At 56.6% G+C, this 115,343-nt stretch carries 85 protein-coding genes (2 of these 85 cut by a window edge); 46 read left to right on the top strand and 39 right to left on the bottom strand.

Features of this window, described 5'->3' with window-relative positions; all coding sequences use genetic code 11:
- From FEM03_RS12330 to FEM03_RS12310, 5 genes are all read right to left on the bottom strand, one after another.
- Window positions 1-811: the 5' portion of a PepSY-associated TM helix domain-containing protein gene (locus tag FEM03_RS12330; RefSeq protein ID WP_138086567.1), read on the bottom strand. It extends 380 nt beyond the left edge of the window; 811 of the gene's 1,191 nt are visible here — the first part of the coding sequence; its start codon is at window positions 809-811; its stop codon lies off the left edge, out of view.
- A gap of 84 nt (window positions 812-895) precedes the next feature.
- Complete coding sequence (locus FEM03_RS12325) at window positions 896-3,046, bottom strand: TonB-dependent siderophore receptor (RefSeq protein WP_138086566.1); 2,151 nt, start codon at window positions 3,044-3,046, stop codon at window positions 896-898.
- Window positions 3,047-3,165: 119 nt separating this feature from the next.
- Window positions 3,166-4,188 (bottom strand): helix-turn-helix domain-containing protein, encoded by a 1,023-nt coding sequence (locus FEM03_RS12320; RefSeq protein ID WP_138086565.1) that lies wholly within the window; start codon window positions 4,186-4,188, stop codon window positions 3,166-3,168.
- A gap of 182 nt (window positions 4,189-4,370) precedes the next feature.
- Window positions 4,371-5,435 (bottom strand): sensor histidine kinase, encoded by a 1,065-nt coding sequence (locus tag FEM03_RS12315; protein WP_138086564.1) that lies wholly within the window; start codon window positions 5,433-5,435, stop codon window positions 4,371-4,373.
- A 65-nt stretch (window positions 5,436-5,500) separates the two neighbouring features.
- Window positions 5,501-6,178, bottom strand: a complete 678-nt coding sequence (locus tag FEM03_RS12310) for a response regulator transcription factor (RefSeq protein ID WP_138086563.1) — start codon at window positions 6,176-6,178, stop codon at window positions 5,501-5,503.
- A 209-nt stretch (window positions 6,179-6,387) separates the two neighbouring features.
- On the opposite strand from FEM03_RS12310, the gene FEM03_RS12305 reads away from it, so the two are divergent.
- Genes FEM03_RS12305 through FEM03_RS25590 form a run of 5 tightly spaced genes read left to right on the top strand, consistent with a single transcriptional unit; the run spans window position 6,388 to window position 12,104 of the window.
- Window positions 6,388-8,247, top strand: coding sequence for a DUF3021 domain-containing protein (locus FEM03_RS12305; protein WP_138086562.1), 1,860 nt, complete (start codon window positions 6,388-6,390; stop codon window positions 8,245-8,247).
- Window positions 8,248-8,274: 27 nt separating this feature from the next.
- Window positions 8,275-9,402: a DegT/DnrJ/EryC1/StrS family aminotransferase gene (locus tag FEM03_RS12300; RefSeq protein WP_138086561.1), complete on the top strand. Its 1,128-nt coding sequence runs from the start codon at window positions 8,275-8,277 to the stop codon at window positions 9,400-9,402.
- Window positions 9,403-9,423: 21 nt separating this feature from the next.
- Window positions 9,424-10,194, top strand: coding sequence for a class I SAM-dependent methyltransferase (locus tag FEM03_RS12295; protein ID WP_138086560.1), 771 nt, complete (start codon window positions 9,424-9,426; stop codon window positions 10,192-10,194).
- 21 nt (window positions 10,195-10,215) lie between these two features.
- Complete coding sequence (locus FEM03_RS12290) at window positions 10,216-11,190, top strand: glycosyltransferase family 2 protein (RefSeq protein WP_138086559.1); 975 nt, start codon at window positions 10,216-10,218, stop codon at window positions 11,188-11,190.
- 23 nt (window positions 11,191-11,213) lie between these two features.
- Complete coding sequence (locus FEM03_RS25590) at window positions 11,214-12,104, top strand: WxcM-like domain-containing protein (protein ID WP_138086558.1); 891 nt, start codon at window positions 11,214-11,216, stop codon at window positions 12,102-12,104.
- Here the strand turns inward: FEM03_RS25590 and FEM03_RS12280 are convergent.
- Both FEM03_RS12280 and FEM03_RS12275 read right to left on the bottom strand, forming a co-directional pair.
- On the bottom strand, window positions 12,093-12,701 hold the full coding sequence (locus FEM03_RS12280) for a Maf family protein (protein ID WP_138086557.1): 609 nt from the start codon (window positions 12,699-12,701) through the stop codon (window positions 12,093-12,095). The genes FEM03_RS25590 and FEM03_RS12280 overlap by 12 nt on opposite strands.
- Before the next feature lie 2 nt (window positions 12,702-12,703).
- A complete protein-coding gene (locus tag FEM03_RS12275) occupies window positions 12,704-12,925 on the bottom strand; it encodes a YgdI/YgdR family lipoprotein (RefSeq protein ID WP_138086556.1) in 222 nt (73 codons plus the stop codon).
- A 175-nt stretch (window positions 12,926-13,100) separates the two neighbouring features.
- Here FEM03_RS12275 and FEM03_RS12270 point away from each other — a divergent pair, with 175 nt between their 5' ends.
- Complete coding sequence (locus FEM03_RS12270) at window positions 13,101-13,697, top strand: class I SAM-dependent methyltransferase (protein ID WP_166442814.1); 597 nt, start codon at window positions 13,101-13,103, stop codon at window positions 13,695-13,697.
- On the opposite strand, the gene FEM03_RS12265 is transcribed toward FEM03_RS12270, so the two are convergent.
- The 3 genes from FEM03_RS12265 to FEM03_RS12255 form a co-directional block, all read right to left on the bottom strand.
- Window positions 13,675-13,998, bottom strand: a complete 324-nt coding sequence (locus FEM03_RS12265) for an HU family DNA-binding protein (RefSeq protein ID WP_138086554.1) — start codon at window positions 13,996-13,998, stop codon at window positions 13,675-13,677. The genes FEM03_RS12270 and FEM03_RS12265 overlap by 23 nt on opposite strands.
- A 121-nt stretch (window positions 13,999-14,119) precedes the next feature.
- Window positions 14,120-15,748 (bottom strand): glycoside hydrolase family 75 protein, encoded by a 1,629-nt coding sequence (locus tag FEM03_RS12260; protein WP_138086553.1) that lies wholly within the window; start codon window positions 15,746-15,748, stop codon window positions 14,120-14,122.
- A gap of 16 nt (window positions 15,749-15,764) precedes the next feature.
- A complete protein-coding gene (locus FEM03_RS12255; protein WP_138086552.1) occupies window positions 15,765-16,634 on the bottom strand; it encodes an SDR family NAD(P)-dependent oxidoreductase in 870 nt (289 codons plus the stop codon).
- 60 nt (window positions 16,635-16,694) lie between these two features.
- On the opposite strand from FEM03_RS12255, the gene FEM03_RS12250 reads away from it, so the two are divergent.
- From FEM03_RS12250 to FEM03_RS12240, 3 genes are all read left to right on the top strand, one after another.
- The gene (locus tag FEM03_RS12250) at window positions 16,695-17,051 is read left to right on the top strand and encodes a cupin domain-containing protein (RefSeq protein ID WP_206170984.1); all 357 of its coding nucleotides are present in this window, start codon (window positions 16,695-16,697) and stop codon (window positions 17,049-17,051) included.
- The gene (locus FEM03_RS12245) at window positions 17,051-17,338 is read left to right on the top strand and encodes a hypothetical protein (RefSeq protein WP_138086551.1); all 288 of its coding nucleotides are present in this window, start codon (window positions 17,051-17,053) and stop codon (window positions 17,336-17,338) included. Before FEM03_RS12250 ends, FEM03_RS12245 begins: the two co-directional genes overlap by 1 nt.
- A gap of 90 nt (window positions 17,339-17,428) precedes the next feature.
- On the top strand, window positions 17,429-18,571 hold the full coding sequence (locus FEM03_RS12240) for a cysteine desulfurase family protein (RefSeq protein WP_166442813.1): 1,143 nt from the start codon (window positions 17,429-17,431) through the stop codon (window positions 18,569-18,571).
- 117 nt (window positions 18,572-18,688) lie between these two features.
- On the opposite strand, the gene FEM03_RS12235 is transcribed toward FEM03_RS12240, so the two are convergent.
- The 6 genes from FEM03_RS12235 to dndC are packed head-to-tail and all read right to left on the bottom strand — an operon-like array spanning window position 18,689 to window position 25,598.
- Complete coding sequence (locus FEM03_RS12235; protein WP_138086549.1) at window positions 18,689-19,789, bottom strand: DGQHR domain-containing protein; 1,101 nt, start codon at window positions 19,787-19,789, stop codon at window positions 18,689-18,691.
- Entirely contained in the window at window positions 19,786-20,349 is a 564-nt protein-coding gene (locus FEM03_RS12230; RefSeq protein WP_138086548.1) for a hypothetical protein, read from the bottom strand. The genes FEM03_RS12235 and FEM03_RS12230 overlap by 4 nt, the downstream gene beginning before the upstream one ends.
- Before the next feature lie 18 nt (window positions 20,350-20,367).
- Window positions 20,368-21,834, bottom strand: a complete 1,467-nt coding sequence (locus tag FEM03_RS12225) for an ATP-binding protein (protein ID WP_166442812.1) — start codon at window positions 21,832-21,834, stop codon at window positions 20,368-20,370.
- Window positions 21,824-22,225, bottom strand: coding sequence for a hypothetical protein (locus FEM03_RS24415; protein WP_166442811.1), 402 nt, complete (start codon window positions 22,223-22,225; stop codon window positions 21,824-21,826). Before FEM03_RS24415 ends, FEM03_RS12225 begins: the two co-directional genes overlap by 11 nt.
- The gene (locus FEM03_RS12220; RefSeq protein WP_138086546.1) at window positions 22,222-24,303 is read right to left on the bottom strand and encodes an AAA family ATPase; all 2,082 of its coding nucleotides are present in this window, start codon (window positions 24,301-24,303) and stop codon (window positions 22,222-22,224) included. The genes FEM03_RS24415 and FEM03_RS12220 overlap by 4 nt, the downstream gene beginning before the upstream one ends.
- Window positions 24,304-24,308: 5 nt before the next feature.
- Window positions 24,309-25,598 (bottom strand): DNA phosphorothioation system sulfurtransferase DndC, encoded by a 1,290-nt coding sequence (gene dndC, locus FEM03_RS12215; RefSeq protein ID WP_138086545.1) that lies wholly within the window; start codon window positions 25,596-25,598, stop codon window positions 24,309-24,311.
- Between the two features lie 99 nt (window positions 25,599-25,697).
- Here dndC and FEM03_RS12210 point away from each other — a divergent pair, with 99 nt between their 5' ends.
- From FEM03_RS12210 to FEM03_RS12195, 4 genes are all read left to right on the top strand, one after another.
- The gene (locus tag FEM03_RS12210; RefSeq protein WP_206170983.1) at window positions 25,698-26,543 is read left to right on the top strand and encodes an LOG family protein; all 846 of its coding nucleotides are present in this window, start codon (window positions 25,698-25,700) and stop codon (window positions 26,541-26,543) included.
- 53 nt (window positions 26,544-26,596) lie between these two features.
- Window positions 26,597-27,466, top strand: a complete 870-nt coding sequence (locus FEM03_RS12205; RefSeq protein ID WP_166442810.1) for an alpha/beta fold hydrolase — start codon at window positions 26,597-26,599, stop codon at window positions 27,464-27,466.
- Between the two features lie 165 nt (window positions 27,467-27,631).
- Window positions 27,632-28,153 (top strand): hypothetical protein, encoded by a 522-nt coding sequence (locus FEM03_RS12200; protein ID WP_138086543.1) that lies wholly within the window; start codon window positions 27,632-27,634, stop codon window positions 28,151-28,153.
- A gap of 550 nt (window positions 28,154-28,703) precedes the next feature.
- Window positions 28,704-29,453 (top strand): phosphodiester glycosidase family protein, encoded by a 750-nt coding sequence (locus tag FEM03_RS12195; RefSeq protein WP_240772756.1) that lies wholly within the window; start codon window positions 28,704-28,706, stop codon window positions 29,451-29,453.
- A gap of 8 nt (window positions 29,454-29,461) precedes the next feature.
- Here the strand turns inward: FEM03_RS12195 and FEM03_RS12190 are convergent, their stop codons facing one another.
- The gene (locus FEM03_RS12190; RefSeq protein WP_138086542.1) at window positions 29,462-30,385 is read right to left on the bottom strand and encodes an alpha/beta hydrolase; all 924 of its coding nucleotides are present in this window, start codon (window positions 30,383-30,385) and stop codon (window positions 29,462-29,464) included.
- Window positions 30,386-30,524: 139 nt separating this feature from the next.
- On the opposite strand from FEM03_RS12190, the gene nagB reads away from it, so the two are divergent.
- Complete coding sequence (nagB, locus tag FEM03_RS12185; RefSeq protein ID WP_138086541.1) at window positions 30,525-32,411, top strand: glucosamine-6-phosphate deaminase; 1,887 nt, start codon at window positions 30,525-30,527, stop codon at window positions 32,409-32,411.
- A gap of 334 nt (window positions 32,412-32,745) precedes the next feature.
- Here the strand turns inward: nagB and FEM03_RS12180 are convergent, their stop codons facing one another.
- Window positions 32,746-34,371: a PrsW family glutamic-type intramembrane protease gene (locus FEM03_RS12180; RefSeq protein ID WP_138086540.1), complete on the bottom strand. Its 1,626-nt coding sequence runs from the start codon at window positions 34,369-34,371 to the stop codon at window positions 32,746-32,748.
- Between the two features lie 88 nt (window positions 34,372-34,459).
- On the opposite strand from FEM03_RS12180, the gene FEM03_RS12175 reads away from it, so the two are divergent.
- The 3 genes from FEM03_RS12175 (at window position 34,460) to FEM03_RS12165 (ending at window position 37,071) form a co-directional block, all read left to right on the top strand.
- Entirely contained in the window at window positions 34,460-35,503 is a 1,044-nt protein-coding gene (locus FEM03_RS12175; protein WP_206170982.1) for a Fe(3+) ABC transporter substrate-binding protein, read from the top strand.
- A gap of 107 nt (window positions 35,504-35,610) precedes the next feature.
- On the top strand, window positions 35,611-36,195 hold the full coding sequence (locus FEM03_RS12170; RefSeq protein WP_138086539.1) for a hypothetical protein: 585 nt from the start codon (window positions 35,611-35,613) through the stop codon (window positions 36,193-36,195).
- Window positions 36,196-36,390: 195 nt separating this feature from the next.
- Entirely contained in the window at window positions 36,391-37,071 is a 681-nt protein-coding gene (locus FEM03_RS12165) for a PEP-CTERM sorting domain-containing protein (protein ID WP_138086538.1), read from the top strand.
- A gap of 154 nt (window positions 37,072-37,225) precedes the next feature.
- On the opposite strand, the gene FEM03_RS12160 is transcribed toward FEM03_RS12165, so the two are convergent.
- A complete protein-coding gene (locus FEM03_RS12160) occupies window positions 37,226-38,386 on the bottom strand; it encodes a prepilin peptidase (protein ID WP_138086537.1) in 1,161 nt (386 codons plus the stop codon).
- A gap of 82 nt (window positions 38,387-38,468) precedes the next feature.
- Between FEM03_RS12160 and FEM03_RS12155 the strand changes: the two genes are divergently transcribed.
- The 3 genes from FEM03_RS12155 to FEM03_RS12145 are packed head-to-tail and all read left to right on the top strand — an operon-like array spanning window position 38,469 to window position 41,414.
- Window positions 38,469-39,182, top strand: coding sequence for a M15 family metallopeptidase (locus tag FEM03_RS12155; protein ID WP_138086536.1), 714 nt, complete (start codon window positions 38,469-38,471; stop codon window positions 39,180-39,182).
- A gap of 49 nt (window positions 39,183-39,231) precedes the next feature.
- Window positions 39,232-40,572, top strand: a complete 1,341-nt coding sequence (locus FEM03_RS25585; RefSeq protein ID WP_276609655.1) for a CCA tRNA nucleotidyltransferase — start codon at window positions 39,232-39,234, stop codon at window positions 40,570-40,572.
- 53 nt (window positions 40,573-40,625) lie between these two features.
- Window positions 40,626-41,414, top strand: a complete 789-nt coding sequence (locus FEM03_RS12145) for a hypothetical protein (protein ID WP_138086535.1) — start codon at window positions 40,626-40,628, stop codon at window positions 41,412-41,414.
- 90 nt (window positions 41,415-41,504) lie between these two features.
- Here FEM03_RS12145 and dxs read toward each other — a convergent pair whose 3' ends face one another.
- The 6 genes from dxs to FEM03_RS12115 all read right to left on the bottom strand — a co-directional run bounded on the left by dxs (window position 41,505) and on the right by FEM03_RS12115 (window position 49,951).
- Entirely contained in the window at window positions 41,505-43,397 is a 1,893-nt protein-coding gene (gene dxs / locus FEM03_RS12140) for a 1-deoxy-D-xylulose-5-phosphate synthase (protein ID WP_138086534.1), read from the bottom strand.
- Window positions 43,398-43,426: 29 nt separating this feature from the next.
- Window positions 43,427-43,783, bottom strand: a complete 357-nt coding sequence (locus FEM03_RS12135; protein WP_138086533.1) for an exodeoxyribonuclease VII small subunit — start codon at window positions 43,781-43,783, stop codon at window positions 43,427-43,429.
- Window positions 43,784-43,850: 67 nt separating this feature from the next.
- Window positions 43,851-45,659: an ArnT family glycosyltransferase gene (locus tag FEM03_RS12130; RefSeq protein ID WP_138086532.1), complete on the bottom strand. Its 1,809-nt coding sequence runs from the start codon at window positions 45,657-45,659 to the stop codon at window positions 43,851-43,853.
- A gap of 96 nt (window positions 45,660-45,755) precedes the next feature.
- Window positions 45,756-46,952, bottom strand: a complete 1,197-nt coding sequence (locus FEM03_RS12125; protein ID WP_138086531.1) for an FtsW/RodA/SpoVE family cell cycle protein — start codon at window positions 46,950-46,952, stop codon at window positions 45,756-45,758.
- Window positions 46,953-47,070: 118 nt separating this feature from the next.
- A complete protein-coding gene (locus FEM03_RS12120) occupies window positions 47,071-47,859 on the bottom strand; it encodes an ABC transporter ATP-binding protein (protein ID WP_138086530.1) in 789 nt (262 codons plus the stop codon).
- Window positions 47,860-47,941: 82 nt separating this feature from the next.
- Window positions 47,942-49,951: a hypothetical protein gene (locus FEM03_RS12115; RefSeq protein WP_138086529.1), complete on the bottom strand. Its 2,010-nt coding sequence runs from the start codon at window positions 49,949-49,951 to the stop codon at window positions 47,942-47,944.
- Window positions 49,952-50,444: 493 nt separating this feature from the next.
- Between FEM03_RS12115 and FEM03_RS12110 the strand changes: the two genes are divergently transcribed.
- The 5 genes from FEM03_RS12110 to FEM03_RS12090 all read left to right on the top strand — a co-directional run bounded on the left by FEM03_RS12110 (window position 50,445) and on the right by FEM03_RS12090 (window position 58,741).
- Window positions 50,445-50,963, top strand: coding sequence for a hypothetical protein (locus FEM03_RS12110; protein ID WP_138086528.1), 519 nt, complete (start codon window positions 50,445-50,447; stop codon window positions 50,961-50,963).
- A gap of 63 nt (window positions 50,964-51,026) precedes the next feature.
- The gene (locus tag FEM03_RS12105) at window positions 51,027-51,617 is read left to right on the top strand and encodes an HAD family hydrolase (protein WP_138086527.1); all 591 of its coding nucleotides are present in this window, start codon (window positions 51,027-51,029) and stop codon (window positions 51,615-51,617) included.
- 108 nt (window positions 51,618-51,725) lie between these two features.
- Complete coding sequence (locus FEM03_RS12100; protein ID WP_138086526.1) at window positions 51,726-53,174, top strand: CbiX/SirB N-terminal domain-containing protein; 1,449 nt, start codon at window positions 51,726-51,728, stop codon at window positions 53,172-53,174.
- Window positions 53,175-53,711: 537 nt separating this feature from the next.
- Window positions 53,712-57,593: a chromosome segregation protein SMC gene (gene smc / locus FEM03_RS12095; protein ID WP_138086525.1), complete on the top strand. Its 3,882-nt coding sequence runs from the start codon at window positions 53,712-53,714 to the stop codon at window positions 57,591-57,593.
- Window positions 57,594-57,922: 329 nt separating this feature from the next.
- The gene (locus tag FEM03_RS12090) at window positions 57,923-58,741 is read left to right on the top strand and encodes an EF-hand domain-containing protein (RefSeq protein ID WP_138086524.1); all 819 of its coding nucleotides are present in this window, start codon (window positions 57,923-57,925) and stop codon (window positions 58,739-58,741) included.
- A 102-nt stretch (window positions 58,742-58,843) separates the two neighbouring features.
- Here the strand turns inward: FEM03_RS12090 and FEM03_RS12085 are convergent, their stop codons facing one another.
- A complete protein-coding gene (locus FEM03_RS12085) occupies window positions 58,844-59,053 on the bottom strand; it encodes a hypothetical protein (protein ID WP_138086523.1) in 210 nt (69 codons plus the stop codon).
- Between the two features lie 129 nt (window positions 59,054-59,182).
- Here FEM03_RS12085 and FEM03_RS12080 point away from each other — a divergent pair, with 129 nt between their 5' ends.
- Entirely contained in the window at window positions 59,183-60,394 is a 1,212-nt protein-coding gene (locus tag FEM03_RS12080) for a magnesium transporter (RefSeq protein WP_138086522.1), read from the top strand.
- Between the two features lie 74 nt (window positions 60,395-60,468).
- Here FEM03_RS12080 and cimA read toward each other — a convergent pair whose 3' ends face one another.
- The 3 genes from cimA to trpS all read right to left on the bottom strand — a co-directional run bounded on the left by cimA (window position 60,469) and on the right by trpS (window position 63,731).
- On the bottom strand, window positions 60,469-62,034 hold the full coding sequence (gene cimA, locus FEM03_RS12075) for a citramalate synthase (protein WP_138086521.1): 1,566 nt from the start codon (window positions 62,032-62,034) through the stop codon (window positions 60,469-60,471).
- Window positions 62,035-62,409: 375 nt separating this feature from the next.
- Window positions 62,410-62,661 (bottom strand): DNA-binding protein, encoded by a 252-nt coding sequence (locus tag FEM03_RS12070; protein ID WP_138086520.1) that lies wholly within the window; start codon window positions 62,659-62,661, stop codon window positions 62,410-62,412.
- 95 nt (window positions 62,662-62,756) lie between these two features.
- A complete protein-coding gene (gene trpS, locus FEM03_RS12065; protein ID WP_138086519.1) occupies window positions 62,757-63,731 on the bottom strand; it encodes a tryptophan--tRNA ligase in 975 nt (324 codons plus the stop codon).
- Between the two features lie 285 nt (window positions 63,732-64,016).
- On the opposite strand from trpS, the gene FEM03_RS12060 reads away from it, so the two are divergent.
- Window positions 64,017-66,149, top strand: coding sequence for a LamG domain-containing protein (locus tag FEM03_RS12060; RefSeq protein ID WP_138086518.1), 2,133 nt, complete (start codon window positions 64,017-64,019; stop codon window positions 66,147-66,149).
- Window positions 66,150-66,159: 10 nt separating this feature from the next.
- Here FEM03_RS12060 and FEM03_RS12055 read toward each other — a convergent pair whose 3' ends face one another.
- Window positions 66,160-66,954: a dienelactone hydrolase family protein gene (locus tag FEM03_RS12055; protein WP_425501962.1), complete on the bottom strand. Its 795-nt coding sequence runs from the start codon at window positions 66,952-66,954 to the stop codon at window positions 66,160-66,162.
- 168 nt (window positions 66,955-67,122) lie between these two features.
- On the opposite strand from FEM03_RS12055, the gene FEM03_RS12050 reads away from it, so the two are divergent.
- The 8 genes from FEM03_RS12050 to FEM03_RS12015 all read left to right on the top strand — a co-directional run bounded on the left by FEM03_RS12050 (window position 67,123) and on the right by FEM03_RS12015 (window position 77,644).
- Window positions 67,123-69,000, top strand: a complete 1,878-nt coding sequence (locus FEM03_RS12050; protein ID WP_166442809.1) for a glycosyltransferase family 4 protein — start codon at window positions 67,123-67,125, stop codon at window positions 68,998-69,000.
- A 164-nt stretch (window positions 69,001-69,164) separates the two neighbouring features.
- Complete coding sequence (locus FEM03_RS12045; protein ID WP_138086515.1) at window positions 69,165-70,430, top strand: glycosyltransferase family 2 protein; 1,266 nt, start codon at window positions 69,165-69,167, stop codon at window positions 70,428-70,430.
- A 33-nt stretch (window positions 70,431-70,463) separates the two neighbouring features.
- Window positions 70,464-71,216 carry an RluA family pseudouridine synthase gene (locus FEM03_RS12040; protein ID WP_138086514.1) on the top strand — a complete coding sequence of 251 codons (753 nt, stop codon included), beginning with the start codon at window positions 70,464-70,466 and terminating at the stop codon, window positions 71,214-71,216.
- Window positions 71,217-71,307: 91 nt separating this feature from the next.
- Entirely contained in the window at window positions 71,308-72,174 is an 867-nt protein-coding gene (locus tag FEM03_RS12035; protein WP_138086513.1) for a sulfurtransferase, read from the top strand.
- A 41-nt stretch (window positions 72,175-72,215) separates the two neighbouring features.
- A complete protein-coding gene (locus FEM03_RS12030) occupies window positions 72,216-72,767 on the top strand; it encodes a hypothetical protein (protein WP_138086512.1) in 552 nt (183 codons plus the stop codon).
- A 344-nt stretch (window positions 72,768-73,111) separates the two neighbouring features.
- Window positions 73,112-73,651: an AlkZ-related protein gene (locus FEM03_RS12025; RefSeq protein ID WP_138086511.1), complete on the top strand. Its 540-nt coding sequence runs from the start codon at window positions 73,112-73,114 to the stop codon at window positions 73,649-73,651.
- A 70-nt stretch (window positions 73,652-73,721) separates the two neighbouring features.
- Window positions 73,722-77,084, top strand: a complete 3,363-nt coding sequence (locus FEM03_RS12020; RefSeq protein WP_138086510.1) for a hypothetical protein — start codon at window positions 73,722-73,724, stop codon at window positions 77,082-77,084.
- A gap of 38 nt (window positions 77,085-77,122) precedes the next feature.
- Entirely contained in the window at window positions 77,123-77,644 is a 522-nt protein-coding gene (locus tag FEM03_RS12015) for a DUF1318 domain-containing protein (protein WP_166442808.1), read from the top strand.
- On the opposite strand, the gene surE is transcribed toward FEM03_RS12015, so the two are convergent.
- Entirely contained in the window at window positions 77,641-78,357 is a 717-nt protein-coding gene (gene surE, locus FEM03_RS12010) for a 5'/3'-nucleotidase SurE (RefSeq protein WP_138086508.1), read from the bottom strand. The two genes, FEM03_RS12015 and surE, sit on opposite strands and share 4 nt — an antisense overlap.
- Before the next feature lie 38 nt (window positions 78,358-78,395).
- On the bottom strand, window positions 78,396-80,051 hold the full coding sequence (locus FEM03_RS12005; RefSeq protein ID WP_138086507.1) for a hypothetical protein: 1,656 nt from the start codon (window positions 80,049-80,051) through the stop codon (window positions 78,396-78,398).
- Window positions 80,052-80,291: 240 nt separating this feature from the next.
- On the opposite strand from FEM03_RS12005, the gene vccA reads away from it, so the two are divergent.
- The 4 genes from vccA to vccD are packed head-to-tail and all read left to right on the top strand — an operon-like array spanning window position 80,292 to window position 88,711.
- Entirely contained in the window at window positions 80,292-86,468 is a 6,177-nt protein-coding gene (vccA, locus tag FEM03_RS12000; protein ID WP_138086506.1) for a Verru_Chthon cassette protein A, read from the top strand.
- Entirely contained in the window at window positions 86,465-86,995 is a 531-nt protein-coding gene (gene vccB / locus FEM03_RS11995; RefSeq protein ID WP_240772755.1) for a Verru_Chthon cassette protein B, read from the top strand. Before vccA ends, vccB begins: the two co-directional genes overlap by 4 nt.
- Complete coding sequence (vccC, locus tag FEM03_RS11990; RefSeq protein WP_138086505.1) at window positions 86,992-88,092, top strand: Verru_Chthon cassette protein C; 1,101 nt, start codon at window positions 86,992-86,994, stop codon at window positions 88,090-88,092. The genes vccB and vccC overlap by 4 nt, the downstream gene beginning before the upstream one ends.
- A complete protein-coding gene (gene vccD / locus FEM03_RS11985; protein ID WP_338089873.1) occupies window positions 88,082-88,711 on the top strand; it encodes a Verru_Chthon cassette protein D in 630 nt (209 codons plus the stop codon). Before vccC ends, vccD begins: the two co-directional genes overlap by 11 nt.
- 84 nt (window positions 88,712-88,795) lie before the next feature.
- Here vccD and FEM03_RS11980 read toward each other — a convergent pair whose 3' ends face one another.
- Window positions 88,796-89,449 carry a response regulator gene (locus tag FEM03_RS11980; protein WP_138086503.1) on the bottom strand — a complete coding sequence of 218 codons (654 nt, stop codon included), beginning with the start codon at window positions 89,447-89,449 and terminating at the stop codon, window positions 88,796-88,798.
- Window positions 89,446-92,562: a sensor histidine kinase gene (locus FEM03_RS11975; RefSeq protein ID WP_206170981.1), complete on the bottom strand. Its 3,117-nt coding sequence runs from the start codon at window positions 92,560-92,562 to the stop codon at window positions 89,446-89,448. Before FEM03_RS11975 ends, FEM03_RS11980 begins: the two co-directional genes overlap by 4 nt.
- A 330-nt stretch (window positions 92,563-92,892) precedes the next feature.
- Between FEM03_RS11975 and FEM03_RS11970 the strand changes: the two genes are divergently transcribed.
- Window positions 92,893-94,269 carry a Gfo/Idh/MocA family protein gene (locus FEM03_RS11970; protein ID WP_138086501.1) on the top strand — a complete coding sequence of 459 codons (1,377 nt, stop codon included), beginning with the start codon at window positions 92,893-92,895 and terminating at the stop codon, window positions 94,267-94,269.
- 65 nt (window positions 94,270-94,334) lie between these two features.
- On the opposite strand, the gene FEM03_RS11965 is transcribed toward FEM03_RS11970, so the two are convergent.
- The gene (locus FEM03_RS11965; RefSeq protein WP_138086500.1) at window positions 94,335-97,709 is read right to left on the bottom strand and encodes an ELWxxDGT repeat protein; all 3,375 of its coding nucleotides are present in this window, start codon (window positions 97,707-97,709) and stop codon (window positions 94,335-94,337) included.
- Between the two features lie 162 nt (window positions 97,710-97,871).
- Entirely contained in the window at window positions 97,872-101,288 is a 3,417-nt protein-coding gene (locus FEM03_RS11960; protein WP_138086499.1) for an ELWxxDGT repeat protein, read from the bottom strand.
- A 396-nt stretch (window positions 101,289-101,684) separates the two neighbouring features.
- Between FEM03_RS11960 and FEM03_RS11955 the strand changes: the two genes are divergently transcribed.
- From FEM03_RS11955 to FEM03_RS11930, 6 genes are all read left to right on the top strand, one after another.
- A complete protein-coding gene (locus FEM03_RS11955; RefSeq protein ID WP_138086498.1) occupies window positions 101,685-104,126 on the top strand; it encodes a DUF1592 domain-containing protein in 2,442 nt (813 codons plus the stop codon).
- Window positions 104,127-104,224: 98 nt separating this feature from the next.
- Window positions 104,225-104,632 (top strand): four helix bundle protein, encoded by a 408-nt coding sequence (locus tag FEM03_RS11950; RefSeq protein ID WP_138086497.1) that lies wholly within the window; start codon window positions 104,225-104,227, stop codon window positions 104,630-104,632.
- Between the two features lie 12 nt (window positions 104,633-104,644).
- Window positions 104,645-106,027: a DUF1552 domain-containing protein gene (locus FEM03_RS11945; protein WP_138086496.1), complete on the top strand. Its 1,383-nt coding sequence runs from the start codon at window positions 104,645-104,647 to the stop codon at window positions 106,025-106,027.
- Window positions 106,024-107,295: a hypothetical protein gene (locus FEM03_RS11940; protein WP_138086495.1), complete on the top strand. Its 1,272-nt coding sequence runs from the start codon at window positions 106,024-106,026 to the stop codon at window positions 107,293-107,295. The genes FEM03_RS11945 and FEM03_RS11940 overlap by 4 nt, the downstream gene beginning before the upstream one ends.
- A 79-nt stretch (window positions 107,296-107,374) precedes the next feature.
- A complete protein-coding gene (locus tag FEM03_RS11935; protein ID WP_138086494.1) occupies window positions 107,375-108,628 on the top strand; it encodes a hypothetical protein in 1,254 nt (417 codons plus the stop codon).
- A 268-nt stretch (window positions 108,629-108,896) separates the two neighbouring features.
- A complete protein-coding gene (locus tag FEM03_RS11930; protein ID WP_138086493.1) occupies window positions 108,897-111,584 on the top strand; it encodes a glycosyltransferase family 4 protein in 2,688 nt (895 codons plus the stop codon).
- 39 nt (window positions 111,585-111,623) lie between these two features.
- Here the strand turns inward: FEM03_RS11930 and FEM03_RS11925 are convergent, their stop codons facing one another.
- The 3 genes in view from FEM03_RS11925 to FEM03_RS11915 are tightly spaced (at most 34 nt apart) and all read right to left on the bottom strand, a layout consistent with a single transcriptional unit that may run on beyond the window.
- The gene (locus FEM03_RS11925; RefSeq protein ID WP_138086492.1) at window positions 111,624-112,181 is read right to left on the bottom strand and encodes an adenylyl-sulfate kinase; all 558 of its coding nucleotides are present in this window, start codon (window positions 112,179-112,181) and stop codon (window positions 111,624-111,626) included.
- Between the two features lie 34 nt (window positions 112,182-112,215).
- Window positions 112,216-113,097 (bottom strand): UbiA family prenyltransferase, encoded by an 882-nt coding sequence (locus FEM03_RS11920; protein ID WP_138086491.1) that lies wholly within the window; start codon window positions 113,095-113,097, stop codon window positions 112,216-112,218.
- Window positions 113,094-115,343, bottom strand: partial view of a DUF2339 domain-containing protein gene (locus FEM03_RS11915; RefSeq protein ID WP_138086490.1) — the 3' portion only. The gene runs 504 nt beyond the window's last position; 2,250 of the gene's 2,754 nt are visible here — the last part of the coding sequence; the start codon falls outside the window, past its right edge; its stop codon occupies window positions 113,094-113,096. The genes FEM03_RS11920 and FEM03_RS11915 overlap by 4 nt, the downstream gene beginning before the upstream one ends.

The following is a 115,343-nucleotide window of genomic DNA, read 5'->3' as shown; positions in this document are numbered from 1 at the left end:
GGGCGATGGCGTGTGCGGCCTGATAGTTGAGGACGGGCGTGTCGCGTGGGACTGTCAGCTCTGGCAGGTCGAGGTTGCGATACCCAAAGGTGCGCATCACTGGCTGGTAGACGGATTGAAGATTAAATCCAACCGATGACCAGGCAAAAACAAGCAGCATGGCCCACAACCAGAGTCCGGTCGCGCGGTGGAAGGTGAAGATGCTGCTGAACAGGTTTCCGGTTTTCACCGTCCAGGAGGGCAGCCAGCGACGAAGCCAGGACTTGCGACTGTCGGGTGCTTTGAGGCGGCGTTTTGGTGGGAGGGTTAGCCAGATGCCGACAAAACAATCGAGCGTCCACAGCAGGGCGACGATGCCGAAGAGCCATGTTCCGACATCGCCCAGGGCGAGGCTGAAGTGGAGTCGCAAGACGAAGGGAATGAGGTTCAGTCGAAAACCTTCGCTGAGATTTCCCCATTCCCGTGATCCAAGAATGGAGCCATCGTGGGGATTCACATACGTTTCCCTCCCTTCCACGAGCACCTTCCAAACGTCCCCGGGGTCGAGATCCAGTCTAACCTCATTCACCGCCTTGCCGAGATTTGCTGCGACGGTCTCGCGCAATTCGAAGGGGTTCACCACTGGTTGAGAGGTGGAGGACGGAGGGAGGTGGTGGAGGTGAGGATTGATCCAGGCATCCAATGAATGACCGAATGCCAGGATGCTTCCGGTAACCCCTGCAACGACCAGAAAGATGGCGATGCAGAGGCCGGTGTAGCGATGAATCAATACAAGAACATCCCGTGCTTGGGTCCGACGATCAGGCGTCATGGAGGAGGGGTGGTTGGCGGCTTTCGGACGGGATGGTTCAAGTCTGTCGACGGAGCATTTCTCCGTGGATCGGTTGGAACCCAATCAAAAATCATACTGAAGAGAAACCTTGAAGGTGCGGGGTTCGCCGTGGGCGATGGTATAACTTCCGCCAGCCCAGTAATTTTTTCCTCCGATATTGTCGATGCTGAAGCGCAGCAGGGCGGGCACATTCCAGGTGGGCTTGAGGTCGTAGCTCATGCCGACATCGAAAACGCACCAACTGGGAATCTGCTGGCTGTTGTCAGCGAAGATCTGCGCTTTGTCGGCGTAGATCATGCCTGCATTGAAGGCGAGTCCGGGGACCCAATCCGTGAGGCGGTATTCGGCGAATGCACGGACGGACCATTCGGGAACGCCAACGGCTTCATTGCCTTCGACCGAGGGGTTGTTGGCTCCAAGTTCGGTGTCAAAGTAGGCGACGGTCACGATCAGGGAGAGGTCACGACTGAGATTGCCGCCAGCGCTGAACTCGACTCCACGATGAGTTTGGTCGCCGTCTTGAACGAAGGTGTTGCTGGAATCCACATATTGCAGCGCCTGGTTCAGTTCAAAAGCGGCAAGGGTGAAATCCATTCCTCCTGCGCGGTGTTTGATACCAAATTCAAACTGGTTGTTTTCGCGTGGTGGCAGTGACTGGTTTTGGTTGGTCGTTCCCACTGGCGCGATGGCACCTTGCTCCAAGCCTTCGGAGTAGCCGACATAGAAGGAGGTGTTGTCCCATGGTTTGAAGATGATGCCGCCCAGGGGAGTGAAGGCTCCATCATCGAACCCTGAGTTGCCATCTTTGAAATGAACATGCGCCATGCCGCCCATGACGGTGAGCATGGGATGGATTTCAATGAAGTCGGTCACTTGGGTCACGTGTGAGGTGAAGTTAGGTCCGAAGCGGCTTGTCGCGCTGGCCGTGGAGGGCACCGGAATTTGAACCGGGCTGTAGAGGTTGGTCGATGTCGTGGGGTAGGGGAAATATTCTCCGATGGCCGTCTGGCGGTTGAAGTTGTAGCTCAGCGACATCTGATGACTGAGGGGTCCGGTGTCGAATTTTCCCGAGAGGAGGACACGCGCGGCCCAGGTTTCATAGGGATCGACAAAACGGGTGGTGCCGCCAATGGCATCGCCGTCGCCATTGGGTGCGGTGATGAAGATGAAAGAGCTGCGATACGGGTCTTGCATGCGGGCGTAACCGCCGTCGAGCTCGAGCGTCCAGTCGCTCGAGAGTTCAATGTCGGCCCGGAGGTAGGCGTAGTCGGTGTCACGGTCATAACGCGACCACAGTTGGGCGGTGGACTGGCTGAGGTCGGGAGGCGCGGGCAGCTTCACGCCTGGAGTCAGCAGCACTCCGTCGCGGTAGCCATTCTTGCTTTCGCGAATGTGGCCGAGGTCTGCCGTGAGGGTGACCGCGTCCGTGACGCGCCAGTCGAGGGAAAGGCCGATATAATATTCTTCGGGTTCGTAATTGTCCGTGGCCCGCTCTCCGTAGTTGCCGCCGAAGTTAAGCCGGTAGCCGAACTGATTTTCTTTTCCCAAACGTTCACCCAGGTCGAGATTGCCGAGCCAGTGATTTTGAGTTTGCCAGCCGATCGTCATTCGGCGGATCACTTCTTCTCCTTGAGGGGCTCGCTTGGGAAGCAGGTCGATGGCACCTGAAAAGCCCGTAAAAGTCGCACCGGCACCGAAAAAGGCCGAGCTTGGTCCTTTGAAGATGTTGGCGGAATCTATCATGAAGGTCTGCGTGATCGCCGGACCTGTGAGGCCATCAATGAGGTAGTTGTTCGACTCGAAGCCTCGAATATTGATGATGGGAATGAACGTGTCTGAACTGGTGGCTTCGTAGCTCGAGGCCTCGTATTTGAAAATATCGCCGATGTCGCGCACCTGGCGGGTGTCGAGCATTTCGCGATCAATTCGTGATATGGAGAATGGCACGTCGAGAATGTCGCGTTCGCCAAGCACCCCGACGGTTGCCGCTGGTGGCATGAAGGTGGGGTTGTTAGCGGTAACGACAACCGGAGCCAGTTCCTCGGGATCGCTGGTGGCGGCGGAGGGAACGGATGCTTGAAGGGACGACCCCTCGTTGGCAGTGGCGGGGTTGACCTGAGCGCTTGCGCCAGCAAGGAGCAGGAATTGGGTGGCATACAGACAGGCAATGACGCGGCCAGCGTGGGAGCGCGGCTCGGCAGGAGTTGGTCTCATTTGATTTTGGAGGATCGTTGTTGAATTAAGTCGAGGCAGTTTGAGGCGCAACTATTGAGAATGAAACTCAAAATATCTACCTGCCTAGGTCCTTTTATTCCCTGCTGAGGACCACGGATCTATCGGTGGGAAGAACTCCTCAGTTGTTTGAGGAATTGCTGTGGATTCAGTCCGAACGTCGCTCTGAATGCCGCCGTGAAATTGCTTGGGTTTGCATAACCAACGAGGTCGGCTGCTTCAAGGACACTGGTGCGGCCGGTTTCGAGTAGCATGCGGGCATGTTTCATTCGCTGTTCGCGGAGATAAGCGAAGGGCGGTTTTCCGAATTCTGCAGCGAACCGGCGTTTGAGGGTGGAAACGCTGAGGCCCACTTGGGTTGCCACGTCGGAGAGTTCGGGTGGGGATTGAAGATTGGCCAGGAGCAGATCACTGGCTTCTTTCATGCTGTCTCTTTCCGAGGAACGCAGGGGGCGGATGGGTTCAGGCTTGTCGCCCAGGGCGTCGATGACCTCAATGGCAAGATCGTGGAATCTGGCTTCCATGAACCAGGCACGGAGGGGGCCGGTGTAGTCGCAGGCCATGGTGTTGCGCACCAATTGTGCTGCTTTCTCGGTGATGGGCCGGGAGATGATGGCGTGGTCGTTTTGGTCAAGGAATTGTCGTAATCTCGCCACGCCCTGAGGTTCGTTTGCTTCGATCTGACCCAGCCACTGGCGCAGACGTGCTTCGCTGATGACCGCCGTGAGATGCACGTAGGAATCGCTGGCCATCCAACCAGGTTTGCAGTCCCATCGCGCATGAAGCACCCCCATCTGGCCGGCGACCTGACCATAGCTGCGTCGTTTGGGACTGGAAACGCGTGATTCCCAGGCACCGGTGAGGGTGAATTGGAAGGCAAACCATGCGTCTCCGGTTTCGACCGGCATCCAGAGATCTGAAGCCAGCTTGAGATCTGTCCAATGCATGAACATGTCGTCGTTAAAAACGACTTCCTGATACAAGCCGGAGAGCAGGGTGTTGTTGCCTTTGCAGGACCATTCCGTTCCCGTTGTGCCGATTTTGGGTGAAACGACCGGCTCCCAGGGGGTCAATTCGCCAGCGTCCCAAGGATCCAGGTCATAGCTGCTCTTGAGGCGTTTCATGGCTGTCGAGAAAGATCATCAGTCATGCTGGAGGCATTCTGTTCAATAGACCGTCCGGCACTGAATCTGCCGATACGGTAATTGTTGGGAAGATCAAGGCGTTTTGGAACGACCGTGCCGGGATTGCTCCGGGTTGGTTACTCGCGATGTCAGCCGTCGGGGTGGGATTGGACGACGGGTGGCTAAGGGGACGATGGGTTTGGGCTGGCGTTTGAACGCTTGAGAGAGAGGGTGAGGGTGGTGTTGTCGGGAGAGGAACGGGCGGTGAGGGTGCCGCCGTGGGATTGGGCGATCCACAAGGCGATGCTCAAACCGAGTCCGCAGCCTTCGGTGCTGGTTCCCCGGGAGGTGCCGCTGCGAAAGAAGCGGTCGAAGATTTTAGGGAGTTCCTCGGCGTCGATGCCGCGGCCGCCACTCTGGACATCGACATGGTGGTGGACGGCGTCTTCGCGAATGCGATAGGTGACGTAGCCGTTGGGGCGGTTGTATTTGATGGCGTTGTCGGTGAGGTTGAGGAGCAGCTGGCGAAGGCGGTGGCGGTCGGCCTGGAGGATGTGAGGACTGTTGATGAGGGTGTTGACGGCGATGTTTTGAGACTGGCCGAGGATGTTGGCTTCGTTGGCGGTGTCGCGGACGAGTTCGGCGAGGTCGACGGTTTCGAAGTTGAGTTCGATTTGCTGGGCATCGGCCTGGGTGAGGAAGGTGAGGCCGGAGACGATGCGGTTGAGCCGGTCGGTTTCATCGAGCCAGAGGCAGAGTTTGTCGCGGTGGGAGGGGGTGAGGGTGGGATCGGAGAGAGACGTCTCGAAGCCGTTGCGGAGGATGGTGAGGGGGGTTTTGAGTTCGTGGGAAGCGTGGAGGGTGAATTCGCGGACCCGCTGGAAGGAGGTGTCGAGCCGGCTGGTCATGTCATTGAGGACGGAAGTGAGCCGGTCGATTTCGTCGCCAGTGCCGCGCAGGGGGATATTTTGATGGAGGCTGTCTTCGTGAATGTGTTCGGCGGCGCGGGTGAGATCGATCACTGGCGAGAGCGCGCGTCGGGTCAGCCACCAGCTGGCGGAGGCGATGAGGAGGACGGGGGCGCAGGCGACGAGGGCGGCGGTGTAGAGCGCGCGCCAGGCCTGCGCGGTGCCGGGGTGGTGTCGGTGTTCGAGCTCATCCCAGGTGATGAGGATGGTGATGATGCTGGCGATGAGGAAAAAGCAGGCGTGCCCCCAAAACAGGCGGGTTTGCAGGGAGCGCTTCATCGAAAGGATAAAGGATAAAGGATAAAGGCTAAGGGATAAAAACGGAACGGAATGATGAGGCGAATTTAAGGGGTTTTGTCGCTGAGCTGGTAGCCGACGCCGCGGACTGTGTGGAGAAGGGGGAGATCGTAGCCGTAATCGACTTTTTCCCGCAGTTTGCGGATGTAGACGTCGACGAGGTTGGTGCCGGGATCGAAGGCGTAGTCCCACACCTGGCGGAGGAGTTCGGTGCGGGTGCAGACGTTGCCGACGTTTTGAAGCAGGACTTCGAGCAGGCGGAATTCGCGCGGGCTGAGTTCGATGCTGCGACCGGCGCGCTGGGCGGTGCGCTGGGGAACGTTGAGGGTGAGATCGGCCAGGCGGAGAAGGATCGCACCGGCCTCGCCGCCGCGACGGGTGATGGCGCGGACGCGGGCGATGACCTCGGCCATGGAAAAAGGTTTGGGGAGGTAGTCATCGGCTCCGGCATTGAGTCCGCTGATGCGCTGGTCGACATCGCCCCGGGCGGAGAGCAGGAGGACGGGGGTGGAGTTGCTCATGTTGCGGAGCTGGCGGACGGCGGAGAGTCCGTCGCAGCCGGGGAGCATGATGTCCATGATGACGGCGTCGTAGGCCTGGGTGCTGATGCGTTGAACGGCTTCGTCTCCGCGGGTGAGCAGGTCGGCGTTCCATCCTGCTTCTTCGAGTCCGTGACGGATGGCGTCGGCGGTGCGGGGATCGTCTTCCACGGTAAGGATGTTCATGGGGTGGGGCGGTTGGGCAACCTGAACAGGATGGATGATTTTTGGACGAGTGAAACGGGAAAGGCCGGACGGGGTCAATTATGAGCGAATCTTCACTTCGGAGCGGGGCGGGATTGGAGGATGGGATGGCGGTCGGAGGCAAAGTTGGCCAGAGGGGTTGCCTTTGTGATTTATTTGTTTATTGATGCTCCGGATTTGTTTCCATCTGCATGCCTATTTTTCGCCAAATTTGTTCCATGGTCTTGAGTTTGAAGGGTTCCCGATGGGAAGGGTGGTTTTGGGCTTTGCCACTGCTGGCGGTCATCGGGCCGGTGCTGCTGGCGGTGAGTTTGACGTGTCAGGTGCCGAAGGCGGATCATTGGTTTGTGGTGGGGGATCCGTATCTGGGGTTTTTGCAGGATGGCAGTTTTGGCAATTTTCTGCACAGTCCGGGCAATGACAGCCGGCATGATGCAGCGAGGATTTTGCACTGGCTGGTGGTGCGGTTGACGGATTGGAATCTGGTGGTGGAGTCGCTGGTGTGTGTGGGATTGGGACTGGTTTCGTGTGCGATGGTGTTGTCATTGTGGCGTCGGAGTCATCCGGGGAGCTGGGGGACGCGCTGGCTTCTGGGGGGGTTCAGTGTGGTGCTGCTGTTGTCGCCGATGCAGTGGATGAACTGGACGTGGGGGGTGCAGATTTGTTACATGCTGGTGATTGCGGCGTCGGTGGGGGTGGTGTGGGTGTTTGAGCGGGGTTGGCCGTTGTGGTTGCGGACCTTGGTGGCAGGGGGCTTTGCGGTGGTGGCGGCGTTTTCGTTCATCAATGGCTGGCTGGCCTGGGGGTTGGGTGGGGTGTTGCTTTTTTGGGAATTGATCAAACGGCGCGGGCGCGGTGGAGAAGGGTGGACGGCACTGGGATTGTGGGGGTTGATGTTCGGGGTGACATTGTGGGTATTTGTCAGCGGGTGGCCGGAGGAGAAGGCGCTCAGTGGTTCGGAGAGCGGCATGTCGATGGAGAAGGCGGAGAAGGTGGTGGTGTTTTTTGTGAGGTTGTTGGGGGCACCGTTTGCAGAGGGGTGGCCGACTTTGGATCGTGAATTGAGGTCGCAGCTGGTTTTTGCGTTGTCGAGTGTCGTCGGGGTGTTTTCTCTGGTTTTGTTGTTGGTAGTGGGGTGGAAGTTGTGGGCTAAACTGCGGCGCGGTGAGGTTGAGGTGGGTCAGATGGGGCCGTGGTTGTTGTTGTGTGGATGGGGGTTGGCAAATGCGGCGGCGATTTCGCTGGCGAGGGTGGATTCGCCAGGGTTCTTGCCGTTTCAGTCGAGGTATCCGGCTTACACGCTGTGGTTTTACATTGGGTTGTTTGGGTTGCTGGCGATGGTCATGACGGGTCCGGGCTCGAGGTGGTTGCGATGGGTGGGGCGTGGGTGGTTTTTGTTTTTGGTGTGGGGCTGGGGAGTTGGGGCGGTGCAGGGATGGCGGGACGGGGTCAAGGATGCGAGGTCGTGTGGATTGCTGGAGGCGTCGGTGTCGTTGCGTCAGGTGGTGGTGGAGCCGCTGTTGCTGGACAGCGTTGATCCGGGATCGGGGTTGCGGATTGGAAAGGCACTGGACGAACTGGATGCGGCAGGTGTGTTGAGCGTGGCGACGGTGCGAAGCAGCTTGGTGGCGGAGGCGACGATGGCACCGGAAGGGATGTTTCAGGGCAAGTTGGTGAAAGGGGAGTTGGAAGGCAGTGGCGTGAGCATTGAAGGTTGGGCAATGGAGAAGGCTTCGCGTGATGCGGCGCGGTCGGTGGTGATTTCGATTGAGCAGGCGGGGGTTCCAGAGCGCTGGTTGGGGATTGTGACGCGCAGGAAACGGGAGGCGAAGGTGGCGAAAAAAGTGGATGCGCGGGCGATGGAGGATCGGATTGGCTGGGCCTATGTGCCGATGACGGGCGAGGAGAGGGTGGCGGTGTCGGGGGCGAAGCTGACGTTGCAGCGGGCTCCATTGCCGTCGGGTGAGGCGACTTTCAGGGCGTATGCATTTGATCCGAGAACGGGCGTTTTTTCGCGACTCGATGGGAGCGTGACGTTGCCATTGCCGTGAACTGATTCATTTTGACTGCTTATTCTCATGTCGCTATTTCCTGCCTATCCGCTCGCTGATTATCAAGCTCATCAAACGGCCATTGATGCGGCAGTGCAGAAGATGCTGGCGGGAGGACATTACATCTTGGGTCCGGAAGTGGCGGAGTTTGAGCGGGAGTTTGCGGCGTTTGTGCAGGTCGGTGAGGTGATTGGGGTGGCGAACGGGACGGATGCGATAGAGTTGATTTTGCGTGGGTTGGACATTGGGGCGGGCGATGGGGTGGCGGTGCCTTCGCAGACGGCGGTGGCGAGTGTATCGGCGATTTCAAGGACGGGGGCGAAGCCGGTTTTTGTGGATGTGGATGGGGAGACGGCGACGATTTGTCCGAAGGCTTTGGAGCAGGTGCTGGTGGCGGATGACGAAAGGAAGATCAAAGCGGTGCTGGCGGTGCATTTGTATGGTCATCCTTGTGAGATGGGGGCATTGCAGGCGGTGGCGGGTCGATTTGGTGTGGTGGTGGTGGAGGATGTGGCGCAGGGACATGGGGCGACTTTTGAGGGACGACCGGTGGGGTCGCTGGCAAGGGCGGCGGCTTTTAGTTTTTATCCGACCAAAAACCTCGGAGCGATTGGGGATGGCGGTGCGGTGGCGACAAATGATGCGGTGCTGGCGGAGAAGATGCGGGTGATCCGGCAATATGGCTGGGTGGAGCGATACATCAGTGCTTGTGTGGGGATCAACAGTCGGCTGGACGAGCTGCAGGCGGCGATTTTACGGGTGAAGCTGGGGTCGTTGGCGAATAGCATCGCTCGGCGTCGCGAGCTGGCGGCGTTGTATGCGGAGCGGCTGTCGGAGTGTTCCGTGGTGAAGCTGCCGGTGCTGCGGAAGGGGTGCGAGCATGCGTATCACTTGTATGTGGTGCGTAGCGAGTGCCGGGATGAGTTGATGGCATTTTTGACGCAGAAGGGGATTCCGGTGGCGTTGCATTATCCGGCGGCGGTGCATCAGCAGCCTGCCTATTTTGCGGAGGCGAAGCAGTCGGCTCGGTTGCCGAATACGGAGCGGTTGGTCAGAGAAATTTTGACGTTGCCGTTGCATCCGTTTTTGAGTGATGAGGCCGTGCTGGCGACGTGTGAGGCGGTGCTGGATTTTGAGCGGCTGCGTTTGGAGTGATGGGCTTTTTTCAATACTGCGATGCTGGCTCACGAATATGACACGATGCGGAAGGTGGAGGACTGCCACTGGTGGTATCGGGCTTTGCATGGTTTGGTGCTGGGGGATTTGCGTGAGGCGCTGGAAAAGAAGGCGAAGGCTGAGGTGTTGGACGCCGGTTGTGGGACGGGTGGATTGATGGAGCGGTTGCGTGTGGTGATGCCGGGCTGGAGGTTGAGGGGGGTGGATGTTTTTGAAGAGGCGTTGGCGCATACCAAAGCGCGCGGATTTGAAGAAGTGATGAAGGCGAGCGTGGAGTCCGTTCCGGTGGAGGACGAGAGTTTTGATGCGGTGACAAGTCTGGATGTGCTGTATCACGAAGGGGTGGACAACGGTCGGGCGATGCGGGAGCTGGTGAGGGTGTTGAAGCCGGGCGGGGTGTTGATTTTGAATTTGCCCGCGTTTGCGTCGTTGTCGGGGCGGCATGATGTGGCGGTTAGTGGGGTGAGGCGTTATCGGGCGTCGGAGTTGAGGGCAATGCTGGTGGCGGAGGGATTGCAGGTGCGGCATTTGCATTACTGGAATGCTTGGTTGTTTTTTCCGGTGTGGTGCTGGCGGCAGTGGAGCGGCAGGCGGCAGGATATGGTGGAGAAGCAAGAGGCGGGGTCGGCGAAGTCGGATTTGGGGCTGCTGCCGGGTTGGGCGAACGCGTTGCTGACAGGGGTGACGCGATTGGACATGGGATTTTGCAGGTTTTTTCGTTGGCCTTTTGGGATTTCGGTTTATGCAGTTGCGGTCAAACCCGTTGATTGATGAGGGATTTTCGTTTTCAGCATGAGTGAATTGCGTCCGTTGGTGAGTTTTGTGGTGCCTCTCTATAATACAGGGAAGGCGCTTGAACCGTTGCTGGAGGCGTTTCGGGACCTTCCGATTGAGGGTGGGTATGAGCTGGTATTGGTGAATGACGGCAGCCCGGATGGATCGGGCGCGCGGGTGCCGGCGTTGGCGAGGGAGTTGCCGGTGCCGGTGATTTTTGTGGATATGGCGCGCAATTTTGGGGAGCATGCGGCGGTGCTGGAGGGGTTCCGGCATGCGCGTGGAGAATACGTGATCAACCTGGATGATGATCTGCAGAATCCGATCAGTGAGGCGTTGAAGTTGCTGGCGCATCTGCGGGCCACGGACTCGGATGTGGTGTATGCGAAGTATGAGGAAAAGAAGCACAGCAGATGGCGCAATTGGGGCAGCTGGTTCACCAACAAAATGGCGACGTGGTTGCTCGACAAACCGCCGCATTTGTATCTCTGCAGCTTCCGGGCGATGCATCGGGATCTGGTGCAGCGGGTGATTGCCTACACGGGTCCGTTTCCCTACATCGACGGATTGATTTTGGGCGCGACGAACCGGATTGAGGAGTTGACGGTGGCGCATGATGAGCGCGCGGATGGGAGCAGTGGTTACACGTTGCGCAAGCTGGTGAGGTTGTGGATGAACATGTTTTTTAACTTCAGCATCATGCCACTGCGGATGGCGAGTGTGATGGGGGCGGTGTTGGTGGTGTTTGGGATGGTGATGCTGCTGGTGGTGTTTTTGGAGCATTTTTTCTCGCGACCGCAGACGCAGGGCTGGTCGTCGTTGATGGCGGCGATTTCGATTTTTTCAGGCGGGCAGTTGATGATGCTGGGGGTGATTGGCGAGTATGTGGGACGCGCGTTCATGACGGTGTCCGGCAAACCGCAGTCGATTGTGCGCAGGGCGAGGCATTTTCATGGGAAAGAAAATGTAAATGGCGCGGCAGCGGAGTCCTGATAAACTGGATACTTTTGACCGATATGAGTGAAAGATTGATCAGCATTTCTCCTGCGGCGTCCATTGTGCCGGATGTGCAGATCGGTCCATTTGTGGTGGTGGATGCCGGGGCGGTTTTGAACGCGGGGGTGATTCTGGAAGGGGGAACAAGGATTTGGTCCGGCATGGTGGTGGAGGAGGGGGTGCGGATGGGATATCAGGCGACACTGGTCGGAAGTGCAACCGGCGGGAGCAGTCGGACACGGTTGCGACGGGGATGTCGAATTGGAGCCAATGCCACGGTGGAGGAGGACTTGGTGATCGGCGAAGAAGCCGTGGTGGAGCCGGGCGCGGTGGTGAAGCAGGATGTGCCGCCGTTTGCGATTGTGGCGGGCAATCCGGCCTCGGTGGTGGGTTTTGTGAGCACGGGTCAGAATGGGCTTTGCGATGCCGCAAGAGAGTCGGCGGCCGGGGTGCAGGTGACGGAATCGCGGGTGCGAGGAGTGTTGTTTTACCAAATGCCGTTCATCGGTGATCCGCGCGGCAATTTGACGGTGGGGGAGTTTGGGACGCAGCTTCCGTTTGTCCCAAAGCGGTATTTCATGACGTTCAAAGTGCCGAGCGCCAAGGTGCGAGGGGAGCATGCCCACCGGCAATGTTCGCAATTTTTGGTGTGCGTGCACGGCTCCTGTTCGGTCATGGTGGATGACGGGCTGAGGCGGGAGGAGTTCCTTTTGGACCGGCCGACCTCGGGGGTGTTGGTGCCGCCGATGACGTGGGCGGTGGAATACAAACACAGTGCGGACAGTGCGCTGATGGTGTTTGCCTCGGAGCATTATGATCCGGGAGATTATATCCGCAGTTATGAGGAGTTTTTGTGCGAGCTGCGGGCGAGGCGGGATCGGGATGTCGCGGCGGTCAGTTTAGAGACCTGATGGGGTGGACTCGATGCCGAGGGCGGTGAGTTCTTCCATAAGCTTTTCCATGGGGAGGCCTTTGACGTTGGACCAGGAGCCGGTGACGGAATGGATGATCATGGCGCTTTCGTCCTGAACGGCGTAGGCACCGGCCTTGTCGAGGGGTTGGATGCGCGAGTGGTAGTCGGCAATGAGGGCATCATTGAGAGATTTGAAGGTGACCTGGCTGAGGACGGCGAAGGTTTTTTCGAAGCCGTCGGAGCTGGCGATGGCGACGCCAGTGCAGACGGTGTGGGTGCGGTTGCTGAGTTGGCGCAGCATTTCGGCGGCGTGGCTGAGGTCGTTGGGTTTGCCGAAGGGGATGTTGTCGAGATAGACGAGAGTGTCGGCGGCGATGACGAGGGCTCCGGGTTGCTGATGGGTGATGACGGAGGCCTTGAGGCGGGCGTTTTCGAGGGTGAGGGCTTCGCAGCTAAGGGTGGGGTCGTGGCTTTCTTCGACTTCGGGGATGCGGACTTCAAATTGATAGCCGGCTTCGCTGAGGAGTTCGACGCGACGGGGCGAGGCGGAGGCAAGGATGAGGCGTTGGGTGGGCATTGATGCAGGGGCGGACATGATTACATTTCGTTGATCATGAGCACTTCGTCGGCGCGGATGAGGGCGTCTTTGTCGGAGAGGCTGCGGAACTTGTAGTAGCCGGTTTTGCGGTTGAGTTCGGGCTGGCTGGCGGTCATGAATTCGCGTCCGTCGCGGAGGGTGATTTTGTAATGAGAAGTTCCACAGGAGGCGAGCAGCAGGCAGGGCACCAGCAGCAGGATGAAGAATCTCGTTTTGATCATTTCAGCGAGGTGGTTGAAGGGAGGTCGGATCGACGAAGGTGATGGGAAGGTTATCAACCAAAGGCAGGTGGGGGGCAACCGCAGAATTCATTTGGATGAGTGACAAAAGGGTTCGCGTTGGATGAATCGAAGGATAAGGTTGGCACGGATGTCGTGGACGTTTTTTCGTCAATTTATGCTCAACTGGAAGACGACCGGGGCGATTGCGCCGTCGTCGCCGGAGCTGGCCGATTTGATCGTTGCAACCGCAGGGGTGGCGAAGGCCCGCACGATCCTGGAACTGGGCACCGGCACCGGGGCGTTCACGCAGAGGATTGCGGAGGTGATGGGGAAGGAGGCGCGTTATTTGGGGATCGACTTGAACGAAGGTTTTGTCGAGCGGCTGAGGGCGCGGTTTGACCGGATGAACTTTGAGTCAGTGGCGGCTCAGGAGTGTGATTTTGCGGCGTTTTTGGGGGAGGGGAACCGCTTTGATTGCATCGTGAGCGGATTGCCGTGGGCGGCGTTTCCGCAGGGATTGCAGGAGTCGATTCTGGATCAGGTTCTGCCCTGGCTGGAACCGGGGGGGAAGTTTGTGACGTTTGCGTATGCAGGGTTGCATCTGCTGCCGTCGGGCCGGCGGTTCAGAACGTTGCTGAAGGGGCGTTGTGTGGAGTTGGAGACCACCAAGACGGTGCTGAGCAATCTGCCGCCGGCTTTTGTGTATTCGGCCAGTGTGACCGGAGCGGGTGCGGCTTCGAACGCAGCGATTAACTCTCGCTCTCGCCGTTGAGAAGCTTGGGCAGCACGTCGGCGACCTGGGCTTTCATTTCCTTGCCGGGCTTGAAACGAACCACCGCGCGAGGCGGGATCTTCATTTCGGTGCCTGGCTTGTTGGGATTGCGCCCTACCTTGGCTTTGGTGACACGAACTTCGAAAGTTCCGAATCGACGTAGGGTGACTTCGTTGCCTTGAGCGAGTTCCTCGGTGATAAGGTCGAGAGCATGTTGGAACAGGTCAAATGCCTGACTTTGGGTCAGCCCCGTCCTGTTGCTCAGTTCAACTACCAGATCTCGTTTTGTAACCCCTGCCATGATTCGTTATGCATGTGGAGCAATTGGAGCGACTTTGCAAATCCAACCTCGATAAAAAAACCCATTTGTGACGTGAAATGATGCTTTTACAGCAGTTCGTGTTTACGATGAATTTACACCGTTACGGTGATGGAGGAGTATTTGGGCTGGCGGGCGAGGGGGATGGGATGGGATCGACCGGCGTGGTTGGAGTCTCCGTTGCACTAGCGGGGGAGGTGGCGGGAGGAGTGGTTGGTGGAGATTCCGGCTGGGCTGGATCAGCTGCGGGAGCAGGTGCAGCAGGCGGTGTGGCGGGTGCGGGTGGGGCGAAGAGATCCTCCCATTGATGGAGGGTGTAGCCGGTGCCGAGTCCGCCGCATTCTTCGAGGTAGGCGGAGACTTTTTGGTGCCAGTGGTCGAGTTTGGGGGGACCGAAGGGGCGTTCGGCGGTGCCGGGAAAGATGAGATAGGTCACGGTGAGGTCGCTGACGGGACGGCGGTAGGGGGAGGAGTTTTCGTTGATGGTTTTGGCCATGCGCAGGGAGGCTTCGCCCATTTTGAAGGTGGGCCCGTAGTCGCCGCAGATGGCGGGGTAGATTTTGTCTTCGAAGATGACCGCAGCGTAATCGCCCATGCCGGGGGCGTGGGGATGGGTTTTGGGATAGTCGCGGAACAGCAGGGAGAGAACGATAAAGGGATCTTTTTCGGCAATGAGGCTGCTGCGGGTGCGGAGGCCGGTGATGACACGTTCGGCATGGTCGATTTCGCTGCGCAGTTCGGCGTTGCGGGCGGCGGAAAGTCCTTTGACGGCGAACTCTTTTTTGGCGGTATCGAGCGATTTGAGCCAGAGGGGGAGAAGAGGGTTCTGGGTTTTGCCTTTTTTGGCCCATTCGTAGCTCGTGGAGGGCTGGTAGTGGGTGCTCTGGTAGATCGAGGCGCTCATGTTGGGCATGCGGTCGCCATCGGATCCGTCGGCAACGACGTCCATGTCACTTTGAATGAGCAGGGCGCGGCGTTTGCTCTGGGGGTGGGTGAGTTCGAGGATGGTTTCGGTGTCGAAGAAGTTGTGCCGGTCGAGGACGCGGTTGAGGCGGGTGAGTTCGCGTTGGACCCGGGTGGTTTTGAGGTCGTAGAGCTTGTGGTAGAAGCCGGAGACTTTGGCACCTTCGAGGAGGCTCGGGAAGCCGGGGAGCATTTTGGGAAGGTGCTCATTGACGCGGGCAAGCTCGGGCAGGGTGTCGTTCGCTTTGGGGATGCGGACGGAGAGCTTGAAGTTGACGGTGAAGGCGTCCTTGTCGAGGCGTTCGGTGCTGGCATAGGTGCCTTGCTGGGCATCCAGCTGGGTTTGAATGGTGATGCCGTTGTAGAGGGTGGCAACGTCGACCTCCTGGCGGGGGATGAAATTGGAGGGAAGCGGTGGCGGCGGGGCGGGGACTTCTTTAACGACTTCCACTTCCTTGATGACTTCGCGGTCGACTTCCCGGGTGATGGTGACTTCTTTGGGGACGTCGCGGTAGACGATTTTGGAGGTGCGGGCCTTTTCGACGAGGTCGTCGATGCTGCGTTTGATGCGGCCTGCGTAAGGAGTGAAGGGGAGGACGAGCAGGGCGAGGACAATCAACAGCAGCAGCAGGCGGCTGAAAGCACTGAAAAAGCCGGGGCGGCGTTTTTGCCAGTTTTCGGGAATGGCAAAATCGTCGTCGTGAGGAATCGACGTTTTTTTGGTGCGGCGCTTGTTGGAAGGGGGAGTGGAATTGGGATCTTTGGGCATGATCAGTGCGAATGAGTTATTTGGATTGGCCCCGTTGGAAGCGGGCGGCAAGGATGAAGCGCATGAGGCTGCGCGGCATGATTCTAAATACGGTGGCGGCGAGGGTCACGCGTTTGCCGGGATAAACGATGGGGCGTCCATCGCGGAGGGTTTGCAGGGCGGCTTCGACGACGCGGTGGGGTGGAATTTTGAGGACGTCTTGTCCGCCGCGGTCGATGTCTTTCTCGCCGGGGCGGCGGGCGTTGTTGCCGAAGTTGGTGGGCGTCGGCCCGGGGCAGACGGCGGCGACCTGGATGTGCCGCGAGGCGAGTTCGATGGCCAGCGATTCGGTCAGGCTGGTGACGTAGGATTTGGTGGCGGCGTAGACAGCGAGATCGGGGACGGGAACGGCTCCGGCAAGGGAACTGACGTTGAGGATGGCGGCGGGTCGTTGGGGAGTGGGACTGATGTGGTCGAGAAAAGAGCGGGCGAGCAGGGTCAGCGCAGTGATGTTGAGGTCGATCTGGCGGCGGATGCGGTCGCCGCTGGCGTCGGCAAAGAGGCCATAGTCGCCGAGGCCGGCGTTGTTGATAAGCAGGTTGGGCTTGGTCGGAAGTTGGGCGACGTTTTGCCAGAAGGTTTCGCGACCGGCATCGGTGGAGAGGTCGCAGGGACAGATGACCAATTTGAGATGGGGGTGCTCTTGGGAGAGTTCGGCGGCGAGGGTCTCCATGGTTTCTTTCGTCCGGGCAGCGAGCAGCAAGGTATCGGCCTGCGGGGCGAGTTGTCGGGCGAACTCGGCACCGAGTCCGGAGGAGGCTCCGGTGATGAGGGCGACGCAGTGTTTGAAGGAAAAGCCGCGAACAAAGGGCTGGTCAGCATTGGGGGATGAGGATTCTTCGGACATGCGATCGGCGTGGACTAGGACTTGAGATGGCGACGGTTTGAGGCCAGCATGCCCCCAGCCATGATGACAATCAACCAGCTTTCCGAGCAAGCGCCTTTTACCACCAAGGACGGGTCGACCATTCGCAGCATTTTGGACAGCACGAACGCTCCCGTGCAGCAGCAAAGTCTGGCGGAGGCAAGTCTCCCCCCGGGGGCCAAAACCGACCGGCATTATCACAAGGCGAGCGAGGAGATTTATTTCTTATTGGAAGGTCGTGGAACGATGGAGATCGATGGGGAGGTGCGCGTGGTAGGCCCCGGTGACGCGGTGTTGATTCCGGCAGGAGCCTGGCATCAGATAGAAGCGCTGGAGGGGTTGAGATTTTTGTGCTGTTGTGCACCACCGTATCGGCATGAGGATACGTTCTTTAGTTGATGTCGAAGTTGAAGGAAAAGCAACCGCCCATTGAGCCGGTGGAGGGAACGGTGGATCGCGGACCGGATTTTGTGGCGATTGTGGCGCTGGGATGTTCACTGGGCGCGGTGTATCCGACCATGGGATCGATTCCATTGGCGATCGCCGGGGTGCTGATTGCGCATCTGGGATCGAAGCGGAATGAGGATCGGCGCTGGCGTGCGTTGGCGAAGCGGGTGAGCTGGTATGTGGTGGTGATTTTGGTCTTGATGCTGTTGATGGCGTGGTTTCGGGGATCAGCACGGTGAGGTGGGTGAAAACGTTGGAAATCGGGAGCAAGCGTTCCATGGTGATGCTCGTGAAGATGGTGTCGCCATCTGTTTAACGGAATTTCCCTCGTGATTTATCTCGACCACAACGCCACCACCCCTGTGCTTCAGGAAGTTCGCGAAGCGATGCTTCCGTATTTGTCTGACGAATGGGGCAATCCGTCGAGTTCCTATCGCTTCGGTTCGCGGATGAAATCCCGAGTCGAAGAAGCGCGCGAGCAGGTCGCGGGCTTGATCGGTTGTAAAATGCCTCGTGAAATCGTGTTCACGAGCGGAGGCACCGAGAGCAACAACACCGCCATCCATGCGGCGATCATGGCGCAACCTGACAAGCGGCACATCATCACTTCGCAAGTGGAGCATTCGTCGGTGCTCACGTATTGTGGATACCTTGAGCGTCACCACGGCTACCGGGTTACCTACTTGCCCGTAAACCAAGAAGGATTGCTTTCTTTGGTCGACCTTGAAAGTGCGCTGGGTGATGACGTGGCATTGGTTTCACTGATGTGGGCCAACAACGAAACCGGGGTGCTGTTTCCTGTCGCTGCCATTGCCGAACTCTGTCGTGGCAGGGGCGTGCCTTTTCATTGCGATGCGGTGCAGGCGGTGGGGAAGCTCCCCGTCAATGTCCGAGAGTTGCCAGTCGATTATCTCACTCTTTCCGGTCACAAACTGGGGGTGCCCCAAGGTGTCGGTGCTGTTTATGTGCATAAAAAAGCTCCCTTCGTGCCCTACTTGCATGGTGGCCATCAGGAGCGAGCCAGACGAGGAGGCACAGAGAATGTCCCTTACATCATTGGTCTGGGTAAAGGAGCCGAATTGGCCCGCAAGAAACTGCCCTCGTATGACCGCACGGTGAGAGTTATTCGAGACGAGTTGGAAACCAGAGTTTTGAACTCCATTCCGAACACGGAAATCAATGGCCATGCCGCGCCTCGCCTGGCGAATACCAGCAACATCACGTTTCATGGCATCGAATCTGAAGCCCTGTTGTTGTTGCTGGATCAGGCAGATATTTGTGCCAGCAGCGGCTCCGCGTGTTTGGCGGATTCTCCCGACCCATCGCATGTCATCGCTGCGATGAATCCGGGATCTGCCGCAAGGCAGTGTGTGCGGTTTTCGTTGGGTTTACAGACAGGTGCTCAAGATATTGCCAAGACATTGGAATCACTGAAACAGATCGCGGACACGTTTGGGGGGCAGTTGTCATGAGTGAGCAGATGAAACGGATACTTGAAAGCAAGCGCGACCACCGAAGTAAACTCGCGGCGCTACGTTTTGAGGAGAAAATTGTCTTTTTAGAGAGGCTCCGTTTGAGGAGCATGTTTCTCAAATCTGTTCGGGAGGCGACATTACTCGATCAGAAAACGCAGTGAAGAGAAGGGTCTCTCCCGTGCCGCTCGCTGGATAAGTATCGAAACTGAAAGGTGCCAAATCCTTTGCGCGCAAAATACGCTCGAAGAAAAAGTCGTAATCCATTCTTGGTCCCGTCGGCAAGCTGATGCCTACATGTCCGAGTTTAGCAAGTAATCGCATAAGTGCTCCAAATCCAATCGTCCGAGCCAGGGGGGATTTAAGCGAATTCCATTCTTGCGGAAACACATCCCGAACTGCCAGGAAGAAATTATACACAGTTTTTTGAATCGCCCAATCTTCGCCTTGTTCGAAGAACTTCCAAAAGATCCGGGAGCTGTTTTCAGCGTGGAATTTTTTTAATGATTCCTTTTTCTTGATTGAGATACGGACAGCTTCTGAATCCTTGGCGATGAGCGGTAGCAAGCGCTTTACGAAGGTGGCTTGTGTTAGCCTGCCGCCCTGTTCGGGTGTTTTCACCCCTAATACTTTAATCTCCCTGTAAAATGGGGAATCTGAGTCGCGATTAAGATTTTTGGCGACATCGTGTGCGGTTTTTTGAGGCGAACGTATTCTACTTTCCTCAAAAAGGTCAAAAACAAGAGATTCATTCACCTTTGTCTGTTTTAGATTGATAGTTGCGAACAACATTGCTTGATCCTCAGGTGGAAGATCAATGAACACCGAAACTATTAGATCAAAGTTCTCCGCATCATCATTCTCGAGGCCAGCCAAACGATGTTGACCGTCAATAATGCTTGCAGCATTTGGATGGCGCCGAATAACTAACTCCGATTCGGTCAAATTGACGACATCCTCCTGTTTGACGGAAAGTATGAACGAGTTTGGGAAGGATGCATCTGGGGATCTAACATACCTTTTAATTTCTTCCCGCCTCTTGACATTTAAATCGCGTTGAATTCCAGGAGAGGCATCCTGCTCTATCTGGTTTTTACTTCTGACATCGGCAAATGCGATGCTCTTTAGGTCTGGAGCCCGCATTACTCCAACATAAAACTCACCAATAGGCTGTTTTACCGTGAAAATCTGAATCTTCACATTCGATTCGTCGTTCATACGCGCACTCCAGAAGCTTGGTTTCCCGTCTTAGCTTGTTCGGACATTTGGTCGGCATTTTTATCAAATTCCTTTTGAATTTTCGCTGGTGAAGTTGAATCGATTTGAATCATGAACAAGCGAAAATTTGAAAATACCGCGATAACAACAAGAGCAATAGTCACCCATTTAACCAGCGTCATATCCAATTGAAGTGACGGCGTGGTTGGATAGAGGGCGAGCATTGATCGTGCTATCACGCCAACAATCATCGTGAGCATTAATAAGATATATGTGACTATTGCACGTTTTCTTAAAACTAATTGGGTTTCCTTGACGAAGAATCCGAGGGATACCGCAGAAAGTGTCACTGCAAACATTGGAATATCTCCGCTTAAGATAAGTGCCTCCTTCCGAAATAGGCCAAAAAAAGACAATGCTAAAAGCGGAACCCAGATACCTGCAAAACCCAGAATGATATTGTGGAATCCCCATTGATAAACTTCGACACGTCTTTCGAATGTGCCTAGAGGAGAATTAGTCCAAACTTCGCTGCAATACTCTTTAAATTTATGGCTCATAGCTGTGAATGTGGGCATCTATTTCCCTCCCTCCCTCCAGAATTGTCTTGCTGCTCCAGTAGTGGTTTTACCGCCGAGACACATCACGGCTTCGCCTTTTTCCAGGGACTGGGTGACCACGCCGCCGAGGATTTGTTTTTGTTCTTTTGTGCTCAAAGTTTGGGGGGAGAAATGAATGCCTGCGGATGCGAATTCGGAGAAATCGGCGTCGGAACTGACAAATTTATCGGCGTCCTGACTGGCTAACCACAGGGGGAATCCCCAGGAACGGCCTTCGCGGGCGAGTTTTTCCAAGAGTCGGGCTTTGCCGTCTTTGGGGAGTATGTTGTGGGCTTCATCGACAAAGAGAACCATCTGGATGGGCTGGATGCCATTGCGAACGGACAGGTTTTTGTTCAGTCGCTCAATGAAGAAATTGAGGATGAAGGCTACGACGAGGACACGGGTTTCATTATCGAGTCGCTTTAGGTCGATGATGTTGGAATGGCTGATCCAATCTTCGAATCGCTCGGCGGAGGTGGCGCGGGAAAAGATGTTGAGTTCGACGACTTTGCTGAGCACGGATACGGCAACGCCTTCCTGGCCGTTTTTCTTGAGCTGCTCTACCAACGAAGTGAAGTCGGGGTGTTTTAACTGCTGGTAGGCATCGCGGATGGCGGTTTCCTGATTGGGGCCCATTTGCGGTCCAAAGGCGCGAACCAACGCCGCGACACGGGAGGCGATGTTGGCGGTGTCGGCTTTGTTCTTGCCGGGATAGAGGGGATTGACGGGCAGGTTGGAGTCAATGAGTCGGAGGTATCTGGCTCCGGTGAGTTCCAGAAATTTGCGGCGACTCTCGGCTTTCTGCGCATCGTCATCGGCTTCTTCGAGTTCGCCTTTGAGATCAAAGAACAGAAATCGCACGCCTTGCCGGGATAATTGGGCGAGCAAGTCGAGGGCGAGCTGGCTTTTGCCGCGACCCGACTGACCTGAGATGATGAGGAGACCGTTCGGTGTTTTTTCTCCGTTGATGCTCCAGGATTGGCCGTCGGTGAGGAGTTGAAGGATGACTTCCTGATCGATGGCGGTGGAGGTTGAGCGTGAGGAGGTGAGTCCTGGCGATGGGGTGGTTCCTCCCGGATGCTGGGTGGAACGCATGAGTTCCGCCACGAATCGCGCCTGATCGCGACCGGAAAACTCCCAAATTTGTTCCATGCGCATGCATCCGAACTCGAAGGCACGGCGGAATTCCCGTTGGAAGGCGGGTTCATCAAGGGCTTTGCCGGCACGCGAGCGGATGGCGACGCGGAAGACATCCTCCAGCGGGCCGACAAGGGCGTCCCAACTGATGTCTTTGCCAGTGCCCGCAGGCGGTTTGTATTCGGCGGGAATGCTTTCACCGAGGGCCAGAGAAACGGCGGCACGTCCGAGCACGGCCTTGGTTTTGGCACCGACGCGGCTGTGAACGTCTTCAATAAATTTTTCTGCGGAGAGGCTAGGCAGCATAAGACTTCGGAAGATTGGCGTGTTCGGCGGCGCAAAGGGCGGCCACAAAGGTGTGGATGGCCCATTCGGCGGCGCTGCGGTTGGCGAAGCTGCCGCCACCATCGAGAAAATCGTAACAGGCATCGGTGGCGGTGCGACCATATGGGCACCAGTCACCCCAGGCATACCAGCGAGAATCGGATTCGCAGGGGCGAACTTTGTAAACATAGCTGCCGCGAGAACCGGGGACTCGGTAGCGTGCGACTTCCTCGGCTTGGCTGGAAGCGTCGACCTTACTTGAAGGAAGCCAGCTTGGTTCGAAGCCGCCTTCGGCCATTGGAAGGCGGAGGGCGGGCCAATGTTGGACGCAGTGAAGGTCGTCCAAGCAGGTGGGGATTCCGAGGGAGTTCATACGCGTTTACCGAAGTAGTTTTTTTGAATGGTGACTTCGTAATCGTCACTGTCGGCGTGGCCTTCTGGGACAAGGGTGTAGGCGCGTCCGAACTGATCGCGGATTTTTCCGAAGAGCGGACCGTCGGGATCGATCTCGGCGTTGGTGGCGAGCACGATGGACTGATGGCCGTCCCGGCTGAGGTAAAGTTTATCAAGCACGGCGGCCCGCACTTCGCGGTCGAGACGTCCGAGAGGTGTGTCAACGACGAGTGGCGGCACTTTTTGGGCGAGGCGACGGAGGGCTTCGTAAAAGGCGAGCAGACGGACCTGCTTCTGACCGGCGGAGGGGTTGGCATCTTCCCAGGGTATGCGGACCCCATTCTTGCGGATAAGTTCACATTGCCAAAGATCGCCCGTGAAGGTGAGTCCACGGAATTCGTGGGCGCGGTCGGTAATTTCCAGCCAAAGCTCGCTGACAAGCTCGTTGATTTTTTTGCGCATTTGCTCGGAAGCGCGTTTACGCATGAGGCTGGCGGCCTCGCGGTATTGGTGCGCCCTGGAGGCGAGGTCCCGTCCTTTGCTGGCTTCGGTGACGGCTTTTGACCAGCGATCTTCCTCGGTCTTCAGCTGGGTCATTTGCGCTTCGAACTGTCCGTGGGCGATCTGGTGTTCTTCGAGCTCTTTTGCCATGGTTTTCAGTGCGGAGCGGAGTTCGCCACGTTTTTCGTGCAATTCCTTTCCTGCGCCAATGGCGGCGATATTTTGAGATTGCTGGCGGATCTCGTAGTCGAGGTCGCGAACGTCCGCTTCGAGGAGATCGAGTTTGCGACAGGCTTCTTCAAGGCCGGCTAATTCTGGTGATCGGGTCGTTAGCCACTGGCGGACCGAGAAATTGGTTTCCGGACGATCCGTGAGTATGACCTCTACGTCTTCCAACCCGTCAGGCGGTGGGTTGAACAAACTCTGCAAAGCGTCATTGAGTCGCGAGGTATAGAAGCCGTGCGTTTTTTTGGGCAAGACGAACTCACTTGGGGGATTGTCAAAAACCTGTGATTTAATGGCTGGCAGTTTCGGCTCCAGTGCAGATTTTCGATCTAACCAAGCGCGTTTTTGATCTTCTGATTCCAGTTGTGCCACCAATTCGGACCGCATTGTAGACAGCAGAGAAATGGGAAGTGGCGTTTCCCAAGCCGCCGAGAGTCGTTGTTCAACCTCTCGTTTCGCATTGGCAATTTCTTCCCGCTTTTGTCGGTCAGCCTCCAATTTCGATGGGTCAACAGCTCCGATCGTCTTCAGCTGATCTTCAATGTCAGCAAGTTCTGCTTCCGCTTCTTGCTGGCTTTCAATTAGGGTGTGTTGTTTTTGCTCGTTGGATTTGATGGCTGCTTTGAGGGCTTTGATTTTTCCGCCAATTTCACCCTGCTTTTCCACGGCCTCGTTTGCTCCAGTCACGGTGAGATTGCGATTGGTAGTCTGAAAGAGTTCCCGCAAATCTTCCTCAAGTTTTTCGTAAGCCCAAAGTCCGAGAATTTGGCTGATGCCTTTGACGATGTCCTTTTCTCCCAGTTGCACATTCTGGCTCTTCTCTGCATCGAAAAAGAAAAAGCGAGCGAGATGACGTGGAAGAAAGGCGTCACGCAAGCGCTCGATAAGTTGATCATCTTCGACTGCTTCCACATCATTGGAACGTTCGGCCCATGATTTCCATTCTGGAGGCGAATTTGTGCGGAATCGGATCTCGCGATGGAGGGTCAGAGTTTGCTCTTTAATACTATCGGCATCTTGCTGGCGGATAACGACGGAAAGTGAGCATGTATCAACTCCTTCTCTGGCGGCCCGTCGGTTGAGGACACGATCAAAGTTAAAGCGTGTCGCGTCAGAGCCTGATTCAACTCTCCGAAGATCACCGATACCGGCTCTGCCTACCACTGCCAAATACATGGCGCGAAGTATGTGAGTCTTGCCTGCTCCGTTTTTCCCGCCAATTAGCACATGCGGAGGAGCATCTTTAGGAGTGGCTAAATCGAGCCGGTTGGTGCCGTAAAACGGACCAAAGTTAGTGATTGAGACTGAATCAATGGAAATGAGGTGAGGCATGCCAGCTACTCTTGAGGGGAACCGTCTGTTGTGAGTTGATTGATGTCATACTCAAGGATTCTTTTCAGTTCAGCAGGGAGTCCATGAGCCCGGTTGTTTTCGCTGAACTCCTCGACCTTGGCCACGAGTCTTTGCAGGGTATCGGCGGAGAGGCTCAGCTCGTCGGCGACTTCAGCCTCGAGTTTGCGAAGGCGTGAAGAATTGCGCAGGTCATGCATGGGCAGTCCAGAGTGGGCATTGATGATGCGGGCTACGCCCCGACCATCATCGGGTTTGTGCGCGGATTTCCACAACTGCTGTATAAGAAGCAATTCTTCGTCGCTGATCAATCTTAATTTTACCGTATCCTGTAGTTTAAGCAGCTCACGCAATAATTTCCGTCGGCCTTCGATTTTGATGGGGCCGTTTCCCGGCTGGTTGTTCATGCGCATGGGCTCGCGGAAACCATTGGCAGGGTCCTGGATTTCCAGGAGGAGTTCGCGAAACTCGAGCATGGACTCCATGCGTTCATCGCCGCTGGCGAGGAGGCCTTCGCTGGCTTTGTCCCGTTCGACAACGGTGCATGTCCAGCATCCGAAGCGTGAGTTGCCGCAACTTGGCGTGCTGGAGTCGATGTGGATTGGGCACTCGCCGCCGCCGGCGTCCTTGTAGAGGCGATAGAGGTCCTGGTTGCTGCCGCCCCATGGAGGGTTGTTTTGCAGGAGATAGGCCCAGACTTCTCCGGTAGTAAGGTGTTCGATGGGGTTGGAGACATCGACGCGTGGCAGGTTGGGGTGGCGACGCAGGCCGTTTTTGAGTTCGATGCCAGCGAGGGTCTGGGCACGGCTGGAGCTTTCCGAACTTCTCGCGCCCAGATGCAGGATGGCCTGGCCGGTGCGACCGAGTTGGCGTTCCACAAAATTGTTTACCGGATCGATTTTCATCCGTTGCGTGCACCAGCGGAAGGTTCGGTTGGGCGGGGGATATCCGCGGCCGATGATGTTGACCCAAAAGGATTGTTCCGATGGAGGCCTGAGGAGGTGGACTTGCAGGTTGAGGTCCGCCGTGTCTGAGAAGCGCCGCATCTTGAGGAGGGTTCCCTCGATCATTTCCACGATGGCGGGGATCTCGACGCGGGTGTCGGTGCAGACGACGGAGATGGTTTTGGTGCGTTTCTCTTTGGGAATGCTGGCGGCGACATCGAAAATCAATGAGGCGACCATGGTGGAGTCTTTGCCACCGCTGAAGCCGATGATCCAGGGTCGGGGGTCGGAGAGGTAGAGTTCTTTGAGCGAATTTTTGATTTCTGCAAACACGGGTCACTTTTTATGCAACTGGCGGGGTGGTGGGTCAATCCCGGATGGTGAATTGCAGTTTTTATTGTGCGGCAAGGTGACCTGGACCAGCATGGGAAGATGAGTGACTTTCCAGTGGAAGACGGGCGGCACCGGCTGCCGGTGCAGGGGGCGGTGACTGCGGCTGAGAAGCGGGAGGAGGAGCGGTTTAGTCATGCGGATGCTGACCGGATGTTTCTGCGGGGGCCGAACTGGCGGACGACGGACTTGCGATTGTTGATGGGGACGATCCGGGATTTTTTGCGGGCGTTTCGGGCGCTGCATTTTGTGGGGCCTTGCATCACGGTGTTTGGATCGGCTCGCACGCCGGAGTCGCATCCGCATTATCAACTGGCACGCAAGGTGGGGGCCGAGATTGCGAAGTTGGGATTTACGGTGATGACAGGTGGCGGACCGGGGATCATGGAGGCGGCGAATCGCGGGGCGAAGGAGGTGGGTGGTCGTTCCGTGGGGTGCAACATTGAGCTGCCGATGGAGCAACAGCCGAATCCTTGGCTGGATCGCACCGTGACGCTCCAACATTTTTTTGTGCGGAAGACGATCCTGATGAAATACAGCTATGGATTTGTGGTGCTGCCGGGCGGGGTGGGCACGATGGACGAAACTTTCGAGGCGTTGACGTTGATTCAGACCGGGAAGATCCGGCATTTTCCGATTGTGTTGATGGGGGTGGATTACTGGAGGCCATTGATGGATTTTGTCGAACGCATGCCGGCGGCGGGAATGATCGCCACGGAGGATCTGGCATTGATTCATTTGACGGATTCCGTCGAGGACGCGATGGCACATCTGAAGGACCGGGCGATCCGCCAGTTTGGGTTGAGGCGCGGTCAGGTTCCGGAAAAACGGCTGTCGTGGTTGTTTGAAAACCGGTGCGGGAAATTGGCTCGTCAACGCAAGGATTGAATTGAACCATGTGCGGTTCAGGTTGTCTGTTGGTGGAGCAAATTTATCGATCTATGGCAGACTTGCACATTCTTGAGATGGAAAGCGGGCGCAAGCTTGCCTATGCGCAATACGGTGATCCTGAGGGGGTGCCGTTGTTTTATTTCCATGGCTGGCCGAGCTCACGATTGCAGGGGGCGTTGCTGGATGGGATTGGGAAAAAGCGGGGGCTTTGTGTGATTGCGCCCGACCGGCCCGGCATCGGGATGTCGGATGCGCAACCGGGGAGGGCGTTGCTGGACTGGCCCCCTTTGATGGCGGAGCTGGCGGATCGGCTGGGTTATCAAAAGTTCCATGTGGTGGGTGTGTCGGGAGGAGGGCCGTATGTGTTGGCCACGGCCTATGCATTGCCGGAAAGAGTATTGGGGGCGGCGGTGATTTGTGGGGCACCACCACTGAGTGAGGTGGGGGTGGAAGGCATGATGTGGCCGTATCGAACGGCGATGTTCATCCGCCAAAAGGCGCCGGTTCTGCTGGATCAAGGTTTGCGGATTGCCGGGCGGATTTCGCATCAAAAACAGAGTGGGCTGGTGATGCGCCGGTTGCTGGCGACGCTTGGGCCGCAAGACCAGAAGGCTTTGGCGGTGGACGATAACTTCCACGTTATTACCCGAAGTTTTCAAGAGTCATTGAGAAGTGGTGCCGCAGCGTTGCGGGCGGATGGGGATTTGTATTCTGATCCTTGGGGATTTGATCCGGCGCAATTGTCGAAGGTGCCGTATTTCTGTCATGGCGCTTTGGACAAGAACATTCCGCTGGCCTTGGTGAAGCGGTATATCGATCGTATTCCAGGAGCGAAACTGGTGGTGCATGAGCAAGACGGGCACTACTCGCTGCCGACTTTGCATGCAGAGCAGATTATGGATAAGTTATTAGTGTCCTGATTGGAGAAAATGCAGACGATTAGAATTTATTTCTCCAGCTCGTTTACCTGCAAATTCATTCGTATATCTAATCGTAAAAATTGTTCTTTTGAATACCATTTTTATCTTGCGCGTTATTGGAGTGATGTTAGTTGGGGGTGTTAGTCAACACTTACCCAAACTCCTATGAAAAAAATTCAAGCTACGACTTTTGCGATTGCCCTTTTGTTGATTTCCAACATTGGAGCGGCAGAAACGAAAAAACCTACGGAAGAGAAAAAGGCGGCGGCCAAAACCGAGGTCGCGAAAAAGGAGGCGCCCAAGGCGGCAGAAAAGTCCAAAGCCAAAAAGTTCCCTTACTACGGTCAGGTGGCTGCCATCACCAAGCGCACGCTGACGATCAAGACCAGTGAGGAAGCGCCGGAACGAAAGATCGCCGTGACTGCTGAAACGCAAATCATGAAGAATGACAAGCCTGCCACGACGGATGATGTGGTGGTCGGTCAATGGGTAGGTGGATCGGTTGAAAAGAATGCGGCAGGTGAAGAGACTGCGGCAACGATCAATTTGAGTGCCAAGCAGAAAAAGGCCAAACCAGCTGCCAAGCCTGCGGCGAAGACGGAGAAGAAACCAGCACCGAAAACCAAGGCGGAAGGAGAAACGAAGACGCCGAAGAAAACCGCTGAGCCTTCGAAGAAAGCGGAGTAAGCAGGATTGGATCAAGTAGGATGATTGACGCGGCGGGATGAGGTGAGGTAGCCGCTGGCGGCATGAGCCGTCCTTGCAGGACGGTGATGGTGAAGGTTCGGAACCCGGCACCCTGTGCCGGGCTCTTATAAATCGTCCCGCTGGGACGGGAGAAGGTTGCCTACACCCATCAATTGAATGCAGTGAAGGGTGATTGACCCAGTTAATGCATTGTCTTTTTTAAGATCGCACCCGCCCCGCTCGGTGAAGGGTGCGCCCTGCTCGCGGCCTGTATGGATGTCGGATACGCTAACAGACGCTGGCGGGGACGCCTGCTCATGGGCTTCCCAACTGTTATCCATCCTATAAGCGGACGTGGGTGAGCCCTAAGGTGACCGTTTTGGGAGAGGCTGTCTGTTGAAAGCGACGGGCGATGTTAATGCTGAAGGACGACGGAGACCATGACAGGGCTTCTGGCGGGCTCCTTGTAGTTTCAGCATTCATCAGAGCAATGGTATTCTTTGCGGTCATGAAGGTTGTCGAGTTTGCAGGGTTTAGGTAGACTTCATCCATGTTTGAAAAATTCGCACTTGTTTCTTTTGGACTGCTTTGGTTGGCGGGAGGTTCGCTGATGGGGGTTGAGTATCTCGAGATGATGGCCGCTGGAAAGAAGGTGACGGTGTGCAAAGTGGACTTGCGAAAGGAGAAATTGGAGTTGTTCCATCGGGATGATGCGGGCCTGCCCTTGAAATCGTTTGATGGTCTAGGCGCATGGCTTGAGGCGAAAGGCCGGGTTTTAAGTTTTGCGATGAATGCGGGAATGTATCATGGGGATTTTTCGGCGGTGGGTTTGTATGTGGCGGATGGAAGGCAAGTGGTGCCGTTGAATCTTGAAGATGCGGAAGGGAATTTTTTCCTGAAACCCAACGGCGTTTTTTTGATCAGCGACAAAGGAGCGCGTGTGGTGGAGTCGGCGGAGTATTTGAAGGTGCGGGAGAAGGAGAGGGTAAAACTGGCGACACAATCGGGTCCGCTTCTGTTGAGGGCGGGGATTTTGCATCCGATGTTTAATTTGGAGTCGAAGTCGCGTTTGTTCCGCAATGGTGTGGGCGTAAAATCGCCGCACGAGGTGTTTTTTGCGATCAGCGAGGAGCCGGTGAATTTTTACGAGTTTGCGACGTTCTTTCGGGATGTGCTGAAGTGTCCGGATGCGTTGTTTTTGGACGGGACGATTTCGAGCTTGTATGCGCCGGAATTGAAGCGGAACGACAAGAAGATGGACTTAGGGCCGATGATTGGGATTGCGGTGCCTGGGAAATAGGAAGGGTGTTATGGTTTGGCGGGATTGAGGTGTTCGAGGAAGAAGTCGAAGATGTTGGGGTGTTTGATGTCTTTGGCTCCGGTGTGATTGAACTGGTATTCGATGCCGACTTGCTTGAGTTTTTCGACGAGGCCGAGTCCGAAGTTGGCGGAGTGGGGCGGGTCTTTGGCGGGTTGGCCGAGGGCGGGGATGGAGTCGTAGAAGAGGTAGACGGGCGGGTCGTCGGAGGTGGCGAGGTGATAGGGAGAGAGGGGTTCGATTTGGGGGAGGAGCTGGTCGCGTTGGTCGATGAAGGACTGCATGCTGGGAAGTGAGAAGGCGTGATGGCCGTAGTCGTTGTTGGGAATCCATTGTCGCATCTGGACGGGATCGAGCGAGGTTTGAGGGACGAAGGCGATGACGCAGCTGAGTCGGGTGGATTCGCGCGCGATAGGGTCGGGACTTTGGGGCTGGGCCTGGTCGGGATGGAAGGCGAGCCAGAGGACGTTGAAGCCTCCTGCGGAACCCCCGCAGCCGCCGATGCGGGTTTTGTCGATGTGCCATTCGGCGGCTTTGCTTCGGACGAACTGGAGCGCGCGGGCGGTGTCGTCGAGGCAGGCTTTGACGGGAGGATGGACCTTTTGAGCTATGGCGTCAGGGATGAGCCGGTAGTTGATGGAGACGATGGAAATGCCGGATTCGAGGCATTGGTTGAGGAAATCGGGATTGGCTTTGTCGCCGTTCATCCAGCCGCCGCCGTGGACGAAAAACATGAGGGGCGCGGGTTGGTCGTCTTGAGTTTTGGCACGGTAGAAGTCGAGAACCTGGGCGGAATGGGGACCGTAGGAGATGTTGGTTTCCGTGGGGACGGGAATGGGAGTTTGGGCGTGGCTGGAGGCGTGTGCAAATAGCCACGCCAGGATGAGCGTTCGAAGGGCGACGGAAGGATGCATGGGGCGATGTTAGACGTGATTTGCGGGAGTTGCATTGGAAGGTTTCGGCAACAAAAAACACACAACAACGCTGGAATAACGGAAGTAATATTGAGCGATAAACGGCTAGTGTGGAGATGTAACACTTCCTCTCTTTTATATGACTTCGCGCCGCTCTACTGCTGAGATTTTTGAGAAAATTCCGACGGTGATTTTTGAGACTTCATCGGCTGCGGCTGCGGCGCTGGCAGGGGAGGTGAAGGCGTTGGTGGAGACTCGGCAGAAGGAGGGCAGGCAGGTGGTTTTGGGGTTGGCAACAGGGTCGACGCCGGTTCCGTTCTATCGCGAATTGATCCGTTTGCACCGCGAGGAGGGTTTGAGTTTGCGAAATGTGGTGACGTTTAACCTGGATGAGTATCATGGACTGGCGCCGACGCATCCGGAGAGTTATTTCCGCTTCATGCGCGAGCAGTTGTTTGATCATGTGGACATTCCCGATGAGAACATTCATCTGCCAAGCGGGCTGGTGGCGGTGGAGGAGATTTTTGATCACTGCCACGCTTATGAGGAGATGATCGATGCGGCGGGGGGGATTGATTTTCAGATTCTGGGAATTGGGCGCACGGGACATATCGGGTTCAATGAGCCGGGATCGTCGAGGGATTCTTTGACGCGTCGGATCACGCTGGACCGGATCACGAGGCAGGATGCGGCGGGGGATTTTCGTGGGGAGGAGAATGTGCCGAGATTTGCGATCACGATGGGCGTGGGAACGATTCTACGGGCGCGCAAGATTGTTTTGATGGCGTGGGGCGAGGGCAAGGCGGAGGTGGTGGCGCGCGCGGTGGAGGGAGTGGTGACGGAGGCGGTGTCGGCTTCCTTTTTGCAGGAGCATGGGGATGCGCGGTTTGTGATTGATGCTCCGGCGTCGAGGGAGTTGACGCGGATCAAGCTGCCATGGTTGACGGGGCCGGTGCGGTGGTCACCGGAGGAGACGCGGCGGGCGGTTTGCTGGTTGTCATCGACGTTCAAGCGGCCGGTGTTGAAGCTGACGGATGAGGATTACAATGAGCACGGGTTGTCGGATTTGTTGAGCGAGCAGGGTCCGGCCTATCAGTTGAACATCCGGATTTTTAATCAGCTGCAGCACACGATTTCGGGCTGGCCGGGTGGGAAGCCGGGGGCGGATGACACGTTCCGGCCGGAGCGGGCGAAGCCGTATCCGAAGCGGTGTTTGATTTTTAGTCCGGAGCCGCAGGATGCGGTGGTGAGCATTGGGGCGACGATTGACCGCTTGGTGGAGCAGGGTCATGAGGTGATGGTGGTGTGCATGACGAGTGGCAATTTGCGGGTGCCGGACAGTGAGGCTGACAAGTTTGCGTCGATTCTTCTGGAGATTGGTGAGACGTTTGCGGAGGGGTGGGGTCAGCAGGCGGAGTATGCGCGGATGACATTGCAATCGTTGACGGACAAGGGCGCGGTCGGGGAGGATCCGGCTTCGCTTAGGCAGTTGAAGAGTCTGATTCTGCGAGGGGAGGTGCGGGATGCGGCGCAGGCTTTGGGGTTGTCGCATGAGCGGCTGAGGTTCCTTGATCTACCGTTTTATGAGAAGGGTCGGTATCGGCGTTTTGTATTGGGGTCGGAGGATGAGCGGTTGGTGACGGGGCTGTTGCGGGAGTTCATGCCGCACCAGATTTACCTGACGGGGAGTGCGTCTGATCCATCGAGTGTGGCGGCTCTATGTGCAAAGCTGGTGGAACAGGGGCTGGCAAGTCTGCAGGGGGAGACGTGGGTGGATGCGTGTTCGGTGTGGTTGTATCGCGGCAGGGAGAAGGCATTGGAGCCATGGCAGATTGCGATGGCGATGCCGATCAGTCCAATGCAGTTGGAAAGGAAAGCGCGGGCGTTGGCAAGGTGTCAGTCGCTGACTTCGATGGAGCAGGAAGTGACGAGGGTGAACCAGATGACGGCCGAGCAGTATGATGGATTGGGATTGGCGAATTATGAGGCGATCGAGAGTTTTCAGAGACGGGTTGTGGGGAGCTAAAATCCTCCTCTTCCTCTTCCTCTTACTCCTCCTCTTCCTCCCCGCATTGTGGATCGCTAACACCCATGGCTTCCGAGTTAGGGAAAGGGTGTTTCTAACGGTATTCTCGTCCTCGTCCTACTACTCGAACTCGTCCTCGGATGAGGCGCTTTGAATGAGACACAAGTCGTTGTTTTTGGTGGGTGACTTGGCGGCGGGGAAGCTGATTGCCGCAAAGTGGGGAGTAGGAGGAGGAGTAAGAGTAGGAGGAGGATGTCTGAATTGGTGACGCGGGGCGTGAGGGCCGCGCAGTTTCGAGGACGAGTTCGAGTAGGAGGACGAGGACGATTTACTGTTACCTTACTTCGTCGAACTCGTGGATGAAGATCAGGCCGACGGGAATCAGGGCGATGGCACCGGCGAGAACGGGGGCGATGGTCTGCGCGTCGAGACTGGTGTTGCGAAAGGTCAGAATGATCATGACCAATCCGGTGAGCAGAGTGGCCCCAAACACAAACACACAGGTTCGCGAGATGACAAAACGGCGTCCGGTGGGTTCGTCGGTGGGAAGGGTTTTGAGGTATTGCCGGGCGGCGAGGGCGAGGATGATGAAGGCGAACAACTGACTGCCTCCATCGCCACCGTCGGCGACGATGAAATAGTTGTAGAGGCCATGGGCGATGGCGATGAGGGCAAAGGCGACGAGGAAGTCGGTGGCGAGGTGAAAACGGGATCGCAGGAGGCGATGGAGTTGCCAGGCGATGAGTCCGGTGAGGCTGAAGTGGATGACGTTCGCGGTGAGCAGTCGTCCGATGGCCACGGCTTCGCTGTGATTGATGAAGTATTGAAGGTTTTCTTCCAGGGCAAAACCGAGTCCGACAAATCCACCCAACAGGGCGGCACCGCTGGTGGTGAGCCGGGTGAGCATCAGGGGAACAAAAGGGAGCAGCAAAAGAAGTTTCGCGGTTTCCTCGGGGATGCCGACATACATGATCCAGTGGAAAATTTGGTGGACCGGAGTGGATTGTTGTTCGTTTTCGAGGCCGTATTGGAGGGTGTCGATGCTCCAGCGGACCAGCCAGGCGCTGGCGATTCCGCAAAGGATGGCGGCGGCGCAAAGCCAGAGGGTGCGTTTACGACGGTTACCGGAACAAAACAGGATGAAACCCCAAATGGTGGTGGCCAGGAGGGCGATGGCCACGGGGACGGGTTGGGTCCAGTGGTTGAGGACGATGCGCGCATGGGATTGGAGAAGCAGGGAGTGGTCTTTGAGGTCGAGGGCCACCTGACGGAGCATCAGGTAGGGAGTTTCGCTGGCGAAGGAGGGTTCGCGAACGAGGAGTTCGAGGGCGGAAGTGTCCTGAAGTTCGAGGGCGAGGCGCAGGGCGGTGCGTCGTGCGTAGATGGCTTCGGGTTGGGGGGCTTCGCGGAGGTAGGCGAGCAGGGCCTGGCGGGGACGTTGGTCGAGGCGTTCGAGATCGGCGAACAGTTCGTTGGCGAATCGGGGTGGTGGTTCTTTGAGGGAAGATTGTTCGAGCCGGTTGCGGGCTTCGGCTCGCGGATCAAACGCTTTGAGGAAGCGGACGCGGGTGTAGTCGGTGAACAGCTGACGCTCGGTTTCGTTGCGGGTATGCTGCTGGATGAGGACGGGGATCTCACAGCGGAAAAGGGTTTCGACGGTTTGCTCCGGTTCGTTGATTTCGATTTCGGGGACGCTGGTGTATTCATGGAGGATGGCGGCGGAGCGCAGCCAGTCGGCAAGTGCGGCGGGGTCGGGGGATGAGGATGAGGCGAGGCGGAGCCGTTGGTAACTTTCGCGCAGCTGGCTGAGTTCGGAGGTCGGCAAAAGATCGAGGACGGCGGAGGGCTGGGCGCTGCGAAAGAACTGGATGATCCAACAAATCAGAATGGAACTGCCGATGATGATAAGGAATCCACGGCGGAGGAAGGATTTGTTGCGGGTGAGATCGTGGAGTCGCATGGGCAGTGGACAGTTACGAGCCACGTGCAGGGATAAATTTCAAGGATGGAATTTTCTTGATTATGGCAGTGAGATTGGATAAAGGTGAATGATGAGATTTATTCGCAACAAAGTTTCCAAGATGGGTGGTTTGCTGATGGGGGCCGGTTTGATGGCGGTTGGGATCGGGTCGGTTGATGCTTCGGAGTTGAATGTTTATTCGCACCGTCATTACAAGGTGGATGAGGCGATCAACCAGCTGTTCACGGAGCAAACGGGCATTGCGGTGAAGGTGGTGAACGCGGAGGCCGACCAGTTGATTGAGCGGTTGAAGTCGGAGGGTGAAAGCAGTCCGGCAGATTTGCTGGTGACGGTGGACGTGGGGCGTTTGCAGCGGGCCAAGGAGGCGGGGCTGTTGAAGTCGATGGATTCGAAGCTGCTGGACGACCGGGTGCCCGAGGGGCTGCGGGATGCAGACAAGCAGTGGTATGCCTACACGGTGCGGGCGCGGGTGATCATGTATGCGAAGGATCGGGTGCAGGCGGGGGAGATCAAAAATTATGAGGATCTGGCTGATCCAAAATGGCGTGGTCGTGTGTTGGTGAGGTCTTCGGGAAACAGCTACAACCAGTCACTACTGGCATCGTTGATTGCGGCGAATGGTGAGGAGAAGGCGGAGGCCTGGGCGAAGGCGGTGGTGGGGAACATGGCGCGCGCACCGCAGGGCGGGGATCGGGATCAGATCAAGGGCGTGGCATCAGGGCTGGCGGATGTTTGTGTTTCGAACACGTATTATCTGGGTTTGCTGGCGAATTCAGAAGATGCCGCGGATCGCGAGGCGGCGAGCAAGGTGGTGGTGTTGTTTCCGAATCAGGACGGACGCGGAGCGCAGTGCAACATCGGCGGTGCGGGATTGGCCAAGCATGCCAAAAATGTGGAGAACGCGACCAAGTATCTGGAGTTTTTGACCACGCCCGAAGTGCAGAAAATGATCGCCAATGGTTCCCATGAGTTTCCGGTGAACCTGGATGTTTCCCTGAGCCCAACGCATGAGGCGTGGGGCAAATTCAAGATGGACCTGGAGACGTTCCCGAAACTTGGCGAAAATCAGGAAGCCGCCGTGCGGGTGTTTGATCGCGCGGGTTGGAAGTAAGGAAAGGGCGGCAGCGGTCGGGAATTGTGATGAAATAGTGTTCATCGCACAGGTCAAAAGGGCAGAAGGCGATTTTCCGCTTTCTGCCTTTTCGTTTTTGTTTTTAAATGGACTGGATGGAAGAGGAATTTTACAGCATCGAGCACGACGGACCTTTTCAGGAGTGTTCGCGTTGCTCGGCGTCGTTGATTGAGGGTCAGCCTTATCAGATCAACAAAGCCTGGCGTGCGGGGGAGTGCATTTTTGAATATGCGTTTTGTGCCGTGTGCCGTGATGCTTTGCTGGCGGAGTTTTCAGAGGAGTCGAAGGGAAATTTGTTGAATCATCAGGAGCAGCACATGCGCGATGGTTCGAAAGGCACGGAAGAGTGTGCGTTTTGTGGAAGCGGGCGGCCGGGAATCGCCAATCAGGACTTTACCACCACGGCGCTTTGCGAGCGCAACGAGGTTTTGGACAGTTTGCTGATCTGTTTCACTTGTCAGGCGGGGATGCATGAACTGCTGAGTCAGCAGACCAAGGACGTGCGTCGCCGATTTTTTGAGGAAGTCCCCGGGGTGCCGCCGGACTGGGAGGTGTGGAAACCGGATGAGAGCGAGATCCATCAAGTGACCGCCCCGATGAACCAGCCGATCCCATTGCGGCCAACGGTGCCCGTGGGGGCGCTGGCGATTTTGGGCGTTCCGCAGGGGTGAGCGAACGGAATTTGGAGGGTTGGATGATGGTATCTTGTGGTCATGCGAGATCACCGGGGCGAACTGGCATTGATCGTGCGAACAGTTAGCGGGGTGAGAACGAGTGCTAAATGTCATATTGTTCACACGAGCAATATTGAGCCTTGGCCCGACGGAATCATTATTCTCTGAGTCCTTAACCGTCTAACAAATCTTATGTCACCATTATCATCTGCGAGTTTGAGGCATTTGCGTGCAATGGGCGGACTGGTGTCTGCCCTGTTATTGCTGGCAACTATTCAAATGGAGGCTGCGACGATCTACTGGAACATGGGAACTGCCGTTTCCAATGCGAATCCAACAACGATTAACTCCGCAGAGGTGGCAGGTGGGACCCTTTCGGGTTTCACGGCTATCAACACCACATCACCCAGCACTGGCACGGGAACGTATACAGGGGCATCAGGTGAAATGAACGCGGGCCTAAATACTAGAGACACGATTGATGGATTGCTGACGTGGACATTGACGGCCCAGAATGGTGGACAGTTAACATTCACCGATATTACTTTTGGTTCCCGGGTGACGGGCACTGGACCTCAAGATTGGGTTTTGTCTGTCTCTGTCGATGGAGGCGCTTCGACTTCATTGGCATCAGGAGCATTAAACAGAAACAGTGAGTGGAGTTTGATTAATCCTGCCGATTTCACTAGTTCGGCGGGCACCACCTTTGTGTTTTCTTTACTGGGAGACAATGCGACCGCGACGTCCAGCACCACGAATTGGCGCATAGACGATATAACCCTAGTTTATAACTTTACAGCCGTTCCGGAGCCATCTCGCATGATTTTGTTCGGCTTTAGCTGCATAACATTCTTTCTGAGGCGGAAAAGATAGTTGTAATCGGAGATCCGATGGCGGTGGCGGATAGAGTTTCAAGCTCCAATATTTTTGGATCTCGTTCTCACACATTTTACTTGGTTGCCGCGCGCGCTGGCTGATAGCTTTGTTGGGTAAAGCTTATCTAGTTGGCAGTTGCCCGCTCCTATTCCTACCAATCCCTAAACCCTGTCTTGGTGAGATACCAGTCCACCAATTGCGGGCCGGAGAATAGCCAGATCATGGCTCCGCCGGCGAGGTAGGGGCCGAAGGGGATTTTGGCGGTCCATTCGGTTTTGCCGATCAAGCGCGGGAGGATGGCGAGGAGACTGCCAAGGAAGGACGCGGCGACAATCGTGAAAAAAACGGCCTGCCATCCAAGGAAGGAGCCGATCATGGCGATGAGGAGGACGTCGCCGAATCCCATGGCTTCTCTCGGGATGACGATGTCAGTGGCCTTGCCTTCGAGTTTGGTGACGGTTTCGAGTGAGAAGGTTTTGGATTCACCGGAAGAGAGATGGAGTTTGATTTTGTCGACGGTGATTTCGGCTTTCGCATTCGCAGTGGTGAAAGTTTCGTCGTTGATGGTGATCGCGGGGCCGGTGATGATGAGCCGGTCGCTGGGTCGGGTGTAGATGTCGGCCCAGCTGAGTTCGTCGCCGGCGATTTTGAAGATGGGGGGCTGGGTTTCGTCGGGTTGGTGAATGGTCCAGGACTCGGGTTGGTCGAACTTTTGTTTGAGTCGGCCGAAGGCGAGTTTGCCGAGTTCGACAACGGTCCAGAGCAGTCCGAGGCCAATGCAGGCGCTGACAAAAGAAAGGAGGATGGCGCGTCCGCGTTCGACTTCGCCCATCATCTCGGGGATAAGGTAGCTGCCGAGGAGACCGACGGCGAGTCCACCCAGGGTGATTTCATGGGGGAGAATAAAATAATCGATGTCGATGAAGGTGCCGGCGATGAGCAGGGCCGTGAAGATCCAATAAATGAGGACGAGGTCGCCCCAGCCGGTGATGTCGTCCCAGTGGCCGCGGAATTTGAGGAAGATCAGATAAAACAGGACGGCGGTGAGCAGTTCGACGAAGAAATATCGGAAGGGGATGGGGGCTTTGCAGGCGGCGCATTTGCCGCGTTGGAAGAGCCAGGTGAAGAGGGGGATGTTGCGATAAATGGGGATCTGGGTTTTGCAGTGGGGGCAGAAGGAGCGCTTGGGATTGCTGAGGGAGATGCCGAGGGGGAGCCGGTAGATGACGACATTGAGGAAGGAGCCGATGTTGGCACCGAGCACGAAGAGAATGCTGTGCAGGAGGAACTCGATGAGCTGGGTGGACGGCATGGGCGGGTCGGTGGTGAAAAAGTGCTGGCAATGTTAGCCTGCGTGTGGTTGTAGGGGAAAACTTAATTTTATTAATTGAAGGATGATGCGTTGGCTTTGTGTGGTTATTTCAGGGTTGTTTCTCTGTCAGTGTGCAGGTGATCCTGCGGCCAGGAAGGGTTTTGTGCCCGGGGATGTGAACATGCGGGCGGCGCAACGGGCGTTGGTGGGGGTGACTCAGCTGGTGCCGGATGCGGTGGTCGACATGCGATACATCACCAAAGAGAACGTGACCTATCAGGGGCTGTATCCGGTGCATTTGCCGTGTGTTCTGCATGTGACGACGGCGCGCAAGCTGGCGGTGGCGGCGGACATTTTGCGGCCTCAGGGTTATCGATTGAAGATCTGGGACGCGTGGCGTCCGCCGGAAGTTCAGGTGAGTTTGTTTGAGCATGGGGGCCGGACAGGGATGTTTGCTGATCCGTCGATTGTGTGGTCGAGGCATTGCTCGGGCACGGCCGTGGACTTGACGTTGACGGATTTGAAAGGTCGGGAGGTGAAGATGCCGACGGGGTTTGATGAAGGGGGACCGCTTTCGTATTATTTGTATTCGGGGAGTGATCCAGAAGTGCGACGCAACCTGAGTGCCTTGCAACAGGCGATGCTGACGGCGGGGTTCACGATGCTGGACACGGAGTGGTGGCATTTTGATGATGCGGACTACAACAATGCCACGCCGCCGCCGGTGGTGTTTGCTTCGGAACTGGGAATTCAGCTGCCGCAGATCAACAAGCCGAGATCGCGATCAAGAAGGTAGGTTTGAAAAAATTAACGAGAGTCGGTAATGATTGGCCGAATCCGGGGTAGTGAACAAAAAGTCTTTTTTGATGCGAGAGATTGCGACCAGTCTAGTCAAACAGTTGCGCGCGGCCGGACATGAGGCGGTGTTTGCGGGTGGCTGTGTGCGTGACATGTTGTTGGACAAGGAGCCGAAGGATTTTGACATCGCGACGAGTGCGCGGCCGGAGCAGGTGATGGGGTTGTTTCCCGGGTCGCATGCGGTGGGGGCACATTTTGGGGTGATCGTGGTGCATCGCGATGGAGAAAATTTCGAGGTGGCGACGTTTCGTCAGGATGGCGATTATTCGGATGGCAGGAGGCCGGATTCGGTGGTGTTTACCAGTGCGGAGGAGGATGCGAAGCGTCGGGATTTCACGGTGAACGGGTTGTTTTATGATCCGCTGAAGGACGAGGTTCTGGATTTTGTGGGAGGTCGGGTGGATCTGGAGGCGCGGGTGTTGAGGGCGATTGGCGATGCGCGGTCGAGGTTCCAGGAGGACCGTTTGCGTTTGTTGCGGGCGGTGAGGTTTGCGACGGTGTTGGGGTTTCCGGTGGAGACGGGGACTTGGGAGGCTTTGAAGGAACTGGCGGGTGAGGTGGTGTCGGTGAGCGCGGAGCGGATTCGCGATGAGTTGAACAAGATCTTTTTGGATCGGAACCGGGTGCGAGGATTTGATTTGCTGGTGGAAAGCGGATTGATGAAGGCGGTGATGCCGGAGGTGATGGAGTTGCAGGGTTGCGAGCAGCCGCCGCAGTTTCATCCGGAAGGGGATGTGTTTGTGCACACGCGCAAGATGCTGGAGCTGCTGGGGGATGAGGTGTCGTTGCCGCTGGTGTGGTCGGTGCTGCTTCATGATATTTCGAAGCCGGAGACTTTTACGGTGGATGAGACGGGTCGGATTCGTTTCAACGGGCATGATCGTTTGGGGGCGATCAAGGCGGGAAAGATTTTGCGGCGTTTGAAGTTTCCAAATCAGGTGGTGGATCCGACGGTGGAGGCGGTGGCGAATCACATGGGATTCAAGGATGTGCCGCACATGCGCGAGTCGACCTTGAAGCGGTTCATGGCGCGTCCCTATTTTGAGGACGAGCTGGAGCTGCACCGGGTGGATTGTCTGTCGAGCAACGGGATGCTGGACAATTATGAGTTGTTGAAGGAGAAGCGGGCGGGTTATGAAGCGGAGACGAAACCGCTGATTCCGCCGCCGCTGGTGACGGGTCATGATTTGCTGGCGATGGGGGTGGTGCCGGGTCCGAGGATCGGGGAGCTATTGTTGGGGGTGCAGACTTTGCAACTGGAGGGGGTTTTGAACGACCGTGAATCGGCACTGATATGGCTTTCTGAAAGGATGAAGGATGAAGGATGAGGGCGAAAACAGAGGGTCTTGCTGGGTTTTGGGGTTTGTGGTAGCCTCAATCAATGAAGTTTAATTGTTCGTTTTTGCTCAGGCTTGCCATGGGGTTGATGTTGCTCGGGTTGTTGGGTGGCGAGGTGGCAGTGGCGCAGAGTATTTTTTATTCCGGGATTCAGCATGGGAAGAAGGTGTTGCATGATGATGGCACACAGACGGAGTCGGTGAAGGACATGAACAAGGGGGAGATCACGGAGACGACTTTTGATTCGCGCGGCACACCGATCAGCAAAAAGACTTTCCAGGTGAACCGCAATGGCGACCCCATTCAGGGGGTGATTCATGATGGCGCGGGCAATTTGATTGCGAAGGTGCTGTTTGGTTTTGATGACTTGGGGCGCTTGAAGGAGGAGCGTTGTGTGAACACCAGCGGGGAAGTTTTTCGTCGGGTGATTCACCAATATGATGCGGCGGGGCAAAAGCTGCGACCGCTGGCTTATGATTTTAAGGTGAACGCACCGAACATGAAGGTGGCGACGTTGGATTTTACCGGGAGAAAACGGGCACCGGAAAGGGTGACGCCGGGGAATGCGGTGAATGCGCTAAATCCAGGGAATCCGCAGCCGACGGGGGTGGTTCAGCCGGGGGGACAACCGCAGATCATGAGTGTGTCGCCGAGTTCAGGATACGTGCAGCCGACTCAGCAGCAGGCGTATGAGGAGGCCTACCGGCAGCAGCAGATGCAGCAGACTCAGATGGCTCCGGCCCAGACTCAGAATCAGACACAGCAGGCCCCTGGGGCACCGAAGGAAGAGAAAAAGCGCAGGTTCTGGCCTTTTGGGAAGAAGGACAAGTAGGCGCGGATCGGGTGAGCCGGGAATTTGCCAGCTCACACAAGGGGGATGGATGAAAAGATGAGAGGGACACGAAGGTCCCTCCTCCTTGATTTATCTGCCGAGGGCGGCGAGGATTTTGACGACGGCGTTTTCGGCGGTGAGGCCGTGTTTGGCGCGCAGGATGGGGATGGTGCCGTGTTCGATGAACTCGTCGGGCCAGCCGATGCGCACGATGGGAGTGGTGAAACCGGCGCTGTGCAGATGCTCGATGACGCCGCATCCGAAGCCGTTATGAAGCACGTGGTCTTCAAAGGTGCAGATGACTTTGCACTGGGCGGCAAATTGTTCGAGGACGGCGGTGTCGAGGGGTTTGATCCAGCGCGGATTGATCAACGCGGCCTGAATGCCTTGGGCGGCGAGAAGGTCGCGGGTTTCCTGGGCCATGACAAACATGTCGCCGAGTCCGATAAGCGCGATTTCCCCGGCGGGTTCGACGACTTCGGCTTTTCCGATTTCGAGGAGCTGGGGTTTGTCTTTTGGAGTGACGCCGGGTCCGTTGCCACGTGGGTAACGGATGGCGATGGGGCCGGCTTCGTAGTTGGCCATGGTCCACAGCATGTCGACGAATTCGTCTTCGTCCTTGGGCTGCATGTGGACGATGTTGGGGACGGGACGGAGGTAACCGATGTCAAACAGGCCGTGGTGCGTTGGGCCGTCGTCGCCGGAGAGACCGCCGCGGTCCATGGCGAGACGGACAGGGAGGTTTTGAATCGCCATGTCATGAACGATCATGTCATAGGCGCGTTGCATGAAGGTCGAGTAGATGGTGAGGAAAGGTTTGAGTCCCTGGACGGCGAGGCCGCAGGCAAACAGGGCCGCGTGTTCTTCGGCGATGCCGACGTCGTAATAACGTTCGGGGATTTCCTTCTTGAAGACGCTGAGGCCGGTGCCGCCTGGCATGGCAGCGGTGATGGCGACGATTTTTTCATCGGCCTTGGCGAAATCGGTGACGCTGCGGGCGTAGATTTGCGAGTAGGTGGGGGAGGCGGTGGCCTGGGTCTCGCCGGTTTCGATGTTGTATTTGCCGAGTCCGTGGAACTTGCCTGGATCATCAAGCGCAGGGCGGTAGCCGCGGCCTTTTTCGGTGATGATGTGGAGGATGACAGGCTGGTTTTGAGTTTTGAGGAACTCAAAAGTTTTGATCAGCAACGGCAGGTCGTGTCCGTCGATGGGGCCGTAGTAGCGGAAGCCAAATTCTTCGAAGATGACGGAGGTGGTGGGGCTTGGCTGGGAGTTGGTGGTGAGCAACAGACCCTTGGCGCTTTCTTCAACCTTGCCAGCGATGCGGCGGATGGTTTTGCCTCCGATTTTTTCCAGCAGGCCGGCGGCGGTCTGGTGGAGGTGGGCGTAGGTGGGGTGGGTGTTGATCTGGTTGAGGTATTTGGCAATGGCACCGACGTTGCGGTCGATGGACCATTCGTTGTCGTTGAGGACCAAAATGAACTTTTTGGTCTGCGCGGCGACGTTGTTGAGAGCTTCGAAGGTGGGGCCGCAGGTAAAGGCGGCGTCGCCGGCGATGCAGACGACGTTTTCGTCTTCGGCGCCACGGAGGTCGCGCCCAACGGCCATGCCGAGAGCGGCGGAGACGGCGGTGCCGGCGTGGCCTGCGCCGTAGCAGTCGTGTTCGGATTCGGTGCGCAGGCAGAAGCCATTAAGGCCTTCGTATTGGCGGATGGTGTGGATTTTGTCCCAGCGCCCGGTGAGCATTTTGTGGACATAAGCCTGATGGGCGACGTCGAAGATGAACTTGTCTTTCGGGGTGTTGAAGACGCGATGGAGGGCAATGCTGAGTTCGACAACGCCGAGGTTGGGGCCGAGGTGGCCGCCGGTTTCCGCCAGGGTGGTGATGAGATCCTGCCGGATTTTTTCTGCGAGGTCAGCGAGCTGTTCCTGGGGAAGAGCTTTGAGGTCGGCTGGTGAGTGGATGTGAGGAAGTTCCGCCATGGTGGTAGGATTTATTTCAATCGGACGAGCTAGAAGAGGCGGATTTCACCGGAGCCGGCTTTGTCGCCGGGCTCTTTGCTTTTTGAACTGCGTTTGGGAGAGGCCGGGGAAGCGGGGGAGGCTGTTTCCGGGGTGTCCATGGGCGCGAATTCGGTGAGGGTCGCTTGAGTTTTGCCTTCGAGGTTGAGGTTGATGGCTTCGACGCGGCGTCTTGCCGTGTCGATGCGGGAACGGCAGACCCGGAGCAGGGCCATGCCGCGTTCATAAGCGCCGACCATTTCTTCCAAGGGGAGCTGGCCGCTTTCGAGCGAGGACACGAGGGTGTCCAGAGACTCCATGGCTTCTTCAAAGCCGAGTTCTTCGATAGGGCGTTCTTGGTCGGACATGGTGATGGCGCGAGCCGGTTACCATGCCTGCTTGGCGGCTGCTCGCAAGTGGAATGAAGCGGGGAGGTCAATCAGGATTTGGTTCTGTTGTCTCCCAACGCGCCCGGTCGGTCATGAAGACCATTTCGAGGATCAGACGACCGCCGGTGCCGAACCGACCATGAAGGGGGAAAAACCTGCGAAAGGGAAAGGCGGTTTGCTGGGCCATGGTGTCGACCCCGTGCCACTGTCCGGTGCCATAATAAATCTGCGGTGCCCAGGGTTCGTATTCGTTGGTCAGGCCGGAATTGATGGCGTCGCCTCTGGTCGACCATGGGGTCAATACCAGTCCGGCCACGGATTTTTGGCGGCTGGTGGCAAGCGTGCGAATCTCTTCAAGTTGTGCCGGGTCGCGAGGCAGCCAGATGCAGGGTCGGTCGCTATACCAGGCAATCGCCCAAGGCATATCAGACACGAGCACCTCATTCTCGCCCACCATGGGTTTGAGCAGGGCCAAGCGTTCGGGGAGGTAGGGCGGCCACTGCGCCATCATGCCTTTGTTGCGGATGCCGGCGGAGATGGCGGGAGGCAGAAGTTGGAGCATCGGCAGCGCCGTGATGGCGGTGGCGATGGCGGCGATGCTGTGGCGCGCCACCCATCCGTTTCCCTGACCGGCGGGGATCCGTGCCCACAGAACAAACAGAAAGGCCAGACCATAGGCGCTGAAGAGCGGGACAAAGAGGAAATGAAGCTGGCGTTCCGAGGTCTCTGCCTGATTGCTTCCGGCCAGGCCCGTGCCAATGAAGACACCGAGCCACATCAGGACAAGGGCTCCACGGGCGGAGAGGGTTTCCTGGCGTTTGAAGGGATGCAGCAGCGCCAGGAAGAAGATGATGGCGGCGAGTGCCGCACCAAGGTTTTGATAGAGGTTGTTGATCTGGATGACGGTCTGCTGAAGGAAGTGGCGGGTCAGGGCTTCCGGATCGATGGCGGACTGGACGGTGGAGAAGCTGCGCTGGCTGGCCACTTCAGGCTGGCCGATGAGGATGGCCTGGAAGGTGGATTTGGCGGCACCAAGCACATCGCCGGTGAGTTGGTAGTTGCGCATGCCCCAAAAAGTTAAGGCGGCGGCGGTCGGCAACAGCACCAGGATGAGGAACCCGCGCGGTCTTACCAGAAGGGCGACGGCGATGGTCAGTCCGGGCAGCAGCCAGATGGCCATCCAGTTGGTGAACACCATGAGCACGGCGAGGACGCCGATGCCCAGGGCTGACAGGATGTTGTTGCTGCGTTGATCGACATGGCGTTCGATCATCAGCACGAGAAGGAACATGATGGCGCTGAAAAAAAACAGCAGCATCATCGGGGCGAGGGCCGTGGTGGCGAGGTCCCAGAGCAGGGAGCAGGCAGCCATGGTGATGACGGTCCAGTTGGCGATGCGTTGGTCGAACAATCGTTGTGCCGTGAGCAGGGTCAGCCCCATGGCTCCGATGAAAAACAACAGGGACAGCGCGGCGACCACGCGGTCGAGCACATAGACGCGGGTTTCAGCGGTGTTTTCCCAATGAACCTCAAGGCCTTTGAAAATGGGGGCCATCAGCAGCGAGGGCAGCGGCGGCTGCTTGGTCTCGGGCATCTGGTCGACCTCCACGGTCTTGCCGGCCTCCATCTGCTGGCGCAGGGCAAAGGGACGGATCATTTTGGTGCTCAATCCTTCGCCACGGGCAATTTCGCGGGCCATTTGAGCCTGCTCCATGGCGGCGGGTGAGGAAAGTCCGCGGAAGGTGACGAGCAGCTGGACCAGGAAGAGCGCGGCAAATCCGGCGATGATGCTGGCGCGCAGCAACAGTTGCGATGGCGTCGCCTTGGAACGTGCCGGGTTGGATCGATCAATCATCTTGGGGGTGAATTCTATGGCCGATTGGGGGTTTGAGCAACTGGCAGATGGGGTTCTCCGACGTGCTTGAGGTGGGGATTGTCCCCTCCGAATCTGTTAATAGGCGACTTCTTCGTCCTGATCTCCAGGGCGTTTATTGGAGACGGGCGACACATTACGGTGAATCCACACGCTTTGGGTCAGGCCCATCAGGAAAAGGCAGACGACCAGGAAGGTGCCGCCATAGGAGGTAAAGGGCAGGGGCAGACCGGTGATGGGCATCATGAGGACGTTCATGCCCATGTTTTGCATGGCATGGGCGAACATCATGGCCGTGACGCCCACGGCCAGCAGTCGCCCGAGCTGATCCCTGGCATAGAAGGCGACAAAGACACATTGCAGCAGCATCATGGCGGTGAAGGCGATCTGGAACATGCCGCCGCGGAAGCCGAATTCTTCCACGATCACGGCGTAAATGAAGTCGTTGATGGCCTCGGTTTCGGAAAAGAAGGTGCGATGCACGGAACGCTGGTCGAGCACCTTCACGGAGAGCGGACCTTTGCCATCGAAGCCGGCGGAGCCCACGGCGATCTGCACCTTGTCGGCCATCCAGGCATCGCCTTGAACATCGACTTTTTTGTTCATCAGCATGTCGGTGAACACCTCGACGCGTTTCTTCTGGTAAGGTTTGAGGCCGAAAAAGTAGGCGAGCGGCAGCACGCACATGACCACCAGGAAGAGCGTGATGAGGTAGCGGAAAGGGATGCTGCCGACCAGCAGCATGGCGACAACCACGGGACCGTAAACGGCGGCGGAGCCAAGGTCGGGTTCTTTTAAGACCATCGCCATGGGCACGGCGGCGAGAATGCCACAAACTCCGAGGCGCAACCAGTGGTAGCGGAACCACGGGGTGATGCGATGCATGTCACCAAGGATCACGGCCAACACCGCGATGGTGGCAACAATGGCCATTTGGGAGGGCTGGATGGAAACGGGGCCCAGGTCGATGACACTCTTGGACCCTTTCAAGTCGATCCCAAAAAGTTTCACCGCTACAAGGCCCGCAATGCCCGCGATATACATCAATCCTGCTCCCCATCGAATCCATTTGTAGTCGATCAGCGCCGCACCGAAAAACACCACCATCCCCACCGCGCCCCATTGCACCTGATCGCGCCATTTGCTTGCGAGCGCGGCTCCGTCACGAAAGGAGGAGGCGTTGTAAATGGCCCACACGCCCCACACCAGCAGCAGGATCATGTTGGCAAACAACAGCCAGTTGATGCCGAGGAATTTTCTAAAAAGCGGGGTCATAAGAAGACAGAAGACAGGAAGACGGAAGACAGAAGAATTGCTCAGAAAAGACGGAATGGCTCAGGCGGGGTCGCGGCTGGGTCTTCGGTCTTTTGTCTTGAAGTCTTTTGTCTGATTTTCATAGAGACGGCACGGCGGCGAGCAGTTTCTTGGTGTATTCGTGCTGGGGATCGCCGCACACCTGCTCGGAGGTGCCTTGTTCGACAATGCGGCCACGGTTCATCACGATGATGTCGTCGCTCATGTGTTCCACCACGGCAAGATCATGGGCGATGAACAGATAGGTTAATTTGAACTGCTCCTGGAGTTCCTTGAGCAAGTTGATGATTTGAGTCTGCACGCTGACATCGAGCGCACTGACGGGTTCATCGCAGATCAGAAACTTCGGTTGCACGGCGAGGGCTCGGGCGATGCCGATGCGTTGCCGCTGGCCACCACTGAACTCGTGAGGATAACGCCACATGCTTTCAGGCGGAAGACCGACTCTTGATAGAAGTGCGGCGACGGTGTCTCGACGGCCGGCTTTATCGAGATGGCGGAAATGGATGCGCAGCGGTTCGCCGACGATTTCATCAATGCGCATGCGCGGATTCAGCGAACCAAACGGATCCTGGAAAATCATCTGCATCTCTTTGCGCATGGGGCGGAAGGCGGCTTCGCGCAGCGGCAGGATGCTGGTTTCGCGGTAAAAAACTTCACCTTCGGTGGCGGGAACCAGTTTCAGCAGGGCACGGCCCAAGGTGGATTTGCCGCTGCCGCTTTCTCCCACCAATCCCAAAGTGGTGCCTTCTTGAACCTCAAAGCTGACGTCGTCCACGGCACGCACTTCGTCCACCTTGCGACGGAGAAACCCGGCATGAATGGGAAAGTGAATTTTCAGGCTGTTGACCCGGACCAGTGCTGCCATAAGCGCGCATCCTAACACATGTCCCGCTGCCCACAAGAGCGCGCCCGGGGCAGAATGGATGTTTTTTTGACGGAGTTTTGCTTTATGAAGCGGAGGCCTTCAGGGGCCGGGTGATGCGTCGCCAGAAAAATTCCAAGCGGTCCGCCAGCAAAGTTTGCAGGGCTGCTGTCAGTGCGGGGTCGGTTGGGGAGGAGCACTCATTGACCAGACTGCGCAGGGCGATCAGGTCCGCCTGTTGAGGAGGGGTCAAGTTCACTTCGTCCATGTAGTGACGAAGCGCGGAGGGGATCACGGCGGAATCAAAAAGACTCTGGATGGCGACACCCGCAGGTTCGTGGGTGAAGACGACCCATTTAAAATCGGGTGCCGCTTCACCGAACTGATCGGCGGCGGTGGCGAATTCGGCAAGGCGACCCGCGACGTAACTGGCCAGCAGTTGCCAATCTTCGGGTCGGTTCAGCGGAGCGATTCCGAAGATGACTTCCATTCCCTGCCAGGTCCAGCGAGGGATGGTTTGGCCGGTCAATCCCGGCAGTTCCAGCTCGTCGTGCTTGACCAGTGCGGAGCGATGTCCGGCGAGCCGCACGATGTCCTGCAACATGGGTTCGTCGAGATGCGAGCTGGATGCTCCGGCACGCAGTTCTTCAAAGCGGTCGCGCAGTTCCGAAGGCGTTGCCGGCGTTTGTTTGTCGTTGGCCGAGGCCGGTGATGATGATGCCGCCTCCGTCGGTTTGCGTTTTTGCAGACGTGCCATCATCTCGCTCAACTTGAGCAGGGTGCTGGGCGGCGGTGGTGGCAAGAGGTTTGCCAAGGGGATTTCGGCATCCGACTGCGTCTCATCGCCGTCGTCTTCGTCGCCCAGAAGAAAAGAACCTTTCCAGGGCACGTCTTCGGGAAGTGGCACCACACCGACGGGGGCGGGTTCAAATTCGCCGTCGAAAGTCGTGAGATCGACCACCTTGCCACCTGCATCTTGTTGGAGACTTTGGGTCAGGCGATCGAGTTCGGAATCATGGTCGTCTGGAGATACCATCAGGAATGAAGCCGATGCTGTGTCCGCGGTGGATTTTGTAGATTTAACCTGTGAGGGATCGGCATCGGGATGCAGCCAGCGATACCAACGGCGGGCGGCAAACCGGAGCAGTTCGCGAGGGGCGACCGATCCGGCCGCACGTGTGGCAAAGAAGCTGTCGAGATCCACAAACTGCAGAAACGCCCGACTGTCCGCCGCGCCAACCTGTGCTTCCTTGAGGCGCAATTCCACCAGGGCGGTTGCCTCGTCCAATCCGAGACCGTGAAGCGACACGTTGCGCGCACTCAAGCGATCCTGCATGGCACTGGGAAGCTGTCGACCAAGGGTGGTGTCCCACAAATCCTGATTCATGCTCAACACCACCCGCACACGCGGAAGCGTGGTGAGGGCCAAGGACATGCGGGCGACTTCCATGCCGGCTTCGGTGTCGCGATAGAGTCCGTCCATGTGATCGGCCACCAACACCAGCGGTTTCCAAAGGCACAAAAGTCGCAGTAGACATGCGGCGCTTTGTTCGGCCTGCCTGCCTTGAATGCCTTGCAATAGAACGGTCAGAGCTTCGTTCGTCGGAAGGGAAACGGCTTGCATGAAGCGATGCAGCCAGGCTTCGATCCAGGGGGAAGCGGTCAACCCGGTGCTCGCGGCGAGCTTCTTGCGCAGAGCGGTGAAGTGCTTATGAAACCAGTCGCTCAACGGCCTGGCGTCGCCTTCGCGGGAAAAAAGTTGCATGGGTTTTTCCTGCAGCAAACGCAACGCTTTTCCGGGATTGGCGCTCGGAACCTGACCCGTTTGAATCATTCGCCGCAACAAGGTGGCAAGCACGCCTCCGCAAACTTCATTGAGCATGCCGGGAGTGCCACGTTGGGCCGCGAGATCTTGAAGCACGCCTCGTCCGGTGGACTCCCAGGTCAATCCTTCACGCGTTTGCCAAGGCAGGGCCGCAACGACCGAGGCTGGCTGGAGTCGGGCGGCTACGCGTCCTAATAAATGGGTCTTGCCGTGGCCGGCGCGTGGGGCGCTCAACAAAACGATGCGACCTTCGGCCTCCAGGGAACGCATGGTGTCGAGCGCTTCCTCATGCATGGCCACCGAAACCTCGGCCTCGTGCCACGACTCACAAATATCATTCCCGAACGGTTGCAAAAACGCGAGCGGGGAAGCCGTTTTGGAGGGGGCCGAAAAGGGGGAAGCGGGGGATTTCGAGGAAGCCGACATGCGTGAAAAGTTCAGGAAAAAGGCGTCTCCGCTGCGGAACGATAATCCAAGAAAGCCGAAGTTGAATCCTATACAAGTCTAAACTGAGTATAATCACTATAATAATTAACTAACAAATGCGTATATTCTTGGTCGTTTGATTACATTTTTCTTTTGGGTTTGGTGGAACCGGCAAGGGAAGGTCATCGGCACAAAAAAATTGAACGCGCTTGCGCTTTAGGCATCGTATCAATCTGCGGCGACGGCTCTTGATCCTGAAGATCAAGAAAGCCGGTCAAATGCGGCGGCCTGAGAAATTCCATTTTTCAGCGCTGCAATTGCCACTACATTCAAACTCATGGATTTGCATCTCAACACCACCCACATGTGGGCACTGGTTATCGGACTCGTCATTGGTCTGGCCTTTTTTCTTCTCGCGCTGCGTGCCTACTGGAGTGTTTCACGGGAGTTTCGCCGTTACAAAAAAATGTTGGGCGACAAAATGGAGTTGGAGCACCGTCAGTTGAATGAACTTTCCAAAGAGCGTGAAAAATTCCTTAAGGAGAATGAGAACCTGCGACTTCAAGTGGCCCGACTCAACGACCGCACCGACAACAAGGTGCAACGCGAGATGGAAATTTATGCGCGGGCTGAAAAGCAGATGAACATCAGTGCGCCAGGGTTTGCGCCTGCTTGGGAAATTGCCAAATCGCAGGCATTGACCCAATTGGAGACGGAAGAACGTGGCAACAGTTTCCCGCAACGCATGTTCCGCAAATTGGTGGGTGGCAATGCGACGGCTTTGCCTGCGGAAGCAGCGGCAACGGCAACGGCCAAAAATGGCCACGCACAATCCTACGATCAGCAGGATTCTTGAGTCCCGGAGGATTTTTTTACCGCTCCAAGATTCCAAGGCGTATTTTTGAGACCTTTTTCATTCATGCTGGACATACCCGACCGCCCCTATGCGGGCTACATTTTCGACTGTGATGGCACGCTGGTGGATTCCATGCCCATCCATTATGTGTGCTGGATTGAGGCCCTTCGATTGAACGGAGCCGTTTATCCTTTCACCGAGGAAGAGTTCTACAGCTATGCCGGTGTGCCCGAGGCGGACACGGTGCGCATCCTCAACAAACTTCACGACGTCGACATCGACGCCGAAGCGGTGGTGCGGGCGAAGTCGGAGATTTTCCTGCAGCGCATTCCCGAGATTCAGCGCATCAATCCAGTGGCCGACTATGCGATCAAACTGCACGGAAATGCGCCGATCTCGGTCGCATCCGGAAGCGAGGCGCCGATTGTCCAGGCGTGCCTTACCAATACTGGGCTGATCGAATTGTTCTCCATCATCATCACGCCCGAGAACGTCAAGCGCGGCAAACCTTCGCCGGACATGTTTTTGCTCGCGGCTGAACGCATGGGAGTGGATCCGAAAGATTGCCTGGTGTTTGAAGACGGTCGAAGTGGGCTCGAAGCAGCGGCTGCTGCGGGCATGGAGGCGGTGTTTATTCCGCGCACGCTCAGGTGAGCGGTCGAATGATTGATCGATTCAGGTTATTTGGTTCAGCTCTGAAGGCTGGAGCGTAACCATGCTGGCATTGTTTATTCTCATTCAGTCGAACTCCAACCAACCCTCATGCGCGCGCTCCTCATCATCGGTCACGGTTCCACGGTGAACCCTGATTCCAGCACTCCCACCCATCAACATGCCGACGAGATTCGGCGTCGTGGCCTTTATGACGAGGTGGCGTGTGCGTTTTGGAAAGAGGAGCCGTCGATGCGCGAGATTTTTTATCAGCTGCGCAGTCCTGAGATTCACATCGTTCCGAACTTCATCAGTGAAGGGTATTTTTGTCAGCAGATTCTTCCGCGTGAGTTGCGATTGGATGGACCGGTGACGTTTCGCGATGGTCGCTTGATCTATTACACCGATCCGGTGGGCATTCATCCGAGCATGACCAAGCTGCTGCTCAAGCGTGCCGATGAAGTGGCTCCCGGAGTGCCGCGCGGGGAAACCAGTTTGATCATCGTCGGTCATGGCACGACGTTGAACGAGAACTCAACCAAGGCGATTGAAGATCAGGTTGCTCTCATTCGCGATGGCGGACATGGGTTTGCGGAAGTGTTGGGGGCTTACATGGAAGAGCCGCCGTTGGTCGCGAAGTGGCATGAACTGGCCAGCGCTCCGAACGTGGTGGTGGTGCCGTTTTTTATTGCGGATGGATTGCACAGCTACCAGGACATCCCTGTTTTGCTGGGCATTGAAAGCGAGCCTACAGCGGCGCTGAGTCAGAACGATGTGTTTCGCCACAATCCGCACCATCTGTATGGCAAGACCCTTTATTATAGCAGCGCGATCGGCACCGAGGCGTTGATGGCCGATGTCATCTTGGATCAAATTAACGATTTCAAACGCCCTGATCCCGCGCCATCGCCGACGTGGATTGCTCCCGACGAGGGGATTCCTGATGGAACTTTTACGATGGGGCAACTGCACATCGGACCGGCTTCCGGCAAGGAAGGGTGGCTGATTTGTCATGTGGATGATGCGTCGGCATTGGATGATCTGGAGTTGCACACCGATCCGACCGCCGCCCGTGATCTCGGCATTTATGATGATGCAGGGATCTATCGGCCCATCAAAACCGCGCCCAATTTGAAGCGCGGATGGAAGCTGCATCTATCAACGCGGGAGGAACTGCGGCTGGCGATCGATTTTTTCTATCCGGCTGCGCTGGGCCTCTGGGAGCATCGGCAGGCGGGGACTTTGCAACCGGTTTCGCTTCGTGAAACCTTGGGTCGGCAGACCGGCATGTATAAATTTGCCAACACCATCACGGATGAACAGGCGCAGGCGCTGGTGGCGCGGGAGTGTGGGTCCTATGCCAAATGCTCACGGCGTCTGACCTGGAAGCTGGATGACCAGCAGCCGCTCACCCAGATAGCTTTGGAGAAACAGCCGTTGAATGCGGATGATTCCGTTGCTGGTGATGTGGTGCCGTTGTTGTGCGTGGAAGCTTGCACGCATGTCGTGGGTGCCGCCCGTGAGCAGGCGAAGGCGAATTTTCAGGCGGCGAAAAAGTAGCGGTCTGGCATCTGTGGATTCAATGATGGCTCGGAACGTTGAGGTTTCGTGATGGCGAAGCCATAGCAGCCTGTAGCCGGGGGTTGAGCTTGGCGACACCCCCGGTTCAATGATGCAATAAGGTGATCCTGGAGGGATCGCAGCGAGGTGATCCTGGAGGGATCGCAGCGTGGACATTAAGGATCGCGTTTCAGTTCGAGATCGATGCCCATGGCCATCAGGCTGATCTCCACAACGGCGGCCTTGGCTTTGCTGATGGATTTCGATGCTAAAGAGGTGGGAATTGACGCTAAATCCTTGGAACAGAACGGGGAGCAAGGAAAATGGGTTGGACGGCACTGTGTCTATATATTGTGGGGTGATCGACGGAGACACCACAACCTGTTGCGGTTGGAGGCGTTTTTTGTTGCGTGGCGGTCTCTCAGGATTCATAATCATCCCCGCAACCATTCTCAATTTTGACAATGGTGAACCCGTTGGTGAGATGGTGGTCTGTCTTGCTGGTTGGGTTCACAAATCTTCACGCCGCTTTTCCTCATGCATCTCAAGTCTCTCGAAATCCACGGCTTCAAATCGTTTGCTGACAAGACCACGTTTGAATTCCACACGGGCGTGACAGGGATTGTGGGTCCGAATGGCTGCGGCAAATCCAATGTGGTGGATGCGATTCGCTGGGTGTTGGGGGAGACATCGGCGAAGGCATTGCGTGGCGGCGAGATGGCGGACGTCATATTTAACGGGACGGACAAACGCAAGCCGGTGGGCATGGCGGAAGTGACGCTGACGCTGGCGGATTGTGAAGAGGCGCTCAATGTGGAATACAATGAAGTGGCGTTGCAGCGCCGGGTGTTTCGCGATGGACGCAGTGAGTATCGGATCAATGGCACGATCTGCCGGTTGAAGGATTTTCAGGAGTTGCTGGCAGGCACTGGGATTGGCCGTGCGGCTTATTCGGTGATGGAGCAGGGCAAGATCGACATGCTCATCAGTGCGAAACCGGAAGACCGCCGCATGGTTTTCGAGGAGGCGGCGGGGATTACGCGATTCAAGGGGCAGAAGAAGGAGGCTTTGCGCAAGCTGGAGTATACCGAGGCCAACCTGATCCGTGTGGCGGACATCGTGGCGGAGGTCAAACGCCAGATGGGCACCCTGCATCGTCAGGCGCAGAAGGCGAAGCGGTATCAGAGCATCCACAAGGATCTGCGCACGCTGGACATCCATCTCGGCCACAAACATTTCACGGAGTTCAATGCGGAAAAATCCGAGAGCGAGAATCAAATCATCTCGTTGATGACGCAGTTGAACGAGCTGCATCAGAAAATTCACACCAAGGAATCGGAGGTCAGCGAAACTCGCGAGGCCTATCATCAGGTGGAGTCGAGCATCAACACCTTGCGTCAACAGGCACAGGAGCATCGTTCCAAATTGCAGGCGGCGGAAAGCAAAATTGAGTTCAATCGCGAACGTGTGGAAGAGCTGGAAGGCCGCATTCGTCGCAACGAAGAGGACGCGGAGAACAATCGCGAAATGGTGGATCGTCAGCGTCGTGAACTGGCGGCGGCAGATGAGCAGTTTGCGAGCATCCGTCACACGATTGAGAGTCGGCGTTATGATGTGGAAGAGCATCAGGTGGGGCACAACGCGATCATCCCGGAGCGTCAGCAGTTGGAAGTGCAGCGTCGCAATTTGCGCGAAGATTTCCGTCGTTTGGAGAGCGAGGCAGCGTCAGCGGAAGCGCGGGCGCAGAACCTCAGTCAGCAGATGAATGCGGATCGTCAGCGGCACGAGACCTTGCAGCATGACCGACAAAATGCAGCGCGGGATACTGAGGCCAGCCAGCAGGAGTTTGATCATTTGCAGCGTCAGATTGAGGAACAGGAAAGCACCCGCGCGGAGCTGGAGCAGAACCTCAAGGACATCGCGAATCAGATTGCCGAACAGCGTCGTCAGCGCGATTTGCTCACGGAGGAACTGCATCAATTGCAGCGTCAGGGGGCGCAGAAGAAGTCGCGCCTTGAGGCGCTGAGCCAGATCATTGAAAAAGGCGAAGGGCTTGAGCAGGGCACGCAGAATGTCATCAAGGGATTGGATGATCCAGATCGTCTGAAGCCGGCGATCCACGGGATTCTTGCTTCGGCCATTCAGGTGGAGCCGGCCTACATTCCGGCGATTGAAGCAGCGTTGCGGGATCATTTGCAGACCATCCTTCTTGATGACGAGAAGGTGGCCGGAGAGATCATTGAAAAACTCACGGCGGGTCGGCTCGGCAAAACGACTTTGGCCCCGCAATCGTTCTTGCGTGGTCAGCGTGGCAGCGAGCGTCAGTTCATGCCGAACGGTGGCATTGCCTGGGCTTTGGACAAGGTGACGGCGCAGGCACAGGTGCAGCCGTTGATGGAGCGTTTATTGCGTGATGTGCTGATTGTCGCGGATCTGGCGACGGCGTTCCGTCTCAAGGCGGATCATCCCGATCTTTCTTTCGTGACCAACAAGGGCGAGTTGCTGACGGTTCATGGCATTGTTCATGGCGGTGCAACCAAGGATGAGGCGACAAGTGCCTTGCGGCGTGAGACGGAACTGCGCGAGTTGCGCACGGAGTCAGCGGCGTTGGAACAGCAGATTGCCGAGAAGGAACAGTTTCTTGAGGAGCTGGGCTTGAGCCTGGAAGCGAAGCAACGCGCCGAGGCCAATGCGCGGGACAGTGTGCAGCTGAATCGTGAGGCGTTGAGCCAGTTGCAGGGGAAGGTGAGTGTGGTGCAGCGTGCGTTGCAACAGGCGACGGCCAAGCTCGACAGTCTTGAGTGGGAGCAATCGCAGATCAGTGCGCGACTTGCGGAAGCGGAGAATCAGATTGGTCAGCATCGCGAAACGGGCAATTGGGCGACGCGTCAAATTGAGGAAACCCAAGAACGCGAGCGTCAATTGGAAGCACAGATTGAAGCGGTGATCCGGCGTGAGATGGAGTCGACCGAACGCCTCAACGAATTGAAAACGGCTTTGGCGATTGAGACCAATGCGTTGCAAAACATCGAGCAGCAGAAAGCTCCACTGGCGAACCGATTGGAGGAACTGGAAGGCTCGATCAATCGTTACGAGAACGAATGTTTCATCTGGCGTCAGCGCATCGACAGCGCCAATGCGGAAAACGCGCGCTTGCTGGAAGAGACCGAGGAATCGCGTCAGTTGAGCAGTTCTCTTGAAGCGCAGGGATCGGAAGCGGTGGAGCGTCGCAACCAGATGTTTGCTGCGGTATCGAGCATCGAAAGCGAAGTCAACGCGATGCGTAAACGCCAGAGCGAACTCGGCGAACATCGCAGTCGTGCCGAGGTGCAGCAGACGCGCGTGGAACTGAAATTGGAGAATTTGATCGCTCAGATCAGCGAGCGCTACAGCATTCAGTTGGATGCCTTTGAGCCTGATCCGCATGCCCTGTTGCTGGCTCTGTCGGAGCAGCGGAAACATTTTGATCGTGGTGGCCGGAAGCGGAAAGTCGGTAATGAATCGTTCGGATTGGACTCGGGTTCAGCGGAAGATGGCGCGGCGATGGAAGAGCAAGTGGTGGCCGCCGAGGAGACCAGTGAGGTCGTGGCGGAGACAATTCTTGGTGGCGAGTTTGGTGATTTGCCGATCCAATCCGACACCCTTCCCGAACCGGACTGGGATTTGATTCAAGAGATCGTCAATGATCTGCGTCAGCGACTGGAAGGCATGGGTTCGGTGAACCTGGATGCGATCCAGGAGTTTGAAGAATTGGAGGAGCGTCATAACTTCCTCGACACGCAGCACAACGATTTGATCAAGAGCAAGGACGAGCTGTTGCAGGTGATCGCGAAGATCAACGAGACCACGAAAACGATGTTTGTGGAGACGTTTGTGGCCGTGCGCACCAACTTCCGCAGTAACTTCAAAGAACTGTTTGGTGCCGGTGCCCAGGCCGATCTGATTTTGCAGGATGAAAGCGATCCGCTTGAGTGCGGGATCGAGATCATCGCCAAACCGCCCGGCAAAAAACTGCAGAGCATCAGCCTGTTGTCCGGTGGTGAACGCTCGATGACCGCGGTGGCCTTGTTGTTCTCCATCTACATGGTGAAGCCAAGTCCGTTCTGCGTGCTGGATGAGCTGGATGCCCCGCTGGACGAATCCAACATTAAACGCTTCCTGTTGATGCTCGAAAAATTCTTGGTGAACAGCCAGTTCATCATTGTGACCCACAACAAACGGACCATGTCGGTTGCCGATGTGATTTATGGGGTGACCATGCAGGAGTTCGGCGTGAGCAAGCCGGTGGGCGTGCGCATGACGGGAGAGAAGATGTCATTGGAAGATGGACCGACAACGGTGGCTGACACGGTTCGTGGACCGGCGAATGCCAACTCCAAACCGAGCCGCAGCAAGAAGGGTGAGGAGAGTCTGATTTGAATGATGCGTTTGTGATAGTGATACTGGCATTGTTCGCCCACCTGGGTGGTGATCTTGTTTTAGCCATCGTAAGCTGGATCGGCTGATTTAATTCGGCGGAAGTTGCTTTTGGAGTGCTCCGCTCGGCGGAGCTTTCTCACGAATGGTGGACGGCGTTAATTGGAGCGGCAGATATTTGGGGGCAATAGGTCCTGATCCAAAGCGGTGCAGAGCGCCGCACTCCAAAAAGTCCCCTACACCCCGCAGGGATTGAGAGGGACGGCTGGGAAATTTTCGCAACTTATGTCGGGGGGTTGGGTTGAAAGAGGCGTTCATAAACCAAACCAGCCATGAAAAAAACACTGCTTATTTTACCGATTGCTGCCGCGCTGTTGAGTGTGTCTCCAAACTTATTTTCTCAAGAAGATGCCCCCAAACCACCACCGCGGTCGCCGGGAGCTGAGGGGGGGAGGCCTCCGGGAGCTGAGGGGATGCTGAAGCAGTTGGATGCGGATGGCGATGGCAAGGTGACCTTGGAGGAGTTCAAGGCGCATGCCCAGAAAGAGGCGGAACGCCGCTTTGAGATGGTCGACGAAAACAAGGATGGGGTGGTGGAGCAGTCAGAATTTGAGGCGGCGGCACGCAAGATGCGCGAGGCACGTCAGTCACAGGGACAAGGGCAGGGCCAAGGACGTGGTCCGGGTGAGGGCGGTGATCGTCCGGGCGGGTTCCGTCGTCCGGAAGGCGGGCCTCCTCCAGAGGGGATGCGTCGTCCTGAAGGTGGGCGGCCTGAGCGTGGGCCCGATGGGGAACGTTCGCCCGGTGCGCGTCCCGAAGGTGAGCGGGGCGATCGTGGAGATCGCGGTCAGCGTCGTGGTGGCTTTGGTGGCGGCGAAATGCTGCGTGGAATGGACACGAATGGCGATGGCGACATCAGCAAGGACGAGTTCATCGCCAACTCCACGGAGCGGTTCAATCAGATGGACGAGAACAAGGATGGCAAAGTGACCAAGGATGAACTGGAGGCGATTGGGCGCCGCATGCGTGGCGGTGATCGGGGCGAACGCGGTGACGGCGGACCAAGGTCAGAAGGTGAGCGTCCCCCAGGCGACAAAAAACCTGAGGGAGAAGCATCCACCCCAGCTCCTGCGCCAGCACCTGAGAGCTGATCGTTTGATGGAATATTGAATCGGATCCATTGAACGGCGGAGGCTTTGTTGCCTTCGCCGTTTTTTCGGTCGTCAGTCCCGAGCGTGCAGGGCCAGTGACAGCTAACGACCGATGTTCATCGACATGCGCAGGGGAACGGTCGGCCTTGGTGGGCCAAGATGGTTGTCGGGTCGAACGGGTGCTGGTTCGGGGCCGCTGAAGATGTCGCCGCTGATCATCTCCTTCATTCCGCCCTCTGCTTTCATGGACTGGCAGGAGAGCATGCCGATGATGAACAGACAGGTTAATGGGTAGATGAAGAGGAGTTTCATGAGAGGAGTTTGAATGGGTTGACGCTGATGGCATCGAATCGGCGGAGCATGACGGATGTGATCGATTGGGAAAATGGGTAACAATTCCCCGTTGATTGACCATCAGGTGTGACGACACTGTGACCCGTAATGAAAGCTGAAACCCAATCCTTCAATCTGGCGGATGAACTGGTGCAGAGGGCACCTTATGAAGCGGCGGCGCTGTTGGAGGAGCAGGATGATGAGGCGGCGGTGCAGGCGCTGGACACGGTGAATCCCTTGATTGCGCAGCAGATTCTGCATGAGCTGGATGACCGACGGAGGGCCGAACTGCTGGCGGCGGCACCGGTTGAAATGGCGCGCCAATGGATGCGCAACCGTGAGTATCCAGAAGACAGCGTCGGGTGGTTGATGGAACCTCCAGTCGCGGTGTTCCGACCGCACATGACGGTGGGCGAGACGGTGGAGGCGCTGCGCATGTTGACGAAAAAGTCGTTCATCACTTATGGCTATGTGACGGATGAAAACAACAAGCTGGTGGGCGTCCTGGTGATGCGGGATTTGATGTTGTCGGAGTCAGGCAGGAAGCTGCAGGACGTCATGTATACCAATTTGTTTACGCTGGTTCCGGAGATGGAACTGACGGATGCGATGACGGCGGTTTTGAACCGTCATGTGCCGGTTTATCCGGTGTGTAACAGGCAGGGGCATCTGCTGGGGCTGGTGCGCGGGCAGGATTTGTTTGAGGCGCGTGCGATCGAACTTTCGGCTCAGCCGGGTAACATGGTGGGGGTCAATGAAGAGGAGCGTCTGGGCACACCGGTGCGGCGCAGTTTGTGGATGCGGCATCCGTGGTTGCAGGTGAACTTGCTGACGGCGTTCGCGGCGGGGGCGGTGGTGGGATTGTTTCAGGACACGCTGGATCGCGTGGTGATTTTGGCGGCGTTTTTGCCGATTCTGGCAGGTCAAAGCGGCAACACGGGTTGCCAGGCGCTGGCGGTTTGTCTGCGGGGGTTGACCCTGGGGGATCTCAAGCAGGGCGATCAGAAACGACTGTTTGTGAAGGAGGCGGTGCTGGGTTTTTGGAACGGGGTTTTGGTGGGGATCGTGGCCGCTCTGGGCATGTTTGGTTATGCGATGTTCAGCGGTCGTGGAGATGCGTTGATGTTGGCACTGGTGGTGTGGGTGGCCATGGTGGTGAGTTGCGTGGTGAGCGGAGTGGCGGGGGCGCTGATCCCGCTGGTGTTACGCCGTTTTGGTGCGGACCCGGCCACGGCTTCGAGCATCTTTTTGACGACAGCGACCGATGTCATCAGCATGGGCACGTTCCTCGGGCTGGCGACCTTGCTGGTGGATAAATAAATGATGAAGGCGCCAATGGTCGTTTGGGCGACCATTGGAGAATTTCAAGGTAACGCGATCCCAAGAGGATCGGACTACGCGCTTTTGTGGCGGTTGAGGAAGTAGTCGATGCTATCGACAAGGGCTTCCCAACTGGCGTCGATGATGTTGAAGCTGACGCCGACGGTGCCCCAGTGGGTGACGCCATCGGTGCTTTCAATGAGCACTCGGGTCTTGGCAGCGCTACCAGATTTGCTGTCGATGATGCGGACTTTGTAGTCGCAGAGGGTGATTTGGGCGATCTCGGGATAAACCGTGATGAGGGCCTTGCGCAGGGCTTGATCGAGGGCGTTGACGGGGCCGTCGCCTTCTTCGACGGTGTAAACGCGCTGGCCGTTCATATCCATTTTTATGGTGGCTTCGCAGGTCTCGAATCCGCGCACGCCGTGGGTGCGGTGGGTGGTGTGATATTCGAGGAGATCAAAGGTGGGGGTGTATTCGCCGAGGATTTTGCGGATGAGGAGTTCGAAGGAAGCATCGGCGGTTTCGTATTCGTAGCCTTCATTTTCGCGTTGTTTGACGGCATCAAGGATGCCTTTCACGCCGGGAGCGCCGCGGGCGAGTTTGAAGCCGAGCTCATTGGCCTTGTGGAGGATGTTGTCCTGTCCGGAAAGGTCGCTGACCAGAACCACCTGATGGTTGCCGACCGTGGCGGGGGGAATGTGTTCGTAGCTGCGCGAGAGTTTCTGGACGGCATTGACGTGGGTGCCGCCCTTGTGGGAGAAGGCGCTGCTGCCGACGAAAGGGGCGCGGGGAAAGTGGGGGAGGTTGGCGACGTCGTCGACGTATTTGGAGAGCTCGGTGAGCTTGGTGAGATCGGGAACAACTTCGATGCCCATCTTCAACTGGAGGTTGGGGATGATGGTGGTGAGGTTGCAGTTGCCGGTGCGTTCGCCGTAGCCGTTGATGGTGCCTTGAACCTGGGTGGCTCCGGCGCGGATGGCGGCAAGGGCGTTGGCGACGCCGAGTCCGCCGTCATCATGGGTGTGGATTCCGATGGCGGCATCGGGAAAACGTTCACGAACCTTGCTGACGATGTCGGCGATTTCATCGGGCAGGCATCCACCGTTGGTTTCGCAGAGAACGAGCATGTCGGCCCCGCCTTCAAGGGCGGCGGCGAGGGTGGAAAGAGCGTATTCGGGTTCGTCTTTGTAACCGTCGAAGAAATGTTCGGCGTCGTAGATGACCTCGCGTCCCGCCTCTTTGCAGAAGCGGACGGTGTCGCGGATCATGGCGCGGTTTTCGTCCGGGGTGGTGCGCAGCACTTCGGTGACGTGCATGAGCCAGCTTTTTCCGTAGAAGGTGACGACGGGGGTGTCGGCTGCCAGCAGGGTGAGCACCTGGGGATCTTCATGGACGGCGATGCCGGCGCGACGGGTGCTGCCGAAGGCGGCGATCTTGGAAGTTTTAAAGGTTTCGTTTTTGGCGAGGTTGAAGAATTCGATGTCTTTGGGGTTGGAACCTGGCCAGCCGCCTTCAATGTAATGAACGCCGAATTCGTCGAGTTGATGGGCGATACGAAGTTTGTCGAGGGAACTGAAGTTGACGCCTTCACCCTGGGTGCCGTCGCGCAGGGTGGTGTCGTAGAGGGAGAATTTCATGGAGATGATGAGAAGAAAAGCAGAGACAATGAGATAAATGGAGTGGCTTGGGCCGCAACAAAGGGAAGGCCTATTCCCTGGTTGATCGAGGAGATGGGCTTCCGGCACAGATGGACGCTCTCAGGCGCAGCGGAAGCCCGGGGTAATTCGATGGGTGCCAATGGTGGCTCGGCGGATCATGGGAGCGAGATCCTAGCGTGTTTTTATTGGCTGACAAGAAGTTTTGGGGCGATGGAAAATTTCCATCGCGGGCCTGGGAGGCGGGCAGATTCCCGATTAGCCGGTCAACACGGATTGACGGTCAAGAATGAAGGTTCAGCTTGGCGCTGATTCTGACGGGACAGGAATGTCCCTACTCCTGAAATGTTGGTGGGGCTATTCGCCGCCGTTCGAATCGCGACTGACTTGAAGGATGCGCTCCAAGGCGTCCAAAAAGTCTTCTGCGTGCTCCATGGGGAGCATGATGGTGTCTCGCCGACCACGCACGTCTTCTGTGATCTTGATAAAACGACCGCGGTCGTTCTCTTTTAGATCGAGAAAGAAAATTTTCCTGTCGCCCACGATCTTCTCGCTGTGCAACGGAGGAGTGCCGCGTTGCGGCTCGTCACCATACCCAAACATACTCATCTTGCCTTGTGTTCCTTTAAGTTAGACGGGAGTTTAGGAGGCGTTTGGCGGGTTTGTCAACAAATTCGTCATATTAGCGAAATTGATGAGTCCAACTACTTTGCGGAAGAGAGGCCGACGGCGTCCCGGACGCGGTCAATAGTCTGCCGGGCGACGGCGCGGGCTTTGCTGGCACCGTGCTGGAGCACGTCTTCAACATAACCGGGCTTGGCGAGGATGGTCTCGCGTTGTTCGCGGGCTTCGGCGAAGAAGTCCCACAGCTTGGAAAGAAGGCGTTTTTTGAAGTCGCCGTAGCCGGTGCCGCCGCGTTGGAAGTCGGCGACCAGTTCGTCGTATTCAGTGTCGTTGGCGACGAGCCGGTAGAGCTGGAGGATGAAGCTGCCTTCGGTGGGTTTGGGGTCTTCAACCGGGGTGGCATCGGTGACGATGCGCATGATTTTTTTCTTCAGTAATTTCTCGTCTTCAAAAAGGCTGATGGTATTGCCATAGCTTTTGCTCATTTTTTGGCCGTCGAGTCCGGGGACGATGGCAGAGGCTTCGCGGATGCGGGCGGTGGGGAGTTTGAGGGTGTTTTCGCCGAAGGTGAGGTTCATCTTGGTGGCGATGTCACGCGCGATTTCAAGGTGCTGCTTCTGGTCTTTGCCGACGGGGACGATGTCGCTGTCGTAGATGAGAATGTCGGCAGCCATCAACACGGGATAGGTAAAAAGGCCGGTGCTGGGAGTGAATCCGCGGGCGGTTTTGTCCTTGTAGCTGTGCGCGTTTTCGAGCATCGGAACGGGGGTGACGCAGGAGAGAATCCAGGCGAGTTCGGTGTGCTCGGGGACGTCGCTCTGGCGAAAAAAGGTGCTCTTGTTAGGGTCGAGTCCACAGGCGAGGAAGTCGATGGCGAGATTGTAGACATTATCGCGGAGCTCGGCGGCATTGTGGATGACGGTGAGCGAGTGGTAGTCGGCAATGAAATAATAAGCGTCGCCTTCGTGCTGAAGCTGCAGGGCGGGTTGCATCATGCCGAAATAGTTGCCGATGTGAAGTCGGCCGGTGGGTTGGAGTCCTGAGAGGATGCGCATGGGAGGGGCGAAAGTGCTTGCGACGGGACGAATGTCAACTTATGGACTTTTGGTGACTGCGAGCCCTCCATCGACGCTTGACCTTCATTTGCATGGCAGCCGAAGTGTTGCCTGCAAGGGTTTGTGTGTTCCGCCTTAGCCGAACGAAAGGGATATTTTTTGGTCCAATCACGTTCCTGCCACGGGGTTGACTCTCGTGATGCGCCCATATCACCTGCCTGACATCGAGATGCACGAACGGGCGGCGGCAACCATTTAACGCAATCTTCAGTTTTTTATTTTCTCATGATATTCCGCAATTTTTGTTTGGTTCTTCTGTCAATCTCGCTGCTTTCCTCGTGCAAAGAGGAGGACAAACCGAGGGAGGAGGAGTCGGCGAAAAAGAAAACGTCTGATCCGATTCTGGAGCAGCAGGACAAGGAATTAAGTAACAAGCTTGAAGGATTTACCGGCAATCACACCCGTGTGGTCTGGGCGGTGCAGGAGAAGGAGGACAGGGCTGACCCTTTTGCCGTGGGGAAGAACAATTTGTTGCGAGGCATTGATTCCCGCGATGGCCGAGGGGTGCGTGATCTGGTGGAAAATAAAGGAAATTATGCGCGGCCTTTGCTGTCAGTCGATGGCACGGTGATTCTCTACACGGACAAGAACATCGAACGCGGGGAGGGCAGCGAGAAGAGTTACAAGCCGGTGATCTACCGCATCGGATGGGAAGGGGGCGAGGGGGAGAAACTGGCGGACGGGTATGCGTTGGACACCTGGGTGGACGCAGCGACGGGAATTGAGTGGGTGTATGCGGCGGATGGTTTGATCACTTCAACGCGCATTGCATTGGAGGCGAAACGGTTGATTCGCTTTCCCCTGAAGGAGCCGGGCAAGGTGGAGCTGGTGTATGATGAGACGCCGATCGGGACGGACAATTTGCAGTTGTCACGAGATGGGACGAGGGCGAGCGGGTTGTTTCCGTGGCCGCACTGCGGGGTTTTTCACATCAAGGACGGCAAGTGGAAGGCGGAGAAAAAAACGACCGGCTGCTGGCCATCGATCGCGCCGGACAACAGCGGGGTATCGTGGGTTTTTGATGGGGGGCATCGCAATGGATACATGTTTGCGGATGATGGGCGTCCGGGATGGGAGATGGCGTTGAACACCGACAAGGCAATGAAAAACGCGGAGGTGTATCATCCTCGATGGAGCAATCACGCGCGGTTTGTGGCGATCACAGGGCCGTATATCAAAACGAAGAATGAGTCGGGTTCAGTGATCGGCAAGGGCGGCTCGAAGGCCGATGTGTTTGTAGCGAAATTGAATGAATCGGCAACGGAAGTGGAGGCGTGGTTTCAGCTGACTGATGACAAAAAAGGGGAGTCGTATCCTGATGTGTGGATTGCGGGTGGTGAGACGGTGAATCTGGCAGGGTATGGCATTGGCAAGGATGATGGGACACCCAAAGTGGCAGAGTGGCCGACAGTGAACGAGGGGTTGTTGTTGATGTGGAAGGATCGCGAGGCTTTGAACAGTTTTCAAACGCGAGCTGGCGAGAAGCAGGAGACCCGGCTTGAGGGGCATGGTGCGGCGCGGTTTGGGCGGTTCAGTGAATTGACCCTGGACGGTGGCTGGTATGAGGTGGCGGCGGATTCGGCGTGGCCGGTGGTGAAGCATGTGGGGAACGGCGGGGATTTTACGTTGGAGGCGGTGGTTTATCCTGGCGCAGCCGCGGCAGAGGGCAACTTGTGGCGTGGCGGCGGAGTGGGGCTGAAGTGGGAGGATGGTGCCTTGCTGGCAGGGGATAAATCGGGTGCGAAGAAATCGGCCAAAGTGCTGCCTTCGAAGGCGTTTCATTTGTTGGTGACGAGAAAAGCGGGGATGATGGCCGTGTGGGTGAATGGGAAATCGTTGGCGTTGGATCAAGAGACGAATCTTGCCTTGTCAGAGCAGTCATCAAGCTTGGTGGGTGGTGATTGGGATGCGGGGCTGGGTCGGTTGGCGGTTTATGATTTGGCATTGACTGACGAGGAGATCGACCGGGCGGCGCAAGCGGCGGCGGCTCATCTCAGCAAACTCCCTCCGCCTCCGTTGCGGGTCATAATGCGGGCGAAGTTGGTCGAGGAATCAGCAATGCCAACGGCAGAAGGCATTGATCCTTACACAAGCTCGCTGGTCGCTTATGTGTATGAGGTGGAAGAGGTGCTTGAAGGGGAATTTGAAGACAAGCAGGTGCTGGTGAAGCACTGGGGCATGCTGGGTCGCAAACCGGTGGCGGGACTTCCGCGCGAGGTGGGCAAGAGTTATGAGTTGATCATCGAGATGGAGTCTGAACACCCTTATTTGCAGGGGGAACGGGTGATGGACGACACCGAGGGTGGACTCGAATTGTCGCCATGGATCGATGTGGAACCACCGCGGGTAGTGGACTGATTGGATTTGGCTATTTGGAATTTTCCAATGCGTCTTTGAAGAAACGCTGCATGGAGACCCAGGACTTGGCATCCGCCCGCGAGTTGTAGGCGGCGCCTTTGCTGTTGTCGCTGCCCGCGTTTTTCTGGGTGAAGCTATGCACGGCGTCGGGGTAGGCGATGAATTCATAGGTGACCTTGGCGTCATCCATTTCCTTCTTGAAAGCTTCGACTTCGGCGGCGGGGACGTAGGGATCGTCAGCGCCGTGGCACACGAGAACCGGGCACTTGATATTTTTGGCATCTTGTGGAGTCGGCGTGCCGAGGTTGCCGTGGAAGCTGACCACGCCGAGCACTTCAGCGCCGCTGCGGGCAACCTCGAGAGCCCCGGTGCCACCGAAGCAGTAGCCGATGACAAAAACCTTGGAGGGATCGGTATGATCATCCTTTTTCAAGGTGTCGAGCGCAGCGAGCAGGCGTTCGCGGTAAAGGGTGCGGTCTTGCTTGTATTTCCCGGCTTCTTTGCCGGATTCGGGTGGCTGGGGGCGGATGCCTTTGCCATAAATGTCGGCAGCCAGCACGTTGTAACCCAGTCCGGCGAGCATGTGGGCGCGCATTTTTTCGTTGTCGGAAACGCCGGTCCACTGATGGATGATGAGCACGGCGGGTCGCTTGCCGGTGACCGCTTGGTCGTAGGCATGCCAGCCTTCGCAGAGGGTTTTACCGGCCTTGTATTCGAGGGCGCTGGCGACGATGTCCTGCTTGGCAACTGCGGAAATGGGGGTGGCCAGCGAGGCAAAAATTCCGATAACACAGGCAGAAATCATTTTCATTTCGATAGAGTGTCAAAAGCTGGGATTATGAACAAGGAAAATTCTCGATGAGTTCATGGTTGCGATGGGGTTGGCGAGAGTTGGCGCCGTTTCGACAAGCAATGCGCGTGAGCATCAATGGCTTGCAATCCCCGGGGTTGCTGCGAAATGCTAGGCTTTTCCATGCCTGCCCGCATTGCCTATCTTTACAGTCGTTATCCGGTGGTTTCCCAGACTTTTTGCGATTCAGAAATGCTGGCGCTGGAAGCCCTTGGCTTTGAGCTTGAGGTGGTTTCGTTGAATCCGCCGCCGGACTCGTTTCGGCATGAGCGGCTTGATCGCCTGCAGGCGGAGATTCATTATCCGGCCCCTGATGCGGTGTTGAACGCGCAGGCGGCAACGACTGAATTTGAGGCGGCGCTGGGGCCGTTGATCCGGGAGCATGATGAGAAATACGGCAAGGGTTTCAAGGCGGAAATCCGCGCCCGCAATGCCTGGCACGCGGCGAAACGGTTGAGGAAGCTGGGAATTGGTCACGTGCATGTTCACTTTGCCAACCGGGCCACGCACTCGGCACTTTTCCTCAAGAGGTTGGGATTCACGTTCAGCTTCACGGCCCATGCCCAGGATTTCATGGTGGATCTGGGCAGCGACGACCTGTTGCGCGAGATGGTGGATGAGGCGGCTTTTGTGGTGACGGTGAGCGATTTTTCGCGGCAGTTGCTGCTGTCGATGTGTCCCGGCCACGACGCGAAGACGGTGCGCATTTACAACGGCATCGAATTGAACGATTTTCCTTATGCGAACGCTCGCGATGAGGGAGCATTGCGGGTGGTCAGTGTGGGTCGGTTGATCGAGTTCAAAGGGTTTCAGCATTTGATTGGCGCGGTGCGATTGTTGAAAGACCAGGGGGTGAATATTCAGGCCCGCATTGTTGGGGAAGGTCCGCTCCGGGCCAGTTTGGAGGCGTTGATTGCCAGTCAAGAAGTGGCTTCCCAAGTGACGCTGCTTGGTCCGCTGAGTCAGGAAAACATCAAAAGGGAGCTGGCGGCGGCCCATGTTTTTGTGCATCCGGGCATTGTTGATCAGAAGGGGGCGTCTGACATTTTGCCGACGGTGATCACGGAGGCCATGGCCTGCTGTCTGCCAGTGGTGAGCACGACGGTGGCCGGCATTCCTGAAATGGTGGTGCATGGCGAAACCGGGCTTCTCACCGAACCAGGAGATGAGCGGCAACTGGCGGATGCGTTGATACAGATGATGAGGCATCCGTCCCAGCGGCGCGAAATGGGAAGGGCTGGCCGGTGCCGCGCGGAGACCCGGTTCATGTTGGATGGCGGAGATGGGGGAGGCACGGCGAGACAGATCGCGCAGTTGTTTGAACGGACGATGGAGGGTCGCGAAGAGGCGCCCCGGGTGATGGCACCGGTGGCTTATTTTATTGAAGCCGGGGATCTGTATGAGGTGGGGGATTTGCCGGTTGATGAACGGTTGCGATGCATTGCGGCGGGCGTTGAAAAGAAATCGGCATTGCCTGCCCACGACATGGAATATGTGCCCGACGCGGTGGTGCTGGAGTCCTTGTGGTTGCGTTATTCCTACTGGCGTCAGCAGGTGGAGAAACTGCGCAGCCAGTTTGGTGATGCCATCACGGGGGAGAATTTTTATCGCGATGTCCGGCGTGCTTTCTGGCTGGCGGAAAACCTGCCGAAACGAGGCGTGAAACATTTGCATGCGTTTCGCAGCAATGCACTGGTCACCGTCTGGTTGTGGAACAAAATCACCGGATTATCGATCAGTGCCGCGATTGAAGAAAATCCAACGCTCAGCCGCAGCCTGTTGCAGAAACTGCTGGCGGAGATTGAACTGACCAGCATCGCCGATCCCAAACTGGCGGACGCCTCGGGTGCCGATGCTTTGCAGTTGCTGCATCCGCCGGATCACCGCACCATCCAAATGGGGCCGATCAAGCTGAAAAAGCGGGTGGTGGTCGCGAAAGTGGATCGCAAACCCGTTGAGAAAGCTTGGTTGGAGAGGATTCTGCAACATCTCCATGCTTAGGTTGCTGGCGTTTTTTGGGTTGGATGGCAAAAATTGGAGGGGTTCAAACAAGCAATACTCACTCTAGCCCCTTGATGTGCGGGTAGACACTGATTATAATCCCTCGAAAATAGCCCGGATATAGGCCCTGGTCCCAGCGGTTGTTTTTGCTTCCCCGCCTTTTCATGTCCGAGCGAATCGCTGTCATCATCCCCTGTTACAATCACGCAGCCTACATCGGCGCGGCCATCGAATCTGTTCTTGCTCAGAGTCGCAGGGCCGACCGTATTTTGGTGATCGATGATGGCTCGAAGGATGGTTCCGAAAAAGTCGTGATGCAATACCTGCCGCATGGGGTGGAGATGTGGGGTCGTGAGAACCGGGGTGCGCACTGCACGTTGAACGAACTGGTGCGTCAGGCGGCCAAGGATTGTGAGTTCGTCCAAATCCTCAATTCTGACGACCGCCTGCTGCCCGACCGGTTGGAATTTTGTCTGCAAAAGGCCAATCAGTTTGCCGCGAAATCCGTTTTTGCCACGGGCCTGCAAGTGATTGATGGAGCGGGGCAAATCATGCCGCCTGATGCACCGCGCGCACGCTGGTTCCATGGGGCCTGGAGCCTTGGACAACAGGACGGCATCACCCTGCAAGAATGGCTGGGCCAGGCCAACTTTGTCGCCACCACCACCAACGTTTTTGCGCGCACCGAATACCTGTTGGGAAATCCGTTCCGGCCTTATCGTTATAATCACGACTACTTTTTCCTGGCGACTGCAGCGTTGGAGAACCAGCTCAGCGTGGACCCGGCGGTGCATGTGGAATACCGGGTTCACGGTAGCAACACCATTGCCACCAAACCCGCGCCATTGATGCGGGAAATGTTGAGGCTGCATCTCGACCTCTACCGCACCCACGCTGCGGCGCTGCGTGAGCGTCCCTCGATGAGGCACCGCTTTTTTGATTTTGTCCGTGGTTCGTGCAGCAGCATCAGCAGTCTTCACGAAGGCATGTTGCAGGTGGCGCTGGCGCAGTTGATCACCAGCCAGAGCGATGAGCAGATTGAACTGCTTTGTGCAGGGCTCAATGGTCCGGAGTTTGAGGTGTTTCCCAATCACACGCTGGCCGGGGCTTACGATGGCAAAAACAATCTCAACGCCGGCGTGGTGCTTGGAAAGCGATTGGAAACCCTCAAGGAAGAGATGGTGCGGGTGAAGCTCGACCGCGACAGTCTCGAAAAGATTGCCCGCTGTCGGCAGAAGCTTTTGAAGTGTCCGTGGGTGCGGTTCGGACTGTTCCTTGGCATCGGCAGGCCGCTCACTGCCAACATGGGCAAAAACGTTACCGAGAAACTGCTTTATTTGAGCACCACCTGTCGCAATCACTGGTGGTTGCGACTGGGGGCCAAGCTGCGCTTTCCGCTTTCCAGGGAACTTCGCGAAGGGGATTATTGATTGCCCCCCTCGTCTTTCACGTTCGACATTGGCATGCAGCGCCATCGTTTTGATTTTACCGTGTTGGATGAAACCGACACTTATCTGGTGGTCGACAAACCCGCTCCGCTGCAAATTCATCCCAGCAAACCGCGTGATGCGGGCCTCACACTATGGGACGGACTGCGGCATCTGCTGTGTTTTGAACTCAGCAACGGCGGACAAATCTCCATCATCAACCGTCTCGACCGCGAAACCAGCGGTCTGGTGCTGGTAGCCAAAACCAGCGCGACCGCGCGCCGATTCGGCAAAGCCATGTTGCGCCGGCAAATCCACAAAAGTTATCTGGCTCTGGTGCACGGCTGGCCCGCTTGGGAAGACCTCACCGAGATGTCTCCGATTCTTCGCGCTGGCGACGTGCAAGACTCTCCCATCTACGTGAAACAAATCGTGCATGAAAACGGGCAGGCCTGTCACAGCGAATTTCGGGTGCGGCAGCGTTTTGAACATCGCGGAGAACCGTTTGCCTTGGTCGAAGCGACTCCCCATAGCGGTCGCATGCATCAATTGCGGGTGCATCTTTCCCACAATGGCCATCCGGTCGTGGGAGACAAACTGTATGGCACGGACGAGACTCTCTATCTGGCGATTGTCGGACAAGGTTGGACGGCTGAACTGGCCTCCAAGCTTTTGATGCCGCGTCAAGCGCTGCATTCGCACCAGCTCAAGCTGGAGGACGAATATGGCACCCTCTCTTGGAGTGCACCATTGCCGCAGGACATGAGCGACTTCATCATTCAGGGCTAGGGCGAGCGCTCCTTCAAAGCTTGCGGTTGCGATCACCAGTGCAGCGGCCATGTTAGCCCCCGCTTCTTTTCTTCGACTGCCTATTTTCATCATGAGCACCAAATTCGCTTCCTACGCCCACCCTGACGCCCTCGTCGACACCGACTGGCTCGCCGCCAATCTAGACAATCCCGCCATCCGCATCGTCGAAAGCAACGAAGATCTGCTCCTTTATGACACCGGCCACATCCCCGGTGCGGTGCACATCGACTGGCGGCGTGATCTCAACGATGAAACCGTGCGCGACTACGTCGACCCGGAAGGATTCACCAAACTCGTCCGCCAGCATGGCATCACCCCCGACACCACCGTCATTTTCTATGGTGACAAAAACAACTGGTGGGCGACCTACGCCATGTGGGTGTTTCAACTTTTTGGCCACACCAACGCCAAACTTCTTGATGGAGGTCGTGCGAAATGGATCGCCGAAGGACGCGCCACCAACCGTGCCGTGCCAAACTTCGAACCCAGCGAATACCCGCAACCCGCAACTCGCAACGACGAAGAGCATCGCGCGTATTTCGATCAGGCCCTCGCCCATCATCGCGCCAAAAAACCTTTGATCGATGTCCGCAGCCCCAAAGAATTTAGCGGTGAAGTCACCCACATGCCCGAGTATCCGCAGGAAGGTGTTCTTCGCGGCGGACACATCCCCGGTGCCAAAAGTCAACCCTGGGCCACCGCCGCCAATCCGGATGGCACCTTCAAAACCTTTGAAGAACTCCAGCAGATCTACGCAACCAATCTGGGTCTGAAAAAAGACGACGACATCATCGCCTACTGCCGCATCGGCGAGCGCTCCAGCCACACCTGGTTCGTCTTGAAATACCTGCTCGGCTACGAGAAAGTCCGCAACTACGACGGTTCCTGGACCGAGTGGGGCAACATGGTCCGTGTTCCTGTAGAGAAGGGTATGTAGTGGTGAAAGCGAAGGGGGTGCCCGACCCACTAGTCAAAAGGATGAACATCAAAATTCTGATTTTGCTGCTGTATTTACTGGTATTTTGCTCGACATGTCGAAAGAAATACATTGTCCGTGATCGAGTAGTTGACGATGCTGTAGAGAGCACCATGCCTTCAAATTGTGAAGCAGAAGCATTGGTTTTGAGACTTATAGAAACTCGTGATATGTCTGTTGCCAGGAGACTGGCGTCCTATTCTGCAGGGATTAGCAAAGACAAGATCGCTGAATTAGGTTGGTTAATTTTTGGTGAATTGTTGGGAGATAAGCTTAGCAGTGAAAATCTTAGCAAATGGAAATCATCATTTTTAAGAACTGTTGCTGGACCATATGAATCGCCTTGGTTCAACCGTTCACTTATCGATGACAACCACATTCGCAGGTCCTTTATCGATCAGGATGCCGAGTCTCTCAGGCAGATGGGTGACCTTTATTGGAATATTGTAAACGACAAGGTTGGCGCTCTCGGATTCTATCTTGCTGCCTGCGTGCGGGGGGATATGAGTTCGATGGACAAGGTGAATCAGTGGACTGCTGAGAATGCTAGATAAGGAATGGAACGGGGACACGAAAATGGGAAAATGGGGCCAGTGGGAAGTGGGTCAGGAGAGAATGGCACTAACTCAAGGGGTTTAAGGATAAATATCAGGAATGTGTGTAAAGTGTCAGACATTTGAGAATGCCGACGTGGTGGCGGGTGTCCCACACGCCTTTGGAAATTGGTCAGTGTCATGCTTTGCATGCAAGGATTTGGGGGCGGGTGTGGGACACCCCCGACCACTTCCGCGCCAGCAATCCCTTGCCGCCTGCGCAATCCATGCAAACTTCGCTTTCAGACGACTTTCGCAGCATCCAACGCTGGTGCGGAATCAAGTAGACTGACAGCCTTGCGATCATGAAAATCAAAACCCTCGAACAGGCCCACAAGTTTGTCTTGAAGGTGAAAGTCTGCCTCATTTTTGGTTCAAAAAAATCCACGCTCCCCAGTCTCTGGGATATGGTCGACCTTCCGGGACGCCAGCCAGGTCAAAAAGGATGGGGACGGAAGGTGGAAGCGATCTGGGCATGGAAAAATGAACTGCCAGCCCAGTTTCCTTCCGAGATATTTTATGGGAAATTGCCAGGTGGTCTGGCGGTGTTGATGTGCACTCAATACCTTCGCGAAGAACATTATCCGCAGCATCACAAGCCGGTCTCTGATTGCGGCCCGCTGGCCCGTCGTGCTTATGAACTGATTCGCCGCGAATCACGCACCACCGCCGAATTACGACGGGAGCTTTCGACGTTGGGTGGGGTGAGCAAAAGCCGGATCGACACCGCGCTGGTGGAGTTGCAGGTGACACTGAACATCGTGCGATCCAATGCTCCGGGTTTGAAGACGGACACGTGGCTGCCGTTTTTTGAGCAGCACCCGGAGTTTCTGTCGGACGACTGATCCCTTTCCGTTGAAGCGGGACGCCCTGCATGCTTGCTCTTCGTTCAGCGGCGGGTAAGATGAGCAACTCATGCCGGGTGAACCAGCCAAACCCAAGCGTCGTTCGCGATGGAGACGTCTGTTCCGTTGGGCGGCATGGACGTCGGTGTTGGCAATTTTGCTTCTGATGGGCAGCGCTTGGATGGCTTATGTTTACCGCGTGTCGCTCACCAACCGGGCGCTTACTTACCTTGAGCCGTATGAAATCACCGTCGGGACCGTCGATTTGAGCGGTGAGGGTCGCGTCAATGGAACTGACCTGGTCGTCAAAGACCGGTTGACGGGTGGGGAACTGCTCAGGCTGCCTCTTTTTACGGTCCATCCGGGCTGGCGAGAGTTGTTGGAGGGTAAAATTGGGGAACTGGTGCTTGATCACCCGCAGGTGGACATCGGCGAAGCGCAACTGCGGCGATGGCTGCAAGCTTCACCCGATGACGTGCCAAACCAGGCTCCTCCGGCGCCGTTTTATGTGGGCGGTATCACCATCAAAGATGCGCTGATCAAACTGCGCATGAACGATGATACAGCGGTGGAGTTAAAGCTAAACTATGAAGGTGAGCAACTGGTTCGGGACGCTGCCGGGATGGTCAACAGTGGACTGCAACGTCTGGTCATTGAAGATGGTCGAGTCAATGCAGGCAATGGTGAGCCACCGTTTTCGGTCCAGCATCTGGAATTGAAAGGACAGGTGCAGGACGGAGTGCTCAAGTTGGCAAACGTGGAAATTCGTGAATCGACGCTTCACCTCACGCCGACGCTGATGAGTCTGTTTGCTTCGCGGGAGTCAGCAACTCTGCCTCCGGTGGTCGACGTCGCAGCTGATCCGGCTCCACCCATGATTCGGGGGATTGAGGTCAACGAAATCAGAGTGGAGGGATTGGCATTCAAGGCGGATGGATTTGATGCCGAGAACAAGAGCGGCGTTTTTTTGCCGGACATTCGCGGGACGATGAATGGGGAGACTTCGGCTTTGCGTTGGGAGCTTGGCGGACAACTTCAAACGGGGCCACAGCAATGGCATCTGGAAAGACTGGCCATTGAAACGCCGGAGAACGCAGGTCATGTGCGAATTCCGCAGATTGAATGGGAGATCGAGACGCTGCAGGATCTCAAGCGCTGGCAGTTCAAGAAACTCCTCTTCAAGCAGCCCGAAATTGCCTGGACGAAAACTTTGCGTGAAAGCTTTTTGGCGAAATCTGATGAGGTTCCACCAATCGTCGCAGATCCCGTTGCGGCGGCTCCGTGGGAAATTGAAGTGGCGGATGGTGGCATTGAAAAAGCCGAAGTCCGATTGGAAGATGAGGCGCTGATGTCCTTCCATTTGAACGCGGACGCCAGCCTTGAGGTGAAGGCACTGCGGATCAATCAGGAGGGCTGGCAATCGGCTTCGCCGCAGGTGTTGACCGTGATCAACGGGCTGTTGCAGTTTCCGGAAAAGGACGGTGAGCCCGGGGTGAAGCCGAAGCCGTTTTTTGAGCTGCCTTTTGGTGAACTCGCAATGATTCCAGATCGATGGAACAAAGACTTTCATGTGCAAAAGCTGGTCCTCAGAAAACCGTCATTGCTGATGCGGGATGGGAACACGCCCTGGCTTGCGGCGTCCAAAACCACGGCTCCGGCGGCCCCTGCCGATCAGGACCAGGAGGAGCCGAAAACCGAATCCCCCTGGTGGCAAAAACTGAATTTTGATGAACTCACCCTCGCGGAAGGCGTCAGCGATCTGCTGGTGCTTGCACCCGAACCCGTCGAGGCGCGAGGAAACATCAACATCACCACCCTGGATTTATCCCACGGCAAGGTGCAAAAAATCCGGCTCGACGATGTGGAGGCGCGGTTGCCCACTCTCTCCCGCCTGCCATTCCCCGTGGCGAATTTCTCCTCATTCGAAGGGACGGTGAAACTGTCCGAGATGTGGACCAAACGGCGGATCGAGTCGATGCGACTGGAAGGTGCGAGTCTGGAGGCTGGTGATGCGTTGATGGGATTGATCGACAGCAACGAAAAAGCGGCGGCTGCGGCTCCGGTGCTTGATGAACCTGCCCGAACAGCACCAGCGGCGCCTAAAGCAGAAAGCGGCAGACCCTGGCATGTCGGACAGCTCGACATCACCCAGAGCAGCATCACGATTGCCAATCTGGTTCCGGGGTTGCCCGCCGTGAAGTTCAACCTCGAATTTCACGCCACCAACAGTCCTCTGCTGGCAGAAGACCTGACGCGCAACCTGGCCTCCCAGCGCATCGAGCTGGCGAATCTCACCATTCCTTCGCCCTACGAGCCGCTGCGTGCGGTGGCGGAGTTGGACAGCATCTTTGTGCATTTCACCCTCCAGGGGTTGATGAACAAGCAGATCGACAAAATCGAAGTCGTCAGCCCCACCCTGTATGTCGGCGAGGATTTGTTTTGGTATGTGGACTACTACCGCAAATACGTCAGCAAGGGTGCCGAAAGTCCGCCGGGCGGGGCGCAGATGGTGACCGATGACGAGGCGTTTGCCTTGAAAGCGGCGAGCGCCCTGATCGATGCCGAACCCACGCCTGCGGAGGCCGCGTGGAGCATCCGGCAATTGCAGATTCATAGTGGGAAGCTGATCCTCGCGCCGAAAGGCAAGCCGCTGAAGGGTTTTGGCAAACCGTTGCCGTTCGACATCAATACGGAGGTGGTGCGCGGCACGTTGGAGGCAGAACTGCAAATCCCTGCGGACGTCTACACCCTGGATGAATACAAACTTCAACTCGAAGGCATGCACGGCAGCGTGCGGTTCAACCTGCCTCTCAAAGACAAGGACAACAACCTGGTGGAGACCTTTGAGGTGGATCGGATTCGTTGGAAGGAACTGCAAACCGGCAAGGCGTATCTGACCATCACTTACGATGCCGCCGGGATTTATGCGAAGTTCGGTGCCGAGGCTTACGAGGGTTATGTGAACGGCGAGGTCAATGTTTATAATGACGACACCTATAGCTGGGATGGGTGGATTGGTGGAAAAAAAGTGCAGACCAATGAACTGACCCAAAAATTATTCCCCACCTATTTTTTCATGCAGGGCAATGTCGATGCCACCCTCGTGGCACAAGGAAACATGCACGAATTGTTTCAGGCCGACGGCAATTTCAAGAACGATAGTCCGGGGAAATTTTCCATCACTGCGCTTAATGATGCCGTCAAGAGCCTGCCGGGTGACTGGACCCAACTGGAGAAACAGATGACTCAAATCGGACTGGAAACGTTGCGTGATTTCGAGTATGACCAGGCGGCGGCGGAGTTCCGGTTGTATGGTCGCGAAGGCAAAGGCGAGGTGCGATTTACCGGTCCACATGGCTCGCGCAATTTTGACATCAACGTGTATGATCACCGCTGGACTGCTGACGACAAACCTCTGACCACCACTGAATGACGAGTCATCCTGCATTAGTTTCGATTGGGCTGGGCCTCATGCCCGGGCTGTTTTTGGCTTCGTGTTCGTTGCCCGCGATCAGCCTGTCGACTCCCGAGCCCATCAAGGTCGACGTCACGATGCGGCTGGATGTCTATCAATACAAAGGCGACGAACCTTCCGCACCCGATGCGGCCAATGTCAGTTATGAGGAGGCGGTGGAGCGTCAGCGCAATCGCATGGCCGAAATCCAAAAGCTCAAGGACAACCGTCTGGTGGGGGAGGATCATCGCGGCCTGCTGCACCTGCGCGAGAAGCCGGCCGGCGACTGGGGCGATTATGTGGAGCGGACCGTCAACGCGGAGAACGAGGACCGCACTTTGATGATGCGTCGCGAGGCGAAGGACAGCAATCGGGCCCTGCATGAGGTCCAGGACGAGCAGTGGAAACTGCGCACCGACAAGGCCTATGAAGGCGAATGGATCGAACTGCCTGAGGCAACCGGGAATGGGTTTCGCTGGACCCAATCCCAGGGACCAAAGCTGAAGAAACCAGCGGGTGCGGATGCGGGTGCAGGTTAACTTGGAAGATGCAGGGTGCTCATCGAAACATGGCCTGAAAAACACGCTTCCACATCGGAACCGGGATCGCGCCCGCGGTCGGGATAACGGCCTCCATACATCAATTGAGTGGTGCCATCGGCCAGAGTGAGCGGGGCATACACCACAGGCAGTGGCGATCGGGCGGGGGCGCTTTCCACGACGCCAGGCAAGGACAGGGCTCCGGGCGGATGATGAGGCAGATTGAAGTTGTAGAACTGGCCGATTGGGGGTGAGGTAGGAAGAAGTCGCGTGGTGATCAGCTCGGCGACCCAGCGGGCGGCCCTTGACCAATCGAGTTCAATTTCGCGAATCAGATAATGGGAAAACGCTGCTGCGGGCACGTCATGATAGGCCGCTTCACGAACCGCGGCCACGGTGCCGGACACTGCCAGGTCCTGACCCATGTTGCCACCCGAGTTGATGCCGGCAAACACCCAGTCGGGCTTCAATTTTAAATGATGCAAGGCGACCCGGGTGCAGTCTGCCGGGCTTCCGTTGAGGCTGTAGCGGTGTTCGTCCAATTGCTGGAGGATCAATGGCACCCGCGTGGTGAGGCGGTGTCCGCACTCCGACTGCTCGGTGGCGGGCGCGACGATGGTGAACGTGGCACCACGGATCAATCCGACCGCCTGTGAAAGGGCCGCCAGGCCCGGGGCGTCAATACCGTCGTCATTCGTGAGTAAAAAATGCATGCGCTGCCATACCCCTCACTTCCTGGTCAATCAATCAATCAGCGACCGCTCTTGAGCTTGTTAAGTGTGACCACCATCACGCGGGCGAACAGATAGTTTTTCAGGGGGCGATTGCGCAAGCTCTCCACCTGGGTGGCCCAAAGTTGCTCCAGCGCGGTGACATTGGCGGGCGAAGGGTCCGCAATGGCTTGGGTGAGTTTGACGGTGATGGGATCGATGTCGTCACGGATGTTGATCTCCGCGATATTTTGGAAGCGCCCCATGAACTCTTTGGCAAGTTTCTGGGCACCTGGACGGTCGCCACCATGAAACAGACTGACAAGCCGACCATATTCCTCATAGGTCACAGAATTGCGTCGGGGACGGGTGGGGGCGTATTTGATGGCGCTCTCGGTTTCACCCATGGCGACGCAGGCGAAGGCGAGCTTCCAGGTGTCGAAGTTTCGATTCTTGGATTCGGTGGTCATTTGATCTTGGACGGCCATGCATTGTTTGAGGGTTGCGCTGGCAGGTCCGAGTTGATTTTGAGCCAGGTGACACGGGATGATGTCCAGGAGGCATTGGATGGCATCAAATTTCAATCCAGCGTCGGTGGTCAGTTTTAAATTGGATTGAAAATGTTGGGCCGCCTGGGGGTAGGCACGCAAACCAAATTCAGCCGTCCCCAGTGCTTTGAAGAAAAAGAAGCGGCTGCGCACTTCGCCTCCTGCGGGCGAAAGCAGGGTATAGATGCCGGACAACGTAGCTTTAGCGGCGGAAAATTCACCGGCATCACATTGAGCTTCGGCCAGGTCGGTGCCGTATTCCAAGATCCGGGTCTTGTCGTCAGCATAATTTTTCTGGAGATGATCGAAGCCTTGTTTGAGCAGTCCGGGCGCCCCCATGTAGCTACGGGCATAACCGCGAAGTTTGCCCATCTCATGGTAACAGCTGGCCACCTGTGCTGAGGTTTCCCCATAGTTGTCGATCGCCAGCTGAATGCTGTAGCGCTCCTGAGCTGAGGCAAGTTGGTCGAAACCCGCGAGCAACAGAGGGTGATTGAAATGAGCCGAGCGGAGGGGGAAGTTTTCCAGTTTACTGGCGAGGAAAGGTCGGAAATAACCTGATTTCTCAGTGCGAACACCGGTTCCCACGTTATGACCCCGCAGATACCATCCACCAGGAGACTTTCGCGACATGATCACTGCGCCAACGGTCTTTTCGGGCAGGATGATTCCTTGGACATGCGGGAGGTATCCGATGCTCTGATTGGTTGCAAAGGGCACGCCGCTTTCGTCCAGGACCTCCATTTTGTCGGCGTGAAGACGGCTTTTTTTCCAGTAAGGATGATCTTTGAATTCGATCTCAACGGGTTTATCAGCGGTTGTTGACGGCAACTTTTGAGGAGCGGCGGCACCCGGCACGGTGAACTCGCTGATTTCCTCCATGTAGGCGACGACGAAGGTCTGTAGATCATCTGAAAAGGTGAAAAGCGTCATGTCGCCAGACTCGTAATCGACGCGGATGATGCCAGGCTCGGGATGGCTGACTTTGGTCAATTCAGAAGTCACCCTCTCATCACCGGCGAGGATCTCGATTTTGTTCTCGTGAAATCGCAGTTCGGGATAACTCGTGTAGGAACACTCCCACTTTTTGTTCGCGATCTCCCTGATGAACGCTTCGTGGCTCTGCAGTCCAGGGTGAACCTGAGCCATCGCTTGGTGTCCGAAGGCGAGAAATAGAAGAATTCTGCAAATCATCGGATTGAGGATTTAGCAATTTTTCCAATCGCATGCAAAACAAATCCTGCCGCCACGGTTGGGATATCGGCGCGGAAATCACGGTCAACCCCGGGAAAACGACGGCTCCGCAGTGGAAAGGGCGTTCATCATCAAGAGGCTAGGTGTTTGCACCTATTGTTCCCAAAGCACGGAAGATTTATTTTCAAGGGAAGTATGAAAAATCCATTGCGCGCTTCCAGCCTTTTGACGGTTTGCTCCATCTTCTGTTTTCAGATGTTGGAGGCAGCCGACTTTGTCTGGGACTCTGGAGGTGGGGAGGACACCAATTTCAGCACCGCTGCAAATTGGGAGGGCGATGCGAAGCCGACTTCCGCTGACAACGCATTAATCAACGGCACAGTCACCATCAGCAGCGATGAGACCGTGGCGGGGTTTGAAGCGGGTCGATGGTTTGGGAGTGCGACCGTTGCCCATTCCGCAGGCACCTTAACCACCGGGTGGTTCAACGTCGGTTTGTATGGCACAGGCACCTACAACCTGACTGGTTCTGGCAGCATCAGCGCAACCGGCGACGCCTCCATAGGACATGGTTCAGGCAATGGCACGATGAACATCAATACGACGGGCAGCGCCTCTTTCAATTATGTCAACGTTGGCCATAGTTCGTGGGGAAATGCCGACTATCCAACCGGCGTGTTGACGGTCGACGCAGGAACAGTGAATTCCAATTTCGGATTCGCGATCGGGGGCTCGGGGGGGACTGGCACACTCAACCTGAATGGCGGGGCCATCATTTCAGGAGGAACCTTCAGCGTGGGGCAGAGCCCGTATTCCTCTGAAAACGCCACCGCCATTGGTGTGATGAATCAATCGGGCGGCAGCCTCAGTGCGGACCTTTTCATCGTAGGCAATGCCACCGGTGCCAATGGAACTTACCACATGACGGGAGGAACGTTGAACGCATCCGGCGAGTTATGGGTTGGTCAAAATGGAACTGGGGTCTTTAACCAATCGTCCGGAACGGTTTCCTCGAATAACTGGTTTGTCATCGGGCGGGACAATGGAGGAAACGGGACTTACAACCTCACCGGGGGCACCGTCAATGCGGCCACCACTGGCGGCCAGACGGTGTTAAGTTCATTTGCAGGAGGCACCTCCACACTGAATGTCAGCGGCGGAACCTTCAACGCCACCAACGAGCTATGGGTCGGGGAGGGAGGCGACGGCACGTTGACTCTATCCGCCGAGGGCGTGGTTACCACCGGGGTGACAGGCTACACCAGAATTGCCCAAGGTGGTGGTGTCGGGGAGGTCAATCTCGATGGCGGCACTTTGACTACCGGTGGGGTTGCAAAAGGCGGCGGATCTTCCGGCATCCTTAACTTTAACGGAGGCACTCTCCAGGCCAGCCAGAGCACTGGATCTTACCTTCAGGGGCTTACCCGGGTCAATGTTCGCGATGACGGTGCCGTCTTTGACACCAATGGATTTAATATCACCGTCAACCAGGTCCTTGAGCATAGTAATCTTGATGGCGATGATGTGGTGGACGGCGGTTTGACTAAGCGGGGACTCGGTATCCTTACGCTAACGGCTGCCAACACTTACACGGGAACGACGACCATTGAACAAGGCGTGCTTCTCGCCAACAACGCGCTGGGAACCTCCGCCACCGGCGCTGGCCATGTGCTGGTCCAAAGCGGTGGACGGCTCGCCGGGAGCGGTCAGGTGGGACTAAGTTCCAGCCAGCAGAACATCACGCTTGGAAACGGCTCCTTTCTTTCCGTTGGGACGTCGAGCGGTCTCGGAGGTCAGTCATTGCGTCTGGTTAACTCTGGCACCGGTGTTACCAGCCTGGGCGGCACGCTGGAGTTGAACATCTGGAACAATGTTGGCGCGGAAGACAATCTTCTAAATCCTCTGGATAACAACGATTTATTGGTGATCGCCAGCGACTCGACGGTTCAACTAAGTGGGAGCCTGAGTCTGACTGACACCACGGGACTGTCCAATGATGACTTCATCGGTTGGGCTCTGGGAGATACCTGGCGTTTGATTGATTGGTCAGGGGTAACGGCGGCAACCGTTTACAGTGGGGACCTGGTGTTTGACGATATGCCTGAACTGGCCGAGGGTTTGAAATGGGAGAGCCTGCTCAATGAGCACGGTTACCATGTTCGAGTGGCGGTGGTTCCTGAACCTGGGCGGGTATTGCTTTTATTGACGGGTGGTTTGTGCCTGGTGTTGCGCCGACGCCGTTCCGTTCCACCAACTTCCTGCCGGGAGGGGATGAAACCTTACGGACTTAACCGCCAAGGGGTGGCGGCAAACCGTTCCCGTTCACAATCCGGCATGGTGCTGGTTCTGGTATTGGTGATCATGTCCATCCTGATGGTCCTGGTCCTGGCCATGTTCTCTCTGGGCACGGTGGAAACCAAGTCTTCAGCGGCCTTCAGTGAAACGGCCGAGGCGCGCACCTTGTCGGACATGCCGGCATCCATCGTGATGGGTCAGATTCAGCAGGCAACGGCGGATTTGGGTATGGCCAGAACCTGGGCTTCCCAACCGGGCATGATTCGCGTGTTCGGCACCAGTCCCCATCCTGGTGGAGGATCGACGGCACAGTTACGTTCTGCAACGGAGTCCGTGTGGAAGTTATACAGCTCCGACAAGATGGTGGAGTCTGGCGCGGACTTTGTTGCGGCCGACGAAGCGGCCAGTTTGGGCGGATGGGACACTGCTCCGGCACGTTTCACCGACTTGAATGAACCGGTTGCCCGATTGAATGCCAACGGAACCATTGATCGAATCTACCCCATCCTCAGTCCCACCGCGTTGCCGGGAACAGGCAATACGGGCGTGGGTGGATTCGGGATCTCCACCACCCAGGCGGTGCCTGGAGGCACCGATCAGCAACCACTTCCAATGCCCACGCGCTGGTTGTATGTGTTGCAAGATGGCAAACTCGTCGCACCGACGGGTGGAACTGCGGAGAAGGTGACCTTTGATCCTGATGCGGTCACGCAAAACAACCCGATCGTTGGACGCATCGCCTTCTGGACGGATGACGAAAGCTGCAAGGTCAACATCAACACGGCAGGCGAAGGCACTCCTTGGGACGTGCCCCGCACCACCAGTTGGACGGATCGCAACTACGCCTATTTCCCTCCCGCACAGAATGAGTTTCAGCGGTATCCTGGGCATCCGGGAATGACTTCGCTAAGTGTGGTTCTGCAAGGGTTTGACCCGCGTTACCGGTGGCGTTATCCGAACATCATCAATGATGGCACCGTGAGCAACAAGCCGGAGTATCAGACGTGGCTTGGTGGAGTCTACAACTTATTGCCACGTATTCACCTCGGTGAATCTGGTCAGGGATCACGCGGCGGCAGCGAATTGGTATCTTCCCCCAACGGCCTGCCATTCAAACGCGAACGTTTGTTTGCCACGACGGATGAATTTTTCTTCGGCACGGAATATGATCCGGTCAGCGGACAACGGCAGCCCAACCTATCCGCTGGATCGGTTGATGCCCGGGATCTGGAGACTGGCCGGTTCTTTCTCACCGCCCATAGTCGTGCGCCGGAAACCAACGGGTTTAATCGTCCGCGTATTTCCCTGTGGCCCATCCAGGCCGAAACGGAGGCTCGCAACTCGAAGGACAAGCTTTTGGAATTCTGCGCCAATGTTGCCGGAGAACAAGGTTACTTCCAACGCGCAGAAACCTGGAAAAGTTTAAACAACCGCGGCTCCTCACAGAGTCCTGTGGCAGACTTTGAACTGGCAGGCAATCAAAAGGTATTTAGCTATTTGCAACGGCTCACCCAACAGCCCGTGCCTGGGTTCGGTGCGCAAACTTTCAGAAACAAGTATGGCGAGAGGAACCAAAATCAGATCTTGTTAAACATGTTCGACATGGTGCGCTGGGGGGTGAATCCAGCGAGCCGCCACACCGATCCAGAATACCGTTTCCTTCCTCCGACACGGGTGTCGACCGATGCCAACGGCGCAGAGTTTTTCGCCGAAGGTTCGGCGGCTCCAGTGGTGACTAATGGCGCTGGCGTGGAACCGTTTGGCGAAACGTTAAAATCTTTCGGCCACTTTCCCAGTGTGATTGAAGCGGCCTTGGTGTTCATCGCGACCGATGTCGAACTGTTGCCCGATGGCACGCCAAAAGACGAGGACGGCGACAACATCGCCGACAAGACGAACAAGATGCGTGCCTTTTTGATCTTGCAACCCTTCGCGCCCGTGGTGGGTCTGCCAGGTTATTCGCCGGATGTCAATTATCGCATTCGCGGTCTCGAAACCTGGAGGGTGAATGGGGCATCGCTCGGCTTTCCCGCCGATGCCGTGAATCACGCACGCATGCCCTGCTATGACACCTGGGACGAAGGGAGGTCGAGCGCCTACACGTCGTTGCACGCCCAATTCTTCCGCTCCCGGGCAACCGCCAAGCTGGTGGATGGGGGCAGCAATCCCGTGGAGAAATTTCCTTTTGTAAGCGTGGAGGTCGACGTGTCCGTAGGTGATACCTTTACCTTCACCGGAGGACCGATCACCATCGAAACCCACATTGGCAGTCCTGATCCGGGAGCCATCAGCGATGCCACCTTGATCCAAACGGCCAACCTAACCTTTCCCGATTCAACGACGCCTTGGCCAACCCCACGGGCACGCCAGCGCCCCAAGATAAGCTGGGATGACGTCGACTGGACCTGGGAAAACGCGAAGAATAAAATGAGCGTTCAAAGCCGTTTGGTGAATGACAATCCTGCAGAGAACCTTTTTGTTCCTGGTGATGTCGTGCGTTCCGTGGCGGCACACGCCGGCGGACCAAACAAAGGCGACTACCGGCTTCTTTGCGCACTGCGGGAAATCCCCGCGACTTATTATGCCCCTCATGCCGACTATCTTACGGGCGTTACCCCTGGAACCGCGCCGGCGGGCATTCCAGGAACCACATGGATGGCGCAAACGTTGCGAAGGTCGGCGAACAGTTATCAAGGACATTATGGACGGGGAATGGAACAGCAATCGGTGCTTTACCCTACCAAGGGCGGCCGCTTGCATCCCTGGCAGGCGGCAGGTTATGTCTTGAATGGATCCAATCTGAATCAAATCCAACCCTACGGATTGTTAAAAGAGGTGGCCTACTGGCAGGACTGTCAACCGGCGACACCGTATCGTCTGGACGGCGCTTACAATACCGGAGCCGGCAGCGCCAGCCGTCCGGGTGATTGGGACAGCGGCATTGGCCGTGTTGAGGATGGACCCTATATCAACCAACCGGATACCACCGGATTCAAAACCAACACCACCACGGATCGCACCAGTTACTTCAGCTTGTTCGATTACACCGACACCGAAGATGCCGGTAACTATGCGCCCAATCGTCAAATCGCCTCGGCGGTGGCGTTCGGTTCGTTGCCGAGTGGCGTGCATCCCGTGCCGGGCATCGGCAACAAGGTGGGGCCATGGCAGACCTTGTTGTTTAGTCCCAACCCTCCTTCCCGCAGCACGGCGTCGGGTGCGGAACCGACCCAGGTGGATCATTATGGCTTTCGTCCTCCACGTGATCACCTGCTGCTCGACCTGTTCTGGATGCCGGTGGTGGAACCTTACGCGATCAGTGAGCCGCTCTCCACATCCGGCAAGATCAACATGAACCAACAAATCATGCCATTCACTTATCTACGACGGGAAACCGGCCTGCATGCCGCCCTGCGTGGAACGCGTCTCAGCGCCGTTCCTACGGAAGTGGCATGGGCGGGCGACGCCTCCACATGGGGCGCTGGCGCCGAGCAGAAACAGGAGTGTTACAAGGCCTGGGATAACTGGCTGAAGTATGAAACGATGTTTGAGATCAACGCTGAGGAAACCATGAGAGGCTTTCATCGACGCTTCAATGCAGGTGACATTTTCCGCAGTGCTTCGGAAATTTGCGAGATATTCCTGGTGCCCAAAAAGATAGAAGGCAGAACTTATCCGCAGCGGGTCATGAACACTCCCGATCCCACCTTTGAGAATGTGGTCACTTGGTGGAATGGCAGTCTCAACACCCAAAAAGATGGCATGGAACTTACCGGTGACAACGTGCGCGAGTCACCATACAACCAGTTGTATCCCCGACTCACCACGCGTTCCAATACCTTTCAGGTCCATTATCGGGTGCAGGCACTAAAAAAAGCACGCTCCAGTGCAGCGGCTGAATGGGATGAGAATGCTGATGCGCTCATCGCCGAACAACGCGGCTCCGCACTGATCGAGCGATATGTGGATCCCAACGATCCCACCCTGCCGGCACTTATTGAAAATACCAATGCCACTGAAGCCATCGACGATCATTACCGCTTCCGAATCATCAACAAAAAAACATTCGCACCGTGAAACCAGCATCCCTAAATCCAACCAAAATCAAAACCAAAACCAGAAAATCTCAAGGATTCACCCTGGCCGAGACCGCGCTTTCTGTGGGCCTTGCCTCATCGGTGGTCGCTGCTCTGGTGGGACTCATCCCGGTATCCCTCAACACCCTTCGGGAAGCTGGCGCACGCACGGCGGAAGCACGGATCGCACAGTTCGTTGCCGCAGACTACCGCATGCGCGATTGGCAGGAGGTGTTGAATCAGCGGCAGTCCAGTGAGAGCGAAGATTTTTTCTTCGATGGACAGGGGATGCGCCTGGAGAATGATGCGGCTGATCGAATCTTCACCGCGCGCGTCGCCGTTGCAGATGCAGAACCCCTGCCCGGGGCAGAAAATTGGGGTTCCAATCCTAAACTGAAGGCGTTGCAGATTTTGGTCACCGATCGAATGAACGCGGAGCAGGCCTTTGCGACTCCCGAGCTGTGCCGGAGCACGCAAGTGTTGCTCGCCCAAACAGACAAGCTGCCCTCAACCAGTCCTACACCATGAAGAGCCGTAAAAGCATCGCAGCGTTTACGTTGGTCGAGCTGCTGGTCTCGATGGCGGTGGCCTCACTGTTGCTGATTTCGCTGGCTCGCATTCTTGCCGATACGCAGGTGGCGTGGACCGACACCAAGGAGCGCACGGATTCCTTTCGCGAAGCCCGGGCCGCCTTCGATGCCATAGCCGCCCGATTGTCACAAGCGACGTTGAACTCCTACTGGGGCTACAAGTTCGATGATGATGGCAACCCGGAACATTACGAAAGGCAGTCGGAGCTTCATTTTGTCTCCGGTCCGGTAACCACTCTTTTGAATGAAAGCGTGCTTGCGGCTGGGCATGCGTTGTTTTTCCAGGCACCGGTTGGGGAAAGCATCGATACTGGCAGGACGACTCCGGCGGCTTTATCGCCAGTGGAGCTTTCGGGCACAATGAATGGTTGGGGCTGGTATGCTTGCTTTGACAGCGATCTGCCGCGTCGTCCGGGATTTCTAGCCGCTCCGGCGGTCCCTGAGCGCAAACGGTTTCGGTTGATGGAATTTCGCCAGCCCACCGAAAAGTTGTCACTTTATCGAATGGTGACACCCGGTAATGCCGACGCAACGCCGATCCCGTGGATCGAAGACCAGGCTTCGCAAATGGGTTTGTATGACTGGTTTCGCGCCGCGCTGGCAGAAGACTCACAACCATTGGCCGAGAACATCCTGGCGCTGGTCATTCAACCATTGTGGCCGGCCGCCAAGGGAACCACTGACAAGGATACCGATGTCGCTCCGAACTACATCTACGATTCGCGACGCCACCAGTGGCCCGACACATCGGAACTGGCCGCCCGTTCACGCCACCAGATACCTCCCATGATTCGGCTCACGCTGGTTGCCTTGGACGAGCGTGATTGGGATGCCATGGAGGCGACGCAGGTTGCGGCGCAAGCGATGGAATTGCAGGCTTTCATGAATACCGGTTTGTTTGTCGATGCGGAGCTCTACGAAGATGACATCCGCGAACTGGAGCAGGAACTGGCCGGACGGAAGCTCGGCTACCGGATTTTCACCACCGCCGTGCAGCTTCCTGCGGCCAAACTCATGACGTCCATTGAAAACTAACTCTACATTGCCAAACTCCGCTTCATCCAGGCGGCAATGCGGCTTCACCCTGCTTGAGCTGCTGGTGGTCATCGTGATCATTTCGCTGCTTTTTGCCATGTCGACCTCGACCATTGGTCGTTCGCTGGAAGCGCAAAAATTGTCGGCGTCCGGTGCCCGGTTGATCAACGAACTGGCTTATGCCGCGCAGTTGGCCGTCAAGGAGAACCGGCCGGTGGGAATGAGGTTTGTGCAACGCGCCGACGAACTTGACGCGGGATCAATTCTTACGCAGGGCTGGCAGTGGCTGGCCCCGGACCGAACGACGGGAGAATGGAAACCCTTGGGCGAAGTCAACTGGCTGGACGCTTCGGTGATGATGATCGAAAACAACGCCTTTTCGACGCTCGTGAATCTGCCACCGTTGGCCATGGATGTTGATGATGACGAGGACAACACTTCACCATTGTTTGCCTTCACCCCACAGGGCAGCACCACCTTGATTCGAGGTGCGGGGGCTTCAATCTGGTCGCTGACGCTGGCCTTGGTGGAGGATGTGGACAAGGCACCGAATAGCTTGCCAGCCAACCACCGGACGCTCGTGATTAATCCCTACACCGGCTCGGCGGTGATGTATTAGCCTCAACGACGCAGCAGTCCACAGCGCTACCCGCCGAACTACGGTCCATATAAATGGCGGAACCATCACCTCCCCAGCATCCCATCACAGGCAGGACTTGTGATCAAACGCGAACTTGAGCAAGCCGTGGGACCCGTGAATGTGGAGCTTGTTGCAGATGTTAAGCCGGTGATTCTCCACCGTCTTCGCGCTGATTTTTAGGAGATAGGCGATCTCCTTGCTGGTGTGATCGTCGGCGATCAACTTTAAGATGCGTTTCTCTGATGGAGTCAACTGATCCAGGTTTGGCTTGCTCAGCAGCAAGGCCTGAACGCGATCCTCCCGGCGCTGTCCAATGGCACCCATGGTCGAACTAAAAAACGTCTCGCCCTCTGCGACAATCAGCAACGCTTCGATGATGTCCTCACCGGCATTTTCCTTGAGCACATAACCTCTCACACCAAGGTCGATCGCCGCGTTGAAGACGTCTTCATCCTTATACATGGTGAGAAACACCACTTGAGAAGTGCTCAATATCTTTCTCAACTGTCGCGCCATGTCCAATCCGTTTAATTCGGGCATGTCGACATCGACCACGACAATGTCAGGTTGTAGTTTGGCTGCCAGTTCCAAACCCTCGGCACCATTGGACGCTTCTCCAACAATCTCCAGACTTTCGTTTTCTTCGATGATCTCACGCAGACCCCGGCGAAATACCGGGTGATCGTCAACGATGAGAAGTTTTATGGTTTCGCTCATTCCGCGAGGGTGAGAATTGGAAGTTCTATTTGCAAGCTTACACCCTGACCGGGCGCGGAATCAATCGTGATGGAGCCATTCATGATTTTTGCCCTTTCCTCGATTCCGCTTAATCCCAGTCCGCCATCGCGGATGGATCGGGCATCCTGATCGATTCCTTTGCCATTGTCGCGAATGGAAATGGACACGCGACTGGGATGATGTCTCACCACCACGGCCGCCTCGGTCGCGGCTGAGTGTTTCATGATGTTGTTGATTCCCTCCTGGACGATCCGGTAGATGTGAATTTCGGACTCTTTGTCGAAGAGGTGGTCGATCTCGTCGACATGGGAGGCCAGATCGATCGGACTGGTTTCTGACACCTTTCTTACAATGGCGCGGATCGCCTGGGTAAGCCCGAGTCGATCCAATTGATAGGGGCGCAGGTTATGGGCAATTTCTCTAACTTCGTTGATGGCCTGCAACGTAGTGCTTGAGATATCCTCCAACCGCTGTCGCAACACCGGATGATCCAGAGCGGATTGAAGGGCGCGGTGAGTTTGATTGCGGATCACCAGCAGATCCTGGCCGAGACTGTCATGAAGACTGGCGGCGATGCGGCGGCGCTCATTCTCCTGGTTTTCCAGCATGCTGCGTGCGAAGGCGAGCCGTGCGGCTTTTTGATGGGCGAACCGGCGATTGAGAAACTGGACCCGAATCATGGTGGCCGCCAGCACGGTCAACAACAACCCGATCAAGGTGGCGGAGCGTTTCAAATTCCACCAAGGAGGACCTTTGATTAGGACGACGTCCGCTGGTGAGCGCAACAAAAGGTTGGCCCGCTGGGATGATGAATGAAATACGGAAATCCCAGTGACACTGAGCATGCTCCCCTCCTCGAAAGCGGGCACTTCTTTTGCATCAGCAGTGAGCGCCGCTTCGAAAACGGTTCGTCCTGATTGCAATTCAAATATGAGTCCACTTCCATGAGTTTTTTGAGCAACCAATCGGCCTTCCACCTTGACCAACAAGTTGGCGTGACTTGCGTCCACTTCCGATGGGTCGAGGGTTGCCGCTTCAATGGCTGGTGCATGCTCGACGCTCTTCCATGTCACTTCAGTCAACTGCGCGATGGCATCGGCCCGACCTGGAAAGCCGATCACCTGCACCTTGTCGCCAGGTTTGGGAAGGGAGCCATCGAGGGGATGAACCCGGATGCCGCCGGTCGCGTCTTGAATGAAAAAGTGATGCTCGCCGCAAAAGGTCACGGTGCCCACTGCCTTCTCCATGTGGCTCCATTCATTTTGGGACTCAACATTGGTCAGTTGGGAGATCGGCGTAGGCTCGGTGGAGACTTCAGGTGCGGGTTGGGCAATCTCAATGAAGGTCGGTCCAGGCACCAGCAAGGCCGGCGCTTGAAATGTTTCCAATGACACCACGCCGCGTGCACGAAGCCGCGAGTTCACATAGCGGTCAAGTTTGGAGGGATCGACCCCGCTTAACCAGAGCTGGAAAGGGCCGTTTTTTCCCATGAGACTCATGGTTCCATTGGCCGTCACTGATCGCACCACTCCATCCATTTCCGTCCATTGACCTTCACGCACGCCCTCGCCCACCGGCTGAGATGAAGGAATGGCTGGAAGAGGCATGTTTTGCCAGCCCATCACGTTGACCGTCCATGCTTGAAGCGCTGGTGCATGTTTTCCAGGCAACAGTGGCCCCCCGATTTCCACCAGCTGCCCAACCCGCAGGCTGGAGCCCAGTTGGCGATGGTCTTGAGAGATAGAGATTCCAGCCAGTTTGTCCTGAACATACAGAATGTCTTTGTCGCGCACGCGGTCATTGAAAGTCACGACCCCGCGAGTGAAGTAATGTCCCGGGAACGATCCTTCCGCAGTGTCTGATGGATAGGTAGGTGGTGAAAGAGGCTGGGAACCGGCTTGTTCAAAAAAGGACACGTCTTCCTCGGTCGCGGCCCAGACGATGCTCGCAATCAGCGGGCCGCCGAAGTCGTGGCCTCCCTCGCACACTCCCCGGAATCGCGCCCTAAGGTTCGTGTGCCTTTGCGGAAGATTGCCCCGCCAACGGGCAACCCGTAGCAGAAGCCGGTTGGAGCCTTCAGTAAGTTCCAGGTTGGCGGAAACGCCGTCGGTGGAAAGGAAGGTGACAGCGCCTTCACCTTCCACCCATCGGTAAATATTGCTGGCAGCAATCGATTGGCCGATCTGAATGGGATGCGGTTCCGGCCAGACATGGTCATCAAGCACCTTGATTTGCAGGCCTCGCACCGTCAAGCCGCCTTCGTTGGTCACCCCTGAGAGAACGGGGGCGAGATTGCCTGCAGTGTAGTCCAGCCAGTATTCCCTCATAATGCCCTTGCCGATTTCAATCGCTCGATCACCATCCGCTGACTCGTCAGATTCCCTCCATGGCGCGAGATATTGCCCACTGATGACTGCCTGCGGCATGTCAGGCCCCGACCAGGCGACGGCAAGGTGATTCTCCCCCGTTTGCTGTTCCTGCAATGCTTCAATGTAATAAGCCTTCCCCGCCTGCAATTGCACACGTTCAGAGCGCTGGTTTGCATACCGGTCCCATTGTCGGGCGGTCGTCCATGATCCCGTTTCGATGTGGGCAATGCGCTTGGCCTGGCTGGGATCCAAACCGGGGCTCAGCCACAAGGAGGACGAGTCATCACTGGCGATCCAAAAAGTGTAGAAGCCCGTTCTGGGCGGCACCAGCCAGCCGCGCATGCGATTAAGCTTGTAGTTTCCTGTTTCCTTTGAAAGCTCAAATGATGTCAGCAAGTCGCTGCCTGAAGGGCTGAACGGATAAGTCGGACAGTAGGGGAGATAGGGCGCGGAGTCGGCGGCCCGGAGTTCGACACGCTGACCTGTTCGCACGGGCATTTGCGGCGGGTCGGGGCGAATCGCGATGGCGCTGGCGGCGTCTTGAATCACCAGCAAGTTGCGCTCCGCATCAGCGAGGGTGACGATGCCTGTAAGTAACAGCGGTCGACTTACATTGAAGGCCATCCGGGGTAATTTCTGCGCCTCCGTCAAACTGGTCAGCGGACTCTCTCGGGTCGCCGGTTCATCCGGCTCGCCCGCCGCCACAGCGACGTGGAGCGTCAACAGGGAGATCAGCAGTCGATGAATCATGTTTTGTTTAATTCCGATCATGAGGATTCCCGAATTTGATGTCAACGTTGAAGTGTGCATGCCTCACGCGGCCGATAGCAAAATGAGTGTTTCCACCCATTTCTAATGCGCGCGAGAATGGCTTAGTAAACTTCCGCTTCCATGGCAATCATGGATCGGCATTCATCTTGCCTCGAGTAATGCAGTCAGCCGTTCATTTATGATAACTAGTTGAGTGGAAAACCTCCACAAGCATCCCTGGATAATGGTCGCCATCCACGAATCTTCGCATTCCCAAGTTAGTTATCGCATCAGATCAATTTCATGAAACGCATCCATCGCACCACACGTCGTCATTTCTTAAAAGCCGGGACCGCCATGCTCGGCTTTCCCACCATCGTTCCATCGAGCGTCTTTGGGCAAAACGCCCCCAGCAATCGCATCACCATGGGCGTCGTCGGCTGGGGCATGATGGGTCCGGGAAACACCGGGGCGTTCCTCAACCAGCCAGACTGCCAGATCGTGGCTGCGTGCGACGTCGACAAACGACATTTGCAAAACGCCGTGGACACCATCAACCAGCGGTATCGCAACACCGATTGCCAGGCTTACGAAGACTACCGTGAATTGATGGCCCGCAAAGACATCGACACCGTCATGCTCGCTGTGCCCGACCATTGGCATGCTTTGGTGACCATTGAAGCCGCAAAAAACGGCAAAGACATTTACGGAGAGAAGCCTCTTGCCCGCACCATTGGGGAACAACAGGCCATCGTTGCGGCGGTTAAAAAGCATGGTCGCATTTTTCAAACGGGTTCCCAGCAACGTTCCGACAACCGTTTCCGCATTGCTGCTGAAATTGTTGCCAATGGACTCATTGGAAAAATCAAAGAAGTGCACGTGGGCTTGCCGCAAGGTCACGTCGACTTTGCTGGAACCGGCAGCAAAACCCAGGTGACCACGCCTCCTCCGGAATTGAACTACGAGTTCTGGACCGGCCCTTCCGAAAAGCTCGATTACATTGAGGGCCGGGTGCATAAAAACTGGCGTTGGAGCTACCACTATGGAGCCGGACAGTTGGTCGACTGGGTGGGGCATCATGTCGACATCGCACATTGGGGCATGGCGGCTGATGACTCAGGTCCAACGGAGATCACCCCCATTGCTGGCGAATTTCCGTCCCCGGACGCGATGTGGAACACCGCTACCAAATACCGCACTGAATGCCTGTATCCGAACGATATCGTGATGACCATCGCCGGTGGATTTCCAGATATTTCGATGGGCACCAAATGGATTGGAGACGAGGGTTGGGTATGGGTGGATCGGGGTGGCTTTGATGCCTCCCGCAGCGAACTACGAAAGCCAGTAAAACGTCGCGAAAAAGACCATGAGGGCAAGGACATCATCGTCGAAGGATTCGAAGCGCCGAAACTTGGAGACGATCTTATTAAAAAACGTCTGTATGAAAGTCCCGGTCATCACCGCGACTTTCTTGACTCGGTCAAATCTCGTGAAGCTCCCGTTTGCCCAGTGGAAACGGGACACCGTTCTGCGGTTCCAGGTCATCTTTCGCTGATCGCCCTGCAACTCAATCGCCGCATTCAATGGGATCCCAAACAAGAGCAAATTTTGAACGATCCTGAAGCGAGCGCAAAGCTGGGTCGCGAATATCGTGCTCCGTGGACTCTTGATGCGTGATCAAAGATCGGCGACCCCGTTCGACCTGAAGCATTGTTAGGTCCCCTTTGATTCTGAGTATTGACCTACGGCGCGGCCACACGCAGGCGCACGAAGCGTCTGCCGAGGTTGCCAGCGGGGATTCGTGAAAAGACAGACTCGGTGTAATCATCAACTTCAACGACCGAAACTTCTTCAACGTCAAGATCGCTCCAGCTATTCGGGGCAAGGGTTTCGCTCCACTCGACGGTGTAGGTGGTGCCTGAAGTGACGGCGGCGCGACTGCGGATGTAGGTGAATTCAATCTTGCCCGTAACGCTGTTAAAGTGGGTGGTGACTGGCAGGGTGCTGGCGATGGTGGGGTTCCGTGCGGTCGCCCATTCGAGGAGGTTGGCGATGCCATCGTTGTCGAAATCGGCGGTGTCTGCGGCGGTGCCGGTGTTGGAGGTGCTGCCGAAGTAGGTTCTGCGCCAGATCTGCAAGGGTGAGTTGATGTTGAAGTTATAGAAGACGTCGTGGTAGTTGTTTAGTGCATCGAAGATGCGGGCACGAACGGCGCGGGTGCCTGGGGCGGCGGGGTTGGGCAGGCTGTGGCGGGTGGTGGATGAGCCTTGGGGGGAGACAAGGGTATCATCAATATAGACGGCATAGCTCAATGGCGAGGCGGAATCGGACCATCCCTGAAAGGTGACGGAGTCGATGGGGGTGCCGGGGTCCATGGGAGAGAGGACGCTAAAAGTGACGGTGCCGCCTGCCGGTGGGATGGTATCGGCAATATTCAACGCCCAGAGCTCCCTGTCATATTCATAAGTGTAGGCAGAAAAGTATAGGCGGTGGCCGATGAGGGTGAGGCCTGCAGGAGCGGAGCTGTTGATGCCGGGGACGATATCCTGCACGATGGCGGTGCCTGTCTCGGTGCCATCGCTTTTCCATAATTCTGTGCCGTTCTCCGGCGTGGTGGCTGAAAAATAGAGCACTGAGCCTGCGGCGGTGAGATGGGTGGGGGAAGAGGTGGCGGCACCGGGGGCAATGTCTTTCACCAGCTTGGTGCCCGCCTCCGTGCCATCACTTTTCCATAGTTCGACACCGGCAAGTCCGTCGTCGGCGGTGAAGTAGATAAGATTGCCTGCCGGGGTGATCTTGTTGATGGAGGAGCTGTCGGCGCCGATGCGGATATCCTTGACGAGGACGGTGCCTGCGTTGGTGCCATTGCTTTTCCAGAGCTCGATGCCGGAGGAGGTTCTGAAAGCGGTGAAGTAAATGGAGTTGCCCGCTACGGTGATCTGCGAGACGAATCCGTCGGAGCCTGGCTGGATGTCGCGCACGCGTGTGGTGCCTGCCTCAGAACCATCGCTGCGCCACAGTTCGCGACCGGAGGAGCCATCGGAGGCATCAAAATACAGCATGTTTCTGAAGCTGACGATGTGGGAGATGTTTGAGCCGCCCATGCCAGGGTTGATGTCCTTGACGATGGCGGTGCCTGCGTCGGATCCGTCGGTGGACCACAGTTCGGTGCCGGTGGCGCTGGTGCTGGCGGTAAAGTAGAGCTTGTTGTTGTGCACAATGAGGGGCTTGGCGTGGGAGGAATTGCCGGACCCGGGGAAGATGTCCTTCACGATAATGGTGCCCGCAGAGGTGCCATCGCTTTTCCATAGCTCGTGACCTTGCGTCCCAGTGAAGGCGCTGAAGTAAAGGGTATCGCCCATGACCATGCCTGAGCTGGGAAGGGAATCGGCAGAACTGGAATTGATGTTTTTGACGAGAACGGTGCCGTTCGTCGTGCCGTCGGATTTCCACAGCTCGATGCCGTTGCTGTGGCTGTCGATGGCGGAGAAATAAAGGGTGCTGCCGATGGCGGCCAGTGGAGTAAATACAGAGCTGGGGAAGGATGGGAAGATGTCTTTCACCATGGTAGTGCCTGCGGCAGTGCCATCGCTTTTCCACAGCTCGTTTCCAGCGGTGTCATTGTTCGCAGAGAAATACAGCAAATCCCCCACTTTCACGGGTTGGACAAGGGAGCTGTTCCCTGTGCGGAGATTGATATCCTTCAGCATGAAGGTGCCTGAGGCACTGCCATCGCTGCGCCAGAGCTCAAAGCCATGGATGCCATCTTCGGCGCTGAAATAGACAATGCCATTCATCTCGACAAGGGACTCGGGGAGTCCGCGGAGAAAGCTAGGGTTGATGTCCTTCACCAGAGCGGTGCCTGCGAGGGTGCCATTGCTCTTCCACAGTTCTTCTCCGTGGACGCCATCATCGGCGGAGAAGTAGATGGAATTTCCAACCGGGATAATGTGCGAGATTTGGCTCTCGGCGGTAGGGGTGTTGCCGGGGCGGATGTCTTTCACCAGCGCGGTGCCGGCGATGGTGCCATCGCTCTTCCATAGCTCGGCGCCATTGGTGGCATCTGTCCCCACAAAGTAGAGGGTATTGCCAGCGGTGGTTAGGGAATTGATGTAGTAGGGTCCTTCGCCGAATGTGCTGCCTGAAATGGGGATGGTGCCTTCCTCGGTGCCATCGGTCTTCCACAGTTTTTCGCCGGTGGCGGGGGAGTTGGCAGAGAAGTAGACCGCATTGCCCATGGCCTTGAAGTAGCGCAGGTTGGACCCATCGGTGCCGGGGTTGATGTCCTTCACGATGACCGTGCCGTCGTTGGTGCCATCGCTGCGCCACAGTTCGAGGCCGTGGGTGCCATCTGCGACGGCAAAGTAGAGGGTGCCGCCCATGGCGGTGAGTTCCGAGGGAAAAGAGCTGGAATTGCCAGGGAGGAGGTCCTTTACCTCTACCGTGCCTTGGGTGGTGCCGTCGCTCTTCCACAGTTCCACATTGAAAGTGCTGGCGGCGGCGGCGAAGAAGAGGGTGTCGCCTACGACAGTAAGGTGATTGATGGAGTAGAGATGCTTTACTTGTTCGGTGCCTGCCTCGGTGCCATCAGTTTTCCATAGGCCTTTGTTTCCATTGGTGAAGGCGGTGGCGATGAAGTAGAGCGTGTTGTTCATCACGATAAACTTGTCTGGATTGGATTGGCCGGGGCCGGGGTTGATGTCTTTCACCATCATGGTGCCTGCGGCGGTGCCATCGCTCTTCCAGAGCTCGCGGCCATGAACGGGATGGGAGGCAACGAAGAAGACCGTGCTGCCGATCGCGGCCATAGGACCGGTAAACATGGAGCTGTTGGAACCAGGATAGATATCCGCGACCATCTGGGTGCCTGCGGCAGTGCCGTCGGTCTTCCATAGTTCGTTGCCAGCCTCCGGGGTAACGGCGGAAAAGAAAGTGACGGAACCGACCTTGAGCGGCGACCCGGGAATGCTGCTGGATTTTGAGGTGCTGGAATTGATGTCCTTTACCAAGAAGGGGTTTGCCTGAAGGTGAAGACCAAGTGAGACAAATACCAATGCGATGGTGAGTGTGGCGAAGGCAAGCAACCTGAGGCGGCGTGATAGGTATACAACAGTCATGCAATAAGATCCGGAGGGAGGCTTTGAAGTCCTAGATTAGATTAGAAGGGAGGGGAGAGAAAGACGAGCAAATCCTTCGGGTTACCTGCCCACCAGGCTCGGAGTGGAGAAGGTCTCGTTCCTGGTCTCTGCCTGGCTTCATTTGAGTTGGGATAGCTGTAACTACGGTGCCGTGACGCGAAGGCGGACGAAGCGTCTGCCGAGGTTGCCAGCGGGGATTCGTGAAAAGACAGACTCGGTGTCGTCATCAACTTCAATGACGGAAACTTCTTCCACGTCGAGATCGCTCCAGCTGTTGGGGGCGAGGGTGTCGCTCCACTCGACGGTGTAGGTGGTGCCGGAAGTGAAAGCGGCGCGACTGCGAATGTAGGTGAACTCAATCTTGTCGGTGAAGCTGTTGAGGGTGGTGGTGACTGGCAGGGTGCTGGCGATGGTGGGATTCCGTGCGGTCGCCCATTCGAGAAGGTTGGCGATGCCATCGTGGTCGAAATCGGCAGTGTCTGCGGCGGTGCCGGTGTTGGAGGTGCTGCCGAAGTAGGTTCTGCGCCAAGTCTGCAGCGGGGTGTTGACGGTGAAGCTAGAGATAACATCGGTGAGGTTATTGGCAGAATCGTGGATGCGGCCTGTGATGGTGTGGACGCCGGGAGTAACTGGCGAGGCAAAATTGCGAGACGCGGTGGGACCTGATGGGGATACGACGTCTCCATTCACCAAGATCGAGTAGGTGAGCGGAAGAGAGGCTGCATCTGCATCCACCCAGTCAGCAAAGGTGAGGGTGAGTGTTGTGCCTGGATCGATGGAGGTGGCGGGAGTTAGTGTGAACGTTCCACCGCTGGGCGGAGTGTAATCTGCGGCGAGGGGGAGAGCCCAGAGCTCCCTGCCTTGATCCCCGTTTGAGGCGGTGAAATACAGCAGGTTGCCTGCCTTTGCCAGGATGATGGGGCTTGAGCCAACGCTGCCGGGTGAGACATCACTCACCATCACGGTGCCTGCTTCAGTGCCATCGGAGCGCCATAGTTCGTGGCCATGGATGCCATCGTTTGCCGAAAAATAGAGGAGACCGTTGTGAACGCTTTGGCTTTCGATAGCGCTACCTTCGCTGCCAGGCTTGATGTCCTTCACCATGCCGGTGCCTGCGATGGTGCCGTCGCTTTTCCAGAGCTCAGCGCCGGTTTCTGGACTGTAGTTCCCAAAGAAAACCGTGTCGCCTACCACGATGAGTTCACGGAGGGGCGGGTTGAGTGGGAAGGGGGTTGGGGCGATTTCAAAAAGGGAGAAGGTGCCCTGCGCGGTGCCATCGCTGCGCCACAGCTGCTTCTGAATATTTTCTCCATCGACGAGGAAGTAAATCAAATTGGAGCCTGCCGTCAGGAAAGAAATCCTGAAGTTCCCGCTGCCGCTGAGGATGTCTTTTACCAGCGTGGTGCCTGCGGAGGTGCCATCACTCTTCCAAAGCTCGGAGCCATGGGTGCCATCGTCTGCGACGAGGTAAAGAGTGTTGTTCATGATGGTGCTGCCACCCTGACCAATGAAGAATATGACTGGGCTGGGGAGCACGAAGGGCTTCACCAGGGTAGTGCCAGCCGTGGTGCCATCGCTCTTCCACAGGCCGATGCCCTCAGCAGCAGTGCCGCCCATGAAATAAATGCTGTTGCCCAAGACTTGTTGGATACCCAAGCTGGTTACTTCATCCAGATCTTTGACCAACACGGTGCTTTCCGTTGTGCCATCGGTGCGGAACAAATCAGAATACGCAAAGGTTTGGAAGCTGTAATCGAGGTAATAAAAAGAATTCCCCATCACGAAGGCGGAATAGAAGTTTTGGATGTTGGAATTGACGAGCTGAGTGCCTTCCTCGGTGCCGTCGCTGCACCACCAGCCGGAGGAACTGCCGGAAGAGTCCGTGACCATGAAGTAGAGCTTGCCGTCCTTAATCCTAAAGCCGTAGGGGAAGGAATGATTGGGGCCGGGTGCGATATCTTTCACCATGCGGGTGCCTCCAACGGTGCCATCGCTGCGCCACAGTTCCTTTCCATGGATGCCATCGTCAGCCTGGTAATAAAGCACGCCATTGAAGGAGATGGGATGGGAAATGTCGGAGGAGTGGCTGCCGCCATTGATGTCCTTCACCATCGTGGTGCCTCCCGCAGTGCCATCGCTTTTCCAAAGCTCGAGCCCGTGGACGCCATCGGAAACCGCGAAGTGAAGGATGTTGCCGGATGCGGTGAAATAATAGATGGTGGAGGGCGTGAGGCCTTCGCGGATATCCTTCACCATGGTCGTGCCAGCGGCGGTGCCGTCTGTCTTCCACAGCTCCGTGCCATGGATTCCATCGTTGGCGGTGAAGTAGAAGGTGCTGCCCACTGGAAATAGTCCAGAAGGGGATGAGTTACCGGGGCCGGGGTTGATATCCTTCACCAGCATGGTGCCTGCGGCGGTGCCATCGGTGCGCCACAACTCAACGCCGAGGTTGCCATCGGAGGCTGAGAAATAAAGCGAGCCATTGATCACCGCAAATGCATAGGGGGAGGAACTTGCAGAGCCATCACTGATGTCCTTTACCAAGGTGGTGCCTAGCGCGGTGCCATCGCTCTTCCACAGCTCTGCCCCATGGGTGCTATCGGTGGCCCGGAGATAGAGATGGTCGCCAAAAGCGGTTAGTGCAGTGGGATTGGAACTGGTCGCACCTGGGATGAAGTCTTTTACCAGGGTAGTTCCTTGCTCGGTGCCATCGCTCTTCCAAAGCTCCCCACCGGTGGAGCCATCGTTGGCGCTGAAATAGAGCGTGCTGCCTACAACGGTGAGATGACTGGGAACGGAGCCGCCGGTGCCGGGGCGGATATCCTTCACCATGCCTGTGCCTTGCTCTGTGCCATCGCTTTTCCAAAGCTCCGAGCCGTGGGCAGCGGTGTAGTGCATGAAAAAAAGATGGTTGCCTGCTGGGGTTAAGTCGCCAAATCTCTCGTAGCCATGGGCGTAAGGATTGAGATCCTTTACCTTGACGGTGCCGTCAGCAGTGCCGTCCGTTTTCCATAGGGATTGATCCAAGGGGGTGGAGACATGACCGTTGGGAGAGGTAACGAGAAGGCCACTCTCTGAAATGGTGAAGTAGAGGGTGCTTCCCACGGGGGTTAGCCGGTCGATCACTGATGAGGCGGCACCAGGAGTGGCGTCCTTCAACATCAAAGTGCCTTGTTCTGTGCCGTCGCTTTTCCACAGTTCCGTGCCGTGGATGCCATCATCGGCGCGGAAATAGAGGATTCCGTTCATTGCGGCGAGGGCGGTGATGTTGGCGCCCATGCTGCCGGCTGCGATGTCCTTAACCAAGACGGTGCCAGCCTCTGTGCCGTCGGACTTCCAAAGTTCCCTGCCAGTGGCAGGGCTGAAAGCAGTGAAATAGGTGGTGGAACCGATAACACAAAGATCATACGGGTCTGAAGCATCATTGCGCAGCACGGTATTGATGTCCTTCACCAGATACGGATCGGCGGCATGCGCGGTTTGCGAAAGGGACCAGGGCAACACCAGAAGTGTCAGAATGAGGGCGCGAAAGGGAAGGCGCGGCAACGGGAGCGGCATGGGAAGAAGGTGGGAGAGATAAGGCGAAATATCTCGGGGGAATGAGAATATTACTTATCCAGGATGAGTATACTATCAACAAGGGAATCCCACGGGGTGGCCTGGCTTTGCACGTGTGGTTTGCTGGAGAGCGAGGTTCGATCTTCTCAAGGCCGGTGTGTTTTATTAGGTCGATGGGAACATCCACGGACGCGGCTCAGCGCTTACCCGTCGTTGATTTCTCGTTTCCAAGGCACGCCGAGAGGAGAGCGAACCTCTGGAGTTTGGCAAAGTGGTGAAGGAATTCATCAGGTGAAACCGTAAATGAGATTCGCCACCTTTTCTTCCGTGTGCCCACCCTCAAGACTCGGGGATCACGATAAAACGCGGCACCAGTTTCGTTGTGATCTCAATCCCATGACCCGTTTCGTTTTTAGCCTTTCAGCCATCCTTGTCGCCGAACTTGGTCTTTCACGCTCCGTCGGCGCAGCCGAGCCGTTGGACGCCTTTCTGGAAAAGCATTGCATCAGCTGTCATGGTCCCGACAAGGAGAAAGGTGACTTGCGGATCGACCAGCTCTCGCGCGATTTCAAGTTGGGTGCGGATTCTCATCATTGGGCGGAGGTGATCGAACAGGTCAATTCCGGCGGGATGCCTCCGAAAAAGGAGAAGCAACCGACTCAGGAGGAGATCGCGGCGTTTGTCACGAACCTGGACTCGAAGATCAAGGCGGGTCGGGCGGGGAGGATGGCGGCGCGACCTGCGGTGGCGCATTATCGCATGAGCCGGAAGGAGTATCAAAACACCGTGTATGACCTGCTCGGGGTGCGCTATGATCCGTCCAAGCCGGGTGAGTTGAACGAAGACACGCTGTGGCATGGTTTTGAGCGTCTTGGATCGGAGCTTTCGCTTTCGCCATCGCATGTCGATCGTTATTACCGCGCGGCGGAGCTTGTGCTCGATCGCGCCTTTCCCACATTGTCCGTTGAGACGCGCAAGGTGCGCAAGACTGCGGCCGAATTGCGCTACGGCGGCGGGGAGGCCCAACAGGAGGCGCTGGACCGGCTCGGCATCAAACGACCGCTGCGATTTCTCATGTTCCCCGGCACCATCCAGAACGCGCTCTCGACCAACTGGTTCGGTAAAACGGGCCCGGAACACAGCGGACTTTATCGCATGCGCGTCCAGGCCAGTGGCGTCCGTCCTCCCGGCGGTCAGCCCGCGCATTTGAGCATCGGCACGCGCACCGGCGAGGAAACGGTGGACGGCATCATCGATTTCGACATCACGGCAGCGGAGGACAAACCGCAGGTTTATGAATTCGATGTGATGCTGGAGATGCCCGCAACGCTCTATTTCTGTGTGGTGGCCACCGATGTGGTGGACCGACGCAGCGGCGCCGCCTTCCGCAATGCGCTTTCCAGTAGGGGGGGGTATATCTTCACGCACAGCAGCGAGACCCTGCTCCTCAACCCGAACGCCCCGCAGATGTTCGATGACAAGGGAAATGGGATTTTTTCAACGGTGCTCCTTGATTGGATCGAATGGGAGGGACCGCTGGAGACCGACGCAGAAAAGTCCCTGCGGAACGACCTCGTGCCCTCTGATGACGCGACCCCCGAGGTGGTTGCACAGCACCTGCAACGTTTCGCCGAGCGTGCTTGGCGGCGGCCGGTCCAGAAGGAGGAGTTGGACGGGTATCTGAAATCCTACCTTGCCGAACGCGAGGCGGGCGAAAAGCCTGTCGAAGCTTATCGTGTGGCGATGCTGGGCGTGCTGACCTCCCGAAATTTCCTCTATCTCGTTGAAGGTGATCCGATGGCCCGCGAGCGTCTCAATGATTGGGAACTCGCCTCAAGGCTCTCGTATTTTCTGTGGAGTTCGATGCCGGATGACGCCCTTTTTTCTGCAGCCAAAGGCGGCACCCTGAATGGCGGGGGACTTAAACAAGAGGTGGACCGGATGTTGACCGACAGTCGGATCAACCGCTTCATCGACGATTTTTCAAGGCAATGGATGCAACTGCATCGCGTGGGAATGTTCCCGCCGGACAAGAAACTTTACCCCAACTATGACCGTTGGCTCGAGATGAGCATGCGGGAGGAGCCAGTGGAGTTTTTCCGTGAGATGCTTACGAAAAACCTGCCAATGGAAGGCTTCCTCGATTCCGACTGGACCATGGTCAATACCCGGCTCAGCGATTTCTACGGTCTTCCAGAGCCAAAAGCAGACGGCTTCCAACGCGTCTCTCTCAAACCCGAGGATCGTCGCGGCGGTCTGCTCACGATGGGCGCAGCGCTCGGGTTGACTTCGGATGGAACCCGCCATCGCCCGGTGCATCGCGGTGTCTGGCTCAGCGAAGTGATCTTGGGCAAGACACCGCCGCCGCCGCCCGCCAACGTGCCTGCCATTGAACCCAATCCGCCCAAAAGCCCGAAGGCTACCCTGCGCGACAAACTGGAAGCCCACGCCAGCGACGCGAATTGCGCCTCATGCCATGCCAAAATTGACCCTTTGGGCCTCGCCTGGGAAAACTACGATGCCATCGGTCAATGGCGCACTCATGAGAAGATCCCGGCGGGAGTCGGAGCCGACCCGCAGGTCGATCCCTCCGGCCAAATGCCCGATGGCCGTTCCTTCAAGGATTCCACCGAATTCAAACGCCTCTTGATTGAAGACCGCGACAAGTTTGTGCGCGCCTTCATCGAACACCTCTGCACCTACGGCCTACGCCGCGTAATGACCGTTGATGATCAGGACGACCTCAACGCCATCGAGGCAGAGGCCAAGAAAAACCAATACGGGGTCAAGGACATCATCCGGGCCGTGGCCATGTCAGAACTGATGCGGAAAAGATGAAGTTCCTAGTTCTTGGTGCTTTGTTCTTTGTTAATCTCGACACCAAGAAGCTGGGAACCGAACCAAGAACCAAGAACTAAGAACCAAGCACAAAAAAAATGAGTATCCGTCGCTTCGAAGACATTGAAGGCTGGCAGTTGGCGCGGGAGCTGACGAGGCAAGTCTATGTCGTGGCGATGCAAGGTGCGTTTGCGAAAGATTTTGGACTGCGGGATCAGATGACTCGTGCCTCAGGCTCGGCCATGCACAATATCGCCGAGGGATTCGATGGGGGAAGTAACGCCGAGTTCGTCAAGTATCTGCACTACTCGCAGCGCTCATGCTCAGAGGTTCAGAGTCAGCTCTACGTCGCCTTGGACCAGACCTACATTACGCAGGCTGAATTCGCCTCCCTCTACGAAAAAGCCGCTCGAACTCATTCCAAAGTCGGAGGATTTATCCGCTATCTCCTCAGCGCCTCCAGCCCTCGCAAACTCCTCAACGAAGAACTAAGAACCAAGCACTAGGAACCAAAAACCATGAGCAACTACCTCTCCCAATCCTGGCTGATTGACCGTCGGCATGCGCTTCGCGCGATGGGCACTTTTATCTCCCTGCCGCTGCTGGAATGCATGGTCCCGTTCAGGGCCACGGCTGCGGAGAAAATTACCGCCACGCCACGGCGCAGCGCCTTCATTTATCTTGCCAACGGCGTTCACTCGCTGAACTACCAGATCACCACTTCCGGGAAAGACTACCAGTTTTCCCGGTCGCTTTTGCCTCTGGAGAAACATCGCGAGTCCATCACGCCCATCAGCGGATTGCATCATCCGGGAGGCCTCAGTCACCACCATAACTGCATCAGCATCTGGCTGACCGGTGGAAAGCTCGGGCCGACTGATCGCAATACCATTTCCGTCGACCAACAAATGGCCGCGGTCACCGCGCAGCATACCCGCTACCCATCTCTCGAAGTTGCCATCACCCAGGAGTCGCTCGCTTGGACTGCCGACGGTGTGCGTCTGCCCGCGTTGCGTCGTTGCAGCGAGATCTTTTCCTCCATGTTTGCCGAGCCAAAAGGCGGCATCGCATCCCAGCGACGGGCCCTTCGTCGCAAAGGCAGCGTGCTCGATGACAACCTCGCTGAAGTTCGCCGCCTCGACAAAAAAATGGGCTCTGAGGACAAGGGACGCATGGATCAATACCTCACTTCCGTGCGCGAGGCGGAGATCCGCACGCGGCGGGCCGATGCATGGCTCGATACGCCGCTGCCCGCCATTTCAGAAGCCGATGCCAAACGCACCAACCGCGACATCGCCGACACTCTGGCAGGTGATTATTTCCGCGCAGTCTATGACTTGATGGTGCTGGCGTTTCAGACGGATGTCACCCGCGTGGCCACCTTCAGCCTCGGTGGCGAAGGCCAGGCGATCGCGATTCCCGAAATCGGAATTACCGAGTCGCGCCATCAACTCAGTCACCACGGAGGTGATGCAGACTACATCGAGAAACTCACCAACTACGACACCTTTGCCATTGAGCAGTTCAGTTACTTCCTCACGCGACTCTCGGAAACCAAGGACCTTCACGGCAAGTCATTGCTCGGTTCCACCATGTCGCTTTTCGGCAGCGGCATGTCCTACGGTCACAGCCATGGCAATGCCAACCTCCCGCTGGTGCTCGCCGGCGGCTCCGACCTTGGACTGAAGCATGGTCAGCATTTGGATTTCAACAAGGCCGCCCCGGGATTCGAGGGCTACACGTTCGGGGCGGACGGCGCGCTCACCACCGCGCATTACCAGGTCTGCAGCCGCCCGGTGAACAGCGACGCCCACATGAGCAACCTGCTGCTCCTCATGGCCCAACGCATGGGTGTGGAGATCGACAAGTTCGGCGACAGCAACCAGGTGATCGCACTATGAAACAACAGTTCTTGGTTCTTGGTTCGTTGTTCTTCGTTCTGGGTTTATGCGTCATCAGCGCCGCTGCCGCAGACGAGCCGTTTCGCCCCGAGGCGGGGAAGTTTCCACCGCTCGAAAAAGCGCACGCTTACCGGGGTGAACTGGTGTTCGTGGATCATGCCAACCGCCGTGGCAGCGTTCGCGTGGCAAGTGCGGGGACGTATTTCCGCAACGCCCCGCAACCCTTCGCCCTGTTGCCCTACGGCATCGTCCGATACCACGGCGCACCAGCAGATCTCCGCGATATCCCGCTTGGCACCGTGATGCACGTCCGTGCTTATCTTCCTCCTGATCCGGAACTCTCCGCCGTGCCGGTGTTGCCGGTCAACAATAAGGAGAAAACCGCAGGCTACAGTGGACTGGGTGTTGCACCCGCCGAGAACCACGTCCTGCTGCTTGAGGACGAACCCAGCCACTGCCAGCGCGAAGGATTGGTCTGGAAACTCAAAGAACTTGAGCTCTCCAAAAACAACGAAGGATTGATCGTCGCCATTCGTGAACCGAAGGCTGGCGGAGATGGCAAGACCGGCGAGGAAAAGCTGACCTTCGACGCCGCCACCCGCATCTGGCGCGGTCGCGAGTCCCTGACCCCGGCAGACCTCGTGGCCGAAGGCATCTGGCCTGTCAGCGGGAAAAAATCGCTCGATGGCCAGGCCGTCCTGCTTGGGATCACTTGGAAGCCCACGCCCGACGGGGTGTTCACCCGCTTCCACATCTCAGACATCTGGCTGGATGAGCCTGCCACCCAGCGTGCCGCCCAGGTTCAAACCGAAGTCCACAAGGCCTTCATCCGCAGCCGCTGGATGCCCGCCTGGGTGGATGATGTCGAGTATGGCAAGTTTGGTCGTGCCACCGTAACCGCGACCTTGTTCGGCGGCATGGATCCCTCCCTCTACGCTGATTTCCAGAAAGACAGCCAAGTGTTGATGAACGGGGCTGAGAATACCTTGAAGCATGCAGGAGGCGCTTATGGCCCCGCGCACATGGCCTCCAAAGGCCCCGTTCGCGACGTTACGAGGTCGTCTGGAGAAGTGCCTTTGGGCAGCAGCGGCATTCAAATCAAATTTGAAACGGACCTCATCATTGAAGGCATCCGTCCTGCGCGAATCGTTCGCGTCCGTCCTGCAAGTTGGCCACACGTTCAAGTGCCTCGGGAGGAATACTTGGGCGATGGCAGTTTCACCCACGAAGACCGCTTCCCGACCCCGTCCATGTTTCCGAAATACTGATGAATATCTGTTCTTGGTTCCTGGTTCTTGGTTCTTCGTTGCCCAGCCAGATACCAACAAGGAACAGGGAACTAAGAACATGAAATTTCTGCTCGCCGCCCTTTGCTGTCTGGTCACCACTGCCGCGCCTTCCGCTGACGAACCCTTCCGTCCAGAAGCGGGGAAGTTTCCCCCTTTGGAAAAAGCCCACGCCTACCGGGGCCAGCTGGTGTTCGTCGATCACGCCAACCGCCGCGGCAGCATTCGCGTGCAATCCACTGGCGTGTTCCGCTTCAGCGCTCCTCACCCCTTTGCCATGCTGCCCTACGGTGTGATCCGTTATCACGGCGCACCGGCGGATCTCCGCGACATCCCGCTCGGCACCGTGCTGCATGTTCGGGCCTTCCTTCCTCCTGACCCAAAGATCGCCGCCGTGCCGGTGCTTCCGGTTAACAACAGGGAGAAAATTTCCAGTTATGGCGCTGCTGGCACGGCCCCCGCCGAGAACCACGTGCTGCTCCTCGAAGACGAGCCCAGCTACTGCCAGCGCGTTGGGTTGGTCTGGAAGCTCAAAGAAATGGACCTCAAAAACCACGAAGGAATGATCGTTGCCAGCCGCGAACCCAAAACTGGCGGGGATGGCAATGCCAGCGAGGAAACGATGACCTTCGATGCCGCCACCCGCATCTGGCGTGGTCGCGAATGCCTTGCTCCGGCGGACCTCGTTGCCGAGGGTGTCTGGCCCGCCAGTGGGAAGAAATCGCTCGATGGCCAGACCGTTCTGCTGGGAATCACCTGGAAACCCACGCCAGGCGGAGTTTTCAACCGCTTCCACATCTCCGACCTCTGGCTGGACGATGCTGCGACCCAACGCGCCGCCCGGCAGCAAACAGAGACCCACAAAACTTTCATTCGCAGCCGTTGGATGCCTGCATGGGTCGATGCCGTCGAATACGGGAAGTTTGGTCGCGCCACCGTGACCGCGACCTTGTTCGGAGGCATGGACGCCACGCTTTACGCCGATTTCCAGAAAGACCGCCAGGTGCTGATGAATGGGGCCGAAAACACTTTGAAGCATACCGAAGGCGGCACCGCTGGACCCGCCCAAATGGCCTCCAAAGGCCCCATTCTCGATGTCACGAAAACCTCTGGAGAGGCACCTCTGGGCAGCAGTGGCATCCAGATCCGCTTTGAGACAGACCTCATCACCGAAGGCATGCGCCCTGCCAGAATTGTCCGCGTCCGTCCCACCAGCTGGCCCGATGTGCACATGCCTCGGGAGGAGTATCTCAACAGTGGGAGCTCCAACCTCGAAGACCGCTTTCCTACGCCAGCGATCTTCCCCAAATACTGATGCTGATGCTGATGCCAGCGCTCCTTCGCTCACAAACGCCCCGCACCGGAACTCGTGTAGGAAACAATTGGTTCGCGATTCCACTGAATCACAGATGACGCAACTCGTGTCGCCTGTGTTTGAACATCGAAACTTGGATCATCGCCAGCAGTGAATGGACTCGTCGCTCGCGAAGTCCGACAGGCTGCTGGCGAATCCGCCTAAGTTGTTCAGTTTCAATATTTTCGGTTGATAGGTGCATTGCCTGAGAATACGTCGCACAAGTCTCATGGAAAGGTTACCTCATTCATTCGCCGTTTTCACCATTGTCTCGACCAACTACCTTGGGCGGGCATTGGTGATGCATGATTCGCTGAAGAGGCACCATCCTGAAATGAGTTTCTGGTTGCTGCTTATTGATGATTCGGTTTTGGGATCCATGGCCGAAAATGCCGTCAAGAAGCGGAACATTCGTTTACTGAGAGTGCCTGAGATCGGGCTGCCAGCGGGGGAGGTTGCCAATTTTCGTATGATCTATGATCTGACTGAAGTGGCGACGGCATACAAGCCATGGACCATGGAAACGGTTGCGCGGCTCTCCGGAATGAATGTTTTTTATATTGATCCAGATATTGAATTTTTTGCTCCAATCAACTCTTTGCTTGAATCGGTCGAGAGGCACGAACTGGCGCTGACGCCGCATGTGCTGACTCCCATGATGAGGGACCATTGCCAGCCTTCGGAATCCGATATCATGGGCAGCGGCATTTACAACTTAGGCTTTCTTGGCATGAATCAGCACGCAGCGTCCAAGGTAGCTTCTTGGTGGTGCGAGCGTTTGCTAAGGGAATGCTATAGCGCACCTTCGCAGCAACGATTTACTGACCAACGTTGGATGGATTTTGCGCCTTGTTTCTTCGACTGCTTCATTTCCAAGGATGAAACTTTCAATGTGGCCTATTGGAACACTGATCAGCGGCATGTAGAGGCGCAGAATGGAGGGTATCTGGTCAATGGCAAACCCCTGTCGTTCTTCCACTACAGCGGTTTGGATGAGCGGGCACCGCATCTCCTTACCAAACATCATGCGGGTGAACCGCGTGTTTTGTTGAGCAATCAACCGGGCCTGCTAAGCCTGACTCAGCATTACCTTGCCGAGATCCAGTCGGCGCAGCACGAATGCTCTGATACCACAGCGGAATACCCCTACAATTATTTCCCGGGAGGAGGGCTTATTTCGCGAGAAATTCGTCGTTTGTTCCTTAAAGAGTTGGTGAGAGCGGAGAAGGCGCAACGCACACCACCGCCATCGCCGTTTGGTCTGCACGGCGAAAAGGCCTTTGTCGACTGGGCGAATGAATTGCTGCCTGCAGAGGGCAGCCATCCGCGTATTCCCCGCTTGGCGTTGTTGCTCAGGGATACTCGTGAAGATTTGAAGGCTGAGTTTGGGGACCCATCAGGCGCGGATGCCACCCGATTGGTGGAGTGGATGCGCAAAGATGGCGTGAAGCAATTCGCGCTGAATGAACGACTGATCCCCCAAGCCCTGGATACCCAGCGGGAATTGGCACTACCAACTTTGGTGCCGGGTTTGGAAATCGTCGGATATTTGCACACAGAATCGGGAGTTGGTCAGGCGGCGCGGTTGCTGACACAGGGTTTGGCCAATTCGACCTTGTCCTACGCGACTTTGGTGGACTCGTCCCCCAACAGTCGGCAACGAGCTTCATTGGACGAACATAGGGAAACGATCCTTCCTCATGATCAGGCATTCGACTGTTGTGTGCTATGCGTGAACGCAGACCGCGTTGCGGAAACCAAGGCGCGTCTGGGGTCAGACTATTTCCGTAATCGTCGGACCGTAGGCTTGTGGTTTTGGGAAGTGGAACATTTCCCCAAAGCCCTGCATGCCGCCTTTAGAGAAGTTGAGGAGGTGTGGGTGGCCACGGAGTTTATCCGTAACATCCTGACCGCGATTTCTCCTGTTCCAGTTCATTGCATTCCTTTGCCGTTCGGCGTTCCTGAGACAATCCAAGTTGATCTGGACCGCAAGGCGATGGGCATTCCTGAAGGATTCTTCTTTTATTTCAGCTTCGACTTTCACAGCATCTTTCGCCGCAAAAATCCCATTGGGCTCATTCAGGCGTTCAAACTGGCTTTCCCGCCTGAGGAAGGCCCTACACTGGTCATCAAGTGTATCAATGGGGAAAGCCATCTTGCGGAACTTGAACAGCTCCGCCACGCCTCACGAGACCGTCAAGATATCATCATTTTATCCGGCTATCTTGACGTCGCCACCAATCAGGCGCTTACGGCAGCGTGCGGATGTTACATTTCTCTCCATCGCAGCGAAGGGCTCGGTTTAACCATGGCCGAAGCCATGAGACATGAACGGCCCGTCATCGCTACGGCCTACTCCGGAAACATGGAATTCATGAATGACCGAAACAGCTACTTGTGTCGTTTTGAGATGACGCCGGTGGGGATTGGCTCCGCGCCGTATTCCCCGACGGCAACGTGGGCGGAGCCCAACCTGCAGCACGCTGCCAGCCTGATGAGGCAGGTCTACAACAATCCTGAAGAAGCAACCCATCGAGGCCGTATTGCCGCGCGAGAACTTGCTGAGCGTTTCAGCCTGGAAAAGTGCGCCAGTGCCGTGCAGGCTCGGTATGAACAGCTGTGCACCGTCACCGAGCGAGAGGCCATCCGTTTTGTCCCCACTGCGCCAAAGGGCAGCGGGTTTTCGGCTCAACTCAGAGCGTTGCACAAGCAATGGAAACGCCCATTGAATATTGTCGCTGCGGTTCCCTCCTTTGGCACACTGCTGTTCCAGGGCCCTCGGAAAATTCTCCTCAAAATGCTGCGCAGGGTGGACCGCCATCGACGAAAGTTTGACGAGGCCGTCGTCGAAGCCATGTCCAGTCATGACCAACGGTTGGCTAAATTGGAACGCGAATTGGCTAAACTGGATAAGTAGGAATCGGTGGAGCAGGTTCGCCCAAAAATCTGCTGGCGCTCAAATGGATCGTGCCGCCAAGCGATTTGATAGGTAGCGATAGGCGATGTCGGCGCACACGTTTTGTGCCAAAGTCTCAGTGGGAACCAGCAGATGAATCTCTTGCGGTTGCGGCACTTCGTATTCGCAATCCTGTGGGTTTCCTTCGCCAGGTGCTCTTTTGTAAAGAGCCTTGGGATCCCTTTTGATGCACGATCTCAAAGAAGCATCCAAGAAGATCCAGTGCAATGCTGCAGAGGGGATGATCTTTTCCACGGATCGTCGAATAGAGGCGAGCGGTGCCATCGTGGCCACCAGCACCACGATGTTTTGGGAAGCGGCGAGTGTCGCGACCTCCGCCACCCGGCGATGATTTTCGAGTCGGCTCGATGGGTCAAATTCCAGATCCTTACAAAGTCCGCGACGCACCTGATCGCCATCAATCAGCAGAACAGCATGGCCTTCCTGTCGAAGACGTGTGGCAATCCAGGTGGTGAGTGTCGATTTCCCCGCCCCTGAGCGGCCAAAGAACCAATAAACTGGCGAGATTGCCGAGGGTTCTTGCTCAGTATGCTTCATGAGTTTTTCTGTGTGTCTGAGAAAGGAAAATGGATCATCTGATGAGCATGGCAAGGCCGGTGATTGCGAACAGCAGGCGAAATCGCCGTTGCATCTTCAGGATAGCCTCGAATCCCAACCCTTGTCGGAGGGTTTGCACTGACCATGCGACATGCAGGAACCATGGGATGAAGCTGCCATACAACAAATTGGGCAGCATGCTCGTTGCCGCCAGACCGATAATCAACGCGTAGGCGAGGGTAAAGAGGCTCAGACTGGCAAGAAACGTGCGGCGAGGGCCGAACACCACGGCACTGGTGCGAATTCCGTTAATCGAATCTCCCTCATAGTCACGCACCTCCTGATTGAAATGGCCACCGGCAAATACCAGGCCGAAAAAGAGGCTGATCGCGAGACCTCGCCCATCCAGCTCATGGAACAGGGTGTATCCCAACAAAAAATGCAGCATGCCTCCGACCAGGTGATTGATCGAAGCGGCGATGGGAGTAACTTTGCCGAACCGAGGTGAGCATGAATAAAGCAAGCTGAGGACTGCAATTGCAGCACCAAACAGCATGGTTAATGGGCCAACCATGAAGAAGAAAATGTTCGCCACAATCAAAAAGGCGATGGCCACATGTGCGACCTGGACCCTGCTGATTTTTTGTTGGGTAAATACGAGGGTTGTGCGGCGCGGATCCCGTTTGTCGCTATTGTGCCCCGCCCAGTCATTTAAGATGAAGATATGGGCGGTGAGAAAAAGGCTGCCTAAAAGCAGCAAGATCAGGCGGATCAAGTCTTCCCATTCGAATTGGAAGCCACCAAGGAACCCGCCGAAAAAAGGGGAGGCCTGCAGCACCAAAACCTCCAGTGATCGAATAGACGCGAAGTGTCCCAGGACTCTCACATAGTCCCGAATGGGCCGGTAGGAACTCATTGCGATGGATCTTGATCGAGCTCGCTTCCAAGGCCTGCTGCTTCGTAGAGTCTAAGCCAAAGTGCGTAGCTGAAGTCCTCGGACCAGTAGAATCTTTTTACCGTCGCACTTAGATCATTGTGATAGAGCAGCGCCGGCGTGACACGAATCTGGGCGAAATTGTTGTGCCCAATGCGACCAAGCAGATGGCGAACCGCTTGGCGCTTGATCTCATCGCGTGGCCCGGTTGCCATCTCAACTACCCGGCGCCCTGCTTCACACCAAACCTCCTGACCCTCGACGGGAAGCACCAGGCGCTCAGTGGGCACCGGAAGCGGGCATCCAAGCTGCCGCAATTCCACACTACGAAGATAAGGGATCAGCGGCGTCTTGGCATAATAAACCCAGACGTCCTCGTTGTGGAAAGAGCGTTGCATCGCCTCACCCAGCTTTTTGGCGGCCGGTGGGTCAAGTTCTCGCAGCATCAAATAGATATGCATCTGGATGGTCATGTCTGTTGGATTGGGGTCACGTCCAGGATCCAACCCTCGATAATCTTTTTGCGGGGCAAGCCAGGTGCGGTATAGCCCCCTCGAATCGCGGTAACGAGAGAGCTCTTTCAACATGCGCTCGCTTCTAGGGTCTTCAGCACCAAGCCCGGCGATTCTCCATGCAAGCGCTGTATCGTCTGAGTCCGGGGTGATGATGTGACCCTTTGTGCCGATGGTCGCGCCATCCGGCAGTCCATGATAGCGCACCAATCCATTGCTTTCGATCTGTGCAGCGAGGTGCCTTCGCGATCGACTTATCGCCTCCTCGAAGCCATGCTGGTGTTTGATTGGAGTGAGCATATCCACCAGCAGGGCAGTTAGGTAGGTGTTCATTTCGGGCTGTGGACTTTCATAACGAAGTCCTTCTGTATATGCCGTGAGCCAAAAGCCTTGTTCGGACTGCCGTTCCCGCAGCATGGAAGCCGCATGCTTGGCCATCGCTTTCAACTCCGGTCCCGTTGCGGGATTCAAGGGTGCCGTGGCGATCTCCACATGAGGTTTGGCGATGACGAAAACCTTCTGGTTGCGAATGATGCGGATATGACTTCTTGGTTCAATGCGGACTGCGAGTTGAAGCACTCTTTCCCCCGGTATGATGTTGTCGGTGTTTGCAAATACCCTCCACCCCGAAAGGGACAGAGTGTTCATCGCTTCATTCACATCTTCACGTGGCAGAAACTCCGTCGTCGATGCGACCACAATTCCGTCGATCAACACCAACAGTTGGGCCGGCGTGTGTCCGCCGGTAAGTGCCCACCCTTCAAGCACTGAACCAGACTCCAGATGGGGAATCTCGGTGAGACTATTCAGCCGTGTCGATCCTACACGGTCAAGAGAACCTTTGGCGTCGTATAATAGCTCGGGCTTCGCCGGTGAATGGCTCAATTCGGTAAGGAATGGAAGGTTGCTCAATTTCCATGCCCCCTTCATGGAAGCCGGGTCGCCAGCGAAGATCAATTCGTCACTTGTCTTGGTATACCAGAATGCACCTATGCTTTGCACGCCGACCGACAGCACCATGGTCAGCACGAGCACTCCCCGGGCGAATGGTTGAAGAAGCATCGGCGCGGGTGCAAGCATCCACATCAAGATTGGCAACATGTCGGTGAGCCATCGCGGTCCCCATGACTCACCAGCGCGCCAGTCGATCTGGGAATAGACGATCATTTGGGCAAGAACAGCAAAACTCAGTGCCACGGCCAAACCTCTTGAGTCGGGTGAGCGGAGACGGTGGATGAGTCCGAGCGGAACAAAAACAAGGAACGGTGAAAAAACGAGCAATCCGCGTGAGGGACTGATGAGTAATCCGGCCAGCCCTGACAAGCCCGGTTGAAAGAAGTTATCAGGAGGCCTGCCGAGAGCGTAGCTGCCGGCATAGTGGCCGACAAAGTGGAGATTATAATAAAGCAGAGCCGCCAGTGGAACCGCCGCTCCAGCGAGAAGCCACAGTGCGTCACGCCTTTGGCTCCAAAGTGTGAAAAGAACGAATGCGCCTGCCAACAGCGCGTCTGGAGGCCGATTTGCCGCTATTAAAACGCATACCGTGCCGAGTAGCACGGTGCGTAGCCGTGAGGCGGTAGGGACGGTCAGCAGCAATGCAAGTGCAATCAGGAACTGCGCGGTGCCGTGCTGCCAAAGTGCCTGGCTGGAAGTCATCCACGTGTTGGTGCCAAATGCGAACACCAAGGCGAGAGGCAGACTCCAGCTGCCGCATTC

Source organism: Phragmitibacter flavus, assembly GCF_005780165.1.
In the GTDB taxonomy this organism is placed as follows: domain Bacteria; phylum Verrucomicrobiota; class Verrucomicrobiia; order Verrucomicrobiales; family Verrucomicrobiaceae; genus Phragmitibacter; species Phragmitibacter flavus.
The sequence above is the reverse complement of the archived record's forward strand: the minus strand, read 5'-3'. Positions and strand labels throughout refer to the sequence as shown.

What these genes read in the sequence shown, in the direction of transcription:
- FEM03_RS12120 (WP_138086530.1), bottom strand. Translation starts at nt 47,859, where the DNA reads ATGGCAGCACTGGTCCGGGTCAACAGCCTGAAAATTCACTTTCCCATT.
- FEM03_RS12110 (WP_138086528.1), top strand. Translation starts at nt 50,445, where the DNA reads ATGGATTTGCATCTCAACACCACCCACATGTGGGCACTGGTTATCGGA.
- FEM03_RS24415 (WP_166442811.1), bottom strand. Translation starts at nt 22,225, where the DNA reads ATGAACTCCCTCGGAATCCCCACCTGCTTGGACGACCTTCACTGCGTC.
- FEM03_RS12155 (WP_138086536.1), top strand. Translation starts at nt 38,469, where the DNA reads ATGATGCGTTGGCTTTGTGTGGTTATTTCAGGGTTGTTTCTCTGTCAG.
- FEM03_RS12055 (WP_425501962.1), bottom strand. Translation starts at nt 66,954, where the DNA reads ATGATTTCTGCCTGTGTTATCGGAATTTTTGCCTCGCTGGCCACCCCC.
- FEM03_RS12230 (WP_138086548.1), bottom strand. Translation starts at nt 20,349, where the DNA reads ATGAGCCATAAATTTAAAGAGTATTGCAGCGAAGTTTGGACTAATTCT.
- FEM03_RS12315 (WP_138086564.1), bottom strand. Translation starts at nt 5,435, where the DNA reads ATGAAGCGCTCCCTGCAAACCCGCCTGTTTTGGGGGCACGCCTGCTTT.
- nagB (WP_138086541.1), top strand. Translation starts at nt 30,525, where the DNA reads ATGACTTCGCGCCGCTCTACTGCTGAGATTTTTGAGAAAATTCCGACG.
- cimA (WP_138086521.1), bottom strand. Translation starts at nt 62,034, where the DNA reads ATGAAATTCTCCCTCTACGACACCACCCTGCGCGACGGCACCCAGGGT.
- FEM03_RS11940 (WP_138086495.1), top strand. Translation starts at nt 106,024, where the DNA reads ATGAAACAACAGTTCTTGGTTCTTGGTTCGTTGTTCTTCGTTCTGGGT.
- FEM03_RS12225 (WP_166442812.1), bottom strand. Translation starts at nt 21,834, where the DNA reads ATGCTGCCTAGCCTCTCCGCAGAAAAATTTATTGAAGACGTTCACAGC.
- FEM03_RS12180 (WP_138086540.1), bottom strand. Translation starts at nt 34,371, where the DNA reads ATGCGACTCCACGATCTCACCCGCAACAAATCCTTCCTCCGCCGTGGA.
- FEM03_RS12040 (WP_138086514.1), top strand. Translation starts at nt 70,464, where the DNA reads ATGCAGCGCCATCGTTTTGATTTTACCGTGTTGGATGAAACCGACACT.
- FEM03_RS11970 (WP_138086501.1), top strand. Translation starts at nt 92,893, where the DNA reads ATGAAACGCATCCATCGCACCACACGTCGTCATTTCTTAAAAGCCGGG.
- smc (WP_138086525.1), top strand. Translation starts at nt 53,712, where the DNA reads ATGCATCTCAAGTCTCTCGAAATCCACGGCTTCAAATCGTTTGCTGAC.
- FEM03_RS25590 (WP_138086558.1), top strand. Translation starts at nt 11,214, where the DNA reads ATGAGTGAAAGATTGATCAGCATTTCTCCTGCGGCGTCCATTGTGCCG.
- FEM03_RS12145 (WP_138086535.1), top strand. Translation starts at nt 40,626, where the DNA reads ATGAAGTTTAATTGTTCGTTTTTGCTCAGGCTTGCCATGGGGTTGATG.
- FEM03_RS11935 (WP_138086494.1), top strand. Translation starts at nt 107,375, where the DNA reads ATGAAATTTCTGCTCGCCGCCCTTTGCTGTCTGGTCACCACTGCCGCG.
- FEM03_RS12005 (WP_138086507.1), bottom strand. Translation starts at nt 80,051, where the DNA reads ATGGCTCAGGTTCACCCTGGACTGCAGAGCCACGAAGCGTTCATCAGG.
- FEM03_RS12025 (WP_138086511.1), top strand. Translation starts at nt 73,112, where the DNA reads ATGAAAATCAAAACCCTCGAACAGGCCCACAAGTTTGTCTTGAAGGTG.
- FEM03_RS12080 (WP_138086522.1), top strand. Translation starts at nt 59,183, where the DNA reads ATGAAAGCTGAAACCCAATCCTTCAATCTGGCGGATGAACTGGTGCAG.
- FEM03_RS12235 (WP_138086549.1), bottom strand. Translation starts at nt 19,789, where the DNA reads ATGAACGACGAATCGAATGTGAAGATTCAGATTTTCACGGTAAAACAG.
- FEM03_RS12325 (WP_138086566.1), bottom strand. Translation starts at nt 3,046, where the DNA reads ATGAGACCAACTCCTGCCGAGCCGCGCTCCCACGCTGGCCGCGTCATT.
- FEM03_RS12295 (WP_138086560.1), top strand. Translation starts at nt 9,424, where the DNA reads ATGCTGGCTCACGAATATGACACGATGCGGAAGGTGGAGGACTGCCAC.
- FEM03_RS12045 (WP_138086515.1), top strand. Translation starts at nt 69,165, where the DNA reads ATGTCCGAGCGAATCGCTGTCATCATCCCCTGTTACAATCACGCAGCC.
- FEM03_RS12220 (WP_138086546.1), bottom strand. Translation starts at nt 24,303, where the DNA reads ATGCCTCACCTCATTTCCATTGATTCAGTCTCAATCACTAACTTTGGT.
- FEM03_RS12115 (WP_138086529.1), bottom strand. Translation starts at nt 49,951, where the DNA reads ATGCGTTCCCTGGAGGCCGAAGGTCGCATCGTTTTGTTGAGCGCCCCA.
- FEM03_RS12210 (WP_206170983.1), top strand. Translation starts at nt 25,698, where the DNA reads ATGAGTGACTTTCCAGTGGAAGACGGGCGGCACCGGCTGCCGGTGCAG.
- FEM03_RS11980 (WP_138086503.1), bottom strand. Translation starts at nt 89,449, where the DNA reads ATGAGCGAAACCATAAAACTTCTCATCGTTGACGATCACCCGGTATTT.
- FEM03_RS12190 (WP_138086542.1), bottom strand. Translation starts at nt 30,385, where the DNA reads ATGCATCCTTCCGTCGCCCTTCGAACGCTCATCCTGGCGTGGCTATTT.
- vccA (WP_138086506.1), top strand. Translation starts at nt 80,292, where the DNA reads ATGAAAAATCCATTGCGCGCTTCCAGCCTTTTGACGGTTTGCTCCATC.
- FEM03_RS12255 (WP_138086552.1), bottom strand. Translation starts at nt 16,634, where the DNA reads ATGTCCGAAGAATCCTCATCCCCCAATGCTGACCAGCCCTTTGTTCGC.
- FEM03_RS12125 (WP_138086531.1), bottom strand. Translation starts at nt 46,952, where the DNA reads ATGACCCCGCTTTTTAGAAAATTCCTCGGCATCAACTGGCTGTTGTTT.
- FEM03_RS12170 (WP_138086539.1), top strand. Translation starts at nt 35,611, where the DNA reads ATGGACTGGATGGAAGAGGAATTTTACAGCATCGAGCACGACGGACCT.
- FEM03_RS12070 (WP_138086520.1), bottom strand. Translation starts at nt 62,661, where the DNA reads ATGAGTATGTTTGGGTATGGTGACGAGCCGCAACGCGGCACTCCTCCG.
- FEM03_RS12205 (WP_166442810.1), top strand. Translation starts at nt 26,597, where the DNA reads ATGGCAGACTTGCACATTCTTGAGATGGAAAGCGGGCGCAAGCTTGCC.
- FEM03_RS12245 (WP_138086551.1), top strand. Translation starts at nt 17,051, where the DNA reads ATGTCGAAGTTGAAGGAAAAGCAACCGCCCATTGAGCCGGTGGAGGGA.
- FEM03_RS12085 (WP_138086523.1), bottom strand. Translation starts at nt 59,053, where the DNA reads ATGAAACTCCTCTTCATCTACCCATTAACCTGTCTGTTCATCATCGGC.
- FEM03_RS12290 (WP_138086559.1), top strand. Translation starts at nt 10,216, where the DNA reads ATGAGTGAATTGCGTCCGTTGGTGAGTTTTGTGGTGCCTCTCTATAAT.
- FEM03_RS12130 (WP_138086532.1), bottom strand. Translation starts at nt 45,659, where the DNA reads ATGATTGATCGATCCAACCCGGCACGTTCCAAGGCGACGCCATCGCAA.
- FEM03_RS12090 (WP_138086524.1), top strand. Translation starts at nt 57,923, where the DNA reads ATGAAAAAAACACTGCTTATTTTACCGATTGCTGCCGCGCTGTTGAGT.
- FEM03_RS12310 (WP_138086563.1), bottom strand. Translation starts at nt 6,178, where the DNA reads ATGAACATCCTTACCGTGGAAGACGATCCCCGCACCGCCGACGCCATC.
- FEM03_RS12305 (WP_138086562.1), top strand. Translation starts at nt 6,388, where the DNA reads ATGCCTATTTTTCGCCAAATTTGTTCCATGGTCTTGAGTTTGAAGGGT.
- FEM03_RS12100 (WP_138086526.1), top strand. Translation starts at nt 51,726, where the DNA reads ATGCGCGCGCTCCTCATCATCGGTCACGGTTCCACGGTGAACCCTGAT.
- FEM03_RS11925 (WP_138086492.1), bottom strand. Translation starts at nt 112,181, where the DNA reads ATGAAGCATACTGAGCAAGAACCCTCGGCAATCTCGCCAGTTTATTGG.
- FEM03_RS12035 (WP_138086513.1), top strand. Translation starts at nt 71,308, where the DNA reads ATGAGCACCAAATTCGCTTCCTACGCCCACCCTGACGCCCTCGTCGAC.
- FEM03_RS11950 (WP_138086497.1), top strand. Translation starts at nt 104,225, where the DNA reads ATGAGTATCCGTCGCTTCGAAGACATTGAAGGCTGGCAGTTGGCGCGG.
- vccC (WP_138086505.1), top strand. Translation starts at nt 86,992, where the DNA reads ATGAAGAGCCGTAAAAGCATCGCAGCGTTTACGTTGGTCGAGCTGCTG.
- FEM03_RS12320 (WP_138086565.1), bottom strand. Translation starts at nt 4,188, where the DNA reads ATGAAACGCCTCAAGAGCAGCTATGACCTGGATCCTTGGGACGCTGGC.
- FEM03_RS12260 (WP_138086553.1), bottom strand. Translation starts at nt 15,748, where the DNA reads ATGCCCAAAGATCCCAATTCCACTCCCCCTTCCAACAAGCGCCGCACC.
- FEM03_RS12135 (WP_138086533.1), bottom strand. Translation starts at nt 43,783, where the DNA reads ATGTCCGACCAAGAACGCCCTATCGAAGAACTCGGCTTTGAAGAAGCC.
- FEM03_RS12300 (WP_138086561.1), top strand. Translation starts at nt 8,275, where the DNA reads ATGTCGCTATTTCCTGCCTATCCGCTCGCTGATTATCAAGCTCATCAA.
- FEM03_RS11955 (WP_138086498.1), top strand. Translation starts at nt 101,685, where the DNA reads ATGACCCGTTTCGTTTTTAGCCTTTCAGCCATCCTTGTCGCCGAACTT.
- FEM03_RS12275 (WP_138086556.1), bottom strand. Translation starts at nt 12,925, where the DNA reads ATGATCAAAACGAGATTCTTCATCCTGCTGCTGGTGCCCTGCCTGCTG.
- FEM03_RS12175 (WP_206170982.1), top strand. Translation starts at nt 34,460, where the DNA reads ATGATGAGATTTATTCGCAACAAAGTTTCCAAGATGGGTGGTTTGCTG.
- FEM03_RS12270 (WP_166442814.1), top strand. Translation starts at nt 13,101, where the DNA reads ATGCTCAACTGGAAGACGACCGGGGCGATTGCGCCGTCGTCGCCGGAG.
- FEM03_RS12250 (WP_206170984.1), top strand. Translation starts at nt 16,695, where the DNA reads ATGATGACAATCAACCAGCTTTCCGAGCAAGCGCCTTTTACCACCAAG.
- FEM03_RS11945 (WP_138086496.1), top strand. Translation starts at nt 104,645, where the DNA reads ATGAGCAACTACCTCTCCCAATCCTGGCTGATTGACCGTCGGCATGCG.
- FEM03_RS12280 (WP_138086557.1), bottom strand. Translation starts at nt 12,701, where the DNA reads ATGTCCGCCCCTGCATCAATGCCCACCCAACGCCTCATCCTTGCCTCC.
- FEM03_RS12015 (WP_166442808.1), top strand. Translation starts at nt 77,123, where the DNA reads ATGCCCGGGCTGTTTTTGGCTTCGTGTTCGTTGCCCGCGATCAGCCTG.
- dxs (WP_138086534.1), bottom strand. Translation starts at nt 43,397, where the DNA reads ATGGCGGAACTTCCTCACATCCACTCACCAGCCGACCTCAAAGCTCTT.
- FEM03_RS12020 (WP_138086510.1), top strand. Translation starts at nt 73,722, where the DNA reads ATGCCGGGTGAACCAGCCAAACCCAAGCGTCGTTCGCGATGGAGACGT.
- FEM03_RS12060 (WP_138086518.1), top strand. Translation starts at nt 64,017, where the DNA reads ATGATATTCCGCAATTTTTGTTTGGTTCTTCTGTCAATCTCGCTGCTT.
- FEM03_RS12160 (WP_138086537.1), bottom strand. Translation starts at nt 38,386, where the DNA reads ATGCCGTCCACCCAGCTCATCGAGTTCCTCCTGCACAGCATTCTCTTC.
- FEM03_RS12105 (WP_138086527.1), top strand. Translation starts at nt 51,027, where the DNA reads ATGCTGGACATACCCGACCGCCCCTATGCGGGCTACATTTTCGACTGT.
- surE (WP_138086508.1), bottom strand. Translation starts at nt 78,357, where the DNA reads ATGCATTTTTTACTCACGAATGACGACGGTATTGACGCCCCGGGCCTG.
- FEM03_RS12200 (WP_138086543.1), top strand. Translation starts at nt 27,632, where the DNA reads ATGAAAAAAATTCAAGCTACGACTTTTGCGATTGCCCTTTTGTTGATT.
- FEM03_RS11965 (WP_138086500.1), bottom strand. Translation starts at nt 97,709, where the DNA reads ATGACTGTTGTATACCTATCACGCCGCCTCAGGTTGCTTGCCTTCGCC.
- FEM03_RS12265 (WP_138086554.1), bottom strand. Translation starts at nt 13,998, where the DNA reads ATGGCAGGGGTTACAAAACGAGATCTGGTAGTTGAACTGAGCAACAGG.
- FEM03_RS12050 (WP_166442809.1), top strand. Translation starts at nt 67,123, where the DNA reads ATGCCTGCCCGCATTGCCTATCTTTACAGTCGTTATCCGGTGGTTTCC.
- FEM03_RS11960 (WP_138086499.1), bottom strand. Translation starts at nt 101,288, where the DNA reads ATGCCGCTCCCGTTGCCGCGCCTTCCCTTTCGCGCCCTCATTCTGACA.
- FEM03_RS11930 (WP_138086493.1), top strand. Translation starts at nt 108,897, where the DNA reads ATGGAAAGGTTACCTCATTCATTCGCCGTTTTCACCATTGTCTCGACC.
- FEM03_RS12195 (WP_240772756.1), top strand. Translation starts at nt 28,704, where the DNA reads ATGTTTGAAAAATTCGCACTTGTTTCTTTTGGACTGCTTTGGTTGGCG.
- trpS (WP_138086519.1), bottom strand. Translation starts at nt 63,731, where the DNA reads ATGCGCATCCTCTCAGGACTCCAACCCACCGGCCGACTTCACATCGGC.
- FEM03_RS12165 (WP_138086538.1), top strand. Translation starts at nt 36,391, where the DNA reads ATGTCACCATTATCATCTGCGAGTTTGAGGCATTTGCGTGCAATGGGC.
- FEM03_RS11920 (WP_138086491.1), bottom strand. Translation starts at nt 113,097, where the DNA reads ATGAGTTCCTACCGGCCCATTCGGGACTATGTGAGAGTCCTGGGACAC.
- FEM03_RS12030 (WP_138086512.1), top strand. Translation starts at nt 72,216, where the DNA reads ATGAACATCAAAATTCTGATTTTGCTGCTGTATTTACTGGTATTTTGC.